The 115,343-nt window shown below is 62.1% G+C and carries 94 protein-coding genes and 10 tRNA genes (2 of these 104 cut by a window edge); 35 read left to right on the plus strand and 69 right to left on the minus strand.

Translation table 11 applies throughout. From position 1 onward, the window contains the following. From HG800_RS06980 to HG800_RS06995, 4 genes are all read right to left on the minus strand, one after another. A protein-coding gene (locus HG800_RS06980; protein WP_169975182.1) for a hypothetical protein crosses the window boundary here: on the minus strand, positions 1-1,620 show its 5' portion. Its footprint begins 345 nt before the window's first position; the window shows 1,620 of its 1,965 coding nt (coding positions 1-1,620); the start codon lies at positions 1,618-1,620; its stop codon lies off the left edge, out of view. A gap of 420 nt (positions 1,621-2,040) precedes the next feature. Beyond that, positions 2,041-3,015 (minus strand): hypothetical protein, encoded by a 975-nt coding sequence (locus tag HG800_RS06985; protein ID WP_169975184.1) that lies wholly within the window; start codon positions 3,013-3,015, stop codon positions 2,041-2,043. A gap of 7 nt (positions 3,016-3,022) precedes the next feature. Next, complete coding sequence (locus tag HG800_RS06990) at positions 3,023-4,486, minus strand: RtcB family protein (RefSeq protein ID WP_169975186.1); 1,464 nt, start codon at positions 4,484-4,486, stop codon at positions 3,023-3,025. A gap of 121 nt (positions 4,487-4,607) precedes the next feature. Next, positions 4,608-6,506, minus strand: coding sequence for a polysaccharide deacetylase family protein (locus tag HG800_RS06995; protein ID WP_169975188.1), 1,899 nt, complete (start codon positions 6,504-6,506; stop codon positions 4,608-4,610). A 211-nt stretch (positions 6,507-6,717) separates the two neighbouring features. Here HG800_RS06995 and HG800_RS07000 point away from each other — a divergent pair, with 211 nt between their 5' ends. Further along, positions 6,718-7,335: a HEAT repeat domain-containing protein gene (locus HG800_RS07000; RefSeq protein ID WP_169975190.1), complete on the plus strand. Its 618-nt coding sequence runs from the start codon at positions 6,718-6,720 to the stop codon at positions 7,333-7,335. Continuing rightward, the gene (locus tag HG800_RS07005) at positions 7,335-8,522 is read left to right on the plus strand and encodes an ABC transporter ATP-binding protein (protein WP_169975192.1); all 1,188 of its coding nucleotides are present in this window, start codon (positions 7,335-7,337) and stop codon (positions 8,520-8,522) included. The genes HG800_RS07000 and HG800_RS07005 overlap by 1 nt, the downstream gene beginning before the upstream one ends. Before the next feature lie 19 nt (positions 8,523-8,541). On the opposite strand, the gene HG800_RS07010 is transcribed toward HG800_RS07005, so the two are convergent. Next, on the minus strand, positions 8,542-9,084 hold the full coding sequence (locus HG800_RS07010; protein ID WP_169975195.1) for a DUF3568 family protein: 543 nt from the start codon (positions 9,082-9,084) through the stop codon (positions 8,542-8,544). A 331-nt stretch (positions 9,085-9,415) separates the two neighbouring features. Here HG800_RS07010 and HG800_RS07015 point away from each other — a divergent pair, with 331 nt between their 5' ends. The 3 genes from HG800_RS07015 to HG800_RS07025 all read left to right on the plus strand — a co-directional run bounded on the left by HG800_RS07015 (position 9,416) and on the right by HG800_RS07025 (position 12,677). Further along, positions 9,416-9,736 (plus strand): hypothetical protein, encoded by a 321-nt coding sequence (locus HG800_RS07015; RefSeq protein WP_169975197.1) that lies wholly within the window; start codon positions 9,416-9,418, stop codon positions 9,734-9,736. Positions 9,737-9,897: 161 nt separating this feature from the next. Then, positions 9,898-11,241, plus strand: coding sequence for an adenosylhomocysteinase (gene ahcY / locus HG800_RS07020; RefSeq protein WP_169975199.1), 1,344 nt, complete (start codon positions 9,898-9,900; stop codon positions 11,239-11,241). A 44-nt stretch (positions 11,242-11,285) separates the two neighbouring features. Further along, the gene (locus HG800_RS07025; RefSeq protein ID WP_315851986.1) at positions 11,286-12,677 is read left to right on the plus strand and encodes a DUF1015 domain-containing protein; all 1,392 of its coding nucleotides are present in this window, start codon (positions 11,286-11,288) and stop codon (positions 12,675-12,677) included. 151 nt (positions 12,678-12,828) lie between these two features. Here the strand turns inward: HG800_RS07025 and HG800_RS07030 are convergent, their stop codons facing one another. Next, a complete protein-coding gene (locus tag HG800_RS07030; protein WP_169975201.1) occupies positions 12,829-13,650 on the minus strand; it encodes an SDR family NAD(P)-dependent oxidoreductase in 822 nt (273 codons plus the stop codon). Between the two features lie 12 nt (positions 13,651-13,662). Further along, the gene (locus HG800_RS07035) at positions 13,663-14,277 is read right to left on the minus strand and encodes a Uma2 family endonuclease (protein WP_169975203.1); all 615 of its coding nucleotides are present in this window, start codon (positions 14,275-14,277) and stop codon (positions 13,663-13,665) included. A gap of 333 nt (positions 14,278-14,610) precedes the next feature. Between HG800_RS07035 and ilvB the strand changes: the two genes are divergently transcribed. Beyond that, positions 14,611-16,335, plus strand: coding sequence for a biosynthetic-type acetolactate synthase large subunit (ilvB, locus tag HG800_RS07040; RefSeq protein WP_169975479.1), 1,725 nt, complete (start codon positions 14,611-14,613; stop codon positions 16,333-16,335). A 232-nt stretch (positions 16,336-16,567) separates the two neighbouring features. Here the strand turns inward: ilvB and HG800_RS07045 are convergent, their stop codons facing one another. Continuing rightward, on the minus strand, positions 16,568-18,070 hold the full coding sequence (locus HG800_RS07045) for a sigma-54-dependent transcriptional regulator (RefSeq protein ID WP_169975205.1): 1,503 nt from the start codon (positions 18,068-18,070) through the stop codon (positions 16,568-16,570). A 242-nt stretch (positions 18,071-18,312) separates the two neighbouring features. After that, positions 18,313-19,203 carry a tyrosine recombinase XerC gene (locus HG800_RS07050; RefSeq protein ID WP_169975207.1) on the minus strand — a complete coding sequence of 297 codons (891 nt, stop codon included), beginning with the start codon at positions 19,201-19,203 and terminating at the stop codon, positions 18,313-18,315. Between the two features lie 706 nt (positions 19,204-19,909). On the opposite strand from HG800_RS07050, the gene HG800_RS07055 reads away from it, so the two are divergent. Continuing rightward, the gene (locus HG800_RS07055) at positions 19,910-20,392 is read left to right on the plus strand and encodes an acyl-CoA thioesterase (RefSeq protein ID WP_169975209.1); all 483 of its coding nucleotides are present in this window, start codon (positions 19,910-19,912) and stop codon (positions 20,390-20,392) included. A gap of 29 nt (positions 20,393-20,421) precedes the next feature. Here the strand turns inward: HG800_RS07055 and HG800_RS07060 are convergent, their stop codons facing one another. After that, a complete protein-coding gene (locus HG800_RS07060) occupies positions 20,422-22,134 on the minus strand; it encodes an ATP-binding protein (protein WP_169975211.1) in 1,713 nt (570 codons plus the stop codon). 271 nt (positions 22,135-22,405) lie between these two features. Between HG800_RS07060 and HG800_RS07065 the strand changes: the two genes are divergently transcribed. Together HG800_RS07065 and HG800_RS07070 are read left to right on the plus strand one after the other, a co-directional pair. Next, entirely contained in the window at positions 22,406-24,277 is a 1,872-nt protein-coding gene (locus HG800_RS07065) for a glycoside hydrolase family 15 protein (RefSeq protein ID WP_169975481.1), read from the plus strand. Positions 24,278-24,482: 205 nt separating this feature from the next. Next, complete coding sequence (locus tag HG800_RS07070) at positions 24,483-25,790, plus strand: lactate racemase domain-containing protein (RefSeq protein ID WP_169975213.1); 1,308 nt, start codon at positions 24,483-24,485, stop codon at positions 25,788-25,790. A gap of 83 nt (positions 25,791-25,873) precedes the next feature. Here HG800_RS07070 and HG800_RS07075 read toward each other — a convergent pair whose 3' ends face one another. The 3 genes from HG800_RS07075 to HG800_RS07085 all read right to left on the minus strand — a co-directional run bounded on the left by HG800_RS07075 (position 25,874) and on the right by HG800_RS07085 (position 29,310). Further along, complete coding sequence (locus tag HG800_RS07075) at positions 25,874-26,992, minus strand: substrate-binding domain-containing protein (RefSeq protein WP_169975215.1); 1,119 nt, start codon at positions 26,990-26,992, stop codon at positions 25,874-25,876. Positions 26,993-27,477: 485 nt separating this feature from the next. Continuing rightward, on the minus strand, positions 27,478-28,407 hold the full coding sequence (locus tag HG800_RS07080) for an NUDIX hydrolase (protein WP_169975217.1): 930 nt from the start codon (positions 28,405-28,407) through the stop codon (positions 27,478-27,480). 60 nt (positions 28,408-28,467) lie between these two features. Then, positions 28,468-29,310: a Cof-type HAD-IIB family hydrolase gene (locus tag HG800_RS07085; RefSeq protein WP_169975219.1), complete on the minus strand. Its 843-nt coding sequence runs from the start codon at positions 29,308-29,310 to the stop codon at positions 28,468-28,470. A gap of 180 nt (positions 29,311-29,490) precedes the next feature. On the opposite strand from HG800_RS07085, the gene HG800_RS07090 reads away from it, so the two are divergent. The 7 genes from HG800_RS07090 (at position 29,491) to HG800_RS07115 (ending at position 41,255) form a co-directional block, all read left to right on the plus strand. After that, complete coding sequence (locus HG800_RS07090) at positions 29,491-30,372, plus strand: sugar phosphate isomerase/epimerase family protein (RefSeq protein ID WP_169975221.1); 882 nt, start codon at positions 29,491-29,493, stop codon at positions 30,370-30,372. 157 nt (positions 30,373-30,529) lie between these two features. Next, entirely contained in the window at positions 30,530-31,963 is a 1,434-nt protein-coding gene (gene rimO / locus HG800_RS07095) for a 30S ribosomal protein S12 methylthiotransferase RimO (RefSeq protein ID WP_206352155.1), read from the plus strand. A 73-nt stretch (positions 31,964-32,036) separates the two neighbouring features. Continuing rightward, entirely contained in the window at positions 32,037-32,627 is a 591-nt protein-coding gene (gene pgsA, locus HG800_RS07100) for a CDP-diacylglycerol--glycerol-3-phosphate 3-phosphatidyltransferase (RefSeq protein WP_169975225.1), read from the plus strand. Between the two features lie 56 nt (positions 32,628-32,683). Continuing rightward, positions 32,684-33,667, plus strand: a complete 984-nt coding sequence (locus HG800_RS27265) for an undecaprenyl-diphosphate phosphatase (protein ID WP_235963377.1) — start codon at positions 32,684-32,686, stop codon at positions 33,665-33,667. A 2,215-nt stretch (positions 33,668-35,882) separates the two neighbouring features. Further along, positions 35,883-36,905, plus strand: a complete 1,023-nt coding sequence (locus HG800_RS27270; protein WP_235963449.1) for a PD-(D/E)XK nuclease family protein — start codon at positions 35,883-35,885, stop codon at positions 36,903-36,905. Beyond that, positions 36,902-40,423: a UvrD-helicase domain-containing protein gene (locus tag HG800_RS07110; protein ID WP_169975229.1), complete on the plus strand. Its 3,522-nt coding sequence runs from the start codon at positions 36,902-36,904 to the stop codon at positions 40,421-40,423. Before HG800_RS27270 ends, HG800_RS07110 begins: the two co-directional genes overlap by 4 nt. Then, positions 40,410-41,255, plus strand: coding sequence for an inositol monophosphatase family protein (locus HG800_RS07115; RefSeq protein WP_169975231.1), 846 nt, complete (start codon positions 40,410-40,412; stop codon positions 41,253-41,255). The genes HG800_RS07110 and HG800_RS07115 overlap by 14 nt, the downstream gene beginning before the upstream one ends. Before the next feature lie 79 nt (positions 41,256-41,334). Here the strand turns inward: HG800_RS07115 and HG800_RS07120 are convergent, their stop codons facing one another. Continuing rightward, on the minus strand, positions 41,335-43,122 hold the full coding sequence (locus tag HG800_RS07120; protein WP_169975233.1) for a peptidase MA family metallohydrolase: 1,788 nt from the start codon (positions 43,120-43,122) through the stop codon (positions 41,335-41,337). 394 nt (positions 43,123-43,516) lie between these two features. On the opposite strand from HG800_RS07120, the gene rsmD reads away from it, so the two are divergent. Next, on the plus strand, positions 43,517-44,194 hold the full coding sequence (gene rsmD / locus HG800_RS07125) for a 16S rRNA (guanine(966)-N(2))-methyltransferase RsmD (RefSeq protein WP_315851988.1): 678 nt from the start codon (positions 43,517-43,519) through the stop codon (positions 44,192-44,194). A 4-nt stretch (positions 44,195-44,198) separates the two neighbouring features. Then, positions 44,199-45,536, plus strand: a complete 1,338-nt coding sequence (locus HG800_RS07130) for a CCA tRNA nucleotidyltransferase (protein ID WP_169975235.1) — start codon at positions 44,199-44,201, stop codon at positions 45,534-45,536. Positions 45,537-45,542: 6 nt separating this feature from the next. Here HG800_RS07130 and HG800_RS07135 read toward each other — a convergent pair whose 3' ends face one another. The 3 genes from HG800_RS07135 to HG800_RS07145 all read right to left on the minus strand — a co-directional run bounded on the left by HG800_RS07135 (position 45,543) and on the right by HG800_RS07145 (position 48,609). Further along, a complete protein-coding gene (locus HG800_RS07135) occupies positions 45,543-46,061 on the minus strand; it encodes a 3-hydroxyacyl-ACP dehydratase FabZ family protein (protein WP_169975237.1) in 519 nt (172 codons plus the stop codon). Between the two features lie 230 nt (positions 46,062-46,291). Then, positions 46,292-47,599 carry a homoserine dehydrogenase gene (locus tag HG800_RS07140; protein ID WP_169975239.1) on the minus strand — a complete coding sequence of 436 codons (1,308 nt, stop codon included), beginning with the start codon at positions 47,597-47,599 and terminating at the stop codon, positions 46,292-46,294. A 254-nt stretch (positions 47,600-47,853) separates the two neighbouring features. Beyond that, a complete protein-coding gene (locus tag HG800_RS07145) occupies positions 47,854-48,609 on the minus strand; it encodes a 3-keto-disaccharide hydrolase (protein ID WP_235963379.1) in 756 nt (251 codons plus the stop codon). A 280-nt stretch (positions 48,610-48,889) separates the two neighbouring features. Between HG800_RS07145 and HG800_RS07150 the strand changes: the two genes are divergently transcribed. Further along, positions 48,890-49,318 (plus strand): hypothetical protein, encoded by a 429-nt coding sequence (locus tag HG800_RS07150; protein WP_169975241.1) that lies wholly within the window; start codon positions 48,890-48,892, stop codon positions 49,316-49,318. Between the two features lie 64 nt (positions 49,319-49,382). Here the strand turns inward: HG800_RS07150 and HG800_RS07155 are convergent, their stop codons facing one another. From HG800_RS07155 to HG800_RS07165, 3 genes are all read right to left on the minus strand, one after another. Then, complete coding sequence (locus HG800_RS07155) at positions 49,383-49,856, minus strand: hypothetical protein (protein ID WP_169975243.1); 474 nt, start codon at positions 49,854-49,856, stop codon at positions 49,383-49,385. Positions 49,857-50,207: 351 nt separating this feature from the next. After that, complete coding sequence (locus tag HG800_RS07160) at positions 50,208-51,614, minus strand: DUF1501 domain-containing protein (protein WP_169975245.1); 1,407 nt, start codon at positions 51,612-51,614, stop codon at positions 50,208-50,210. Between the two features lie 49 nt (positions 51,615-51,663). Continuing rightward, a complete protein-coding gene (locus tag HG800_RS07165) occupies positions 51,664-55,008 on the minus strand; it encodes a DUF1553 domain-containing protein (protein ID WP_169975247.1) in 3,345 nt (1,114 codons plus the stop codon). Between the two features lie 272 nt (positions 55,009-55,280). Here HG800_RS07165 and trpA point away from each other — a divergent pair, with 272 nt between their 5' ends. Beyond that, positions 55,281-56,099, plus strand: coding sequence for a tryptophan synthase subunit alpha (trpA, locus tag HG800_RS07170; protein ID WP_169975249.1), 819 nt, complete (start codon positions 55,281-55,283; stop codon positions 56,097-56,099). A 66-nt stretch (positions 56,100-56,165) separates the two neighbouring features. Here the strand turns inward: trpA and HG800_RS07175 are convergent, their stop codons facing one another. Continuing rightward, positions 56,166-56,453: a hypothetical protein gene (locus HG800_RS07175; RefSeq protein ID WP_169975251.1), complete on the minus strand. Its 288-nt coding sequence runs from the start codon at positions 56,451-56,453 to the stop codon at positions 56,166-56,168. Between the two features lie 131 nt (positions 56,454-56,584). Further along, positions 56,585-56,857 (minus strand): hypothetical protein, encoded by a 273-nt coding sequence (locus tag HG800_RS07180; RefSeq protein WP_169975253.1) that lies wholly within the window; start codon positions 56,855-56,857, stop codon positions 56,585-56,587. Between the two features lie 1,239 nt (positions 56,858-58,096). Between HG800_RS07180 and HG800_RS07185 the strand changes: the two genes are divergently transcribed. Next, the gene (locus HG800_RS07185; protein WP_169975255.1) at positions 58,097-58,693 is read left to right on the plus strand and encodes an RNA polymerase sigma factor; all 597 of its coding nucleotides are present in this window, start codon (positions 58,097-58,099) and stop codon (positions 58,691-58,693) included. Continuing rightward, on the plus strand, positions 58,690-60,900 hold the full coding sequence (locus HG800_RS07190) for a serine/threonine protein kinase (RefSeq protein ID WP_169975257.1): 2,211 nt from the start codon (positions 58,690-58,692) through the stop codon (positions 60,898-60,900). The genes HG800_RS07185 and HG800_RS07190 overlap by 4 nt, the downstream gene beginning before the upstream one ends. Before the next feature lie 614 nt (positions 60,901-61,514). Here the strand turns inward: HG800_RS07190 and HG800_RS07195 are convergent. Then, a complete protein-coding gene (locus HG800_RS07195) occupies positions 61,515-61,952 on the minus strand; it encodes a hypothetical protein (protein WP_169975259.1) in 438 nt (145 codons plus the stop codon). A gap of 310 nt (positions 61,953-62,262) precedes the next feature. Here HG800_RS07195 and HG800_RS07200 point away from each other — a divergent pair, with 310 nt between their 5' ends. Beyond that, positions 62,263-63,426 carry an endonuclease/exonuclease/phosphatase family protein gene (locus HG800_RS07200; RefSeq protein ID WP_169975261.1) on the plus strand — a complete coding sequence of 388 codons (1,164 nt, stop codon included), beginning with the start codon at positions 62,263-62,265 and terminating at the stop codon, positions 63,424-63,426. Positions 63,427-63,436: 10 nt separating this feature from the next. Here the strand turns inward: HG800_RS07200 and HG800_RS07205 are convergent, their stop codons facing one another. Beyond that, entirely contained in the window at positions 63,437-64,255 is an 819-nt protein-coding gene (locus HG800_RS07205; protein ID WP_169975263.1) for a hypothetical protein, read from the minus strand. A gap of 325 nt (positions 64,256-64,580) precedes the next feature. On the opposite strand from HG800_RS07205, the gene HG800_RS07210 reads away from it, so the two are divergent. Next, complete coding sequence (locus HG800_RS07210; RefSeq protein WP_169975265.1) at positions 64,581-65,798, plus strand: HEAT repeat domain-containing protein; 1,218 nt, start codon at positions 64,581-64,583, stop codon at positions 65,796-65,798. Positions 65,799-66,033: 235 nt separating this feature from the next. Here the strand turns inward: HG800_RS07210 and HG800_RS07215 are convergent, their stop codons facing one another. The 4 genes from HG800_RS07215 to HG800_RS07230 form a co-directional block, all read right to left on the minus strand. Then, entirely contained in the window at positions 66,034-67,068 is a 1,035-nt protein-coding gene (locus tag HG800_RS07215) for a tetratricopeptide repeat protein (RefSeq protein WP_169975267.1), read from the minus strand. 77 nt (positions 67,069-67,145) lie between these two features. Next, the gene (locus HG800_RS07220; protein ID WP_169975269.1) at positions 67,146-69,923 is read right to left on the minus strand and encodes a tetratricopeptide repeat protein; all 2,778 of its coding nucleotides are present in this window, start codon (positions 69,921-69,923) and stop codon (positions 67,146-67,148) included. Between the two features lie 118 nt (positions 69,924-70,041). Next, positions 70,042-70,449 carry an iron-sulfur cluster assembly scaffold protein gene (locus HG800_RS07225; protein ID WP_169975271.1) on the minus strand — a complete coding sequence of 136 codons (408 nt, stop codon included), beginning with the start codon at positions 70,447-70,449 and terminating at the stop codon, positions 70,042-70,044. Between the two features lie 46 nt (positions 70,450-70,495). Next, a complete protein-coding gene (locus HG800_RS07230; RefSeq protein WP_206352156.1) occupies positions 70,496-71,767 on the minus strand; it encodes an aminotransferase class V-fold PLP-dependent enzyme in 1,272 nt (423 codons plus the stop codon). A 149-nt stretch (positions 71,768-71,916) separates the two neighbouring features. Between HG800_RS07230 and HG800_RS07235 the strand changes: the two genes are divergently transcribed. Continuing rightward, positions 71,917-73,347, plus strand: coding sequence for an oxidoreductase (locus tag HG800_RS07235; RefSeq protein ID WP_169975273.1), 1,431 nt, complete (start codon positions 71,917-71,919; stop codon positions 73,345-73,347). 54 nt (positions 73,348-73,401) lie between these two features. On the opposite strand, the gene HG800_RS07240 is transcribed toward HG800_RS07235, so the two are convergent. Further along, a complete protein-coding gene (locus HG800_RS07240) occupies positions 73,402-74,985 on the minus strand; it encodes a GTPase domain-containing protein (protein WP_315851989.1) in 1,584 nt (527 codons plus the stop codon). Positions 74,986-75,243: 258 nt separating this feature from the next. Between HG800_RS07240 and HG800_RS07245 the strand changes: the two genes are divergently transcribed. Continuing rightward, complete coding sequence (locus HG800_RS07245; RefSeq protein WP_169975275.1) at positions 75,244-75,519, plus strand: hypothetical protein; 276 nt, start codon at positions 75,244-75,246, stop codon at positions 75,517-75,519. Positions 75,520-75,572: 53 nt separating this feature from the next. Here the strand turns inward: HG800_RS07245 and pheT are convergent, their stop codons facing one another. From pheT to purN, 8 genes are all read right to left on the minus strand, one after another. Next, the gene (gene pheT / locus HG800_RS07250) at positions 75,573-77,597 is read right to left on the minus strand and encodes a phenylalanine--tRNA ligase subunit beta (RefSeq protein ID WP_169975277.1); all 2,025 of its coding nucleotides are present in this window, start codon (positions 77,595-77,597) and stop codon (positions 75,573-75,575) included. A gap of 33 nt (positions 77,598-77,630) precedes the next feature. Then, positions 77,631-78,281: a Uma2 family endonuclease gene (locus HG800_RS07255; protein WP_169975279.1), complete on the minus strand. Its 651-nt coding sequence runs from the start codon at positions 78,279-78,281 to the stop codon at positions 77,631-77,633. Positions 78,282-78,311: 30 nt separating this feature from the next. Further along, positions 78,312-78,551 carry a hypothetical protein gene (locus HG800_RS07260; RefSeq protein WP_169975281.1) on the minus strand — a complete coding sequence of 80 codons (240 nt, stop codon included), beginning with the start codon at positions 78,549-78,551 and terminating at the stop codon, positions 78,312-78,314. Between the two features lie 137 nt (positions 78,552-78,688). Next, positions 78,689-79,687, minus strand: a complete 999-nt coding sequence (gene pheS / locus HG800_RS07265; protein ID WP_169975283.1) for a phenylalanine--tRNA ligase subunit alpha — start codon at positions 79,685-79,687, stop codon at positions 78,689-78,691. A gap of 104 nt (positions 79,688-79,791) precedes the next feature. Then, on the minus strand, positions 79,792-80,184 hold the full coding sequence (gene rplT / locus HG800_RS07270; RefSeq protein WP_169975286.1) for a 50S ribosomal protein L20: 393 nt from the start codon (positions 80,182-80,184) through the stop codon (positions 79,792-79,794). A gap of 73 nt (positions 80,185-80,257) precedes the next feature. Further along, complete coding sequence (rpmI, locus tag HG800_RS07275) at positions 80,258-80,563, minus strand: 50S ribosomal protein L35 (protein ID WP_169975288.1); 306 nt, start codon at positions 80,561-80,563, stop codon at positions 80,258-80,260. A 324-nt stretch (positions 80,564-80,887) separates the two neighbouring features. Further along, on the minus strand, positions 80,888-81,415 hold the full coding sequence (infC, locus tag HG800_RS07280; protein ID WP_367096140.1) for a translation initiation factor IF-3: 528 nt from the start codon (positions 81,413-81,415) through the stop codon (positions 80,888-80,890). Between the two features lie 224 nt (positions 81,416-81,639). After that, positions 81,640-82,302 (minus strand): phosphoribosylglycinamide formyltransferase, encoded by a 663-nt coding sequence (purN, locus tag HG800_RS07285; RefSeq protein WP_169975293.1) that lies wholly within the window; start codon positions 82,300-82,302, stop codon positions 81,640-81,642. A gap of 1,205 nt (positions 82,303-83,507) precedes the next feature. On the opposite strand from purN, the gene HG800_RS07290 reads away from it, so the two are divergent. Continuing rightward, a complete protein-coding gene (locus HG800_RS07290; protein ID WP_169975296.1) occupies positions 83,508-84,296 on the plus strand; it encodes a transglutaminase-like domain-containing protein in 789 nt (262 codons plus the stop codon). 229 nt (positions 84,297-84,525) lie between these two features. Here the strand turns inward: HG800_RS07290 and HG800_RS07295 are convergent, their stop codons facing one another. The 11 genes from HG800_RS07295 to HG800_RS07345 all read right to left on the minus strand — a co-directional run bounded on the left by HG800_RS07295 (position 84,526) and on the right by HG800_RS07345 (position 94,256). Beyond that, entirely contained in the window at positions 84,526-84,960 is a 435-nt protein-coding gene (locus HG800_RS07295; RefSeq protein WP_169975298.1) for an EamA family transporter, read from the minus strand. A gap of 260 nt (positions 84,961-85,220) precedes the next feature. After that, entirely contained in the window at positions 85,221-85,964 is a 744-nt protein-coding gene (locus tag HG800_RS07300; RefSeq protein ID WP_169975300.1) for a choice-of-anchor W domain-containing protein, read from the minus strand. Between the two features lie 490 nt (positions 85,965-86,454). After that, positions 86,455-87,033 (minus strand): hypothetical protein, encoded by a 579-nt coding sequence (locus tag HG800_RS07305; RefSeq protein WP_169975302.1) that lies wholly within the window; start codon positions 87,031-87,033, stop codon positions 86,455-86,457. Positions 87,034-87,048: 15 nt separating this feature from the next. Beyond that, positions 87,049-89,907: an isoleucine--tRNA ligase gene (gene ileS, locus HG800_RS07310; RefSeq protein ID WP_169975304.1), complete on the minus strand. Its 2,859-nt coding sequence runs from the start codon at positions 89,905-89,907 to the stop codon at positions 87,049-87,051. Positions 89,908-89,949: 42 nt separating this feature from the next. Then, positions 89,950-90,315 (minus strand): DUF5615 family PIN-like protein, encoded by a 366-nt coding sequence (locus HG800_RS07315; RefSeq protein ID WP_169975306.1) that lies wholly within the window; start codon positions 90,313-90,315, stop codon positions 89,950-89,952. A gap of 15 nt (positions 90,316-90,330) precedes the next feature. Next, positions 90,331-90,699 carry a DUF433 domain-containing protein gene (locus HG800_RS07320; RefSeq protein WP_169975308.1) on the minus strand — a complete coding sequence of 123 codons (369 nt, stop codon included), beginning with the start codon at positions 90,697-90,699 and terminating at the stop codon, positions 90,331-90,333. Next, positions 90,696-91,091, minus strand: a complete 396-nt coding sequence (locus HG800_RS07325) for a hypothetical protein (protein WP_169975310.1) — start codon at positions 91,089-91,091, stop codon at positions 90,696-90,698. The genes HG800_RS07320 and HG800_RS07325 overlap by 4 nt, the downstream gene beginning before the upstream one ends. Positions 91,092-91,114: 23 nt before the next feature. Next, on the minus strand, positions 91,115-91,966 hold the full coding sequence (locus HG800_RS07330) for a purine-nucleoside phosphorylase (RefSeq protein ID WP_169975312.1): 852 nt from the start codon (positions 91,964-91,966) through the stop codon (positions 91,115-91,117). Between the two features lie 81 nt (positions 91,967-92,047). Next, entirely contained in the window at positions 92,048-92,476 is a 429-nt protein-coding gene (locus HG800_RS07335; protein WP_169975314.1) for a TPR end-of-group domain-containing protein, read from the minus strand. Positions 92,477-92,680: 204 nt separating this feature from the next. After that, positions 92,681-93,049 carry a DNA primase gene (locus tag HG800_RS07340; RefSeq protein ID WP_169975316.1) on the minus strand — a complete coding sequence of 123 codons (369 nt, stop codon included), beginning with the start codon at positions 93,047-93,049 and terminating at the stop codon, positions 92,681-92,683. A 181-nt stretch (positions 93,050-93,230) separates the two neighbouring features. Further along, positions 93,231-94,256 (minus strand): Gfo/Idh/MocA family protein, encoded by a 1,026-nt coding sequence (locus tag HG800_RS07345; RefSeq protein ID WP_169975318.1) that lies wholly within the window; start codon positions 94,254-94,256, stop codon positions 93,231-93,233. Between the two features lie 268 nt (positions 94,257-94,524). Between HG800_RS07345 and HG800_RS07350 the strand changes: the two genes are divergently transcribed. Next, a tRNA-His gene (locus tag HG800_RS07350) sits at positions 94,525-94,597 on the plus strand. Positions 94,598-94,665: 68 nt separating this feature from the next. Here HG800_RS07350 and HG800_RS07355 read toward each other — a convergent pair. The 11 genes from HG800_RS07355 to HG800_RS07405 all read right to left on the minus strand — a co-directional run bounded on the left by HG800_RS07355 (position 94,666) and on the right by HG800_RS07405 (position 100,064). Further along, entirely contained in the window at positions 94,666-95,772 is a 1,107-nt protein-coding gene (locus tag HG800_RS07355; protein ID WP_169975320.1) for a slipin family protein, read from the minus strand. A gap of 460 nt (positions 95,773-96,232) precedes the next feature. Further along, positions 96,233-96,308: transfer RNA gene (locus tag HG800_RS07360), tRNA-Met, on the minus strand. A 121-nt stretch (positions 96,309-96,429) separates the two neighbouring features. Beyond that, positions 96,430-96,500, minus strand: a tRNA-Cys gene (locus HG800_RS07365). A 307-nt stretch (positions 96,501-96,807) separates the two neighbouring features. After that, positions 96,808-96,878 (minus strand) — tRNA-His (locus tag HG800_RS07370). A 48-nt stretch (positions 96,879-96,926) separates the two neighbouring features. Next, positions 96,927-97,012, minus strand: a tRNA-Ser gene (locus tag HG800_RS07375). A gap of 119 nt (positions 97,013-97,131) precedes the next feature. Then, positions 97,132-97,202 (minus strand) — tRNA-Ala (locus tag HG800_RS07380). A gap of 187 nt (positions 97,203-97,389) precedes the next feature. Further along, a tRNA-Glu gene (locus tag HG800_RS07385) sits at positions 97,390-97,460 on the minus strand. Positions 97,461-97,649: 189 nt separating this feature from the next. Further along, positions 97,650-97,733, minus strand: a tRNA-Ser gene (locus HG800_RS07390). 185 nt (positions 97,734-97,918) lie between these two features. After that, positions 97,919-97,989, minus strand: a tRNA-OTHER gene (locus tag HG800_RS07395). 32 nt (positions 97,990-98,021) lie between these two features. Next, a tRNA-Ala gene (locus tag HG800_RS07400) sits at positions 98,022-98,093 on the minus strand. 432 nt (positions 98,094-98,525) lie between these two features. Continuing rightward, positions 98,526-100,064, minus strand: coding sequence for a S1C family serine protease (locus HG800_RS07405; protein ID WP_235963381.1), 1,539 nt, complete (start codon positions 100,062-100,064; stop codon positions 98,526-98,528). A gap of 628 nt (positions 100,065-100,692) precedes the next feature. Here HG800_RS07405 and HG800_RS07410 point away from each other — a divergent pair. Together HG800_RS07410 and HG800_RS07415 are read left to right on the plus strand one after the other, a co-directional pair. After that, a complete protein-coding gene (locus tag HG800_RS07410) occupies positions 100,693-102,081 on the plus strand; it encodes a spinster family MFS transporter (RefSeq protein ID WP_235963383.1) in 1,389 nt (462 codons plus the stop codon). Between the two features lie 171 nt (positions 102,082-102,252). Continuing rightward, positions 102,253-103,248 carry a malate dehydrogenase gene (locus tag HG800_RS07415; protein ID WP_169975324.1) on the plus strand — a complete coding sequence of 332 codons (996 nt, stop codon included), beginning with the start codon at positions 102,253-102,255 and terminating at the stop codon, positions 103,246-103,248. Between the two features lie 87 nt (positions 103,249-103,335). On the opposite strand, the gene HG800_RS07420 is transcribed toward HG800_RS07415, so the two are convergent. The 3 genes from HG800_RS07420 to HG800_RS07430 are packed head-to-tail and all read right to left on the minus strand — an operon-like array spanning position 103,336 to position 105,859. Beyond that, complete coding sequence (locus HG800_RS07420) at positions 103,336-104,175, minus strand: energy-coupling factor ABC transporter ATP-binding protein (RefSeq protein ID WP_169975326.1); 840 nt, start codon at positions 104,173-104,175, stop codon at positions 103,336-103,338. A gap of 18 nt (positions 104,176-104,193) precedes the next feature. Next, a complete protein-coding gene (gene cbiQ, locus HG800_RS07425) occupies positions 104,194-104,865 on the minus strand; it encodes a cobalt ECF transporter T component CbiQ (protein ID WP_169975328.1) in 672 nt (223 codons plus the stop codon). Then, positions 104,855-105,859 (minus strand): energy-coupling factor ABC transporter permease, encoded by a 1,005-nt coding sequence (locus HG800_RS07430; RefSeq protein WP_169975330.1) that lies wholly within the window; start codon positions 105,857-105,859, stop codon positions 104,855-104,857. The genes cbiQ and HG800_RS07430 overlap by 11 nt, the downstream gene beginning before the upstream one ends. A gap of 280 nt (positions 105,860-106,139) precedes the next feature. Between HG800_RS07430 and HG800_RS07435 the strand changes: the two genes are divergently transcribed. Further along, positions 106,140-106,925, plus strand: a complete 786-nt coding sequence (locus HG800_RS07435) for a hypothetical protein (RefSeq protein ID WP_169975332.1) — start codon at positions 106,140-106,142, stop codon at positions 106,923-106,925. Here HG800_RS07435 and HG800_RS07440 read toward each other — a convergent pair. Beyond that, complete coding sequence (locus tag HG800_RS07440) at positions 106,850-107,242, minus strand: DNA polymerase ligase N-terminal domain-containing protein (protein WP_169975334.1); 393 nt, start codon at positions 107,240-107,242, stop codon at positions 106,850-106,852. The two genes, HG800_RS07435 and HG800_RS07440, sit on opposite strands and share 76 nt — an antisense overlap. Before the next feature lie 120 nt (positions 107,243-107,362). Between HG800_RS07440 and HG800_RS07445 the strand changes: the two genes are divergently transcribed. After that, entirely contained in the window at positions 107,363-107,824 is a 462-nt protein-coding gene (locus HG800_RS07445; protein ID WP_169975336.1) for a ferritin-like domain-containing protein, read from the plus strand. A 132-nt stretch (positions 107,825-107,956) separates the two neighbouring features. Here the strand turns inward: HG800_RS07445 and HG800_RS07450 are convergent, their stop codons facing one another. Continuing rightward, on the minus strand, positions 107,957-108,277 hold the full coding sequence (locus HG800_RS07450; RefSeq protein WP_169975338.1) for a hypothetical protein: 321 nt from the start codon (positions 108,275-108,277) through the stop codon (positions 107,957-107,959). Positions 108,278-108,622: 345 nt separating this feature from the next. Here HG800_RS07450 and glnA point away from each other — a divergent pair, with 345 nt between their 5' ends. Beyond that, positions 108,623-110,038: a type I glutamate--ammonia ligase gene (glnA, locus tag HG800_RS07455; protein WP_169975340.1), complete on the plus strand. Its 1,416-nt coding sequence runs from the start codon at positions 108,623-108,625 to the stop codon at positions 110,036-110,038. A 24-nt stretch (positions 110,039-110,062) separates the two neighbouring features. On the opposite strand, the gene HG800_RS07460 is transcribed toward glnA, so the two are convergent. From HG800_RS07460 to HG800_RS07475, 4 genes are all read right to left on the minus strand, one after another. Beyond that, positions 110,063-110,443 (minus strand): SPW repeat domain-containing protein, encoded by a 381-nt coding sequence (locus HG800_RS07460; protein ID WP_169975342.1) that lies wholly within the window; start codon positions 110,441-110,443, stop codon positions 110,063-110,065. Positions 110,444-110,685: 242 nt separating this feature from the next. Beyond that, positions 110,686-111,129 carry a YHS domain-containing protein gene (locus HG800_RS07465; protein WP_169975344.1) on the minus strand — a complete coding sequence of 148 codons (444 nt, stop codon included), beginning with the start codon at positions 111,127-111,129 and terminating at the stop codon, positions 110,686-110,688. Between the two features lie 171 nt (positions 111,130-111,300). Beyond that, entirely contained in the window at positions 111,301-111,897 is a 597-nt protein-coding gene (gene lspA, locus HG800_RS07470; protein WP_235963386.1) for a signal peptidase II, read from the minus strand. A gap of 66 nt (positions 111,898-111,963) precedes the next feature. Further along, entirely contained in the window at positions 111,964-112,365 is a 402-nt protein-coding gene (locus HG800_RS07475) for a TraR/DksA family transcriptional regulator (protein ID WP_169975348.1), read from the minus strand. Between the two features lie 326 nt (positions 112,366-112,691). Here HG800_RS07475 and HG800_RS07480 point away from each other — a divergent pair, with 326 nt between their 5' ends. Together HG800_RS07480 and HG800_RS07485 are read left to right on the plus strand one after the other, a co-directional pair. Beyond that, positions 112,692-113,729, plus strand: coding sequence for an NAD-dependent epimerase/dehydratase family protein (locus HG800_RS07480; RefSeq protein ID WP_235963388.1), 1,038 nt, complete (start codon positions 112,692-112,694; stop codon positions 113,727-113,729). Positions 113,730-113,859: 130 nt separating this feature from the next. Continuing rightward, positions 113,860-114,396 carry a type 1 glutamine amidotransferase domain-containing protein gene (locus HG800_RS07485; RefSeq protein WP_169975352.1) on the plus strand — a complete coding sequence of 179 codons (537 nt, stop codon included), beginning with the start codon at positions 113,860-113,862 and terminating at the stop codon, positions 114,394-114,396. A 36-nt stretch (positions 114,397-114,432) separates the two neighbouring features. Here the strand turns inward: HG800_RS07485 and HG800_RS07490 are convergent, their stop codons facing one another. Beyond that, positions 114,433-115,343, minus strand: the 3' portion of a protein-coding gene (locus tag HG800_RS07490) for a M56 family metallopeptidase (protein ID WP_169975354.1). It continues 526 nt past the right edge of the window; the window shows 911 of its 1,437 coding nt (coding positions 527-1,437); the start codon falls outside the window, past its right edge; it ends in the stop codon at positions 114,433-114,435.

Consider the following 115,343-nt stretch of genomic DNA (forward strand, 5'->3'; position numbering starts at 1 on the left):
CTGAGACTGGGCGTCCTCCCAGTTTTCAGCCAGCACGCTCAGGGCTTTCGAGCCATCGGTGCCGACCCAAAGGGTGGTCGACTGGCCGACGATCCGTCGGAGAGCCGCAACGGCTTCCTCCCGGTCGATCGGGCGATCAGACAGGGCCAGATCAATATTCTGATTGATGTTCTCGTTGTCGATGTTCTGCTGGACCTGATTCTTGACCCCCTCGGTTTGCTCCTCGACCTCCTGGGTAAAGGCGTCAAAGTCATAGGTGGCCGTGATCTTGTCGAAGGTGTATCCCTCGTGCTTCTGGGCCTCCGTTTCGATCGAAAGGTCCTTGATCAATGAAAAGTCGCGTCCCTTGATCGCTTCGACGGACGACCGAACGGCTTCGATCAGGGCTGGGGCATTTTCAGCGTCGATGACACAAATCCCTTGCCGGCTTTCGCCAAGCCCGAGGGATGCGGAGCTCCGCATCAGACCTGCCTTGCGAAACTGCTCCTTCGCCTGATCAAATTCCGGGGAATCCAGGACCTTGGCAATCTCCGGGAAATCGACTTCAAGCTGATTACCCGAGGGGATCATGCTCCATTCGAGCGTTTCAGGATCGAGCATGTTGAAGGAGTAGTACGCCGAACCTCTAGGCAGCTTGCCCAGTTCGTCGGCGGGATCGTCCCCTTGTTCGGCGATCTGGCGAATTGGCGCGTAGTCTTCCTGCATCACCAACTTGCCGGAGACACTTAGGCCCTTTTCGGCAAACGAGGCATTGGCGGCCATGCACTGGGCATTCTCCGCAGCCTTGAAGACCTGCTGATACGCGGTTCGGATCTGCTGGGCCGTTTCGGGGTTCTCCTCGCGAATCTGATCAACCTGCTGCCGGAGGAAACCCCGGAGCTGTTCACCTTGATCGGCATAGGCCTTGTTGATGCTCGCCAGATCAACGTAGATGCCCAGATCGCCATCAAGGAAGTGAGACTTCATCTCGTCGGACAACGTCTGACCGAGGTTCTGCTCGGGTGCCGTGCTGACCTTCTTGATCAAGTCCTCATACTGGGTGACCGCGGCGAAGCCTTGCTTCTGAACAGCAAAGATTCGTTCGCCATTTCCGGTGGTCACGACCTCGTAGCCGTCGCGTTGCTCAAGCTGGAGGTTTTGCTGACCGGCAATGGACGCCAAAGCCCCGCGATAATCCTGGGTCTGGAAAACCGCAATCGCTCGAGGAGTGATTTGAAGATTTGCGCCTTCCAGCTCGATCTGGTTGCCGAATTCATCGGGGCTGACCACATCAATCAAGACCAGGGCCGCTGCCTCCCCCTGGCCGGCACCGAGGCTTCGGGTGAACTCAGACACGGCAGCCTGAATTTGAGAGCCGAGTTGCTCGGCCAGATTGGGGCTCATGGCCCTCATCATGGTGACCAGATTGTTGGTCGCCTGTTGCATGCCACCGACGCGAACCACAATCGGCAGGTCCGCCGGCAGGGTGTTTAGCCACTGGGCTTCAGCCGAATGACCCCCTCGGAGGCTCTGGCCCGCTTGTTGGGACTGAACAGCTTGCTGACCCGATGCGGCCGGAGTCGCCAGCGTCGTGGCAACAATCATCGACATGGTCAGCGGTAACAATGTGGTTCGAATCATGCGATGAATCTCCCTCATCAATAAGGTTCCGGGCGGGCACACCTGATCAGGCTTTTCCGTCGGCTGTTTCCGATCAGCCGTCAATCGGAAGTGGCCCGCCGCTGTTTGGAGAATCATCGCAGAACCGATGCCAGCCTGCGGCCGATTGGGACGAATCCGTGCCTTTCTTCCCGGGTCACTCGACCCTCGTTGACGTAATCCGTGTTCTCACACGAGGAATGGCGTACAACAGCAATTATCAATAATCCCGGTTTTTTCGGGGATAACTCTTGTTGGTAACCACGAAGTCCTGAAGCTCCCCCGTCTCCGGGATCCGATCCGCCAGATTGGTCAACCAACTGTCACACGTGATGGCCTTGGTGCTGCCTCCGTGTTAAGTCATGCGTGCGTGTGCGTTTGTTGACGATTTTGGATGGCTTGTCATCCCATTCGACGTCGGGCAACGGTCAGTCCGAGCCAGACCAGCAGGAAGAGGATCACCCCAGTTCGTAGGATTGCTGCCGGGCCATCTGTGAGCACCATGCTCAAGAGCAAGAAAACCACCATTGCGATGACTGCCGCTGATTGCCCAAACTTCAACCGGGTCAAGACCGTGGAATCAGGACCCTGGGAATGCACCAGTCCATCGGCTTCGATCTGCCGCAGCAGACCTTGCAACTCGCACTCGGTCATGGGCACCAGGATACCGCGATCGATCATCATCTGGAGAAATTCGCGTTCCTTCCTGGCTTGTACTTCGAGCAAACGATCGGGATCGATCGGTCTCACCTCGTGCTCTCGTTCTGAGATCCAGCGCCCATGCTGGAGAAGGAGTTCCTCAGGCGACCAATTTGGATCGTGGCGCCGCTCGGTGTTCGGCGGTGGCTCAAGCCCCCACCACGGGTGATTCGACGAGATAAGCCACCCATCTCGACCGTGTCGACTCGAGGCGACAATCGAGCCGATTGCCTTGATTGGCCGGGTGTGCCGCTGCCATTGGGACATCAGGTTCACCGTGATCCGGCTGTCCTGAGAACAGTAAATCAGACCGAAGTCGGCAGGTCCCGGAGCAATGATTGGCGATCGATAACAGAACTGTCTCCTCATGCCGGCCCCTTGGCACGCCGCCTCAATCTCGATGAGCGAGTTGCGGCTGGGCTCGGGAATCGCTTCGTAAGTCACCTCTTCCAGTCGATCGAACAGGGGAGTACCGGCAATCGTTGCGAATTCCAACCTCAGCAGCCGGGCAACGCAAAGGAATACGAAACTGATCCTGCTCGATGCAATCGCCCGAAGGTCCTGCACGCTCAGACCTCGGAGCGAAGGCTTGTAAACGTCCGTCAAGGCGGTTCTCCCTCCCTTGATGGAGGGAGCCGCGTACGGATTGTCTTGCGTCCAGCCCTCAGAGCCCGTCATGAAAACCTTATCCCTTGATCACTCCGACGGGCCGAAGCCGGGCAACCTTCTTCGAGATCCCGGCCTGATCGACCACATCGACCACCTGGTCGACGTCCTTGTAGGCAGCCGGTTGTTCCTCTGCGAGCCCTTTATGTCCTCGGGCTCGGGCGATGATGCCCAGGTCGTCCAGCTCCTTGTCGATTCGACGACCGGCCGCGAGCTTGATGGCCGCAGTTCGGCTCATCATGCGACCGGCTCCGTGGCAACTTGAGCCGAACGATTGCTCCATGCTCCCGGGTTGCCCGACCAGAACCCAGCTTGCTGTCCCCATGCTCCCGGGAATGATCACCGGCTGGCCAATCCCCTGATACGGTTCTGGAATCTCCGGATGCCCCGGCGGAAAGGCTCGGGTTGCCCCCTTGCGGTGGACGCAGACCGTCTTCCGTTGATGATCACCGATCTCGTGATGTTCGAACTTGGCAATGTTGTGCGCCACGTCGTAGATCAGATCGAGCCCGAGGTCCTCCCAGGGCTTGCCGAAGATTCTCCCGAACACCAAGCGGGCCTGATGCGTCAAGAGTTGGCGATTACACCATGCGTAATTGGCAGCGGCTCGCATCGCTCCCAGGTAGGCCTCTCCCTCGGGGCTTTGCACAGGAGCGCAGGCAAGCTGCCTGTCGGGCAAGGTGAACCCATACTTCTGCGGCGCATCGCGGAACAGGGCCAGATGGTCGTCGCAGACCTGGTACCCGAGTCCTCGCGATCCGGAGTGGATCAAGACAGTGATCATCCCTTCGTGCAGGCCCATCACCTCGGCAGCCTCTGGATCGAGAATGCGATCCACGACCTGCACTTCGAGGAAGTGATTTCCCGAGCCGAGCGTGCCGCACTGGTCGGCCCCTCGGGCGAAAGCGCGCGGACTCACGCGGTCGGGCTGGGCGCCGTCGAGCTGACCGTGGGCCTCGGTGAATTCCAGGTCGCGCTTGGTCCCCCAGCCTCGGCCGACGACATAGGCTGATCCCGTTTCCATCAGTTCCGCCAGTTCGTCGTGGCGGAACTGATAGGGTCCCGACTGCCCGACGCCGGTCGGGATGTCCCGGTAAAGCTGATCGACAAGTTTCCGAATGTGTGGTTTCGCGTCGTCCCAGGTCAGGTTCGACCGGAGTAAACGGACTCCGCAATTGATGTCGTAGCCAACTCCGCCGGGAGAGATCACCCCACCCTCGTTCGGATCGGTCGCGGCCACACCGCCGATGGCGAAGCCGTATCCCCAGTGGATATCCGGCATCGCCAGGCTGGCGCGCTGGATGCCGGGCAGGGTGGCCACGTTGGCGACCTGCTCCGGCCCCTGGTCCTTGCGAATCTGCTCGATCAGCCGGTCGTCGGCGAAGATCAGGCCGTCGACCCGCATGTCGTCTCGGTAGCTCCTGGGAATTTTCCACTGGCAAGGCCCAACCTTTTCGAGCGGGCCGGTGTAGGCGCCGGGCATTGGAGTCCCTTTCCGGAACAGGGTTCTCATCGTCGAGACCGCGATGGGATTAGAATCGCGGATGTCGCTCTCGATTTGTGGTCCGACCTTCTCCGACACCTTGCCTCTGATCGACGTTCACTCAGGGCGATGCTGCCGGCTCGTCACCGTTGTCCTGGGCCGGGGAGGACGGTCGCGTCAACTCGGCGATCGGCAGGCGATCAACGTGATGATCTAGGTCGCTCGTCTCCTCATTCTGCCAGTAAAGCACCCGGTCCTTCAGGAAGAATCCGTTGTTCTCCCCGAACTTCCGCACGATCGGTCGGAGGGCGCCCTCGTCACCGGCCCGACCGGCTCTGAGGACGCGAGACCAGCCGCGCTCCAGGTCATTGAACGCATACGCGCCGAAGGCTTCCTCATCGGCGAAGAGAAGATCGTTGGGAATGCCGTCCCCATCGAGGTCGGCAAATCGCAAGCCCGAATCGAGCCGCTGGAGACCCGAAGTCCAGGCCCCTGAGGGCAGACCGAACGGAAGCTTCTCCCACATCTTGCCCTCATCCGACCAGCGATAGACGCCATTGACGTCCGAGATTCCCCGGTCGCGGTTGGCGAGAATCGCCTCGCATCGGCCGTCTCCATCGAGGTCGCGCAGTCGGAGGCCATCAACGTCGACCGGGAGGCCTCGCAGTCGATCGTCGTTGAGGACCCATCGGCCGCGATCGTAGGTCCAGCAGTGTTTCACCGGACCATCTCCGCCGATCATCACCGGGGCACCCCCTGGGTCCAGGATGCCGAGTCGCACTGCCGGAGGTCGTTCGGCCCCTTCATGCTGGATCAGGCTGGTCGGTAAGGGGCCGAGCTCCCATCGCCGGCCGGCAGGCCGCCAGAGCTTCGTCAGCCTCGGACCGCCGTCTCCCAACAAGAGATCAAGATAGCCGTCTCCATCCATGTCGAGTAGCCGGACACCGTTATCCCGACCAAATCGATCCCGGACTGGCTGACCGCCAAGCAGGTGCGTGTCGATCCGTTCCTGAGCCTCCTGGAAATTGAGGAACCGAACCCGATTGCCATAGGTTTTCGAAGCGTAGTCAATGAACTCCACCACCTGCTCCGGCCCGATCCACCCGTGCGGGTGAAAGACCATCGTAAACACCCCTTGCTTGATCACTGCGGCATCGAGTGCCCGGCTCCAGTCCTCGATTGTCTTTGGATGATTCACGCCGTGGAGGTTCTGCGCTTCCCAGTCGCTCGGGACCATGCAGGGAAACTGCCAGCAGAGCCCATCAACCAGATACGGATAGGGGTAATTCTCGACCCAGTTCACAAACCCTTCCGACGGTAGGTATTTCCGAAACCTCGGCGAACCATCAGGGTCGACCACCAAACCGCGGGGCAACTCGGGGTCATCAGCTGTCAGCACCACGCAGACCGACGAATCAATCGTCAAGAAATGCTGCTCATCGCTCCGTTCTCGGAAGATCTCCCGATAGAACCGCGGACTCGGCGAGTTCATCGAGTCGCAGCAAGGCATCCGAAACGCGACCGGTGTGTTCCCCTCGATTCGATTCAACAAATCGACACACTCATGATATGTGCGGGCAGCGGCGTCGAAGTCTCCTTTCTGAAGCAACGGGCAAGGATGGTCGAGCGTGTGAGCCTCGATCGACACCCCCTCGGCAATCCAGTCAGCCACCTGAGGACTTTCCGGGTCCACTCGGTTGGTCATGATGCTCACCGGAGCCCGCCCCTCGACCTGCTTCAAGCGATCGAGAATTGGCCGTAAGTACCCCTCGTACTTCGGGATCGTATCCCGAAGGTCGTCGATGGCGAGGATGACCACGGCATCGACCCCATCCTCACCCACCCATTGGGGCGTGGTCAGTTTTGGGAAGTTCAGTCCAACGTCATAGGGGCTGCTCTGATCGAGATAGGTCAGGCGATTTGCCTCGGCCGCGCGTTCCGCTGCGCCTTCGGCTCGACGAGGGGGATCCTCCACCTGAGGCATGAACACCAACGCGGTGGCAAGGGTCGCGGCAAGCATCGGCAGTTCCTTCGCGGACGGATTGGCTTGGGTCGGCCCGCCAGATCAGTTCGATCGGGCCATCTTCTCTTTATCCTATCCCAGCCGGCTCGTTCGACCCAGAATTCTCTGGCCCTCGGCTCAGCCTTCCCTTCCTGGATTCGAGCCTCGAGATCAGCCATAATCAGTTCGGCGATGGGGTGAGTCTGGACCCGTTGGGTCGGAGTGGTCGATGCTCGAACATCTCGACGCGATCGACTGGACGCGTTTGAACCATGCTTATGGTGCGGCGACCGACGTCCCCGATTTGATTCGGGCGCTTCTGTCACCGGAGTCAGCCGTGCGTGAGGAGGCGATCCACGACCTCTTCGGCAATATCTGGCACCAGGGGACCGTCTATCCGGCCACCGCCGCCGCCGTCCCGTTCCTCTACGAATTGCTGGAGTATTCCGATCTTCCCGATCCGGATGCGGTCGCGCTCCTCCTGGCCAGTATCGCCACCGGACGCGGATACCTCGACGTGCACGCCAGGGACGATTACGGAAAACAGGTCTGGCGCGAGATCCTGGCAAAGCAGGGGCAGACGCTCGACGAGGAGATGGCCCGAGAAGCCGGAGAAATTCAGTCGGTCCGCTCCGCGATCGCTCCCAGCTTGCCCCTGTTGATTCCCTTCCTCCGCTCGGAACACGCTGAGATCCGAGAAGCGATCGCCGAGGCTCTCTCCGAGTATCCCGAGCACTTCCACGTTTCTCACCCTGCCCTCGAAGACGCGGTGGAGGACGAGGCCGACCCCGAGGTCCGATCAATCCTCCTGGAAATGCTCCTCCAGCTTCGGAAGCGGCAATCCTGATGGACGAACGGAGTTTCGCGCCGACCGATTCGTCAACGCCTCCCGACGGTCCCCCGACCCTGGAACTCGTCGGTCTGACCCGTCGCTTTCCCCAGGGAGGCGGGGTCGAGTCGATCGACCTGGCCGTTTCCCCGGGAGAACGGCTGGCAATTGTCGGTCCTTCCGGGTCCGGGAAGTCCACGTTGCTTCGCCTGATCGCCGGACTGGAGCATCCCGACTCCGGAGCGATCCGGATCGATGGCGTACCCGCCACCGATTGGCCTCCCCACCGCCGAGGGCTGGCCATGGTTTTTCAGGATCAGCCCCCTTATCCTCACCTCGACGTGGCCGGGAACCTCGCCTTCGGACTGAAGGCCCGAGGGCGTCCAAGGGCCGAAATCCGGCTCCGGGTGGCCGAGGTGGCCGAGCTCCTCGGGATTGACACCTTGCTGTCCCGATCACCCGCGAAGCTTTCCGGAGGGGAACGTCGACGGGTCGTCCTCGGCCGAGCCCTGGCAACGCAACCCAATCTCCTGCTGCTCGACGAACCCTTCTCCGCCCTCGACCCTCCCTTGAGCCGTTCCATTCGATCCGACCTGATCGACCTGAACACGCGACGGCAAACCGGGGCCATCCTCCTTGTCACCCACGATCAGGGCGAGGCGATGGCCTTTGGTCAACGTCTGGCCGTGATTCGAGATGGCCGGTTAATCCAGATCGGCCCCCCTCACGAGGTCTATTCCCGGCCAGATCATCGCTTCGTGGCCGAGTTCCTGGGTGATCCGGGAACAAACCTGCTCCGCTGCCAGGTGCGGGTCGATGCGAACGCCTTACGGCTTGAAGGACTCGTGCCGGGGGCATCTTGGGCAATGCCCCGCGGAATTCCCTGGGTCGAGGTGCTGGCCGCTCGGGCGAACGCTGCGGTTGATCTTGCACTTCGCCCGGAACAGATCCATGTGATCGGTTCGGACAACCCAGCCGATGCTTCCGCCTCTCCGACCGTCATCGGCCGGGTCGATCGGGTCGAGTCGCAAGGCGGATCCGCCCTCGTCTCGGCTCGGCTCGGTTCACATCGAATTCGATTCCTGATGTCGGGATCAACTGTCCCGGAACCGGGAGATCGTCTCCCCCTTTGCTTGCCCCTGAGTCGGGCGTCCTGGTTCGATCCGACGAGTGGGCGAGCCCTGTTCGCTTCGCCGATCGATTGAATTCAGACACGTCGCAGGCTCAGGGAAGCGTCCCGCCGAAGTCGGTCCCCTCGGTGAATCCTCGCAGCATGACCGAGTCGGGCACGGCTTCTCGGGAGAAGTACGGGTTGCCTTCGGGGTCGGACGGAACCGACGACGGGATCGCTTCAGGGGGAAGCGTTCCGAGCCGAACGCCAACGCGATCGAGGACCGCCTTGGCGAGGGCCTCATCCCCAAAGAGACCGACCCGTACCCGGGCCTCGGTCGCCGGCCCTCGTTCAACGAGCGCGAGCTCCACGCGGCGGCCGTCTCCGGTCCGCCCTTTCACTGTCGTTTGTTCGGCATCGGCCTGAATCAGGCCCACGCGAAGAATCCCCAGGTCATCCATTGCTGCGCGAAGTGCCGCCTCGACCTCTCCTCTCGGATGAGCAAACCCCTGTGAGGCTGTGCCCGAGGCGTAGGCATACGTCGGAACCACCAGGGAAGGCCCTGTCGGACCCATCGGACCCATCGCCCGACAACCGATCAACGCCGTCGTTGCGACCGCCACCCCGCCAAGCTGTCGGAATCGTCCCGCGGTCATCGAGGCCCCTCCCTAGGCCAATGGCCCTCCGTCAGGTCGTCTCTCTCCCGAAAGGGATCGGAATGGCGGCGACCCATTCGGCCGTAGGCTAGCGAACCTGCTCAGAGTGGTCAATCCAAAGGTCTGCTCAGCACCCTGAGGCAATCGCTTCCATCCCCGGCGAGAATTCCATCAATCCGTTCAGCTGATTCGGCGGCACGTTCGCCAAAGTGCCGTTGACACACGCGTACGTACGTATTATGTTCTCTCCAGCCAGGACGGGCCAAAGCCACCTTGATTGCTGGGGTGTGCTGGAATCGAACAAATCGGCCCGCAGATCGGGAGTGAGTTGATGCAACGAGATCGCAGGGGACGTCTCCGCCGACCCGAGCAGACCCGGGGGCTTCAGCCGATGCACCCGGCTCTGCCTGATCGCTGGGAAAGTCGGGCCTTGCGGGTGGCCATGTCCGAAGACGATTGGCAGCGGCTCGAATCCTTGATCCGGCGCATTGCCTCCGATGAGCCCACGCAAGCTCGTGCCCTTGGTGCGACCTTAACCTATCTGATGAATCACGAATCGGTGACGCCTGTCGAGCCCGGTCCGCTCGACTGGCTTGACTGGGAGCGTCGGAAAACCTTGCAAACGCTCCGCCTCCTTCGTCCTGGAGCCTGAACTGCTCCAGGGCCTTTTTTTCTTCGAGACCGAGGGACCAACCCTGCGGCAGAACCCTCCGGCTCGGAGCCGTTGCACTGCCGCGACCGCCCGAATTGGGTCCGATCCCGTTCTTTGTTTTCCTTGCTTTTTGAACTGCAATCCACCCAGGAGAAACCAACGTGGCGACCACTGCGCCTTCGCACGATGTCAAGGATCTGGCCCTCGCTCAGGCCGGTCACAAGCGGATCTTGTGGGCCGACCGCGACATGCCCGTCTTGTCGACCATCCGGGAACGCTTCACCCAGGAGCAGCCGCTCAAGGGCCTGCGGATGTCGGCCTGTCTTCACGTGACCGCCGAAACGGCCAACCTCGCCCGGACCCTCAAGGCCGGCGGCGCCGACCTGGTCCTGATCGCCTCCAACCCGCTCTCGACCCAGGATGATGTCGCCGCCAGTCTCGTGCAGGACTTCGGCATCAGCGTCTACGCCATCAAGGGCGAAGACGAGACAAGCTACTACAAGCACATCGCCGCAGCCCTCGCCCACAAGCCGAACGTCACCATGGACGACGGAGCCGACCTTGTCAGCGCGATGATCTTCATCGCCCTGAACCGGCTCGACGACGTGCACCCCGAGGTGCGATCGTGGGCCACCACCCTCTCTCCCGATGAGCGAGCCAAGGTAGCCTCCGAGGTCGTCGCCAGCATGGAAGAGACAACAACCGGCGTCATCCGACTGCGGGCAATGGAAAAGGACGGCGTCCTGAAGCTGCCGGTCATCGCCGTCAACGACGCCCAGACAAAGCACTTCTTCGACAATCGTTACGGCACCGGCCAGAGCACCATCGACGGCGTCATCCGCGCCACCGACATGCTCATCGCTGGCAAGAAGGTGGTCGTTTGCGGCTACGGCTGGTGCGGCAAGGGCGTGGCCTTGCGAGCCCGAGGCATGGGCGGCCAGGTCATCATCACCGAGATCGACCCGATCCGAGCTCTCGAAGCCGCAATGGACGGCTTCGAGGTCATGCCGATCGCCGATGCCGCCAAGGTTGGCGACCTGTTCATCACCGTCACGGGGAACATCCACGTGATTCGCGATGAGCACTTCGCCGCCATGAAGGACGGCGCGATGATCTGCAACTCCGGCCATTTCAATGTCGAGCTGCAGCTCGACGGCCTGGCGAAGAAGGCCAAGGACGTCATCAAGGGGATCCACCCGTTCGTCGACGAATACACCATGCCCAGCGGCAACCGCCTGTACGTCCTCGGCGAAGGCCGTCTGATCAACCTGGCCGCCGCTCACGGCCACCCGGCGAGCGTCATGGACATGAGCTTCGCCGCCCAGGCCCTGGCCACCGAGTGGAGCTTGAAGAACAAGGGTAAACTCGAACACCAGGTTTACAACGTCCCGGTCGCCGTCGACGAGTACGTTGCCAGGCTCAAGCTCCAGACGATGGGCATCGCCATCGACAATCTGACCGACGAGCAGACCAAATATCTCAACAGCTGGGAGCAGGGGACCTGATCCCCGTCGTTTGATTCCCTACAAGAGGGTGATGAATTGAGGACGTGGGACGGCTGATTCAGTCGTCCCACGTCTGTCATTCTCCGTTCGATCGTGTCGCTCCCGGCCGAAACCGCAACCAAGAAGCGCTCTCCAAGACCATGCCCGAGATCCGACCCTTCCGCGGCGTCCGCTACGACCTGGCCCGAGTCGGCGACCTCTCCCAGGCCGTCGCCCCTCCCTATGACGTCATCGGCCCCGACCTTCAGCAATCGCTCTACAACGCCAGCCCCTACAACGTCATCCGCCTCGAACTCGGCCGCGACGAACCGGGCGACAATGATGCGACCAATCGCTACACCCGAGCCGCCAAGCTCTTGAAGGATTGGCGACGCGACGGCATCCTCGTCGATGAGTCTCACCCCTCGCTCTACGTCTACCACCAGACCTTCCAGGTCGAGGGGAAATCATACACCCGCAAAGGGTTTCTCGCCCGTGTCCGTCTCGAACCGTTCGGCGAGGGACGCATCTACCCCCACGAAGAAACGATGTCCGGCCCAAAGGCCGACCGCCTGAAGCTCTACGAGGCGACCGGCTTCAACCTTAGCCCCATCTTCGGTCTCTATCCCGACCCCGATAACGCCGCCTTCTCCGCCCTGGAGCACGGCATCCGAGACCGCACTCCCCTGACCGTCACCGACCACCTTGGCGTTGAGAACCAGCTCTGGCCGGTCAGCGATGTCGAGACCCTGGCCGCCGTCCAGGGCTTGATGGCCGATCGCTCTGTCTTCATCGCCGATGGCCACCATCGCTACGAGACGGCCTTGCGCTACCGGGCCGATCGCGAGACCGCCGGCGAGTTGACAGGCCCCGATGACCCGGCCAACTTCTGCCTGATGATGCTCGTCTCGATGAGCGATCCCGGCTTGCAGATCTTACCGACGCACCGGCTCGTTCAGGGCTTGCCCTTCCTCACTTCGGGGAAGCTGGCTGAGCTGCTCTCCACCGAGTTCGAGATCGAGGACTTCGGCGAAGGGCCCTCCGGCTGCCGCGCTGCCTGGCAGGAAATTGAGCTGCACGGCGACCAGAACCTCCTGGGCTTTGGTACCGCGATGGACAATCGCTGGTGCACGGCTCGGCTCCGCTCCGATGCGACGATGGATTCCCTCGTTCCGAATCACAGCCCCGACTGGCGGTCGCTGGGGGTCAGCATTCTTCAGGAGTTGGTGCTCAAGAAGACCTTCGGCGATCTCGATCCCACTTGCCGGTATGTTCACCTGATCGACGAGGTTCTCGAAGCGTTCCATTCCGGATCGTGCGACCTCGCCTGCCTCGTCCCTCCGGCCGGCATGGATCACGTCGAGGCCATCGCCTCGAACCTCGAAAAAATGCCACCGAAAAGCACGTATTTCTATCCGAAACTGCTCACGGGACTGGTCCTTAATCCGATCCGCTGAACCTGCTCCGCGGTTCTCTGTATCTGGCGAAGTTCCGTTCCCCCCTCCGACCTCGGGCGAAAGGAGAAGATCGCCCGAGGTCAGGATCGACATCGGGCGAACGACGGCCCAGGATCGTCTCGATCCGATCCTTGGCAATCATGATCGTCTCTCACGATCCCTTCGCGCGTCCCCGCTCCATCTCGGCCCGAAAATGACCAGGGGACCAGCGATCCATGAACCAGTCGAACGGCCTCGGGATGAGCCTCGATGCCCCGACAACCCACCGCGCCGAACGCCCCGGAAACTGGAATGTCGATCGCCCGTCGATCGCCCGGACCATCGACCGCACCACCCAATCGACCGGCTCCGCATGCGGTGCTCTCCTGACCTCCTCTCCCGAGCGATCCCCCAGCGCCACCTGGTGAAACTCGCTCTCCGTCCGGTTCGGGCAGGTCGCCCAGACCCGCACTCCTGAGCCCCTCAGTTCGTATCTCAGGCTCCGGACCAATCCGTTCACCGCATGCTTGCTCGCCGCATAGGCCGCTGAGTACGGCAATCCCACGAACCCGAGCACCGAAGACACGAACATCACCTGGCCGTCCCCCCTGGCTCTCATGTGGCGAATCGCCTTTTGGGCCAGATCCATCGGTGCGACCAGGTTCACCTCCATGATCTCCCTGAGCATCGCCGGGTCTTCCTCCTCGAACGCCTCGTAATGGCCGATCCCCGCGTTGTTGACCAGCAGGTCGAGCCCCTGCGGAAAGACCTCCATCGCCCGGTCCCAGAGCCGATCGCGGAACCGATCGTCCGATAAGCTCCCTGCCTCAATCGACACTCGCCCCTGTGGCAGCGCTGCTGCGAGTGATTCCAGCCGGTCCAGCCGACGAGCCGTGGCCAACACGGTCATCCCTCGATCGAGAACCAGCTGTCGGACCAGTTCACGGCCGATCCCGGCCGAAGCTCCGGTCACTAGGGCGGTCGAAATGGGCATTCGATGCCGTCCTCATGCGTTGGCCTGAGTGCCTTCCCCGTTCTCCTGCTCCTCATCGACCTGATTGACCTCGAACAGGTCGGCGAGTGAGAGAGCGAGGCCGGGCAAGAAGTCGCCTCCGTCAAGCTGGTCACTGACCCGAAGCACGGTGATCGCCGTGACCGAGGCATAATCATACACGCAACGACTTCCCGGATACACGACCCAGACCCGGCGCACTCCCGTCTGGAAATACTCCTCGACCTTTTCGAGCAGGTCGACCGCGGCATCCGTCGGACTGACGACCTCAATGGCCAACTCCGGCACCACCTCCCAACCGTGACTGGCCGGCACACGTCTTGCCTTCGGCCAGCGATCGAACGACACGAACGCCACATCCGGGCGCCGCTTCTGGTTCCGGTTCGGGTCGAGCTTGAAGAGCATCTCGCCAACGACCCGTCCCAGGTCTGAGGTCCTTGCGTGAAGGCCGAGCAGTGCGACCAGAATGGATGCGAGATACGTTTCTCGGGAACTCATCGGCGGCAACTCTACCATCCGACCATCGATCACCTCGTAGTGCAGGTCGTCCGCCATCCTCTCGGGGAGGTCGGCCACCGGCTTCGGAGCGAGTGTGGTGCCCTGGCTCATGGTCGTCGTCACCTCGTGGGTCGGGAGCATGCCTGACCTGAACAGAAGCATTCTACCATTGGCCCTTCGAGCCGTCAGCACGACCCGAATGAACCCTCGCCCATTCCGCGGTGCCGGTCGCTTCGGCAAAAGGATCGGAGCAAGCACCGTTGTTTCTCGAAGGACGAATCGTGTACAATACCGCATTCATCCGACACGCTCCGGAAGATTGGCTGATCCCCTGCCAACCCCACCGAACCGTTTCGTTACGAACCGTCGCTCAACGCAGTGACCAAGACGAGGCACGCCGTGGCCACGATCACCGAAACCGCGCCGCAGACCCGACAGAACCCGATGACCGGGGCCGAAGCCCTGGTCGAGTCGCTCTACCGGCATGGGGTCAAGGTCGTATTCGCCTACCCGGGCGGCGCCAGCATGCCGATGCACCAGGCCCTGACCCGATACCGGGACACGATCCGAACGATCTTGCCCCGCCACGAACAGGGGGGCATCTTTGCCGCCGAGGGCTACGCTCGCGTGACCGGAGAGCCTGGCGTGGTCATGGCCACCTCTGGTCCCGGCGCCCTGAACCTGGTGACCGGCCTGGCCGACGCGAAGATGGACAGCTTGCCCATCGTGGCCATCACCGGCCAGGTCCCCACCGGCGTCATCGGCACCGACGCGTTCCAGGAAACGCCGATGGTCGAGGTCAGCCGCTCGGTCACGAAGCACCATTATCTCGTCCAGGCTGCCCGAGATATTCCTCGGATCGTCAAGGAAGCCTTCCATATCGCTCGGACAGGTCGCCCTGGCCCGGTCCTCATCGACGTGCCCAAGGACATCCAGAATACGATCGTCCGCGACCCCGACTTCGACCCGCCGATGAACCTGCCGGGCTATCACCTCCCCCCGTCCCCCAGCCCGGCCCGCTTGCAAGAGGTTGTCGAGGCCATCAAGGCCAGCTCCCGGCCCATCATCTACTGCGGTGGCGGTGTGATCGCCTCCGACGCCGCCGAGGAGATGCGCGAGTTCGTCAATAAGACCGGCATTCCCGTTGCCATGACGCTTCAGGGACTCGGCTCCGTGCCGAACGACCATTACCTGTCGCTCGGCATGCTCGGAATGCACGGTACGGTTTACTCGAACTACGCGATCAATGAGGCCGACCTGCTCCTGGCCTGCGGTGTCCGGTTCGACGACCGCGTCACCGGCAAGCTCTCTGAGTTCGCCAAGCATGGCCGGATTGTCCACATCGATATCGACGCCTCGGAGATCAACAAGAACAAGGTCGCCCACATTCCCGTCCACGCCGACGTTAAGGAGGCCCTCGCCGCTCTGACTCCGATGGTTGAGAAAGGCGACTGGCGCGACTGGCACCGCCAGATCGACACCTGGCGCGCCTCCGACCCGATGACCTACCCCGACCGCGACGACGCCATCCTCCCTCAGTACGTCATCGACCAGTTCTCGAAGCTCACCCAGGGTGAGTTCCTCATGTCCACCGGCGTCGGCCAGCACCAGATGTGGGCCGCGCAGTGGACCTGCTTCAAGCATCCGAGAAGCTGGGTCACCTCCGGCGGTCTCGGGTCGATGGGCTTCGGACTTCCTGCCGCGATGGGCATGCAGGCCGCCTTCCCCGACAAGCTTGTCGTCGATATCGACGGTGACGGCTCGTTCGTCATGAACATCCAGGAGCTCGCCACCGTCCACTGCGAGAAGCTGCCGGTCAAGATGATCGTCCTGAACAACCAGCATCTCGGCATGGTCGTTCAGTGGGAAGACCGCTTCTTCGCCGGCAACCGTGCCCACACTTACCTCGGCCCGATCGACCACCCCGAGGCCACCGGGAAGGGGGCCGGAGAACTCCCGGAAGTCACCTACCCCGACCTCGTCAATGTTGCCCGAGGATTCGGCGTTGCCGCTCGCCAGGTCCGTCACAAGGCCGAGCTGATCGATGCCCTCAAGGAAATGATCGCCCATCCCGGCCCTTACGTTCTCGATGTGCTCGTTCCTTATCAGGAGCACGTCTTGCCGATGATTCCCGCCGGTATGACGGTCAAGGATATCATAAAAAGTTGACCTTCTGTTCGGTTCCCGATCTGGGAGCGAACTGCTTCGAACCCTCTTTATCAAACGGGGCCTTGAGATGACTCGGGCCCCGTTGTTATTGCGCAAACGGCTCTGCTCGATCACGATCCCGTGGTTTCGGAACCTCGGCGCAAGACCGCGGCCGGTTGGTCGGAATCCTTGTCGATTCCGACCAACCGGCCGTCAGGTCAATCCTGGGCCAACTGAATCGGGGACCCGCCCCTCAGTTGGCCCAGGCGAGTTCGTCGACCAGCAACCCATACTTCTTCATCTTCTTGTACAGGGTTGTCCGATTGATATCGAGGACCCTGGCCGTCTCCTGACGATTCCAACCCAGGGCTTTGAGCGCTTCGAGAATGATTTGCTTCTCTGGCTCCTCAAGGGCTTCCTTCAAGGGACGGATCTGGCTCAGGTCTCCCCGATAGTCTCCCGAGCCCCTACTCGTGATCGGTGCTGAGGAGAAGACCAGATCGTTCGGCTCGATCAATCGACCCCTGCAGATCAGGACGGCCCGTTCGACCACAGCCTCAAGCTCCTGAATGTTCAGAGGCCAATGGTATCTCCGCATCATGGCCATCGCCTCGGAACTGAATCCGCTGACCGTCCGATCGTTCCGCTGCGCGGCTCGGAATCGGAAGTGCTCGGCCAGCCGATCAAGGTCGGTGCCCCGGTGCCGCAAGGGCGAGAGTTTCAGGGTCGCCACACTCATCCGATACCAGAGGTCCTGACGAAACCCTCCCTTGGCCACACGATCTTCCAGATTTTCCTTGGTCCCGAAAATGAGCCGCACATCGGCTCGTTCCGGACGACTGGCTCCGATCGGCTCATACACCCCGTCTCGCAGGAGCCGGAGCAGCTTCGCTTGAAGCTCCGGACCAAGGGACGCCACATCGTCGAGGTAAAGCGTTCCCCCTTGAGCCCGTTCGATCTGCCCCGACGTTGCAGGACGGAGCATCGGCTGTTCACCGAAAAGAAATCGATCGATCTCTCCTGATGATTCTTCGGAACATCGAACTTCCACGAACGGCTCTCCCGCACGGGGACTCCGCTGATGGATGATCCGAGCCATCAAGCTCTTCCCTGTGCCTGGCTCCCCTTGAATCAAGACGGTTGCTCGGGTCGAGGCAATGGTCTCCGCCAGCTCAAGGGTCTGCCGAAGACTCTCGTCCTCTCCAATAAGGACCAACGAATCGCGGCAATGCCCTGGCTCGATTGACGACGGGGTGGTGCCGGCGGATCCATTCAGGAACGTCCAACCGTGGGCCGATTCCCGAGTGCCCGACCCTTTCGGAGCCGAATTCGACGGTCGACCATCGGTTGAGGAAGACATTGCTCCCACGGCTGTTCGAGCCGAGGGTTCGGCTTGGCCCAACGCTTGCGAGACCGCTGCTCTCAGTTGCGTGGCAGGCAAAGGGAATCGCAGGACGGCATCCGCTCCCCGCTGTCGGGCCTCCCGGGTCCGCTCGGCATCACCGACCGAAAACAGCAGGATGACCGGAAGCGCCGGGAACTTCCGCTTCATGTAGTGCAGCAGTTCCAGGCAATCCGGGTCTTCCGGCTCCACGCCCGCGACGATCAGGTCTACCCCTCCCCGTTCAAGGCGTCGAACTGCGGCCGGGTCATTCGGTGCCTCCTCCAGCTGGACAGCCAGCGTCTGGAGCATCGAGGCAAGCAGTGTGCGAGCCGACGAATCAGGGTGGATAATAAGGATTCGGTTCTCGTTCATTGGTGCTTCTCGATGCCAGCCCGCCGCCTTCGATGACGGGGCTACCAGCGTCCTTCACAAGTGGCCGAAGCCATTCGGCCGGCTCGAGCAGGGTCTGACGCAACGGTTCGAGGAATCATCGCTCTGGGGAGAGGAGGGATCACGCCGACTCAAGACATCCTGAACGCATCGACGAGATCGGCGAACATCAGCGGGAGGCCTCCCCTTGGTCCTGAGAACCAAAGGTGGCCAGAGTCGGAGCGTCACGCCCGAGGGTGGCTGCGACGATAGGCTTCGATCAGTCGCTCCCGAGAGACATGAGTGTAGACCTGGGTGGTTGTCAGTCGACGATGACCGAGCAACTCCTGCACACTTCGCAGATCGGCACCCCGGTCGAGCAAATGGGTTGCGAAACTGTGCCGCAAGGCATGCGGACTGGCGTTCGGATCAAGCCCCTTGGCCCGCAAGTGGTTTTGAAAAAGCCGGTCGACACTCCGAGTCGAGAGCCGACTGCCATAGCGGTTCAAGAAAATCGCCGGTTCGCCTGGCCGATCCGGTTGGCGGACCTCCAGCCACCGAGCCAGCCAGGCCATGGCCTCGGGACCGATCGGAGCCAGTCGCTCGCGACGCCCCTTGCCTCGGACCCGCACCGTTCCTCGTTCCGGGTCCAGATCGTCGAGGTCCAGGCCCACCAACTCGGCGACCCGGAGTCCTCCGCCGTACAGGGTTTCAAACATCGCTCGATCCCGGATCCCAAGCGGCGTTCCCGTCGGCATCCCATCGAGCAAGCTCACCACATCCTCAACACGAAGCGCCCTCGGCAACCGCTTGGGCTGTTTCGGGTTCCGAAGCCCGGCGGTGGGGTCAAGTGCCACCGAGCCTTGCCGTCGGTGGAATCGAAAAAACGAGCGAAGGCTCGCCAGCCGACGCGCCATCGTGCCAGCCGAATAGCCTCGTCCGGCCAGCCAGGCCGAGAAGGCTCGCAATCGCTTCGCGTCCACCTGAAGCGGATCCAGGTCCGCCCCGCCTCCAGTTTCGGTCAGAAATTCGGCATAAACGGCCAGGTCGCCAGCATAACCTCTCAAGGTGTGCTCCGACGCCCCTCGCTCGCGACGGAGATGGTCCAGATATGCGGAGATTGACGGATGCGTCATGGCCCACCCTTGTCTCGACCTCGCGGCGATCGCCAACTCGGAAAGGCCACCCCAATCCTCGACGACCTCTCCCATGTGTTGATCGGCTCGATGAAGGCCACCACGCGAGTTCACCTGACCGGACCCTCCAACGATCCGCACCGTTGCGTCTTCGTCCGATTCAATGCTCAGAGAAGGCCCCATCACGTGAGGAGTCATCGCTTAGATAAACCTGTTACGGGTTAAGAAAACGTAAGAACAGGTTTGTGATTGGTGTCATGGATCGACGTGATGATGTCGATGATACACAGGCTACGCGAGCAGTCGCATCGTGTGACGTAGACTCAACAGCTTTAAGACGAAAAAAGCGTTCTCAGTCCACTCCGCTGAGTTCGCCTCCTCCACCGGCTTGACAGGACGTCTTGGCTTGAACCGTTCGTTGCCACGCCTCAACAACCTTTCCAGAGCGTTGGGGGCCTTTACCGCTGAGATCACGGGTGGATCGCCACTGTTCTCGCTGGGGGACTCTCTCTCGGCAGGGCCAAGGCGGTTGGGGTGGGGAATTCGGAGGGGACGATCGAGAGGCCTTTCCTCGACCGTGGTCTCGGAGCCCCGTTGCTCCGACCCCATTCAGTTTCAGAACGGATTGCGGTGATGTGAGGAGCGTGCTAATCTCGGGAGGATAGGCGAATTTCTTCGAGACAGGTTCTAGGGAGCGTCATACGCCATGTCATCCGCAGGCGGGGGAGAAACGCTGACCCATCGCCTCATCCTTCCTCGAGACGCCAACCACCACGGCACCTTGTATGCCGGTGTCCTGCTTTCACTGGCGCTTGAGGCCGCTTATGCGACTGGCTATCGAACGCTTGGAGAACGCGCCAATCTTGTACTCAAACGCGTGCTCGACCTCCGTTGCTTCGAGCCGGTTCCCGTCGGCCGAGTGGTTGAGTTACGCGGACGAGAGGTCTACCGGACCAGGGCTCAGGTCGTGGTCGCCTTGCGCGGAATGCCGCTCGTCGGACGATCCCGAGACTGGATGGACGGCCTGATGCAGTTTGTCCAGGTCGATACCGACGGGCGTCCGGTCCCGATCGACGAATCGCTCGACGAGGCGCTTCTTCCGACCCCTGCCTCCTGGGAAGAACTCCAGCGCCGGGCTCAGCAGTTGCTGGCGGTCCGGGTCCGCCCGCATCGAACTCTCCCCGACTGATCCCAGACGCCAACACCCGGACTCTCCGGTCAATCCCCCAGGGTGCCGAGGCCGTCGTCCTCGTCCGAGACATCTTCAGGAGGCCTCAGGGGCAACTGAAAGAGAAATCGCGAGCCGACCCCGTGAGTCGACGTGACCTCGATCCGCCCGCCATGTTCCCGGACAATCTTGTCCGAGACCGGCAAGCCGATTCCGGTCCCCCTCGCTCCCTTGGTCGAGGCGAAAATCTCAAAAATGGTCGTAAGTTCCGATTCGGGGATGCCCACCCCATTATCTTCGATCGCAACCAGCACTCGATCGTGCTCGGCGTCAGCGCTGGTCGAGACGCTCACGAGGGCGTCGGGACGCCCTTCCGCGGCGTCCAGCGCATTGGTGACAACGTTCAGCACAGCGCGATGGATGCCGTCGGGATCAAGCTGCACGGTTGGCAGGTCATCGGCGGGTTGCCAGTTGAGCGTCACACCCAGCTCATCGGCCCGCGATTGCATCAGCTCGACCACGTCTCCCACAACCTCATTCAGGTCGGTCAACTCCAGGACCGGGTCTCGATCCTTCGAGAAGGAAAGCATGTCCATGACCAGGTTGTAGATCTTCGCCTGGTTCTTCTCGACAATTCCCCAGCCTCGACGGGTGATGCTTTCATCATGCTGGCTGAGCCCCATCTCAACGAGGTAACTTCCCCCTTTGATTCCCTGTAAGATGTTCTTGATATGATGGCTTAAGGTGGCGATCGTTTGGCCGACGGCCGCCAGGCGTTCGGCTTCAAGCTTGTCTCGGTAGAAGTTCGTACTCTCGATGGCCAGGCCGGACTGATGGCCAATGGCCACCATGAGCATCAGATGCTCCTGCGTGAACTTGCCGCGTGGACGGCCTCGATCCGGCCCATCGACCACCATTTCCCGAGATCCTCGCACGTCGGCGTAAAGCACGCCGAGCGTTGTGTGCCTTCCCTGGACCGGCACGCAGATCGCTTCCCGGATGCCGTAATCGACGATCGACTGCGACGGTCCGAACCGACGATCGACCGGAGCATCAAAGGTGATGACCCCCTGACCCTCGGTCAGGACGTGGTCAACGATCGACCGAGAGATCCGCATCCGTTCGTCCGGGTCCTGCACCGGTCCTCGCCAACGAACGGCCTTGGGCGTCAGCTCTCCCCGAGGGTCGAACAGGAGAATCGCCCCCCGATCCGCACCGATCGACTCAAACACCAGCTCCAGGATCTGAGGGAGCAGCGCCTCGGGGTCCAGCACATCGCTGATCGCCCGGGTTGCCTGGTACATGACCGACAGGTTCGCCAGTCGAACCTTTAACCATTCGCCGGCTGATTCAGGAGCACCAAGCATCTGCGAACCGTGCCCGACCGGCAAGCTTCGGACGATCTCCGACCGGTCCTCGGCCCGCGCCAGGGCCAGCACGTCGACCCGGTCGGTGAGGTCGTCCTTCGCCGACAGTCCCGCATCGAACACCAACACGGTCGAGCCGATCTGAATCCGATCGCCCGGCTTCAAGGCGGCTTCGTCGATCAGCTCGCCATTGAGAAACGTGCCATTGGCCGATTGGAGGTCCACGAGTCGCATTCCACCCGAGACCTCGGGACGGATCTCAGCGTGGCGTCGAGACACTTCACTGTCATGAAGCCGGATCGGAATAGAGCGCTCGCGGCCCAGTGCGGTCGGTTGCTCCGGTAGCTCGAAACGCTTGCCCCGATCGGCCCCCTGGACCACCAGCAACGAGGCCACGGCGATACTCTCCCGAGAGGGGTGGGGATGTTTCTCCGGGCCATTCCCGAACACATTTCCCTTCCGACAGGCTAGCGACGCGGTTCCGCGCTCGTCAACCCGCTCTCCAGGGGTTGTGGCTGTGATCGTCGTAACGGCACGGATGTTGCATCGGGGAGGCTCGAATCATCGATGGCAATTGATTGAGTGCGACGAGACAATCTGTCCGACACCGCCTCAAGACCTCATGTTTGTCCCTCGATGCCTGGACTTCAACCGTTGGAAACCAATGATGGATTGGACCGATCAGCTCCATTTCGGACCTTTCAAACCCCTTGAGTGGATCGAAGGGAACTTGCCAATCGAAGATCACGGCCTGATCGGCGACGGCATGACCGGAGCGCTGGTCGGTCGCGACGGGGCGATCGACTGGCTCTGCGTTCCTCGGTTCGATGCCCCTCCCGTTTTCTGCCGAATCCTCGACACGCAACGGGGCGGGGCCTTCATCGTCGCCCCCGAAAGCCTCCAAGCGTCTCGACAGTCGTATCTTGACGAGACCGGGATTCTGGCCACCGAAATGCGTTGTCCGACCGGACTCGTCCGGGTGCTCGACGCCTTGACGTTTCACCGAGGCTCGATCCTCGCTGACGACGCCCAGGCCGCCCGGGGCGAGCTCGTTCGATGCGTCGAGGTTCTGGAGGGGACCGTTCGCCTCCGGATTTCGATCGCCCCTCGCGAGCAAGCCCACCTCCATCGCGACGGCGAATCGTGGCAGATCTGGCACCCTGACCGTCCCGAGATCATCTTGCACCTCCGGGCCGATCGCCCGCTCGATGGCCCCCACACCGTGTTCGAGCTCAAGGCGGGTGACCGAATCAACCTGACCCTTCGATGGAATGGGGTTGAGAAGGATGACCGATCCACCCCCCCGTTACAGGCCATCGACGACACAATTAAAGCCTGGAAACGCTGGCTAGGATGCCTGACCTACACCGGTCCTCAAGCATCGCTGGTCCGACGATCGGCAATCACCTTGAAGCTCATGGACAATGTCGAGAACGGCGCCATTGTGGCCGCCCCCACCTCTTCGCTTCCCGAGCAAATCGGCGGCGTCCGCAACTGGGACTACCGCTACGCCTGGATTCGTGATGCCGCGTTCTCCGTTTACGCGCTCCGACGGATCGGCGTCACACAAGAGGCACGAAGCTTCCTCGCCTGGGTACTCGAGATCATTGACCGGGACGGGGGTCGGCCCCGAGTGCTCTACACAATCGACGGCCGACAACCTGAGTCGGAGTGGGAAGATCCGTCCTTGACCGGCTATCGAGGCTCCGCACCGGTCCGATGGGGCAATGACGCTGCCAATCAACGTCAGCACGACGTCTTCGGTGAGATCATCGACTGTGCCTTTCAGTGGGTCCGCCTCGAAGGACAGATTAGTGAAGGGCTCTGGAGTCGCCTTCTCCCCTTGATCGAGTCGGCACGCACCGAGTGGAACGAGCCGGATCATGGCATCTGGGAAATCCGCTCGTCAGGTCGACCCTTTACTTACTCGGCTGCGCTCTGTCAGGTTGCACTCGATCGCGGTGCCTGGATTGCGGAGCGACTCAACCTCCCCGGCGACATCGACGGTTGGCGCACGGATGCCGCCCATCTTCGCCAGACCATCCTCGAAGAGGCATGGGACCCCGAGCAAAACGCCCTGACCGAACACATCGGCGGCAAGCAGCGCAGTGGACTCGATTCCAGTGCCCTGACGCTTCCCTTGCGTCGGGTTCTCCGCGCTGATCATCCTCGGATGGTCGCCACCACCGAAGCGATTCGGCGTACCCTTGATGCCGGAAACGGACTCCTGTTCCGCTACCATCCCGAGCGATCACCCGATGGTTTGCCTGGCGAGGAGGGGGCATTCCTCCTCTGCAGCTTCTGGCTCGTCGATAACCTGACTCTCCAGGGACGAATCGACGAGGCTCTCGACCTTTACAATTCGCTGTGTGCTCGCGCCAACTCCGTCGGTCTGCTTTCCGAGCAAATCGACCCCTCCAGCGGCCGGTTCCTCGGCAATTTTCCCCAGGCGTTCAGCCACGTCGGGGTGATTACCTCCGGAGTCACGCTTTCCCGAGCGATCCAAGCCGAAAGCCGCAATCTTGGCCAGGGGACCTGATACCGTACCGGTCCCGACCGCTCGCAACACTCCGGGTCGGTCCGCTTGCCTTGCCGAGCCTCGATCGGCCGATTCTAATGAGAGAGTACGCATCGTCACGCCACCTCGCATCGGTCCGGGCAAGGCCCGTTCTGATCAAAGGTGTTTCGACGACAGGCAATTCCCGCCTGATCCCCCGCTCTCCGTTGCCGATGAGGTCCGCCCGATGGAGTTCCCGCCGATCGCCCAGGTCCGCCAGTCCGTTCCTCAGCCCCGGGTCGATGACATTCCTGGCACCGTCCGCCGCCTGATCCGCGAAAGCCGGATCACCGATCGTGTGCCGGCCGGTGGGCGTGTGGCGGTTGGGGTCGGAAGCCGAGGGATCAACACCATCTTCGTCATTGCCAAGGCGGCGATCGACGAACTCAAGGCGATGGGCTTCCACCCCTTTATTGTCGCCGCAATGGGCAGTCACGGTGGCAACACCTCCGAAGGGCAGCGCGAGCTATTGGCCGAGTACGGCATCACCCCCGATCGCCTTGGCGTCGAGGTGAAGACCGACATGGAAACGACCGTCATCGGCACCAGCCCGATCGGCCTTCCCATCCACTTCGACAATAACGCCCTGGCTGCCGACGGCATCGTTCTGCTCAACCGCGTCAAACCACACACCGACTTCACCAGCGAGTTCGAGTCGGGCATCCTCAAGATGATGGTCATCGGCCTCGGCAAGCGCGAAGGGGCCAGCCAGATTCACAAGCTTGGCCTCACCGGCATGCGGGAGGTGCTCCCGGCCGTGGGCAAGTTCCTGATCAAGAACACCCCCTTCGCGCTTGGCCTTGCCATCCTCGAAAACGCAAAGGACGAACCGGCTGAGATCGTCCCTGTCGATCCCGACACGATCCTCGACATCGAGCCTCAACTCTTGCAGCGAGCCCGAGCTTTGATGGGGCGATTGCCCTTCGATCAGATCGACGTGCTCGTCGTCGGAGAGATCGGTAAGAATTACTCCGGAGCCGGCATGGACCCCAACGTCATCGGCCGACTGATGGTCGAGACGATGCCCGACTTCGACCGCCCAAAGGTCACTCGCCTGGCCGTCCTCGATGTTTCCGAGGAAAGCCACGGCAATATCGTCGGCGTCGGCTTCGCCGACCTGGCCACCGAGCGGATCGTTGAGAAGATGGACCCCGAACCGTTTCGGATCAACGTCCTCACCTCCTGCTTCCTCGAACGTGCCCGGATTCCGATCACCTTGCCGACCGATCAGGAGGTCCTCCGAGTCTGCCTGGAAACCTGCTGGCGGATCTCCCCCGACGAGGCCCGGGTCGTCTTCATCCCCAACACCCTTGAGGTCGATCACCTCTGGGTGACTCCCGCCCTCAAGGCCGATGTCGAGGCTCACCCCCACCTCAGCTTCGAAACCGACTTCCAGTCGATCCCGCTCGACGAGGCCGGAACCCTTGATCAGGAATCCCTCTTTCCCCACAGCGTCCGAGGCCGTCGCGCTTCCGGCGCATACGTCTCCGCCTGACCGAGAGCGGGGCACCAAGGAGCCGCTTGGTGTCCCTCCCTTGCGATCGCCGGGATCAACCTTCGAACGATTTGTAGCTCTGGTCAGTCCTTGACTTCCGACTCGATTCTCTGGATGGGTTTGGTCGGGTCGAACCCTTCCAGCGGGGCATCCTCGGGGTTGAGATCAAACCGGAGCCGGCCGAAGGCCGGCGGGCCTGGAGCGCGTCGAACGGGCATCGGGGCGACAATCCGATCAGGCACGGTCTCTCCCTTCGCCAGGCTCATCGCGTTCCGATAGGCAAGAATGCCGAGCACCCGATCGTCCGCGAAGGCCGCCGCCGAGGCGAACGATCCCTGCACGATGTCGAAGCTCTGCGGGTCCACCAGGAACCCCGCCACCGACACTCCCGTTCCCTTGGGCAGTTCACTCCGCTCGATCGTCGAGCCGAGAAAACTTGTATCGTCTCCCGTCAGAACCATGGCCAGTTCCGGTCGTTCCTTCAACGTCTCCAGCACCATGTTCCCGACGTCATACTGACCTCCCGAAACAGCTTGGGGGCCGGCTCCGATCGTCTCGATCCCTGCCTCGGACAGTGCGTCAAACAGAGCCTGAGCGCGGCGATCTGCCTCGGGAAAATCCTCCGTGTACACAACCAGGGCAGGACCTTCGGACGATTTGCCCAGGGCGGTCGCGTCGGTTGCCGCAGCCTCGACCAACGTCTCAGCGGCGATCCCATAATCGCCCCGGACGATGACCGGCACCGGATCACCGTCGGCGGTCACTTGGTCGAGAATCGTTACGACCTGGATTCCGCGACTCCTGGCCTCGGCAATCGCGGGACCAAGGGTCTCGGCATCATCGACCACGACGACCATTGCCGATGTGCCCTCCTGGCTCACTCGGCGGACGAACTCCGCCATCGATTCTCCGTCACCAGCGGTCCGAACCGTGAAAATTCCATTCTGCTTTGAGGCGTCAAGCTGTGCCGCCTCTTTCCAGATCAACGGCTGCGTCTTCGGCTGGTTCGGCAGCAAAAACGTGATCCGAGGCGACCCGGTCCCCGATTTCGGGATGGCTGGCAGATCCGCCGGCCCCGAAAGACCGCCTTTCTCCCTCGTTGCAGGAGGGTTGCGTTCGTCTTGCGTCTCTCCACAACCCGCGACTAGAACAACCGGCAAGAGGGCTACCCAAACCCACATCGCCGCGGCGGACCGGCTCATCACGGAATCAATCCTCCGACCGGGAACCTTCACCGTTCGTTCCTTTGCCCTTGGAATCGAGCCTCGAGGGGGGCCTGACCGGATCTCCTTCGATCTGTCCTCGCCGTTCTCGGTGCCGATCCTACAGGCGTATTCTACGCAATCTCCCTCCCGATGCCACTGCCACCGGCTACTCCTCCTGGCGCTGATTTGTGTGACTGCCCCCGTCTCTTTTCTCGATACTCTTGTCGTGGACTTTTCCTTCTGTTCCGCTTCCTTCGAGCCGGTTCTCCCTCGATGCGCACCTCACTTCCTCCTCAACGCTTCCATCCCCGACGCCTCCTGCATCGAACCGAACCACGAAGGCTCCTCCGCGCGAAACGAACCCATTTCGGGGGCGCTCCAAGACGGAACGAACCCATTTCAATCTGCGCAACCGCAATCTCGGAAAGCAATTTCGATCAATTACAGTCAGCGCTCCGGAGCGTTCCAGAACCCGTTCCGGATCAGACCAGATTCAGTAGCCGGGCGATCAACGCCACGCTGATCCAGAGCACCTGCGTCACGGCAAGAGTCGCCAGCGCTCGAATCAGTGATCGCCGTCCGAGCCGAGCCATCGACCGGGTCAGAACCGTCTTCGGCATCGGGTCCACGAAGCGAACCACGAGCACATACGCAGGAACAAGCAGCAAGACGGGAAGGATCAGCAGGGTCCCCGTTTCACCAAGGGTCCGCATCAACCCAAACGCCAGCGCGAAGACCGCGACGATCCCCATCACGGTCCGGAGACCGAGTTGTCGGTCCTTCGCCTGGTACACCTCGGGCTGCTGCAAGGGGGTGCCTGGCAGCTCCGAGACGAGCCACCAGAGCAACCCCTGGATGGCCAACGCATGGCCGATCTTCCCGTTGCGGATCAGGGCGGGAACCTCTCTCGACGGAACGAGGTGCAGGCGCAACTCCTCTCCCTCGTCACAGTTCGGTTCGGCGACTTTCCGAGCGTTCCGAATCAGGATGGTCGTGATTCGCGAGGTCAACAGCGACGGGCACGCCCAGACGGTCCCCAGCACGATCGGCGGATCCCCTGCGTATCCGGTTTCCTCCAGAAGTTCCCGAGCCCCGGCCTGGATGGGGTCCTCGCCGGGGTCGAGCAGCCCGCCGGGAGGCTCCAGGCTCTCCGTCGCCGATCCGGCCCGGAACTGCTCGACCAGGATCAAGCGATTCTCCGGAGTCAACGCAATCACATTGACCGCATCGGCCAGGTGAACCACGTAGAAGTCATGAGCGATTCCCGAGCGGCGCGATCGGTACCGTTCCCGACGCAGTGTTATCAGCCAGTTCGATTCGAGGGTCGAGTCCCCCTCCGGCTCCCGGCTCCACGACGCCTGGGCCTGGGCTCGATCTCGCTGCGGCGGCTGGGGTTCGGTCGATGCGCTCATGGGTGGGCCTCGTCGCTAGGGTCGTCGTACGATAGCCGATCCCTGACCCATTCGGGAGCCTCAACCAAGCAGGACCTCCTCGATCACACTCGCCACACCGTCGGCTTCAAACGTCGGCGCCACAAGATCGGCGGCCTGCCGAACTGCTTCGGGGGCCTGACCCATCGCCACACCGAGCCCGGCCCCTTCGATCATCGGCAGGTCGTTCACGTCATCGCCGACCGCCACGATCTCCGACGGGTCGATTCCCCAACGGTCGGCCAGGTGCAGGACAGCCGACCACTTGCTCGCCTCCGTGTTCAACACCTCGCACATCGTTCCCGAATAGGCCGATGTATGCAGCACGAAGGTCCTCAGGATCGCGGGCGCCGCTTCGATCAGGGCCGCCTCGACCTCCAGCATGGCCTCCCGCTCCCCCACGGCAAACAGGTGGAAGTGATCCCCTTGATCGGGCCGGGTCATCCAGTCCGGATCGACCAGAGCGTACGGTCCGTTTCGCTCGACGTACTCATCGAACAGGACCCGTCCGGTCGGACGGGCGGGGATGAGGAAGTCCGGAGGCGTTTCCTCGTGATCGACGATCGAGACGGCCGGCTCTCCCAGGCGTCGCAAGACCTCCAGCACGGCTCGGGTCAGCTCCAATCCCAGGTCAGCCCGCCAGAGGGTCGCGTGGCTGCGCGTTTCCTTGACCAGGGCCCCCGAGTTACACACAACCGGCGCATCAAGGCCCAGTTGTCGAGCGATCGGCAAGGCTCTTCGATAGCGTCTGCCGGTGCAAAGGACCGGTTGAATTCCCGCCGCCGCCGCCCGAGCCACCGCTGCTGCCGTCCGGGGCCGCAAGACGCCATCCTTGCCAATCAGGGTGCCGTCCACATCGAGCGCCAGCAGCTTGTACGAGGGCATGGTCCGACTCTTCGGGACGATGGGGAGAAGCGACTTCGGCCGGTTGAGCGATGCAACCATCGTAGGCCGACGGTCCCTTACCGGCAATCACAGCACCCTGCTTCTCCCTCTCCGTTCCAGTTCGAGCGTATGATAGGTCCCAACGAGCGACTCTCCCGACCCTTCTCGGAGCCTCCGACGATGACCCTCGCGAGCCTCTTCACGATCCCCGTCGCCGCCGCGCTGCTACTCATCGCCCCATCGGGAGCCGAAACTCCGCCACCGGCCGACCTGTTCGATCGCGGGAATCTCGTCGCCTGGTGCATCGTTCCGTTCGACGCCTCCCAGCGAGGCCCCAAGGAGCGGGCCGCGATGCTCGACCGCCTTGAGCTTCGTCGCCTTGCTTACGACTGGCGGGCCGAACACCTCCCGACCTTCGAGGAGGAGTTGAACACCCTCGACCGCCACGGAATCGAGCTGACCGCCCTCTGGTTCCCGACCTCGCTCGACGACACCGCCCGGTTCTTCCTCGACACCCTTGCCGAGCACCAGCTCACCCCCCAGCTCTGGGTGACCGGTGGAGGCGAGCCGACCACCTCTCCCGAAGACCAGGCCGCCCGCCTTGCCGCCGAGGCCGATCGCATTCGCCCCATTGCCGAGGCCGCCGCCGAGATCGGATGCACCGTGGCCCTCTATAATCACGGCGGGTGGTTCGGCGAGCCCGAAAACCAGGTCGCCATCATCAAGGCCCTCGACCTGCCGAACGTCGGGATCGTGTACAACTTGCATCACGGTCACCCGCACCTCGACCGCTTTCCCACCTTGCTTGAAACGATGAAACCCCATCTGCTCGCCTTAAACCTCAACGGCATGGACCGCGATGGCGAGGCGAAGGGCCGTAAAATCCTTGTGATCGGCGAGGGGGAAGAGGATGCCCGGCTGCTCCAGACGATTCGTTCCAGCGGCTGGTCCGGACCGATCGGTATCCTCGACCATGTCCCCGAGGCCGATGCCGAGGTCCAGCTTCGGGCCAACCTCGACGGCCTGACGCGCCTGCTCGAATCGATCGACGAGAATCACTGATCGATGAAGTGGTCCGTGTGATCCCGAATCTCCGACGAACCCAGGTGATGAACGCTCGAATTGCCTTTCCTCACGGTCCCGGTCTTGGCGGGAATCCCCCCAACCCCGTATCATGTGTTGGAACTTCAAACGCGGAGCGAGGATGATTCCCGACCAGATGAAAACCGATCGAACCTTCCATTTTGTCAGCCTTGGCTGTCCGAAGAACACCGTCGATTCCGAGCGGATGCTTGGTCTACTGGCACAGGACGGCTACGTACCGGTCGCGGCTCCCGATGGTGCGGACCTGGTGATCGTTAATACTTGCGGATTCATCGACGCCGCCCGCGCGGAAAGCCTGGCCGTGATCCGCGAAATGCTCGATCGCAAGGCCACCGGACAGGTCCGGGGGGTGGTCGTCGCCGGCTGCCTGGCCGAACGTCAGAAAGACCTGCTGCTCGAAGAGGTTCCGGAGGTTGATCAGGTCATCGGCGTGTTCGGTCGAGAAGAAATCGTCAAGGCGGCCGACCGCATCCTCGGCGGGCTCGACGAGCAACGCTCAATCTTCAATCCCGCCCCGATCCGGGCGATGGACGATACCGCCCGCTTGCGGATCACCCCCCGCCACCTGGCCTACCTGAAAGTTTCCGAAGGCTGCAGCCGCTTTTGCACCTTCTGCGCGATTCCGTACATGCGGGGCAAGCATCTGACCAAACCGATCGAGGCCGTCGTGGCCGAGGCGAAGGAGCTGGCCGCCGACGGTGTTGTCGAGCTGAACCTCGTTGCCCAGGACATGACCTACTACGGTGTCGACCTCTACGGTCGCCCCCGACTGGCCGAGTTGCTCCAGGAACTGGACCAGGTCGACGGCATCCGCTGGATCCGCATTCTCTACAACTATCCAAATTACTTCACCGATGAGTTGTACGAAGTCCTCGGCTCGTCTGAAAAGATCATTCCGTACCTGGACATGCCGCTTCAGCATATCAACGACCGCATGCTCAAGATGATGAACCGTCGCCACACGCGGGCCGAGACGGTCGAGATTATCCGGCGCCTTCGCGACGTGATGCCGGGACTCGTCTTGCGAACAACCTTCATCGTCGGCTTCCCTGGCGAGACGGACGAAGAGTTCGAAGAACTTCTGGACTTCGTCAAGGAGACAAAGTTCGAACGGCTCGGCGTCTTCCCCTATTCGTTCGAACCCGATACCCCGGCCGCCAAGCTTCCCGGCCACCTGCCCGACGACATCAAGGCCCATCGTCGCGATCGGGTGATGGAGGCCCAGCAGGCCATCGCGTTTGACTTCAACGCCTCACTCGTCGGAAAAACGCTTGATGTCTTGATTGACGGCCCAGCACCCTCCCATCTCGGGCCGGGGGTCTGGGTGGGGCGATCCTACGCGGACGCTCCCGATGTTGACGGCCTTGTCTTCGTCCGCGACCGGAACCTGCGGGCAGGGGACTTGATTCCTTGCGAGATCCTCCTGACCGAAGGATATGATCTGGTCGCCCGGCCGGTGGAGGGAGCTGCCCCGAAGCGCAAGAACCGACCTCGGCCGAGGGCGAAAAAACTCCCTCCGGCATCTCCCTTTACCATCTTGCCGGGTTGACCAGCGATCACGGTCCCTCGAAGATCAGTCGCTCATGCGATGACGTTTCCTTCGATTGCATAGAGGATCCGCGATGCGAGTTGAGGCCAGTCCCAGCGCGAGCAAGCCGATCGGGGTTGTGAACATCCCGAACGCGCTCAGTGTGGCTCGCTTGTTCTTCGGGGTGGCAACGCTCTGGCTGATCGAAGTTGATTGGTACATTCCGGCGTTAGTCCTGTTCCTGATCGCGGCTGTTACTGACGCCCTGGACGGCTATGTGGCCCGACTGCTGAAGCAGGAAACAGCCTTCGGGCGGCAGCTCGATCCCATGATCGACAAGCTCTTGATTGCCTCGGTCCTGATTTTCCTGGTTGCCATTCCCGGCAGCGGCGTCGCGGCCTGGATGGCATCGGTCATCGTGGTCCGAGAGCTGGTCATTCAGTGGCTTCGCAGCATGATGGAAGGAAAAGGGGTGGCCTTCGGTGCCAAGATGGCCGGCAAGCTCAAGACGGTTGTTCAGTGTGCGGCGATCGTGGCCGCGCTTCTGACCCTCGCCCTCAGCCCCGACCCGGCCACCTGGGTTCTGATCAGTCGCGATCTCCTGATCTGGGTTGCCGTGCTTTTGACGATCTATAGTGGAGTGGAATACCTGGCCGTCGCAGCGCCGAAGCTGCGCAATATGTGATGGTGTTCCGATTCGAATGCCTTCGTTTCCTTGTCTGATCCCCGAGTGACCGACCCATGACCTGGTTCGAAGCCCTGACCCTGGCAGTGCTCCAGGGCCTGACGGAATTCTTGCCGGTTTCCAGCAGTGGGCATCTTGCGGTGGCGTCCTCCCTCTTTCACTCGCTGGGGGAGGTCGAGGATCGTCCCGATGGTCTCTTTTTTTTCGTGATGCTCCACCTAGGGACTTTGCTGGCGATCCTGGTCTTCTATCGCCGTGTGATGTGGTCAGGAGCCCGGGCGTTGTTGAGCGGAGGCGGTGTCGGGGAAACCCCCTCCCGCGCAATTGTTGTGCGGAGCGGGTTCCTGGCGTGTGTCGCGACCTTGCCGGCGGTCGTCGTCGGGCTGACTTTGAAGAGGACTGTGGACGAAGCCTTCGAGAACATCCTCGTCCCCGGTTTTGCGTTCCTTATAACGGCGGCCTTGCTGCTCTCGACCACTCGGATGAAGGCGGGGTTGAAGGGACCCGCGGAGACGACCTGGGTCGACGCCTTGCTCGTAGGCCTGGCTCAGGCATTCGCCATCACACCAGGCATCAGCCGGAGCGGTTCGACCATCGCCGCCGCCCTGGCGCTGGGGTTCTCGCGCACCTGGGCCGTAGGCTTCAGCCTTCTGATCAATGTCCCGGCGATTCTCGGGGCGTCGGTCCTGGTCGGGAAAGATCTCCGGATCGATTCCCTTGCTCCCGAGGTCATTCAGATGACTGTCCTCGCGACGATCCTCTCGGGGATTGTTGGGTATGGTGCGATTGTCTGGCTGGTTCGGATTGTCCGATCGGGTCGACTCTGGTATTTTTCTGTATACCTGGTGCTGCTTTCGGTGGTGGTGCTGGGGACTGTGGCGATGACCGGGCGAAGCACCGAGTCGAGGGAGATGACCGATGGGCAAGGCCACCGATCGGCGACTTTGGACTGGCCCGGTGGGGTCGGCCTGGTTCGATCGGGTCCGGGGACCGAAGGGGCGGGCGACGACCTGGATCGTGCCGACTCCCCTGGCTCGTGACCGCCTGGCCCGTCGGCTCGCACAGGCTCCCGTCCGGTCACCCGCTGACCAAGTCTTCTGCTGGGCCGATCTCTGGCACGACCTCCGGACCGGCGACCCTGGAGGGCCCCTCTGCCTGGCTCCGGCCGGAGTTCGGGCTGCCTTGAAAGCGGCCATCGAGCAAGCCAGGGGGAACGGAGCCTTGCCCGTTTCGACGTCGGTGGCGGATTCCTCGGGCTTTCGCCGCCGAGTCTTCCGTCGGATTGCTCGATGGATGGCCGCAGGTCGGGCACCGACCGACCTTCCCCCGCCCATCGGCGCGGTTGAGGCCGAGGTTCGAGCGGTTTACCAATGCTATCAAGATGTGCTTGCGCGACTTGGGGCCGTGGATGAGGCGGGCTTACAGTCCTATTACGCCAGCTGGCTCCACCTGACCCGAACACTTCCCCGGGCCTGGGGATCGGTTGATCGGTTGGTCGTGGTGGAACCTCCAACCGAGGATCGTCCCGTCCGGCTTGCTATTGACGCGATGCGGCACTCGATCGCTCAGTTTGGGTTGGTCCTGACCTTTGACGGAGATCTGTCCCGCGCCGAGGTTGATGCTCCGGCCGCACGATTTCGCGAACGAATGCTCGCGTGGGGGTTCCTTGAAACGTCGATCGAGCCGTCCGATGATCGCCCTGCCGGGCTTGTCTCGCTCGACCGACACCTGTTCCGAGAAGGGGAGGATGGTCAGGCTCGGGTCGATCAAGCCGAGGGACTCGCGCTTCAGGGAGCCTCGACCGGAGAGGGTCTGGCCCGTGTTGCGGCTGTCTGGGCTCGCGAACGCCTGGCCAGGGGGGAACCACCTGAGGAACTCCTGATTCTTGTCCGATCCTGGGATGAGCAGGCGTCGATCGCCGTCGAAACGCTCCGGGCCTGGGGGTTGGCCGTCGCCACCGGGAGCGATCGGCCCATCGGTTCCGACGCGGCAGTTCAGGCCCTGAAACTGGCAATGACCGTGCCGGTCGAGGACTGGGACACAGAACTCCTCGGCCGATTGCTCCGAAATGGCCGGATCCGCCCCGACTGGGACGAGGCCAGAGCGCATCCGATGGCCCTTGCTGCCACTGCCGCTGCCCTGCGCGAGGCCCGTGTCTACCGAGGTGACGATGCCATCGCCGAGGCCCTGGGCCAGATGGTTGATCACTCACCTTCGGGAACCGAAACAACCTCCAAGCCCGATTACCTTCGCCGCCATCGTCAACGCCTCGCGTGGTTGGGCGGAATTGCCCTGCCGGTCTTTGAGCGTCTATCTGAATCCCTCAAGGCCGTGGCTGTCAGCGGTTCCTGGTCGGAACAGGTCGATCGCCTGGCAGGGCTGGCGATTGATCTGGGGCTCGATCCCGAATCAGAGTCCGCACTTGGGCATCTGTTCGGCGCACTTGATGATCATGCGATGGTGCTCGATGGACTCGGGAAAGGGGGGGAATCGTGGACCTGGTCGGCGTTCGTCGCCGAGCTCGAAGCGATTCTCCAGGACTTGCCCGCCCCGGAGGCGCCAACGGCCGGGGCCATCCGGTTTGCCACCGTTGATGAGGCGTCCGGAGTGCTCACGCGCCACATTCTCCTCACGAACCTCGCCGAGGGGACCTTCCCCAACCGATCCTCCGTGGGGCCGACCGCGGATCCTGAGGATCAGTCTCACGACGCACCCGAACCCGAGCACGAGGAGGAGCGACTCGAACTCGACGATGAAACCAGGGCTCCGATCATCCGCCGAAGTGCTGCGGGACAGATGCGTTTGCGTTTTGATGAGACACCGATCGCCTCCTCAGAGCCGACTGCGTTTGGTCGGGAGATGGCTCGATTTCTCCGCGTGCTGGGCTCCGCAGAGAGGAGTCTGACCCTGGCCTATCCGACAAGTGATGAAAAAGGGGTCGATCAGCTCGCAGCCGGGTTCCTGGTCGAGGTCGAGACACTCCTGTCTGATGAGGTCAGGCAACTTGTGGTTCGGGATAACCGGAAGCTTGATCCGGCGCTTCGGGAAACGACGCCGCAGTCACCGCTGGAACACCGAGTCCGAGCGATGGCCCGAGCGGTGATCAACGATCCGAGCGAACTGGCCATGCTCGCATCGGTTCCTGAACATCGATCATTGCTTCGGGCCTCGGCCTCGGCCTTACTGATCAACGAGCGACGGTCCAGGATTCCTCCCTGGCGGCCTCGGCGACACGGAATCAGCCGATTCGAAGGGATGCTCCGCGACCCTCGGATCATCCATCGGCTGTCCTCCGAGTTTGGTCCGGCGTATACCTTTAGCGCCAGTCAGCTGGAATCGCTGGCATTTTGTCCTTTTCAGTTCTTTCTCAGATATGTTTTGCGTCTTGATCCGATTGAGGAGCGCGACGAACTGGAGGAAGACCGGACCGCCGGCGGCAGCCTGATGCATGCGGTACTCGAAAGTTTGCATCTGGGTTTGCGCGACGAACCACCCTCTGACGGAATTCTGCTCGACGAGGCAATCGCCGATCGGATCGAGCGGGCTGTCCGAGACGAACTGGAGCGTGAGGTCAGGCCCAGCTCCGACGTGGGCCTGGGACTCAGGGCGATTGACGCCGAACGCATGGCACGGATCGGAAAGTCCTATGCTGACCAGTTCCGTCATTATTCAGAGTTATTCGGGCGTGATCTGGCTCCGGAGCATTTTGAATTCTCGTTCGGTGATGAGGAGCACCGTGACGGCCCGGCCCTCGTTCTGGGCGAAGGTGAGGAGCAAGTCCGGCTTCAGGGGATGATTGATCGGATCGACCTGACGCGGCATCCGTCCGGGTTGCTCTTTCGAGTGATTGATTACAAGACAGGCTCAGTCCCCTCCCGGAAGAAGCTGGAGGAGGGACTGGCCTTGCAGCTTCCGCTCTATGCGATGGCGGTTGAGCGGGCCTTGTCAGCCGAAGAAAATCCTCGGGCGATCGACGCCGGCTACTGGGCCTTGCGGGGCAAGGGGTATGCCCCGCTCGTGACACTGGCCGAATACCGGGACGGCGACCTCTTCTCCCGAGAGGGTTGGAAACCCGGTCCCGACCGGATCGTTCGGTTCGTGCTTGATCTGGTCGATCGCCTTCGACGCGGCATGTTGCCTGCTCAGTTCGAGAAACCCGACTGCGAACGGAATTGCGATTACCGAACCGTTTGCCGCTTCCATCAGGTCCGACAGGCCCGCAAGCCCTGGCCCGAGGCCCCGACGATGAGTGAGCCGGGCGAGGAGGACCATCGATGAAAGGCTCGGAGCAAACTTCCGAAGGTCTCGTACTGATCGAGGCGGCCTCGTCCCCTCCGCCGACTCCCGAGCAGCAACGGGCGCTCGATGCAAAGGTAAGCGTTGCGCTGGCGTCTGGCGCGGGTTGTGGAAAGACCCGGGTGTTGACCGATCGGTTTGTCCTTGCGTTGAACGATCGAATGGCGCTCGATCGCCTTGTCGCCGTGACATTCACCGAGAAGGCCGCAGCCGAGATGCGCGGCCGGATCCGGGCCGAGTGCCGACGCCGGATCAACGCCGGAGGGACCGACGCTCACCACTGGCGACGGGTCCTTCGAGGACTGGAAGCAGGGCGAATCGGCACCTTTCACGGATTCTGTCTTGAACTGTTGAAGCGATTTCCGGAACAGGCAGGGTTGCCTCCGGAATTTGGCGTTCTGGAGGAGTCGATCGCCCCCACGCTCCGGGATGAAGCACTGCGAATCTGCATGCGTCGGTGGCTTGCCGCCGGGCATCCCGATCTCGTCGCCCTGGCCGTCGAGCTGGGGCTCGATGCTGTTCGGAACGGGTTACGCTCGCTCTTGCTCGGCCGAGCCCTGGCCAACCCAGGCCAGTGGGCCGAGTTGAGTCCTGCCGAGTTGGTTGATCACTGGCAATCGGCCTGGTTGAGCGAGGGGCAACCGTCGCTCCTCCAACGATTCGTGGATGAAGCCCGTCCGCTGCTTGAACTGCTGCGGAGCCATGAATGTGAGCACCCCGTCGGTGCCGAGCGTCGAGCCGTTCTGCTCAGCGAAATTCCTCTGTTGCCCGAAGCTCCGCATCCGGAGCTTTCGTTTGAAATGATTCGAGACCATGCCACGGTTGCGGGAGGAGGAACGGGAAAGCACTGGACGTCAATTGACGTCTACATGAGTGTGCGCGATGGTTACAAGACGCTTCGCGATGCCGTCGATCGCACCCGGAAATCGCTGCAGTGGGATGAGGATTTGACCCGCCGATCCGCTGAGCTGGGGGTTCGTTTCGCAGCGTTGGCTCGGGAGGCGCTGGAGGAGGTGGATCGGTTGAAACGGCGTCGGGAATTCGCCGACTTCGATGATCTCCTGATCAAGGCCCTGTCGTTGTTGCTCGATCGTGGAGACGACGTCCTCGCGTCGCTTCGCGAAGAGATCGAATTGCTTCTCGTCGATGAGTTTCAGGACACAGACCCGATCCAGGGCGCCATTGTTCAGGCTCTGGCCGGGGATGATCCCGCGATGGGTCGTTTATTTTTGGTCGGTGATTCGAAGCAGTCGATCTATCGCTTTCGAGGGGCCGAGCCGACGATCTTTACCCGATTTCGAGACGGTCTGGAGGAAGAGGGGCGGCTCTCGTTGACCGGCAACTTCCGGAGTGTGCCCGGGGTGATTCACTTCGTCAATGCGCTCTTCGCGGATCTGTATACGGATCCCTCGGAGGCCCTTCGAGCCGAACGCGCCGTGCTTTCGACACCGGACGACCCCCCAGCCGTTGAGTTCCTCTGGGCGTATGAGCCGGAATCCTCAGGACGATCGAAAACGGCGACAAGACGGGTCGAGGCGGGGTGGATTGCCCGCCTCATTGCGGATCGACTCGAGCAGGGGTGGACCATTCAGGACCCGAAGGATGGCAGGTGGCGTCCGGCCCGACCCAATGACATCGCCATTCTCTTCCGAGCCTTGACGAACGTCGGAGTGTACGAGGAGGCGCTTGCCGCTGAGGGGCTCGATTATCACACCGTCGATGGCTCGGCGTTCTTTGCTCAGCAAGAAGTGCTCGACGTGGTCAACCTGCTGGCGGCGATTGAAGATCCGTTCGATCCGCTTGCCCTGGCAGCGACCCTTCGAAGCCCCTTCTTTGGCATCAGCGACGAGGGACTCTACTGGCTCGCCAATTCCCGACCTGACCATCGGCCGGCCGATTTGCAGCAGAACCTCCGGAGCGCCGATCAGATCGTCGAGCTTGGCCCGGCGGATCGTCGTCGCGCGATTCGGGCGCGAGAACTCCTGTATCGCTGGCGATCGCTCAAAGATCGAGTTCCGATTGCAACGCTCTATGATCATGTGCTTGATGAATCGGGGTTTGAAGCGGCGATCGTGGCCGATCCGCTGGGCGAGCGTAAACGGGCTAACGTGCGCAAGCTGGTCCGTCTGGCGGGGTCGTACGATCGCGGGGGATATCCACTGGCCGATTTCGTGGCCCGGCTCCGGAACGATCTGCGGACCCTCGCTCGGGAGGACCAGGCCGCCACGAACACCGAGCAAGGGGATGCGGTTCGCCTCTTGACCATTCACCGGGCCAAGGGTCTCGAATTCCCGATCGTCATCGTGCCTGACCTCGATCGTGCCGCTCCTCCTCGATCGCAGTCAGTGATCGTGCATGATCGCTATGGACCGATCGTCCGCACGACTCCCGAGCCGGGCGAGGACCCCCCGAGCTTTGGGCAGGACAACTCACCTCGGGGGCTTGGCGAACTGTTGTACCGCGCCTCCGAGGATCGTGAGGAGCGAGCCGAAGCCGACCGACTCTTCTACGTGGCTGCCACCCGAGCGGTCAGTCATCTGATTCTTTCCAATGGGTTGAACAAGCCTCTGCTGCTCGGGGATCGCAGTCAGGAATCGTCTCGACAATCGTTCTACCGACCCTATTCCCCGGCAATGGTGCGCATTCATCAGCGCTTTGATCTGACGAACGGGTCGTTGCTGGCCGAGATTCCGGACGATTGGCCGGCTCCGCGAGTTGAAGTGATCACACGATCGCCGGAGCGGCAATCGTTGCGGAATGCCGTCACACGCAAACGCTTGGATCGATTGACGATTGCCCGAACGATTGTTCGGGCCACTTCAGGAGCGGCTCCCGATCGCCCGACTCCGGTGATGCGTCCGACCTGGATCGAGCATCTGCCGGAAACGGGGCTGCCTCCTTTTGCGAGTCGGGTCTTTCGCCTGATCCGAGGGGTTCTGTGCAACCCGGATGCTGCCTGGGTCGCCGACCCCATCGCGGCAATTGAGCGAGCCGGTCGCGCGACGATCCCGGCATCACCACGTCGCGTGGTCGACGCGGCGAAACATCTGGTCATCCCCTGGTGTGCCGGATCGCTGGCCCGTCGGATCGCGGCCGCCGAGGCTCGGGTCGGTAGGCTTTCCTGGACAGTTCTTGAAGACGGAACCGGCCCGGAGCCGATCGACGGTGTGCATCGGGGGGAGCTTGATCTGGCGTTTCGTGAAGAGGGATCGTGGAACCTCATCGTCTGGGAGCATCCGCAGTCGCCGTTGGGATGGGGAGAGCGTCGGCTCGTACTCTCAGGACGGGCCGCTCCGGGGCTGGGGCTTGGCCGGATTAAGGAGGGTTGGCTCGTTCGTCTTTCGGCCGATCCGGACGACGCTCTGGAGCAGAGGCTCGACCGTCGGCGGTTCTCTCGTACAATCACCGGCGATGATTCTTCCGCTCGCTCCCGAAGTCGACCAGTCCGCCAGCGATCGACTGGGGCGTCTCGATCCGAGGCCGACCATGACCGCTCTTGATTCGACCATCGACCCCAAGAATCACCCCGACCTGGCCCTGGCTCTGGCCCTGGCCGCTGCCGCGACCGAGACGATCCTCCCTTTTTTTCGTCGCTGCGCGGTCGAATGGAAACCGGATGGAACGGAGGTGACGGCGGCCGACCGCGCTGCCGAGGAACGCATCCGGGACCTCTTGCGCCAGGAACGGTCCGATGATGGCATCCTCGGCGAGGAATTCGGCGAGCAACCCGCCCGGAACGGAAGCAATCGCCAGTGGATCATCGACCCGATTGATGGGACGGCGGCCTTTGCTCTGGGCTTGCCGATGTTCGGCACGCTGGTCGCCCTGGTGGAAGGAGACGAGCCGGTGATCGGTGTAATTCACCAACCCGCCACCGGAGAAACAACCTTTGCCGCCAAGGGGGCCGGTTGCTGGTGGCGTCCGTCACCCGACGAGCCACCGGAGCGCGTGACAGTGGCTCCTCCCGTCCCACTGAGCGAGGCCTATGCCTCCACGACCGGCCCCCATTCGAGTGACATCCAGGCGACCGTCGGACAGATTCCGTTTCGACTCACGCACCTCATCCGGTCGGCCCGGAGATTTCGGTTTGTGGGAGATTGTATTCAGCACGCGCTTGTCTGTCGGGGGAGACTCCACATTGCCTGGGATTCGTTGATGAGTCCCTGGGACATCGCGGCCCTTGTGCCCTGTGTCGAGGAGGCGGGGGGGGTGATTTCTGCGCTCGATGGCTCAAGAAACCGTATTCTCTCGGGCCGAAGTCTGCTGAGCACCTGTGACCGGTCCCTGCACGAGGAGGTCTTACGGGTCCTGGCTCCCGAACAGGAGGGCTGAGTTCCGAAGACCACGGCTGCTGGGTTTGTGGATCCCTCGTTCCTGGGGCTCCATCGGGGATGAACATCTGTGATTAAGGTCAATCGCGAGGTGTTCTGTTCTGGTGAGTGGCGACCCGTTCATCAGACGTGGTCCTCGCAGTGCGTCTGGCGTGAGCAAGCCATCGGGAATGGAGTTCGTCCGTACTCTCGATTCCATAAACGGTCTTCAAGGCGCTTTCGGTTCCGAGCCGCTGCGACTCTCGAAGGAATATGAGAAACCGTTTGGGTGAATCGAGCTGAATGAAATATTGAGTCAGTGACGTACTCTGGGCCATGAAGAGATCCCAGTCGCGTTCTCTCGGACTCGAGGCGCCCATCATGGCCCCGGTGCGAAAGACTCGGCCGGAGGAGAGGGAGAGGTCGAGGTTAGCCAGGCGGGCCTCCTGGGCGTCGATCGGCTCGGCAAGAATGGCCATCCCTTCATCGGCCCAGCGGGGGATTTGCTGACCTGGGAACAGATCGGCGAGAACGACGTGTGAGACTTCGTGCGGGGCCACCGCATCGAGCAGGCGGTCGGCATCGGCTCGGAGGTTGATCCGACGCGAAACGACTCGCCCTCGGCTCAGATCAAGGGTCGAAAAGCCAGGAGAATCGGCGGGTTGCCCCGTCATTCGCGCGTAGATTGAGGCATTCGGGTAGACATAGAGATCACATCGAGGAGACCACGAGCGAGCGAGCGCGGATAGGTTCCAGTAGTGATACAGTTGGTCCCGGGCGTTTTCAACCCGTCGGGCGAGCTGATTTGCAAGGGTCGGATCGACGTGGAAGATCCGGAAATTTTCGGTTTCGAGAATCTGCCACGACGATGGGGCGGATTTGGTCGTCTCGCTCGACTCGGACTGCCCTCGAACGATGAAGGAGCTCGGCCTGGCCCCAACGGCCGCGGAGCGTTCGGTCGCCAGACGACGGAGGTACTCACTGAACCAGATTTCAGGAGCCAGGGCGCGGACTTCTCGGATCTCCGCGTGGATGGCCGACCACTCGGCCGGAGTGCTCGGCTGGGCATTGATCCGTCGAGCGACGGCGACGAACCGGCAGTAGGCCCAGACCGGCTTGTGTGATTCAGGTAACTGCCCGCGCTGGGCAAGCATGGCGTACACACGACCGGCATCGTCATATTTTTGCGAGCGGAAGGCCGCATCGGCCGATCGAAGCACGTCGCTCAGCGTCTGGCCTCCGGGGGGACTCGTACTCGATTCCGGGGACGGACCGGGATCGATTGCGATCGGCTCTGCTTCAGAAGCGACGTTTTCTCGTTGAAGGTTGAGGGTTGCCGCAGCAGACGGTTCCAGAGCCGAGGATTGAGCAATGGGCGCAGGCTGGGCGACGATCGTCGGCTCCTCGATCTCCAGGATCGGTTTGGGTTGCTCCTCAGACGGGGCTGGGGGGGGTGATTCGGGAGAATCGAGTGGTGCCTCGGGCTTCGGGGAAGGGGCAGTCGTCTCAGAGAGATCTGAGGACGCCGCCTCATCCGAGGGTGTTGTGGTGGAAGGATCAGACGTCCGACGCGACCGATTGATGATCAGTAAATTCTCGCGATACTGGCGAGCGCGACGTGTGTCTCCCGCGGCCTCTGCCTGTGCCGCGGCCCGTTCATAGGCTCGCCTTAGGTCGTCGAGAACCGCCTCCCGATCGGCCGAGGCGACGGCGAGCAAAGCTGATTCGAGCAAGGTGACAGCCGCCGGGCCGTCACCTCGGCTGAGCGCTTCACGTCCGGCCTTGAGTTCCTCGGGGGGATCGGCCGCCTGGGCGTGGGTGATCGCGGCGGACAGCGACAGCAGGGCCGCGGCCATCAGGGCGGCGGTCGGGGCGTTGAGCCGATGCATGACGGTCCGTGTCCTTCGGTTGTGGTCAACCAATCCGGACGGAGCAATCTGATCCTAATCGGGTCAGATCCTCCGGCGTGCTTTGACACGTCTCGTCGTCGGTGAGGGAGGGCTCAAGTGGTGCGGAGGACGGGCCGAAGGGCCGGAGTCCGTCGCGGCGGGTCAACCCCTGCGTCCTTGGGGTCATTCTCGCCGAAGTCAGGCGGCATCGCTCGCGTCGTCAATCACCTGAGGGTTGGACACGTTGCGGTGCGAATCCTGTGGGCAATCCGCAGGGAGTATGGCCATCTTGGGCCGATCGGTCAAGGCAAACTGTCGAGTTCCGGAGAACCGAGAACCAAATCGTCGTGTCAGGCAAGTCCACATCGATTCGTGTACTCGGCGAGAGGGCCGGGTGAGGCATCAGTCCTGGGCCTGGTATACTGTTCGATTGGCCGGTTCCACGGATTCCGGAATCGGAGCGTTGTCCTTCTGGCGAGGCGAGTTAACGATGCGCATCATCGCCGGTATCCGGCGCGGGCATACGATCCAGGGGCCGAGTGATTCGAAAGGGACGAGGCCGACGAGTGACCTGGTCCGTGAGTCAATCTTCAATATCATTGGCTCTGAAGTCGAGGACCGACCCGTCATTGATTTGTTTGCCGGGACGGGGGCGCTTGGCCTTGAGGCATTGAGCCGGGGAGCACGCTCGGCGGTCTTTGTTGAGAAACGTCCGCAGAACGCCGCGGTGATCCGGAAGAACCTTGCAGCCTTGCGGTTCGAAGGGCTGGGTGAGGTGGTGGTTGGGAATGCCTATGCGTGGGTCAAACAGTTCGAGCCATCAAGCGAGGACGGGCCGTTCGTCGTGTTTCTCGACCCTCCCTATCGAGAATATGAGCAGAGTGAGAAAAAGCTTTGCTTGCTGATTCAGACGCTCGTCGATCGCCTCCCGAATGGCTCGACCATCGTGGCCGAGGCAGGCCGGGAGCTTGGCTCAGAGTTCCTCCCGGACCCGGAGCTTTGGGATCTCCGCCGCTACGGCGATACCCACGTGGCGATCCGAACGCTCGACCAGTCCCCTCTGGAGGGTTGAGGCGATGGCAGAGCAGACTCAACCCCATTCGTTGCCGTCGGATCAGTACCGAAAGCGGGAGTTCGCGGTCAAGGTCGTCCGAGGGCTCCGGGATGCGGGTCATCAGGCACTCTGGGCCGGCGGTTGCGTGAGGGATTTGCTTATTGGCCTGACACCGAGCGATTACGACGTGGCGACCGACGCCCCTCCGGAGCGGGTGATGCAACTCTTCCGCAGAACGGTACCGGTGGGGGTGAGCTTCGGCGTGGTCAAGGTGATCGGTCCAAGAGGGGCAGGGGAGGTCGAGGTGGCGACCTTTCGGAGCGACGGCGCGTACATCGACGGCCGACGTCCCGAAACGGTCGTCTTCAGCAGTCCCGAGCAGGACGCCTCGCGCCGAGACTTCACCATCAACGGGATGTTCTTCGACCCGATCTCAGAGGACGTGATCGATTTCGTCGGTGGCAGGCACGACCTGGAAACGGGCTTGCTTCGCGCGATCGGCGATCCGGCCTCGCGGTTTGCTGAGGACAAGTTACGCCTGGTCCGCGCCGTTCGTTTTGCCGCGAGGTTCGGCTTGCGGATCGAACCGGAGACCGAGAAGGCCCTGGTGGCGATGGCTTCGGAAGTTACCGTGGTCGCGGCCGAACGCATTGCCCAGGAATTGCGTCGGATGCTCGTCCATCCGAGCCGATCGGCTGCCATGCGCTTGATGATGGAGTTCGGGCTCGCGACCGTAATTGTACCGGAGTTGCTGTCGCTGGTCGGTGTTCCCTCGCAAGTGGCGTCCCGTCCCGACCACGATTGCTGGGAACAGACGCTTGCTGTGCTCGATGCCCTGCCGCACGATCCCTCAGTCGGGCTGGCCCTGGCCGCTCTTTTCCACGACATCGGCAGGGGGACGGACGGGTCCAGTGCGGTCGAGGCGTTGGATCGAGCGTCCGATCGCTTGAAGCTGGCAAATGTTGAGCGGGAGACCGCCTCCTGGCTCGTGGCCCATCACGGGATCCTCAACTCGCCGCGATCGATGCCGGTGGCTCGCTTGAAGCGATTGCTGGCCGAGCCGGGCATTCACGAGTTGCTCGCGCTGCATCGGGCGGTGGCGGAAGCGGCCGATCTGCCGGTCGACCACGTCGAGTATTGTGAGCACTATGTGAAGGAGAAGCCCGACGGGCCGATCCGTCCCGAGCCGTTCGTCAATGGAAATGATCTGAAACGACTGGGCCTCACTCCTGGTCCTTCATTCAAGCAATGGCTTGATCGAGCGTATGACGCTCAGCTTGAGGGGAGGGTCACGAACCAGGACGAGGCGATCGCCTGGTTGTGTCGGCAGCTCGAACCCGAAAAGCCGGCTTCGAGCTGATCACACTCAGGAGCCGTTCTGGTCGGCGGTTTGGGAGCCGCTGGGAGAGACGATCGGGACACCGATGATCCGACCGTGGTAGACCATCGCATCGTCGACGAATCCCTGGGTGTCGAAGATCGTCTGGCGTCGATGGAGTCGTTGAGCCTTTCCGACAATCACCAGGCGATCTCCGGGGCGAACCTGCCCTCGAAAGCGAACGTCCTCCATGCCGCCGAAACCGAGGAAGCCATCGGGGACCAGCCGAACTGCCTGGCAGAAATAGCTGCAAAGCTGCGCGGCAACCTCACAGATGAGGACCCCCGGCATGAGGGGAAAGCCGGGGATGTGCCCTCGGCACCAGAACTCATCCTCAGCAATGTCCTTGTAGCCGATGATCAGGTTTTGCTCGGTATCGATGTGAACGATCGCCGAGAGCTGCTCCATCTCGAACCGCTGCGGGTTGAAGCGACGGATTTGTTCCTGATCAGCGACGACTTGGGTCAGGTCGATTTCGCTGGGCGTGATGAAAGCGACAGGTGGCATGAGTTGATCGGTCCCCTCCGGGAGCCGTCTCGCGACCTCGGCAAACACGGGACACCGTCGAAGCACGGGCCTCCGGCCCGGTCGGCTCGGCAAGCGTGATCAATGCCCCTCCGGGGCGGAAGACATAGGTATGATGACGATCTCGCTACCCTGAGACAAGTCATTTCTTCTCCATGCCCGCACCACCCATCGCGGTGACGGGCGGATTCGAGAAGCGAGACGGCCCGGCCTCAATCCTCAACCCCGAGCCGGATACTCGGCGGAGTGACGATCGGCAAGAAGTCGATCGCCTGAAGCGCTGCGACCAGGTCGGCCTCGGAGGCGGGATGGGTCATGATCACCAGCGGGACCGGGGCGTCGGGGTGGTCGTCCTCACCCGGATCGTGCTGGATGACACTGGCGATGCTGACGCCATGCTGGCCGAGCACCTGGGCGATCGTGCCGAGCACGCCGGGTCGGTCGGCGATCATGAACCGAAGATAGGATCGGCCTCGGACATCTCGGGGAGAGCAAAGCCGGGGAGCAGGAGCGTCGGCAGGCCAGAGGTCGAGGGATCGAGCCGTCAGCGCGGCCCGGCCGATGATCACGTCGATGACGTCAGCCAGAACGGCGGAGGCCGTCGGACCAGCCCCTGCGCCCGGGCCGGACATCAGGTTTGACCCGACCGGCTCACCGATGGTCCGAATCGCGTTATCGGGTCCAGAGACCTCGGCCAGGGGAGATCCCCGTCGGACCAGTCGAGGAGCGACTCGCAGCTCCAGGCCGGCATCTCGGTGATCGCGGGCCACGGCCAGAAGCTTCACGGTGTATCCCAGTTCCGCCGCGTACTGGATGTCGGACGATTGCAAGGTGTCGATCCCCTGCCGAGGAATCATGTCCGTCGTCACCGAGGCGCCGAACGCGAGCTGTGCGAGAATGGCCAGCTTGTGGCTGGTGTCGGTGCCGTCCACATCGAGTGTCGGGTCGGCCTCGGCGTAGCCGAGTTCCTGGGCTTGCCGGAGTGCCTCGGCATATGAGAGCCCCGATCGGGCCATGCTCGACAGGATGAAGTTGCAGGTGCCATTCAGAATGGCCGCGAGGGCCGCGAACCGGTTGGCCGCCAGGCCGACACTGATGGCATGGATGACGGGAATGCCGCCACCCACGGCTCCTTCGAACGCCACGGATCGACCCGCTCGACGCGCCGCGGCAAAAATCTCCGCTCCATGCTCTGCCAGGAGGGCCTTGTTGGCCGTAACCACATCCTTTCCGGCCTCGAGCGCCGCGAGTACGGCGGTCCTCGCCGGCTCGATTCCTCCCATCAGCTCAATGACGAGGGTGGTTTCCGGATCGGTGGCAACCTGAATCGGGTCGGTGATGTAGCGATCCGCAGGAATCGGAACATTCCGGGGTTTCTGAGGATCTCGAACCGCGACCTTGCGGACGATGACCGTTCGGCCGATCCTTCGGGCGAAGGCCCCTTGCCGATCTTCGATCCTCCGGGCCACCTCCGCCCCGACGGTTCCCAGGCCCAGCAGGCCGATGGCGACCGGTTGCATCGATCCTCCAAATTCGTCAACGCGAGCGGAATCGGACTCAACTGAAACAGATGTTCGTTATGCAAGGATGGACGATCGCGCGGAGCAATCGACCATCATTGGAGTCTACCAAACAGAGCAATGGCCGATCTCCAGTTCGCGATCCCGACCGACCGAGTCCTCGAGGTCATCGGTCGATTCGGAATTGCCCAGGGGATCGGCCATCATCGCCTCGATCGTCTGGTGACCATCGAGCAGCACTGTCGGCCAAATGCTCAGTCGAGTGGCTTAATCCGGATGTTCCGGAACTGGACGATGCTCGGCGAGCCGGTGTACTTGCCGTCGCGATAGCCGCCGTGGTGCTGGAGCGAGAGCGGCCCCTCCTCGGGAGCACCGGGCAACTGGGCCTCGTCAAGCACAGTGACGTCATTCAGAACAACGGTCAATCGGTCGCCTTTCATGGTGATCTGGAAGGCGTTCCATTCGCCGACGGGCTTGTCAGCCTGAGTCTTCGGCGTGACTCCGGCTCGGACCTCGGGGGGCATGGAGCGATCCATTCGGTAGCCGTAGACCTCTCCGGAACCGATCGGCCAGCACCAGATGTTCACCTGGCACTTGCTCGACCCTCGGAGGAAGACGCCAGAATCGGAATCCGGCAAGGCCAGGGACATTTCTTCGCCCTTGATGTCGCGGGCGTGGGTCCCGTCGGGCAGGACGTAGCGAACGTTCGGGTTGATGTTCGGGGTGTCGGTGATCTTCCACTCCAACTCCAGCACGAAATCGCCATACGATTCCTTGGAGACGAGATCCTTGACCCCTTCAGCCTCGCTCCGGGCGTCATAGTCGATCACTGGCCCGCCATCCACCTCGATCACCTTCCAGTGGCCACCGTCTCCCTCGGGGATGATCCAGTGGTCGAGGTCGCCATCCTTGAACAACCAGGTCCACCCTTCGTCATCGGCCGACAGGGCGGGACTGGCCACGATCGCGAGGGCAGCGAATGCCGCGAACAAGGAAGAGGAGAATCTCATTGGGTTGATCCTTCCGGGGAGAGACTTCAATCGAACGAGCCGGCCTCACATGCCTGGAGACACTCAGGTCAGTCACGCTAGCGGGCTCAAGCCGTCTCGTCAATCGTTCGGCGGGCAGAGAAACAGTGACAATTGTGACGATTGAAACGGATGTGCCGCCAGCGACTTGTACGGAAGTCCATCGACACGGCCAGGTAAGAATCGTAAACTACGAACAATCGCCGAGATGACGCAACGCAGAGAAGCTGGGCATCACACGTCCATTCCGAGGGAGGCGTTCATGGGACCTGCCGAGATCGTCATGAGTCTCAAGGAACTCTGCGCGGAGGAAGGACCCAAGATCCGCACTGAGACGATCGTGGAGTGGATCGATCGACAGGGAGGGTTCGAATCGGAGGCCGAACTGATCGCCTATGCGAAGAAGATGAAGGCCCGGCAGTATGCGCGTCAATTGACCTACGAGGATGAGGAAACCGGGCTGAAAATCAAGCGGCTCTGGAGTTTCCGAGACCCGGTCACTCGCGAACGCTATTACAACGACATTCTGCAACTCCCTGAGGAACAGCGACGTCGATTGATCATTCAGTACTCTCACTTCCTCGATCAGCTTCGATCGGTTCGCCGAGCCATGGCCGACTATTTCGCCGGTCAGGAGTTCTTTCCCTTCTACGTCGGTGCGGACGCAGACGGAGAATTTGAGGAGGATTGACCAGCCCCGAGCGTGGGACGTTCGGTTCGGGACCGGTCCAGGACCCGTCGAAGTTCCTGTCCGATCAGTTCGGCCTGCGGCGGGGGGTGTCCTTGATTGCGACGCTGCTGGTGCGTAAGTAGAAGGTTTTGGACAGTTCAGGAACCGTCTCGGCATCGGGCTGGGGCAGCAGACGGACACTTCGCTTGAAGGTTTGAGAACTGCCCTCGGGATCGGTCAAGACGATCGCCAGTGCACAGTCCCGATCGGCGCTGAGGCTTCGGGCATCAATCGCGATCTGTCCAAGCTGTACTGGATCACCCTGAGCTTGCGTGACCTGACGAACGACCGGCTTGAAGCGACTGCCAGGGTTTGCCGGCTTGATTTCGATCTTCCACCCATGCTCAACGCCGGAGATCTGGAGATCGAGTTTCACGGTATTACTCACCGTCTCGATCTTCGGGGTGGGCTTCGGGGTAGGTTCGTCGGCCTGGACAACGTTGGCCAAGGTGCAGGCCAGTAACGCGATGAGCAATCGGGGGCGAGCGACGATCGGCATGGGGAGCGGCTCCTTTTGCCTTCCTTGGTCGGGAGCCGGCGACCGAAGCACAAAGTCCAGGAGGACAAGGGGTCGCCGAGCGAAACAAGACTCCTTCCGTGGAGCGCCGCGCAAGCCGATCATCGAAGGGGGTGTGAATCTGGCCCGAGATGCGACCGAGCATCTTCGGGCAGGCGCGGATCGTCGACAGGTGAGCGGGTACTTTATCTCGAACGTTCTCGCCGGGCAAGGCCGACCATCGCGGGGTGGGCCGGGATCAGCGTGAAGGTTCCAACGCGAGAAGGAACGCGGGTCGTCGGCCGAGGCCAGCGACCCGCTCATGGCTGTCAAGAAGAGGAGCGAAGCAGTCACTCAGGCAAGGATTTCCCGGACCACCCGCCCGTGGACGTCTGTCAAACGGAAGTCTCGGCCGGCGTAACGGTAGGTCAACCGCTCGTGGTCGAATCCAAGGAGCTGGAGGATCGTGGCGTGAAGGTCATGAACATGGACCTTCCCCTCGACTGCCTCGCGTCCGTATTCATCAGTAGCTCCGTGGCTGTAGCCGCGCTTCACGCCCCCGCCAGCGAGCCAGTAGGAGAACCCCTTGTTGTTGTGATCCCTACCATCGGGCCCCTGGGACACCGGAGTGCGACCGAACTCGCCTCCCCAGATGACCAGGGTGTCCTCCAGAAGCCCCTGGCCTTTCAGGTCGGCCAGGAGGGCCGCGATGGGACGGTCGACGGCTCGGGCCTGACGCTCGTGATCGGCCTTGAGGTTCCGGTGCTGATCCCAGCCGTCCTGGCAGACCTCCACGAACCGGACGCCTGCCTCCAGGAACCGGCGGGCCATCAGGCATTGTCGTCCGAATCCTGCCGTCTCTTGCTCGTCGAGTCCGTACCTCGACCGTGTCTCGGATGACTCGGAGCCGAGGTCCATCACCTCGGGCACGGCGTCCTGCATCCGGAAGGCCAGTTCGTAAGAGGCGATGACTCCCTCGATCTGCGGGTCGGGACCGTCATGGTCGAGCTTCGAGCGGTTGAACGCCTGGACTAGGTCCAATTGGCGTCGCTGGGCGTTGCTGCGGAGGCGAGGGTTGGCGATGTCGGGCACGCCACCAGCCGAGGGGCCGCCCCGGAAGGTGATTGGCGTTCCCTGGTACACAGCCGGGAGAAAGGCGCTCCCGTAGTTCTGGGCCCCGCCATTGCTGGATGGTGGGCTCAGGCTGATGAATCCGGGCAGGTCCGCATTCTCAGTTCCCAGACCGTAAAGTGTCCAGGCACCCAGCGAGGGCCTCACGAACTGAGAGCTACCGGTGTGCATCTGCAAGAAGGCCTGTGGGTGCGCCGGCACATCGGTGTGCATTCCCTGAAGCAGACACAGGTCGTCGGCGTGCCGGGCGACCTCGGGGAAGAGGTCCGAGATCCAGAGGCCCGACTCGCCCCGCTGCCGGAATTCCCAGGGGGAGCCCAGCAGCGTGCCGTAGCGTGATCGCCCCGGAGCATTGGGCAGCTCGACACTCAGCTCCTTGCCACTGTCGGCCTGGAGCTTCGGCTTGTAGTCGAACGTGTCCACGTGGGATGGCCCGCCACTCATGCACAGGAAGACGACCCGCTTGGCCTTCGGCTCGAAATGAGGAGTTCTCGGAGCCAGAGGACTGGCGTCTCGGGCGGCGGCCTCGGCACTGATCCCAGCGAAGGCCAGGTAGCCGAATCCTGCCGAGACCGTCTGGAGCAAGCCTCGACGACTCATTTCAGGCAGGCGATTGCAGCAGTTTTTCATCGGTAATCCTTGATTGGTTTGGGGTGTCTCGATGGATCGCCTGCGACGATTAGTTCAGCTCTCGGAATTCAGCGGTGGCGAAGAGGGCCTGACAGAATGCGGCCCAGGAGCCTCCAGGTTGTCTTGGGGCCAGATCGGGGAACTCGTCGAGGAAGGTGCGAGCTGCCTTTATCTCGTCGGCTCGGGGAGAACGGGCGAAGGCCAGCCGAAAGGCCAGGCCGATCCGCTCGTCTGTTCCCTTCGCCTCGTCGGCCAGCCGTCTTGCGAACGTCTCGGCCTGCTGGAGCACGAACGGGTTGTTCATCAAATAGAGCGACTGCGCCGGGACGGTCGTCGACTCCCGTTTCCCGGTGACCAGGCTTGGGTCGGGGAAGTCGAAGGCGTCGAGCGCCGGGTCCATTCGGTCGCGAAGCACCGGCATGTAGACCGCCCGATAGGTCGGCACCGGCTCTGCCGTTGGGATCGAGAAGAGCGTCGCGAAGGCGCCGGGCCCCGTCCTTCCCGCCATTCCTGGACCACCGGCCATCCCTTGGCCGAACCGGGGGCGATCTCCACCCTGGCCGAATCGGGGGCGATCCGAATCCGGTTGTCCGCCCCGTCCATTTTGGCCGAATCCGGGACGGTTCATCCTCTGACCACTACCGGCCATACCCATCCGTTGGCCCATCGCGACGGGGGCGGGTCGCTGCCGATCGAGCTGCCGGACGTTGCCGTCACCCAGCCTGGCGACGACCGATCCGGCCGGGCGATCGGTGTCCAGGTTGCCGCTGACGGCAAGGATCGCGTCCCGGATCGCCTCGGCCTCCAGCCGGCGCGGGGCCTGTCGCCAGACGAGTGTGTTGTCCGGATCGACGGCGGCGTTGCGATCGTCAATCGCCGAGTCGAGCTGATATGCTCGACTCAGAACGATGGATCGGATCAGCGCCTTGACGGACCATCCCCCCTCCACGAACGAGACCGCCAGGTGATCGAGCAGCTCCGGATGGCTCGGCGGTTGCCCGGTGGCGCCGAAGTTGTCGGGAGAGTCGACGAGACCTCGGCCGAACAGATGCAGCCAGACTCGATTGACCATCACCCGGGCCGTGAGCGGATTCGCCGGGTCGGCGATCCAATCGGCCAGCTCAAGCCGCCCGCTGCCCGAGGCGATGGCAGTCGCCGACGGGCCGTCGATCACCTGAAGGAACCCGCGAGGCACCACCTCCGACGGCCGGTCCAGTTCTCCCCGGAGGAACAGCGGAATGTCAATTGCGTCACCTTCTCGGGCCCCCATCGCCAGCAGCCGAGACGACCCGTCGGGGTTGTAGTAGGACAGCCGGGTTCGGAGATTGGCGGACTGGACGATCGCGGCCACCCGGAAATTCAGCGCGTTCGGCTCGTCGCCAAGCTGACGCTGGAACTCCCCGATGCTGGCGAGCCGGTCGCGGATCTCCTGGAGTTCCTCCCGAGAAAGCGGAGCGCCGTCGATGGCCCCCGACCCCTCCGGCAGCTCGACAAGGCCGGCGGTTCGATTGACCTGCACGGTCCGAGCACCTCCAAAAAGTGTGTCGGTGCTGGCGAAGATGCCCGCCATCGCGTAGTAGTCACGCTGGGGAATCGGGTCGGTCTTGTGGTCGTGGCAGCGGGCACAGGCGACCGTCAGGCCGAGCATTCCTCGACCGATCGCGTCGACTTGTTCGTCGGCCAGGTCGAGCAAGAACTGTCGAGGGTCCTGCGTGATGTGCGACTTCGTCCCGACCGCCAGGTAGCCCGTTGCCACCAGTTGCTCGGCCCGCTGCCGGTCGTTCTCTGACGGCAACAGGTCGCCGGCGATCTGTTCCTTGAGGAATTGATCGTACGGCTTGTCGGCATTGAAGGCGTCGATGACGTAGTCGCGGTAACGCCAGGCGAACGGATAGAAGATATTCACATCCTTACCGCTCGATTCTGCGAACCGCGCCACGTCGAGCCAGTGTCGCCCCCAGCGCTCCCCGAAGGCAGGAGAGTCGAGCAACCGATCCACGACCTTCTCGAACGCATCCGGCGATGTGTCCTCCAGAAACACGGCGAGATCCTCCGGAGTCGGCGGCAGTCCGGTCAGGTCAAATGAGACCCGGCGAAGCAAGGTTGCGCGGTCGGCATCGCCAACGGGATGCAGACCGGCGGACTCCAGCCCGGCCAGGAGGAAGCGGTCGATGTCTGACCGGGGCCAATCGACATCGGCGACGGCGGGCGGCTCAACCGCGACTGGTGGCTGGAACGCCCAGTGTGTTTTGCCCTGTTCCACGTTGATGGTCGACTCCGGTGCCGGGGCCGCGGTGACTGGCGGCCCCGAGTCTCTCGGGTCCGGCGCTCCCATGGCGACCCATCGCTCAAAGTCGGCGATCACCTCCCGCGGCAGCGGCTCGCCGGGCGGCATCGGACGGAAGTCCTCACCCCGCATTGAGAGGATCAGGACGCTGTCATCCGGCAGGCCCGGCTCAATGATCGGCCCGCTCGCCCCTCCCAGCAGCATGGCCTCTCGGGTGTCGAGCTTCAGTCCCCCCCGGACTTGCGAGGCTCCCTCGGAATGGCAGGAATAACACTGGGTGGCCAGGACCGGCCGGATTTTCGACTCGAAGAAGGCGACCTGTTCGTCGGTCATCGGTTCTGCCGGTACATCTGCGTGGCGCTCATCCGAGGCAACTCCCGACGGAAGGACCGATCGGAGCGGGTTTCTCGGGTCGCGGCGGAATCCCATCCCCGGCCCGACTTGATTTCCGGGCGCCCCGGGGCGCCTCATGGCATTGCCTCGCCCGTATTCATCGGGCGAGATGAAATCGTCCCCGTTGCTGTCCAGGTTCGAGAAGACGAACCTGACGGCCGCCAAGTTGTCTCGAAACCGAGGAGAGGCCTGGACAGCCGTCCGAAATTCCTCAAACGAGACTTTGCCATCGCGGTTGGCGTCAAGCGTCCCGAACGGGGGAGGGGCGGGAGTGTCACCGAATCCTCTGGGAGGCTGTCCCATTCGTCCGCCGAACCTTGCGGGCGGCTGTCCGGGACGCTGCAGGTTCTTCAACTCATCGAGATCGAGCCCTCCGTCGCGGTTCGTGTCGAGACGGTTGAACAGGAAATCGACCTGTGCAGGCTGCTCTCGAAGTCGGGGAGCACGCTCGGCGATCGGTGCAAACTCAGCCTTCGACACTTTCCCGTCGCCGTCCCGATCGAGTCTGATGAGCAACTCCTCCGGCTCCGGTTGATCCGGAGGACCGACTTGTGCTCGCGCCGCCTGTGCCGACACGCCCAGGCTGATCAGCATGATCCATCCGATGAATCGAACTTTCATCGTCACGTCCCCCTCCCAGTGGCCTGGGTCGTCGAGATGCTCCGCTCCACCCCCCAAGGCTCGGGTGAACCCGGCCACTGGGGCGATCCTCACCGATGAAACACCGGCTCCTCGGGAGAGGTGTCGCGTGTTTCCGCCGATCACCCCCGAAGTCGAGTGTTCGAAATTGACTCACGATTGGGAGATCTGGCCCTGGCCGTTCTGGTTTCAGCTCCTTGAAAAACCTGAGGTCGTCGACCAATCGGCCCAGGGGCCGGTTTGTGGTAATCTAGGATCGGTCAAGGTCGGCGGAACATGACTCGTCGATCGACCGCAGGCCGACCCACCCTCGCACCGAACCGCGGGCCGTCAGGACCCGACGAATCATGAATCGAATCGACGCCTTGTTCTCTCGACTCCGATCCGAAGGACATCGGGCCTTGATGCCCTTCCTCACCGCGGGCGATCCCGACTTATCGACGACCGCGGCCTTGATCCGGGAAGCGGTCCGTCGAGGGGCGCACATGATCGAGGTCGGCATTCCCTACTCTGACCCAATTGCCGATGGCCCGGTCATCGCAGCCAGCTACCAACGAGCGCTCGACGCCGGAATCAAGCTCGGTCCGATCTTCGAGATGCTCACCGCCCTGCGTCGGGGAGAAGGGGGAGCCCCGGTCGAGGTGCCAATGGTCACCATGTCTTCCTATGCGATCATTCACCGACGAGGCACCAGTCGCTACCTCGACGAGGCAAAGGCCGCGGGCATCGATGGCCTGATCGTACCGGACCTTCCGGTCGAGGAGGCCGGCACCCTGGCCGAGCTTGCAGCCGAACGTGACCTGCGACTCATTCAGCTCATCACGCCTCGGACTCCCCGCGACCGTGCGGCCGCGATTGCTCGGACAACAACCGGGTTCATCTATTACGTTTCGGTGGCCGGAATTACCGGCGAGCGGACCGAGTTGCCCCCCGATCTGTCTGAGGCCGTCCACTGGCTTCGCACTCAAACCGAGTTGCCCATCTGCATCGGCTTCGGGATCAGCCGTCCCGAACACATCCGGGCACTGGCTCCGGTCGCCGATGGCTTGATCGTCGGCAGTGCGCTCGTTCGACGACTCGCTGATGCCTCAGACACCCCTCGCGAGGTGCTCGTCGATCGGGTCGGTGCCTTCGTCGAAGAACTGGCCGGCGCCTTACCGTCGTAATCCTTAACAAGAGCTACGAGCCTGTCGATCCGCACCCCCGTTTCCTCGACACGCTTGAACAGTGCCTCACGGTGTTGCCTTGACCGAGGCGAGACGATCCTGGATGACCGCCCGGTACGCATTCGGATCAGTCCCTTTGGGAGAGGCGATCCCAATTCCCACGCAGGCACTGATCGGAACGACCCGGACAATATTGCGTTCCTGGTCACCAAGGAGCGCGACCCGGGTCTCACCCAGTTGCGCCGTGTTGTCCCAATGACACCGCGATGCTGAGCCATCAGCCAGGAAGAGCATGACTTCGGGCATCCCGGCGTCACGCAACTGTTGCCAGAGTACAGTGATCAGGTCGCCCATCTCCGCGATCCCTCCGGAATCGGGCGTGGCCCGGGTTCCGGAATGAACTCCCCGCGACCGTCCGCCCCAAGCAGTCTAGGACACGGTTGGCTTGAGGCAGAGCAGGGTGCGAGGGAGACCAGGCCCCTTGCTCAGACCGAAACGCAATACTTCGGCCCCTGCCCCGTGAGCAGCCAGTGAGGCTCGACTCGGGTCACGGCGAGAAATCGAAGCAACACATCACCAGGGATTGGTCCTCCACGCTCATAGTCCGACCAGCGATGGAAGGGCAGGTGAAGTGCCGAGGCGAGCAGTGGCCCACCATGTTCGCCATAGAGATCAAACCGCACCTCGCGCATGCGAATCGCTAGTTCCGTCCGGATCGACGGCCAATCCCAGTTCTCAGGAAGTTCCAAGCGATTCATGGCGAAACGATGACCTCCGGCGATCTCCGAAGGACAGGCAAGACGCTGTGCTATTTCAGGTCCGAACTTCCTCTAATTTAGCTTGTCGCTGCGTAAGAGTCCAGTCTGACTCAGGTGCCCCAATCACCAGGATTGCGGGAAGTGGCCGGGCCGTTGGAGGCCGAGCGACGCGGTACGATCGATCGCGATGGGAGGACAATTTCAGAAACTCGGACGGATTGCCGAAAATAGTTTGTCGCAGATCGTCGGAGAATCCGGTTCCCGGTATGGCGAGTTGAGCAGGTGAGATTCTTGTCGCTGCGATGAGGCAGCAAGGGTCTGAGGCCGCTCAATGGTCGCTTTCAACTGCAGGCGAGGGAACTGTGCTGGCGACACTGATCTCAACCCGATGCCTGGCAGATCGGATCCGCCGGGCCTATCTTCGTCGACGTCCATGGTGGACAGGCGTGGATCCCGACGCGGCGGTCTGGTCGGCCTCAGCGGCGGCATTGATCGACGCCCACTGGTCAAATCCGCATCTGCCTCTTGATCCCGAACTGTTCGTTGTCTCCCAACCGCAATGTGATGCGGTTGCGGATCCCTGGGGTGATCTGGTTGGACCTCCGGCCGTGCGACGCTATCGGCGCCGAGTGGCTCGGATTGTCCGAAGACTGCGATCGGAATTGCGTGCTGAGCTTCGATTGATCAGATCGCGGTGCTGTCGCGGGGTCTCCGTTGAATCGCAAGTGTTGCAAGGTGGTCGTGGACTGTCTCCGCTCGGGCGATATATCGCGGCCATTCGGCTGGATCGCCCCGACTTGGCTGCGCTCCTTCGTCACGATGCTCTGCGTCAACATGACGGTTGTCCGCTGTACCAGCTGGCTTCCCGGGGCCTCCTGCCTGAAGGCCGATACCCGGTTGCCGTGATCCAGCCGTCCCCGCTGGCACCGCTGCCAATAGGTACTTTCGTCGGTTGGAATTAAGTCGAATTGCCCCGCTCGGGGACGACTGCGCTTTGGTCGTTGAACCTGGGTCAAACCAACCAGGGCAACGTCTCGCCCGCACCCATTGCCTTCTGAATGCCTCGACGATACCACAGCAATCTGAGGGATTTCCCTTTTCTTTCTGGTCTTCTCTGTGGCACGATGATTAATGTGACATGTCCGGACGGCACCGATTGGACGACCGTCTGCTTGCATGCTAAACATAGCAGCAGTACGGGCCTCCGACCTCGGACCTGAACTGTGGAGGATTCCCATCATGCATGCCTCGTCAGGGCGGTCGTTTGATGGCTTGTTCGCTCGCGCGCAGTCCGGCGACAAAGACGCGTGGGAGGAATTGTTTCGCGAGTGTTACCCCAAAGTTATCCGGGTCGTCCGCAGACGCTTGAATCAGCCCATGCGATCACTCTACGATTCGGCCGATTTTGCCAGTGACGTCTGGCGCAGTCTGCTCGCCAAGTCAGATCGATTCGATTTTCCGAATATCGGTTCATTGCTTGCCTTCCTGGAAAAAGCGGCAACCCAGAAGGTGATTGATGAACATCGAAAGCTCCACAGTCAGAAACGCGATCAGACCCGGACCATGAGTCTCGACGCAAATGTCGAAGGGCTCTCTGTAGGAATGCAGGTTCCGTCGACGGACCCGACACCAAGTCAGTACGCAGTGGCCAACGAAAGTTTTCAACGGGTCAACGAACGACTCGACGACACGCATCGCCGCGTCCTTGAGATGGCTCGCGAGGGCTATGCCACCCGGGAGATTTCCGACTCCGTGGGCTGGAGTGTGAGGCAAGTCCAACGGGCGCTCAAAAAATTGGGTGATGCCTGGCTCTCGGACGAGAGGCCCAGATCATGAGTGAAGGCTCCCCGAAGCGTCCGCCAACCGAGAACGTGTCTGACTCCTCGACCACCCGATTTCGAGAACTGCGGGAACACTGGCAACGAGAAGGGCAGTCTCCCTCGGTCCTCATCCGATTGGTCAAGACCGACCTTCAGCGCCGTTTTGATCTGGGCGAGCGTCCGGCTGTTCGCGCTTATCTCGACGCCATCCCCGTTCTGCGCGACGACTCGAACTGGGTGCTCAGCCTGGTGTACGAGGAGTACTGCCTGCTCCAGGAAGTCGGTGAGGCTCCCAGTCCCGACTCCTTCTGCAACCGCTACGAATCCTGGCGCGACTCGTTGATCTCCCAACTGAATTACCATCAACTCCTGAGCCAGGCTGCAGGTGGGATGCCGCGATTGCCACGGTTCCCGGAGCCCGGCGAATACTTCATGAAATACCACCTGCGATCGATTCTCGGTCAGGGAGGCGCCGCTCGCGTCTTTTTGGCCGAGGACGATAAGCTTGGTGGTCGGCCCACTGCGTTGAAAATCTCGGCGAATCGTGGCGAAGAGCCCTCGATCATGGCTCGGCTGAAGCACCGAAATATCATGGAGGTGCTGAACGTCGACTTTGATGAAGAGTCTGGTTTGCGAGGGCTCTGCATGCCCTACCTGCCCGGCCTTCCGCTCGATCAGATTCTGGATCGAATGTGCGCCACGCGGCCCGAGGATCGCACAGCTCAGACCTTGCTCGACGCAATCGCCCCCGAGGGTCACTCGATCGGCTTGGATCAACCTGCCTGGACTGACTTTCCGACCGAAGCTTATGTGGATGCCTGCCTCTGGTTGGCCGCCCAGTTGGCCGATGCCCTGGCTCATGCTCACGATCGAGACGTGTTGCACCGGGATGTCAAACCAGCGAACGTCCTCATTTCCTGCTCTGATGGTCCTCAGCTCATCGACTTCAACCTCGCTCACGACCCCCACACTCCCGAACGTGCCGAAAGTGCCCTCCGCGGTGGAACGCTTCCCTACATGGCTCCCGAGCAACTTCGGGCCTTCCTCGATCCTATCCAGTGGGACAGTGTCGGTCCCACCGCTGATGTCTACGCCTTGGGGCTCGTGCTCCGTGAGTTGTTGATCGGGACCCGTCCGGAGGCTCCTCCCGCGAACGTCCCTTTGCCTCGCACCATTAATGAATTGCTCGACGTTCGCTTCGCCGGCTGGCCCTCGACCCGGATCGAAAACCCGAAGGTGCCTTACGCCCTCGATGCGATCCTTGCGCGATGTCTCGCCTTCGAACCGAGCGATCGCTACCCGTCGGCCAAAGCCCTTGCCGAAGATCTCCGAGCGCTCCTCCGACGACAGCCCTTGGTCTACGAACGCAACCCCAGCCTTCGTGAACGTCTGAATTTCTGGCTGCATCGCAATCGCCGAAACCTGACCGCATCCGCCAGTGCTGCCTTGATCCTTTTCTGTGGGATCGGCATTGCCGGTGCTGCGAAGTCGTTCTCGGGAGTTGACCATTTCGAACGGGGACTCGTTTTTTACAATCGGTCGCTCAGTCCTGCCAATATCGAGCAAGCTGACGAACTTTTGGAAGACGCGAAAGTAGAATTTCTCACGGTAGTTCAGGGTGAGGCCAGGACCCTTGAGGACCGCAGTAATCATCTGCGGTCTTATCACGCCCTCGCGGTGATTGCGAAGGAGGAGGGGGATCTTGCGACTCACAACCAGATGCTCACTCAAGCAATTCACCTGTACCAAGCGTTGGACCAGACCGACGTTTCGATCCTCGGTCATGAAGACTGGCTGGAGGAATTTTGTACTTACGTCACGAATCTGTATGTGCAGAAGGTTCTCGAAGCGAACGCGAAATTTGAACGGTTGCTCTCGAATAAGTTGATCCATTCCGAAGAAGCTCACCAACAGGTGATCGAACTCCTCAAGCTTGAGCCCGAGATCGAACTCGGCTTGAGCTACTCCAAAAAGGCGTCTCCAGAGATCCGAATCAGAATGCATTGGGCTACTGCCTTCGCATACGACACGATTTTGACTCAGAGGGTCTCCCCGGACGTGCGAAAGCACTATTCCCAGCGTTTCCAGACGATTACTGCCCAAGCGCTTGACCTGATTGAGAAAGAGGGTTCGCAATCCGAAGTGCGGAAATATGAGACCGAATTCATTCAACTCCGAAATGAACGAGATTCTTGGGATCAACGAAAAATGTCAAGCGAATGACCGAGTATCATCTCACCTGTTCATTCCATGACGCTTAAACATCGGCCATGGTGGACAGGCACTCCTCTTGAAGTCTTTGGAGCATTTCGGCCTTGGCTTCGCAATAGGATTCGTCTGTTTGAGTGATTGTCGTCTCGGTTTGCGGGATCGGTGTACTCTCCACAAGGGGGGGATACCCAAGAGGGGCCACGCTGACCGGAACGATTCGGGAAGTCAGGCCATCAACCGCCGGAACGAACCGAGAAGATCGCTGCGAACGTCTGCGTTGACGAATTGCGAACATGGTATGGCCCTTGAACGGACGAAGACCGCAAGAATCGTGTGAGGAAATCGCGTCGGTGCGCCAGGACGAACGCCGGGCGCACCCGCATGTGGCTCAGTTCGTCGAGCTGCGAATTGGATCAACCGAACGTACCTCGATCAGATCTCTTTATCGGATCGATGGGTCCAGAGTTCTAAGAAAACTCTGATTTCGGCTCGCAGAGGATGAGGAATCTTAGGTGGTGTGTGCTGTGCGATGACTGACTCTGACACCATGAAGACCGGATTTCAGTTTCAGTCGCGACACACTTTTCGGAATCAAACCAGGAACGCCCGAGCGTGGTCCTCGAGGCTCAGCTCATGGCGAGGCCGGCCATCGCCAGGACAATCCCTGCATGAGTGGACCAGAGAAGGGTGCGGGTCCAGTTGCTCCGCACAAGCTTCCGACAGGTTGATGCGTCGTAGCCTGTAGCGAGTTGATGGTGCAGTGGAACCTGGACTAATGCCGTGACTACCCACGTCAAGATGGCCACGGTCAGTCCGGTGATTGCAAGCCAGAGCGGAGTATTCGCGGGCATCACCACGACCAATCCTGCCGCGCTAACCAGCTCTGCGAGCATGGCCGGACCGACGATCGGCCCGATCCGCCGAACGTGTTCGGTGTGGTAACGACCAAAGGCTCCGGGACTCACCTCGCTAAGAAGCGGATAATGGACCAGCTGAACTAGCCAGATCAGCCCCGTCATGAACAAGGTCGAGCTGAGGCAAATCAAGAGAAGCGCAACTGCCATCAACAATCCTCGAAGGGACCAGGTTGCACCTGAGTGATCGAGAGCAAGACCATCAGCGTCCAGAACCAGGAATGCTCAAAAGATGATGGCGGATGGGTTTTAGTGAGACACTAGTACGTGGTGATTCAGGAGAAGCCATGTTTTCCAAAAAACGATTTTACTGCGAATCCCCCCTGTCAACAAGCAAAGTCAACACCACCTGGCTAGACGACCGGACAGCCCACAGACTACGATCCGACCTTCGCTTTGTACCGTCCCACCGTTCGGTTGACGGCGTTGCAACATCAGGAATCAGGAGAGGAGTGCCGAGATGCCCCGCCGGTCGAATGCTCGCGACCTGCAATCCTTGCTCGTCAAACTCGTTCGACGGGATCCTCGATGGTTGATCGTGCTCCTCATGATCGCGGGTGTCGTGTTCCTGATCGATCGGTTTCAACATGCCTCCAAAAGGCGGATGCCGATTCCCCCGGCATCAACAGAAGGGTATCTGTTCTGTTCCTGGAATGTTGAGAACCTATTTGACGATGTCGATGATCCCCGCAACTTGGATCCGCTCGATTCATGGTTTGCCAGAGACAGCAGGGCACTTCGACAGAAGCTTGACCTTCTGGCCGATTCGCTCCTTGAGCTTAATGAAGGACGAGGTCCGGATATTCTTGCATTGGTGGAAGTCGAGAACCGTCGCGCCGTGGAATTGCTCCAGGAGACGCTCAATCGTCGTCTCTCGACCGAATGGCATTACACTGAGATTGCCCATCATGACAATCTCTCGGGACGTCGGATTGAGCCTGCCATCCTCACACGGCTCCCTCTCGAATCGAGCGGCATGCGAACGTATTCCGCCGGCCGTCGCCTGCTCGGTGCCAGAGTCGAGATCGACGGGCACCCCCTGGATGTCCTGGTCGGACACTGGACCAGCCGTCTGACCGACGAGGATGGGTCCAAACGTCTCGCCTATGCTCAGGAAATGTACGCGACGTACCAGAAAATCGAACGATCAAACAACGATCTTGCTGACGTACTGATTTGCGGTGATTTCAACGACGAGCCGGATGACGAGGCGATTCGGCTCGGACTTCGAGCCACCGGAGATCAATCCGCAGTGGTTGCCTCAGCAGGCACCAATCAACCTCGCCTGTTGAATCTCATGGCGGGTCGAGACCCGGAACAATTCGGCACGTACCTCTATCGGAATCGCTGGCAGATTCTCGATCACCTCGTCATTTCGGCTGGCCTGCTCGATGATCAAGGTTGGTCGCTCGTGGTCGACACAGTGCAAACCGTCAACGGCCCATCACTTCAGGATCGTCGAGGGGGCCCCCTTCGCTTTGGCAATGAAACCAAAGTGAATCGCAGGGGACCATCCGATCATTTCGCCGTTTGTGTGCGGCTGCATCCTCCCAAGACTCAGGAACAAGCGGTGGAAGGAGCTCAGGATCTGGCAATGACGCCATCCCTGATCCCCCTCCATTGATCAACCGCCATTATTCCGCCTGGTCCATCAGGACCGGACGCCCAGGAGACGCATCCGGCCGCCGAGCCCGCTCAATCACCGCGCGAAAATGCCCCTGGGTGTCCCGAGGGACCTGAGGATGGGATGAGATTACCTCCTCTGCCCAGTTCGGATAGGTTTCGACCAGCCGTCCCATCAGCGAGACAAACCATCCCGCTTCTTGAATCTGATCTTCAAGTAAACGTTCGATTAGTGGTCGAAATGTCTTGGCGACGGCCCTCCATCCCTTCGAGTCCACCTTGACGAAGGCTTCCACGTTGTGCTGAATCCAGGGACTCCCGCTCGCTTCCTTGAAATAATTCGTATGCACGATGAGTACAATGCGTCCTTCCAGATGAGCCGAGCCTCGAGGGCTGCGATACTCTAGGTTGCATAGCAACGCATGCATTTGAGGTGATCGCAGGACGAAACTCCATGTTGCCGTCGTCCCGCTGCCGTCAGTTCCCTGGTAAACCCCGGGCGCAATCTGCATGAGCCGGGCCGGGCTGGTGCTCAGATCCTGCCAGAGTGCCAACGTCAGCGCCGGTTCGTTCAAGAGACTCAAATAGAGTTGCGGATCACAGGGGAACGTCTCCGGCTCTCCCTTGTGGTGAAAGCTGTGCTCGGAAATCACTTCCGAGACCTCCGCGCGAGCCTCGGGCGCAACCTGATGCAGCGGCAAGACCTCCAGCGGGTCGATCCGACGATTCCCAAGCAGCCCCGATGACCCCGGGCCCGCCCCTGCGGTCGCAACCACAGCCACGGCCACGACTAGGGCCGAAAGCGTCCGGCTCGGCACTCGCCTCATCATGGACCTCACCCCCGATCGAGGCGCCTTGCAACGTCACAACGTCACTCGCCTCGATCTTTCGCATCCCTGCTCAATACGTCTGTCGGCCAGCGTTCCTCCGGCCTTCCTGTGACTTCTTGATCGGTCCCCCATCACCTACAAAATGACAAGAAAAGACCCGACCCGAGAATTTCTGCCCATTTTGGTAAACCTGGAAAACTGGGTGGTTTTTCCTCCGCCAACCTGACCTTGTCGGACTGTTCCGGTTCGCTAGGATGTGACGCGCCCTGGTTGAGGGGCCAAGGATCAGGTCGAACATCGAGCCAGCTGACGCAGGGAGGCGACCATGCCGCTGGGACGTGGAGCACGGATGGGACTGGGATTCGTGGGCGTCGCGGGGTTACTGGCCGCGGCCGGACTGGCAATGACCATGGCTCCTTCAGAGCCTCCGGCGGCCGAGACCGACGGCTCGGTTGCGCCATCGGCGTCGGCCTCGACCGAGCATCGCCGGGACGAGGCGTTGACGGACCGAGCAGGTCTGCTCGCTCAAGGGGATGCCGAGGCCTTGATTCAGGCAAAAGATGCCTTGCAGTCACCTTCGGGGTCGAATCAGGGCGAATCGCTTGCGGCGGAGCCATTGACCCAGGATCAACTGAACGCATGGCTTGATGACCTCGTAGGGCTCGGGTCTGGGTTCCGTCGCTTTGGCCCCGTCGATCGAAGCCGTGTGATGGAACTCATTGGCGGAGCGCTCGATCGGATGACCGTCAGCCCGGTCCCCGATCGCTGGATCGAGGCGTTGCCTCCCTCGGCAGAGTTACTCACGGTCGGGCTTGCCGACGCGTCTCCGGCGGTCCGGGCCGCTGCCGCTGAGGTCCTGGGGAGAGTCTGGGGCTGGCAGCCCGGCACAGCGATTTGGCCCGATGCCGAACGGACCGTGGCGACCTGGAAGAACCGCCTCCATACGCCACTGGTTTCCTTGCTCGACGATGCAGAGCCGGGGGTTCGACTGGCGACGGTCATCGCGCTTGGCAAACTGCCGATTGACGCCATGGCTGAACCTGCGGTGGCTCGCATCGCAGACGAGGTTCCGGCTGTTCGCATGCAGGTGCTTACCAGCTTCGCTCCCCGTCGTGACGTGTTGACCGATGACGAGGTCCTGCCCTTGCTCTTCGATCCTGAGTCGCCAGTCGCTCTGGCGGCCCAACTGGTTCTGAAGGCTCGGGGGCTCAACGACGATTTGATCGGTCTGGCCAAGTTGCTTTATCATCCCCGCGCCGATCTGAGGGCTTCGGCCATCGCTCAGATCGAACGACGCGAGGACATCGATCCGATAGTCTGGCTCGACCGTCTCTCTCACGATCAGGATGAACAGGTCCGCTCGCAGGCGATGGAAGCGCTCAGCCGCCTCGCCTCGCCCGATGCTCGTCGCCGGGTTTCGGAGATGGCGGCATCCGACCCCTCTCCGACTGTCCGTGATGCTGCCCGTCGCGCGCTGGACGACCTGACAGCCGACCTTCCGCCGCTTCCTGGGTCACCAGATCTATATCCCCGAGCGAACTGATCAACGCATCAGAGTGGCTTGTGATGACCGGCCCACCCAAACGCCCCGCCCTTGATGCAGGGCGTTGTCGATCGACGAGGACTGAGCGAATGAGACGAGGTTGGTGCTCGCCGATCGTCTGAACGTCCCCGGAACTCCGCAAACGGCTATGACCGGGCAAGGCCACGGTAGAATCAGAAGGACATCGTCCTCGTCCTCGATCATCAAGCAGTTGGCTTGGTGGACAATCGGGGCATCATGGGGTCGGTTCGGTTGCAGAGGGGAGGTGACGGCTGTTGGGGTACTGCTCTCGAAGGCGCTCGACAACACTCGCAGCCCGATCATCCCGATCAAGAACGCGCCAGAGTTGAGCGATGGCGGCGAGTGAACGGGCATGCTCGTCGGCCTGACTAGGGTAAAGAATGTCGGTGTTCAGGTATGCGAACAGGGCGTCTCGGGGTTTTCCGGCCGCTCGGAGGCAATCTCCGAGGGTGTTGTAGGCCGGGGCCAGGGTCGAGGCGTCTTCCGGGTCGGCCTCGTCGATCACCAACCGGACCACGTTTTCCGCCTCATCGAAGCGACTGAGCCCGGCCAGGGCCTCGGCCCGTGCCAGGTCGGCTCGGATCCGGGCAATGCTCCCCTCAGGAAGCCGATCGACGAGAGATTCAAGTTCCTGAAGTGCCTGTTCCGACTGTCCTCGCTTGACCATCACCTGTGACCGGAGCACCGCGGCGCGGTCGCTCGCCCAAGAGAGTTTGGCCAGTTCCTGAAGTGCTCGGTCGGCAGCGTCGAAGTCTCGGGCATCGAGTTGCAAGGTCGAGAGGAGTTCGAGGGCCGGGCCGTAATGCCGGCTGCTCGAGAGATCTGTGGTGATTGCCCGAAGGGCCTCGATCGCGGCCTCTCGTTTTGATGGGTCCACCTGTGCGCGTCGGGCCAGGGCCGAGGCACTTCGGAATCGAGCGTCCTGGGCCAGGAGGGGGTTGTTCACCTCGCGTGAGGCTTGCTGATACAACTCGGCAGCCTGTTCGAGATCTCCACTGTTCTCCCGGGCTTTGGCCTGGGTGAAGGTCGCGCCTGGAGTATCGTAGGTCACCTCGGCAATCTGGTCGAGGGGGACCTCTCGCCCCTCAATGCGGACCAGCTCCGGGGTCTCTCGCTCCACCTTGCCTCGAATCCGGCCCCCAGGGGCAGTGATGGTCGAGCCGGGCACAAGCACCACGTCGTCGGCGACCGAGGCGCTTGTGAGAACCAGGACTGTCAGGACCGCCCAGGAAGATCGATGAAGGTTCATGCGTCGTGATGTCCTCGGGTCGGGAGTTCGGTCGTCGTGATGTCCTCGGGTCGGGAGTTCGGTTTCGACCGGCGGAATCAACCGCCGGCTCGGCGGAGCAACTGCTCATAGTTTTGCTTGATCTCGGGAGAACCAAGCGTGTTTGACAGCGCCATCACGCTCTTGAGCGTCCTCCGGGCCGCGTCCTTACTCCCCTTGTTGAACTGACAAAGTGCGACGTGATACCAGCACTCGTAGTATTCTGCAGGGCGAGGTCGAGCGCCCTCGAGCCGCTTGGCGAGGTCTTGCCAGTGACGGATCGCGACATTCCAATAACCCGGCTCAACTGCTGCCCAGTCTTCGAGCACCTGGCATTGTTCCATCAGGAAGTCGAGTGCCTTCGGGTTTTCCGCCACAAGCTTCGCCGACACAGCCCAGGCCTCTTTGAACTGGCCGGCCTGGCGATGAGCTCCCGAGAGCTTCAACCGGGTCCGGAGCAGGCGATCGCTGTCCGGGAACTCCTCGATCACCCGTCCGAAGATCTCGATCGCTCGATCGGGACGCTCAAGCGTGAGCATTTGCTCGCCGGCCCACTGGAGCGATTCATACGACTGGTTCGATTGCCGCTCGATCAGGGTGTCGAGGAACTTTTCGAAAGCGTTCCGGCTGGCTTCAAGCCGGGCACGATCGCCCGCCTGCCGCTGGGCTTCCATCTCCCGTTCAAGCAATCGCCCGAGCGAGAAAAACAATTGTGTCAAGCGTTCGCCTGACTCGACCGCTTCCAGCAATCCCATGTCCTCGATGGCTGCGTCGGTCTGACCGTCGGCGATATGTGCTTGAAGCTGAAGCTTCATCAACCGAACATACAAATCTTTGGTCCGATCACTCATGGAGGTGACCGAGCTGAGTGCCTCGGTATGCGGGCTAAGCACCGACAAGGATTCAGCAGGACGATCTTCGATCAGATGGATCTCGGCCAGATCTGCTGCATTGCTCAGCCGGTCCGGATCGGTGGGAGCAACCCGGGCCTCGATCCGCGCGTCGTAGGTTTCTTGAAGCAGGGCGAGGGCCTTGTCTGCCTCCGCGGTGGCCTCGGGCGATTCGGTTCCTTCAGGGGCCTTCTTCCGCAAGTCGAGGCTGCGTCGCCAGTGAGCCGAAGCAGCTTTGCTCTTCGCGTCAAGCACTCGTCCTGAGGTCTTCACGGAAAGGTACGCCTCGATCGCTTCGGGGTAGCGCCCCTGGCCCAGAGCAATGTCTCCCTGAAGAATACGAGCGACATCGGCCTGGGCCGAGTCGGGCCAAGTGGCGATCGTGTAGTCGGCGAGAGCTTGAAGACGCTGAAGGTCTTGCGCCTGGCCTGGCCCCTTCATCGTTTCGTAGGCCTGGGCCAACGCTCCCATGCCCAACTCGGTCGCCCCCAGCGACGATTCCCACGTCGGATAGCGACGAGCGAGGAAATTGGCCAGCACCGCGGCCTCGTGGTACCGACCTGCAGAATAGAGCGTAAAGGCAAGGAGGTAACGGGCCTCGTTCGCCCGGCTCGAATCACGAGCGGGATTGACCTTCGTCAGGGCCGATCGGAGCAGGGCGATCGCATTCTCCCACGAGCGAAGCCCCATTTCCTCGCGAGCTCGGGTCATGGCCTGATCGAAGCTCAAGCCGGCGAGGGTTCTCGCATCGATCGGTCCGCTGGGCCGATACTTGGTCAGAAGCTCGACCGCGTCAGCCTTGTACGGCGACGCATAGGCGACCACCTGGCTGAGTTGCGTGATCAGATCGCCGACCAGCTCATCCTTGCGGGCGACGGCCGCTGCGTAATTGTCTTCGAGCTGAGCATCAATGTTCCGGGCCAGTTCCAATTGAACGCCGAGACGTTCGTAAGACCCGGTATCCCCCCGGCTCGCATTCAACCAGTCGCGGGCGAGCCGTTCGGCCAGGGGGAACTCGCCGCGTTTGCGAGTGGCGATCACTTTGAAGAAGGCGACCTGACGCTGCAATTCACGCAATCGGGGGTCTTCATGTGTGAGCAGTTCGTTATAAATCCCCATCGCCGCCCCAAGGTCCCCCTTCTCCTCAAGGCTCTTGCCTTGCCACATCCGGGCGGCGAATCCGGCCATCCAGGTCCGGTACGAATCGTAAATGCCCTTGAACGTAACCGTGGCCTCGTCGAGCAGGCGATTCCGGTCGTCGGAGCCTTCGGGGTAGGTCTGTGCCTCGTCGTAATCGATCAAGGCGCGTTTCAGAATCGCGTCGATCAGACGGCGTTGGGCCTCGTCTCGGGCCGCTCGTCTCGGGTCAGACTCATCAAGAAAGGCAACCGGGAACGCCTGATAGGCTTGTTCCAGGTCGGTTCGGCCGGCATCGAAGGAACGGCGAGCCTCGGCAAACGCGGCGCGGGCCGCAGCGAGTTTCGCCTCGCGGTCGGCGGGGTCTTCGCTTTCTTCGGCTTTCAAAACCGCTGTCTGACCACGCTGATAAAGCACCTGAGCCAGTTGGACCTTCGCTTCCACGGCCAGTTCGTGGTTGGGATGGTCTTTGAGGAAGGCATCGAAGGCGGCTCGGCCCTGGTCGAGCAGCAAGTCGCGTCGTTCCAGTTCCAGAGCGACCTCGGCTTCTCGAAGCTTATTGCGTGCTTCCTCGAAGGCGAGGATCGGCTTCAACTCCTCCGCCGTGTTGGGATCGGCTCGAAGCGAGGCAATGTACTCCTCCGCCAGATCAAAATACCCGCGATCGCGGAGGCCTTCGAGAAAGCTCAGAGACCGATTCGAAGGGGACTCCTCGCCGAGTTCCTGACGAGCTTCTACGACGGAGTAAGAGCAGGAGACGAGCACCAGCACCGCCGCAATCAGAGCCGCGGCGCGTCGAAATCGAAGCATCGAGAGGGTCTCCCGGGCCGGGGCCGTTGGCAATTCGAAGGGAACAACGGGTGGTCCGCCGTGTGGTGATTCAGGGAGCTTGCCTGCATCAAACTTTACGACGCCTTCGAGCGGGTCGTCAACCCGCCGTGCCGGTCTTCGAGACGTTCGCCCGAGTGTCGATCGCCCGGTGCAAAGCGCGAAGCGCCAGCAGGCCGCACTTCCGACGCGCGGGGGTCAGCGGGATGCCGATCCACTCGATCATCCGATCGGGGGCCAGGGCTCGGGCATCCTCGAGCGTTTGGCCTTCAATCTGTTCGGCGAGGATCGACGCCGCGGCCTGACTGATCACGCAGCCTTTCCCTTCAAAACGAGCCAGGGCAATTCGCTCCGGATCCTCAGGATCGAGGGCGACCTCAAAATGGATCTGATCGCCGCAGAGTGGATTGTCTAAGTCGGCGTCGAGATCGACCACGTCGAGGCGGCCGCGATACGGTGAGCTGTCGTAGTGGTCGAGTAATTCTTCGCGGTAAAACAAGTCTTCCATGCGAATTCGGTCCTCTTTGACTGTCGCGTCGGGAATGAGGGGGAGGTCAGCCGCTCCGGCGGGACCGTCGAGCTCGGAACAGATGAATCGCGTTGCGGATCGCCTCGGCCAATCGATCAAAGTCTTCGGGAGTGTTATAGAGATAGGCACTGGCTCGGGCGCTGGCCATCAATCCGAATCGCTGATGCAAGGGCATCGCGCAGTGCTGGCCGGCTCGAATGGCCACCCCGTCCCGGTCAAGCAACTGGGCCAGGTCGTGCGGGTGAACCCCTTCGATGTCCATGCTGAGAATCCCACCTTTGTGTTCTGGATCCGGGCCAAGGATGTGGACACCGGGAATGTCTTCCATCAATCGGTGGGCATGGTCCATCAGATGCCGTTCATGAGCGATCAGGGCCTTGCTGTCGAACTGCGAGAGATAGTCGATCGCAGCGCCCATCCCAATCGCCTGGGCAATCGGCGGGGTTCCTGGTTCGAACTTATAAGGGATCTCGTTCCACTCGGCGCCTTCGCGGGTCACTCGGGTCACCATGCTCCCGCCTCCCCACGACGGCGGCATCGCCTCCAGATGCGCTCGACGCCCATAGAGCACGCCGACCCCCGTCGGCCCGCACATCTTGTGACCGGAAAACGCCAGGAAATCGATCCTGAGCTTCCCCACGTCGATCGCCCGATGTGCCACCCCCTGAGCTCCGTCGACGACCACGATCGCACCACGATCGTGCGCCATTTCAATGACCGACTCCAGGGGCGTGACCGTTCCCAAGACATTCGACATGGCCGAGAGGGCCACGATCCGGGTCCGATCCGACAGCTGCCGCTCCACCGACTCGACTTCCAGACGCCCGTCGTCGGTGATCTCGGCGAACCGAAGGGTCAGTCCTTTTTCCTTCGCCAGCATTTGCCAGGGAATCAGGTTCGAATGATGCTCCAGGTCGGTCAGGACGATCTCATCCCCCTCTCGAAGGAAGGTTCGTCCCCAAGATTGCGCGACGAGGTTAATCGCGTCGGTCGTTCCTCGGGTCCAGATGATCTCCTCAACCTCGGCGGCACCGATGAATCGGGCCACCGTCTCTCGGGCGGCCTCGTAGGCCTCGGTGGCCCGTTCGCTCAGGGTATGAATTCCGCGATGGACGTTGGCCGGATAGTCCGAGTCGTAACCCTGAACGGCCCTGATAACCTTCCAGGGTTTCATAGTCGTCGCTGCGTTATCCAGGTAGGTCAGGGGAACACCCGGCCGGATTTCCTGGTTCAGTCCCGGGAAATCGGCCTTGAGGTCGTCGTACCGAAGGGAGAGGGAGTCAACGGTCGCCATCATGCTCCGGTGGGCTGGCTTCAAAAGAGGGCAGGGCGATATGCTTTCCTATCATACGAGATTCGAGGCGATCGTGCTCGGTCTTCCCTCAATCGTTCTTGGTCGAAACAATGGGGTTTCGCCCGTCGTCTCGATCCCCGGGAGTTTGCTTCGTGTCCCGATATTTCAAGTACAAAGCCGCTGATGCTCTGCTCGCCGATGCTCGCGCGATGGGCCTCGACCTCCGGCTCAGTGATGACCTTTCTCCGCTGGCCAGCCCCCTGAGCGTCGGTGGACGGACGATCGGCAATCGCCTGGCCATCCATCCGATGGAAGGGTGTGACGGCGAGCGAGACGGCAATCCCGGTGAGTTGACCCTCCGGCGCTACCGACGGTTTGGCGACGGAGGGGCGAAGCTCATCTGGGGAGAGGCCGCCGCCGTCGTTCCCGAAGGCCGCGCCAACACCCGGCAACTCGTGTGCGACGAGGCCCGGGCCGGCGGTCTGGCCCAATTGCTCGAACAGTGCCGCCAGTCCCACCACGAGGCGTGGGGAGATGATTCCGACCTGCTCGTCGGCCTGCAACTGACCCACTCCGGCCGCTACAGCGTCCCCCAGCCGTTCCTGGCACAGCATGACCCCTGGCTCGATCGCCGCACCATCATCGACCGCCAGACCGGACGCTCGGCCGACGCCGACACCCCACTCCTTTCCGACGATGACCTCGACCGCCTCCAGGATCGCTACGTCGAGGCTGCCGAAGTGGCCGCCCGGGTCGGTTTCGACTTTATCGACCTGAAACAGTGCCACCGCTATCTGCTCTGTGAGTTACTCTCAAGCCACACGCGCCCCGGCAAGTACGGCGGATCGTTCGAGAACCGGACCCGCTTCATTCGAGAGGTCGTGGCGCGCATTCGTGATCGCCTTCCGTCCTTGATGGTGGCGACCCGGATGAATGTCTACGACGGCATTCCGTGGCGCACCGGGGCCGATCAGGCCGGAGAGCCGGAGGACGTTTCCTATCCCCTCCGGTCGTCCTGGGGCACCGATCCCCACGACCACACCCGCCCCGACCTCGACGAGCCGATCCGCCTGATCGGCATGCTCCGAGACCTCGGCGTGACGATGGTCAACGTGACGATGGGAAATCCCTACGGAAGCCCTCACATCATCCGCCCCTTCGAATACCCCCCTCCCGACGGCTACGAGACGCCGGAGCACCCGTTAATTGGCGTCGATCGCCACTTCCGCCTGACCGAGCAGATTCAGCGAGCCTTCCCTGATCTGCCGATCCTCGGCTCGGGCTATTCCTGGCTCCAGGCCTTCATTTTCCAGGCAGGGGCCGCCAATGTCCGGGACGGTCGTGTGTCGATTGTCGGAGTGGGCCGGGCCTCGCTCTCGCACCCGGATTTCGCCCGAAACGTTCTTGAAGGTCGTCCGCTCGATCGCAAGCGCATCTGCCGGACCTTCAGTTATTGCACCGCCTTGATGCGATCGAAGCATAACGACCTGGGCCAGTTCGCCACGGGCTGCCCTCCGTTCGACAAGGAGGTGTACGACCCGATCTGGAAAGAGGCGCAGCAGACGGCCCCCTCCTCAGGATGACAATCGTTGCCGCTTCAAGACGATCAGGATGAACCGCTGAGGAAGCCCGGGGCCTCACTCCTCGTCATCATCCTCACGGTGGGTTTTTGAGCGATTACGAACCGATCGCCAGAGGTGCTTTCCCTGTGTGCCGATGGACGAGATGAACCGTCGGGCCTTCGAGCGGCTCGATTGGCGATGCAGGTGGCGCAGCAAGGCGATTCGCTCGGCCTCGGGAAGCCGCCGGGCGATCGCCGGCAAGACCGTCTCAGCCACCGCGCCGGGGGATTGATCGCCCAGTTCAACGGCAATGACCCGATTGATCCCTTCCGGAAGCTCGGCCTTTAGGGCGGAAATCGCCTCATCCCTGGCGATCGGTTTGAGGGTGGTTCGCACGCCCGCCCCTTCAGCAGTCCCAGAGCCTCTGAAGTCCGAGACGTCCCGGAATCGGTTGAACCCGGTCACGACCACCAGGGCAGGGGGTCGATTGAGGTGGGACCGTTCCTGATACCAATCGACCCACTCTCGACAGTAATTCAGGTCGTCGCTCAGGTCGCCTCGCGAGGCGTCGGCAACGAGGAGCAGGAAATCTCCTCCCTCCGCCGCTGCCACGGCGTCCTTGCGACTGGTTCGCTCTCGAGCTGTATCCGGACCCGGCATGGCCCGGTAACCGGGAATCTCCAGAAACTTCACGGTTTCGAGTCGATCGGCCAGTCCCGGCTCTCGACCGGCCTGAATCAGCTTGGCCTTGACCCCAGAAAGATCCTCGTCGCCGATCGTCTTCTCAAGGGCGGCAATCAAGAGCGACTTGCCCGCACCCCGTCCACCAGCAACCGCAATGACCGGGGTCGCCCCTTCGTCGTGAGTGGTGTTGGCCGTGTCATGGACCTTGCGAGTGAGGCGCCGATAATGCTCTGACCCGATCGCGAGGCGTCCGCTGTACAGTTCGACGAGATGCAAACCGAGGCGGTTGACATAGGCTCGGAAAAACCATCGCATCAACGACCGCTGCATGTTCCGCCAGGCTGGCTGAGCAATGAGCTTCTGGGTTCCGAGCCGGGCCACCCCCGCGACGGGAGCAAACAGCGGAAGCAGATACGTGTAAATCTCGTTGGCTCGGTTGACGAGGTTCGCCGCGTCGATCGCCTGCTTCCAGTGGCCTGGAGTAACGATGTCTCCTCCCGGAATCTGCCGGCAAAGCCGGGTCAGGTCCTCTGCGGCGAGTTCCAGGGCCGTCAGGAGTTCGACGACCGACACGTTGTCCATGGGGTCGCGAGCGCCCGGGTGATAGTGCTTCGCCAGGGCGATGGCCAGTTCTCGACCTGTGTTGATATAGATGTCACCCACCGTCAACGCTTCGATCGCTGCTTCATCGGCCCGATTGGACATGCCCTGCACAATCTTCCAGGCATCACGATCGCGAGGACTAAACGTCTGGGGAGCATCCCAGTCAAGTGGCGGCAACAAGGTGTTTGACGACCGAGTCCAGCGGTCCGCCAGATAGGCAAACAGCGCGTAGGAGCCAATCCAGCCCAGGGCCACCGCCGTGACCCAGAGCCAGCCGTGCTCGAGCAGCCAGAGGGAACCAAAGATGACGTAAATGCCGAACGGCACCACGATCAGGGCAATCAGCACCCAGGCTCGCCAGTTTCGGAGCACGTCGAGACCCCCCGCGGTTGCGCGTGCGCGCTGGACCGTCCGACCGAGCAGAGTTACCGAAACTCTCTCCCCTTCATCCAACCATCGGACGTGGAATCAGGCTCCTATCGTCTGCCTAACCCCTTTGTTTTTCAAGACGATCGCCGACGGCCCCATAGTGCCTGATCGGCCTGGTCGCTATAACGGCGACGAGACGAGCGGATCTCGACGGGAGATCGGCTGGCTCTCGTGGGTGCACCTTTTCGGAGACCTTCTTCGATGTCAGAACACTCGAAGCGATCGGTAGGATGGATGCTCGCGCTTGCAATCGGACTGATCGGCTGTGGTGGGGGTGATGGCGGAATCGATGAGGGAATCGACTTTGGCGATTCCCCAACGCCGGTTGTCGACCCTTCCGAGCCCGGACCCGACCCGATGATCGAAGCTGAATCAATCGAAGAGGAAACGGTGGAGGAGGAACCCGCCGACGCGGAGGCTCCCGTTGCCATTGCTCCTCCCCTCGACTCCCCCGCTCCGGAACCGGAATCCCCGTGATCGAGGATCGCTCGCCGAACGCTCGGAGCAAGCCCTCGGCCCCCGGCCTCCGATCAGGAGGCCCGGAGGGTCGCGTCAAATCGCGTACGGCACGCCTCGATGATGTCCCGGATCGAAGCCTCCACCTCCTCACCGGTCAAGGTTCGATCGGCGCTCCGGAAGGTCAGGCCGAAGTGGAGACTATGCCGACCTTCGGGAATCCCGGCCCCTTCGAAGGTGTCAAGAAATTCGACCGATTCCAACAATGAGCCCCCAGCATTCCGGGCGGCCTCGGCCAGTGAGGTCCAGGGAAGGGCTTTCTCCACCACCAGCGAGAGATCGCGCGTGACCTCTGGATAGATCGGCACAGGGTGATATTTTGGCGAGAGTTCGGCGCGATCAATGAGAGCCTCCAGCCCGATCTCGGCTGCGGCACAGGGACCTCGCAAGCCGAATCGGCGTGCAGCCTCGCCGTCGATCTCGCCGGCGTAGCCGAGGTGCATCTCGCCGAGCAAGAGCTCAGCGGATCGCCCGGCAGCCATCGGAAAGGGTGACGCCGGTCGACAGATGAGCTGATCCGTCAGATGGAGCCGATCGAGCAGGGCTTCGACGATTCCCTTGATCGCGAAAAAGTCGGTGCCGGCAACCAGTGCGACGCGGGGCGATTCGTCGGGCAAGGGACGCTCGACCCGGGGCAGGTAGACGTGGGCCACCTCGAACAGCCGCGCGTCGGCGTTGCCGTGTGCCTGGTTGTACGACCTGGCGGCCAGCAGACTCGGAACAAGGCTCTGGCGCAGGGCGCTGTTCTTGCGGAAGTCAGCATGCTCGGCACGGATCGGCGGTTCGACAGGAAGGGGATCGATGGGGGCAATGAGTTCATCGGGCACGAGGCTGAAACAGACTGCCTCGTCAAAACCAAGTCCGGTCAAGGCCTCTCGTACGGCCCGTTCGATCCGCTCGCGGCGGCCAAGGCTGGAGGCGGCCAGCGGAACCGGCTGATCCTCGGGAATATGCTCGTATCCATGAATACGCGCAGCTTCTTCGATCAGGTCGATCTCGCGTTCCAGGTCGCTCCGCCAGGTCGGTGGCCGGAAGGTGGCCGCATGGTCATCGTTCCCGATGCGCTCCAGGCCAAGGGTTGTGAAGATCTCCTCGACGCGGACCCGGGGAATTTCGATCCCCAGGACACGCTCGATCTGAGAGAACCGAAGCGGGATTGCAGGGCGCTCTGGAGGAGGCGCTGAGGCCAGATCGATCACCCCTTCGTGCAGCGTGCCGCCGGCGAGTTCCAGCATCAACTGAGCACATCGTCTGCTGGCCCACTCAGTTCGCTCGGGGTCCATCGGCCGCTCGAACCGATAGCTCGACGGACTCATCAACCCCAGGCCCCGAGAGGTCCGACGCACCGAGAGGGGGTCAAACTGGGCGGCTTCGATCAGGATGTCGGTCGATTGATCGCCGATCTCCGTCTCCAGGCCGCCCATCACCCCGGCCAGGCCGACCGGACGCCGGCCGTCGGCAATGACGAGCATCTCGGGGGTCAGCTCATACGTCTTCCCGTTGATGGCAACGAGCTGTTCGCCGGGTCGGGCCTTGCGGACGACAAGACGGTGCTCGGCCAGGGTGTTGAGGTCGTACGCATGAAGGGGTTGACCGCACTCGAACATCACATAGTTGGTGATATCAACAAGATTGTTGATGCAACGCACCCCCAGAGTTTCCAGGCGTTTCCGCATCCACCACGGGCTTGGTCCGACCTTCGCCCCCGTGATGACCCGTGCCGTGAAGCGTGGGCAGAGCCCCGGTTCCTCGATCGAAACAGCGGTCACTTCGGAGACGGAGGAGCCGGATTCGGGCGGGTGGGGCTGGGGTTCTCGGAACGTTCTGCTGCCGTAGACTGCGGCGATCTCGCGAGCCACGCCCAGATGCCCGAGGCAATCGGGCCGATTGCTCGTGACTTCGAGATCAATGGCGAGGTCCCCGCCAACCTCGGCCGTACCTTCATGGTTCAGGCCGGTCAGGGCAAGGCGTTCGGCAAGTTCGTCGGCCGGCATGTCGAGCCGGACGTAATCGGTCAACCAGTTCCAACTGACAATCATGATGGTAGGGTTCGTTCGACGGCGTTCGGGAGTTCAGGTTTGGGGAAGGGGAATCTGGTTCGCTTCGAGGGGCCCGAGGATGGCATTGATGTCCAATTCGACGTTGGGCAGGGCGGCCGGAGCAACCGTTTGCCCCCGGCTTCGAATCAGTTGTTCGGTATACGTCCCGTTGTCCGGGATGCGATGCAACTCGATTCGGTCCTCGATCAGGTCGATCAGCCAGACCTCGGTCACGCCCGAGCGGGCGTAAAGCCCAAGCTTGGTGCCGCGGTCATAAGCGCTCGACGAATCCATGACCTCGAGAAAAAGCAGGACGTCGGACGGTCCCGAGTGGGCGGAGGCATATCGACCCTCGCGTCGGTTGACGATCATCAGATCAGGCTCGGGCTCAGAGTGGTCGTCAAGCCGGAGCGGATTCTGAACGCGAACAATCGCTCGACCGAAAAGGAGAGGGACCAGGATCTCGACAAGTCGGTCAACGACATCCGCGTGTCTCGGGCCGATCGGGATCCTCGCGATCAGATCCCCTTCGATCAACTCGACGCGAGCAACCTCGCACAGAAATCCAAGGTCGCCGAGGCGGTAGAAATCGTCCACCGTGAACCGGAGGCGAGCCGGTTGAGAGCCGAGCGGGCCCGGAGAGGCGGGAGATGCCGGGTTCTGCGATCGCGTTGCGGTCGCCATCGGGGAGGGGCCTCCGAAGGGGCCGAGGCCTCAGACCTTCGTCTGCTCGGCGTAAGACTTGACGTCTGCGATGGCGAGTTCAATCGACTTGCGACGCCAGTCGGTCAGGGCCGAGTCGAGGGCTCGGGTCAGATGATTGACCAGTTGAGAGGCGGCGTCGGCAGGATTGTCCCCCTCGGCCCGGATCTCCGGGAAGTCGCGGTGGTGAACTGCGGCCAGTCCGGCGGTGGCGCCGGCGGTGACAATCACGCGGTCTTCGCCTTGGGACATCGTCGAAACCTCGGGTGAGACAGGCTGATGCTCGAAGCGGTGGGGCGGGAGGCTTGCTCGTTCCGGATCAGCCTGTCGAGAGGATGGTCGATCGGTGGTGGGAGCAGGATCGAGCGCCGAAGCCGCTTGTCCTCGGTTCAAAATTGGGACAGGAACCGTACATCGTTGAGGGTAAACTGCCGAATGTCGTCGATTCCGTGGCGTCTCATGCAGAGGCGCTCGACACCGAGACCGAAGGCGAATCCGGTTACCTCATCTGGATCATAGCCTACAGCGCGAAGAACGTTCGGGTCGACCATTCCCGCTCCTCCCATTTCAACCCAGCGGTCGCCGCCATGCCAGAGCATGTCGACCTCAACGCTCGGCTCGGTGAACGGGAAGAAGGAGGGACGGAAGCGAATCTGGACATCCTCGCCGAGGTACCCCTGGGCAAACAGGCGAAGGGTACTCTTCAGGTGGGCCATTGTGATCCCGCGGTCGACCATCAACCCTTCGATCTGATGGAACATGAACGAGTGGGTGGGATCGACCTCATCAGGGCGATAGACGCGACCAATGGCAACGATCCGGACCGGAGGGGCTTGCCGCTCCATGACCCGAATCTGAATGGTGCTGGTCTGACTGCGGAGCAAGGCTCCGTCGCTCAGGTAGAAGTTGTCGGCCGGATCGCGAGCGGGGTGAGAGAGGGGGATATTCAGCGCTTCGAAGTTGTGGAAGACATCCTCGACTTCCGGACCCCGGGCTACACCGAAGCCGAGGCGGCCGAACAAGTCGATCAACTCGTCGGCTGTCTGGGTCAACGGGTGCCGATGCCCGAGCCGGGGCCGAGGGGTGCCGGGACGGGTGACATCGAGGCCAGAGATGGCGGCTTCGGGACGTTCCAGTCGTGCCTTGGCCGATTCCCATGCGGCTTCAAGCGCCTTTTTGACGGTGTTGAACCGCTGGCCGTATTGCTTGCGGGCCGAGGGCTCGATCAGCTTGAGCCGTTCCTGGGCGGCCTTGATCTTGCCCTGCTTCAGGCCGAGGTACTCGATCCGAGCGGCCTCGACCTCCTCCGGACGAGATGAGGTGCGGAAGGACTCGAGGCCAGAGGCTTCGAGGGATTCGAGCTCGTGGATCGCCGTGGAAAGGTCCATCAATCAGGTCGGATGGGAACCGCCCACCCGCTCTCGGGGGGAGTGGGCGGCGCCCACCTCGGGGAGGGTCTATCGTCACACGAGTCGAGTAGCCAGAGGTTGCCTCAGGCGGATGCTGCGGCGACGGCCGGAATCGCGCCGATCTCCTGAAGCTTGGCACGAACCCGATCGGCGATGACGTCGAAGGTCTCGGGATCGTGGATCGCCAGCTCGGAAAGGCTCTTGCGGTCGAGGCCGATGTCGAGCAGCTTCAAGCCCTGGATGAACCGGCTGTAACGGAGCCCTCGCATCTCGGCTGCGGCACTGATGCGGGTGATCCACAGACGGCGGAATTCTCGCTTCTTGGTGCGGCGGTCGCGGAAGGCGAACATCCCGGCGCGGAGCAAGGTTTCCTTGGCCGTGCGGTAGAGCCGCCGGCGACCGCCGACAAAGCCCTTAGCTTCCTTCAACAAACGCTTCTTGGCCCGACGGCGGGCCGATCCTTTCCTCGCGCGCATCGCTCAGGTTCTCGACGATCAGGGAGGGGGCTTAAGACGAAGGAGATCGAATTCAACAGGGTTGTTCAGGCGGTCACTCGGCCGAAGGGGATTCTGCGGTCCCGTTGGTTTCGAGTTGTTCCTGGGCCGCAGCTGCGGCGGCGAGGGCGTTGGCGAATCGGCCGTGCCCGGCTTCGCGGCGTTGCAAGGCCCGGCGGATTTTGTGAGCCATGGCCTTGTTCTCCAGGACGGCCGGCTTGCGCAACTTCCGAATGCGCTTGCCGCTCATGTGGCTATTCAGGTGGGAGGAGCCGCAACGCTTGTGAATGACCTTGCCGGTCGCCGTCACCTTGAAGCGTTTCTTGGTCCCCTTGTGGGTTTTCATCTTCACCGAAGGCATCGTCGTCTGGCCTCGTCTGTGCCCGGTCGGAGCCGGCCTCGGCCGGGCTACCTGCGCTCGGGGTGATCGCTCGGGGATGTCGGTGGGACGCAGGTTGCGTCAGGTCGCAACGCAAGCCCGGAAGAGGAGAATCGTACCATGAGAGCGCCCCGGATCCAATCCCGATCGGAGTCCGAGGATAAAAAACGCCCCCGAGCCGAGGACAACACGGTTCGGCTCGGGGGGCAAAGGCCGGTCAGCTGCGCGTTCGTCGATGCATGCCGTCGGAACGAGCGCCGGGCCGGAGCCCGCCTGGGGACCGACGGCAAGCAGACCTCATCAGCATCACCGCGGGGCGACGATGGCGGTCATGCGGCGTCCTTCCATCGAGGGAGGTTTTTCAACCTTGGCCACGTCGTCGAGGGCGGCAATCACCTCCTCAAGCACGCGGCGGCCTTCCTCAATGTGGGCCATCTCTCGGCCTCGGAACAGCACGTTGACCAGCACCTTGTCCTTGTGTTCGAGGAAGTCGCGGGCCTTCTTGACCTTCACCCGGATGTCTTCGTCTCCGGTCTTCGGTCGGACGCGGATTTCCTTGACCTGGACCTGATGTTGTTTCTGCTTGGCGACTCGCTTTTTCTGTTCGTATTTGAACTTGCCGAAGTCCATGATCTTGCAGACCGGCGGCCGCTCATTCGGCGCAACCTCGACCAGGTCCATGTCGGCCTCTCGGGCCAGTTCCAGGGCCTTGGATGTCGGGATCACGCCGAGCTGGGCACCGTCGGCACCAACGACCCGGATCGGCGAAATGCGAATCTGATCATTCACGCGCTGAGTTTTCTCGCGCTCGGTTCGGTCAAACGGCGGTCTGATGGCGTCCTCCCCCGGGACGATACGGATCAACCTCTGATGGGGATTGGTGAGGATTCCGGCCCGATTCGACCCCGAGGCCGGCACCATCCCGCATCCGCGACGCCCACCTCGTGGCGGGTCGAGTTTCGTCGCAGAGGCAATCTTGATCTATAACGGGTCTGGTGCGAACAGTCAAGCAAATCGCAATGATTGTGCAGCCGGATTCTGGAAAGATTCGCGATCGTTTATTCGCGTAACGGGTTGAGTTGGCGGACTCGGCGGCCTTCGGTCAGGAGTCGGCCCTCGGCATAGAGGGCGATGGCTTCGGGAAGGGCCTGGCGTTCGGCGGCCTGGACGCGAGCGGCGAGGGTCGCGGGGGTGTCGTCGTCGAGCACCGCGACGGTGCGCTGAAGGATGATCGGGCCGTTGTCGTAATGCTCATCGACAAAGTGGACGGTACAGCCGGAGACCTTCACGCCCAGGTCGATCGCCGAGCGATGGACGGCCTCGCCGTGAAACCCCTTGCCGCCGAAGCTGGGCAAGAGCGCCGGGTGGACGTTGATGATCTTCCCCTCGTAGTCCTTCGGGATCGGTAGCAAGCTGAGGAATCCGGCGAGGACGACGAGATCGGCCTTGGAGTCTCGGATCGGACCGAACAGCGCGGCCTCGTAGGCTTCGGGGGTCAGGTCGAGCTTTCGGACAACCGCTACGGGCACGCCGGCCCGTTCGGCCCGCTGGATCGCTCCGGCCCCCGGCTTGCTCACGATCACCTGGACGACTGAGGCGATCAGACGCCCTTCGGCGATCCGGTCGAGGAGGTTCTGTAACGTCGATCCGCTTCCCGAGGCCAGCACGGCCAGGCGGATCGGCGGCTCGGTGATCGGAGGGGTTCTTGGGGCGTCGGGCATCGGAGTCGGGGTGCCTGGGGACCTAGAATCGGAGTCGTTGCAGCGAATCATACGCGATCATCGCGGCCAAGGGGTGTCCGGAACGACGCGGATCGAACCCGCTCGGGGTTGAGTCGATGCGGAGGCGGGAGCGCCCGAGAGATTGCCTCGGGTGCGCCTTCGGGAGCGCTTCCGGAACGCGGGGTCGTTGCGGCGTTTGGTGTTGTCTGAACACGGGTTGCGTCGAATCGGTTGGCTTCGTTCCGTGGATTGCGTGCGTTGAGGGAAATGGCTTCGTTTCGTCAACGCGACAGAGAATGACGCCGGTGAGGGGCGGCGCAATGGCTTTGTTTCGTCAGGCCGATCTGTGCCAGGAAGGATCGTGTTCTGAGGATGGGGTTTCGGGGACGATCGGGGCCTCTCGTCGGAGGACCGGGGGCATCGTCGCCGGATCGGGTGCGCTGCAGGGTGCGCCTGAGGTGCGCTCTGGGTGCGCCACCACCGCAAGGATCGCGGGTGGTGTTTATGCTGCAATGATAGGGGTTTGTGTCGATGGGCCTGGCTTCGTTCGGGGAATTGGCAGGGTACGGTTGGGTTTGTTTGGTCAGGGTGTCGGGGGTGCGATGGGTTCGTTTCGTCACGCCAGGGAGGATCGGGCCACAAACGCGGGGCAAGCCGGGTCGCATCCAGGGAAGGGAAGGGGATCGGGGCATGGAAGGAGCCCGAGGAAGATCGTTGTCGGGAGGCAACGGGAGGACGCGGAGGGTGAGGCGGTCGCGATGGAGGGAACACGGGTGCGGACTCGGGGACAGCGGGGAGGAGACGGGATCGAGTGGGCTCCCTCGTGGTCGTTGGCGCTCGCCGAGAGGGAGGCGAGGGCGGGGAGACGATCGGCCAATCGGGGGGATCGTCGGGAGGGCGGAGACCTTCCTGTCCCTTACTATCGTGATTGGGACGAGGGGCAGTCACACAAAATGGTAAGGACACGATAACGGGGGCCGTCTTGATCGTCTCTGAATGGGTGGTTCGAGCGGATCGACGTACGAGCGCACCTCGACCCGTTGCCAAGCAAGGGGCGATCCCAGGTGTCACCGGGTCGCCGTGTTCTATTGGTGAGCAGGTGCCCGGTGTTCCCCGATGGACGCACCTTCAAATCTTCCCGCCTTGCTCGGACCGAACGCTATACTGATGGGAGCCAGGGATTGGAGTCGAAGGGGAGTCTCAGCATGCGCTTGGCAGTCCGGGTCGCCGCGACCTACGAATTGCAGGATGAGTCGTTCGGCTGCCTGATGGTCGAGCCGTCGTTGAGCGGGGAACGGCATCGGGTGGTCGAGGAAGACTTGACGACCAGTCCGACCCGATCGTGCGTCCTGGGTCGAGACCTCTACGGCAACCCTCAGCGGCACTTCATCGCGCCGAAGGGTCGGTTCTCCTTCGCATTTTCGGCCACCGTCGAGGTCGAGCCGAATGCCGAGATCCCGGAGGATGCCGTCAAACATCCGGCTCAGGACCTCCCACCCGAGACCTTGATTTATACCTTGCCGTCGCGATATTGCGAGTCGGACGTGCTCTCCCGGATGGCCCAGAGCGAGTTCGGCGATCTTGCCCCCGGGGCCGGTCAGGTCCGGGCCATCGCGGACTGGGTGCGGAGTCGGGTCGAGTATCGCTACGGCACGACCGGCCCGACCACCTCGGCGAGGGGGACGGCGATTGATCGGGTCGGCGTTTGCCGTGATTTCGCCCACCTGGTCATCGCGTTCTGCCGGGCGCTGGACATCCCCGCTCGGTACGTTTCAGGCTACGCCCTGGGTCTCGAACCGCCGGACTTCCACGGCTATGTTCAGGTCTATTTGGGTGGGGCGTGGCACAACGTCGATGCCACCTTCGCCGGTCTTCGGCCCGCCCTCGTCCCGATCGCCCTCGGCCGCGACGCCACCGACGTGGCGATGATGACGCTCTGGACGCCGCATGAGGTGGTCGAGCAGTCGGTGGAGGTTTGCAAGGTTGGCGATTGAGGCATCCCCTCACCGTTCGAGGGGAGGCCTCACCGAACGACCGGACTGAATCCGGTTGTCCTGATGCGGCTCCGACACCTGGCCAGCGTGCCGAGTTCCCGCTCACGGGCCGAATCGCAGGACGGAAGGCTTCGTAGTCGCGGTCGCCATGTGAAGTTCTTGATGTCTTGCGGCGCGGAACGCGAACAGCCTTCCGCTGAAACACTGGCTTGGGGCACGACGTTTTCAATTACCGCTTCAATGCCAGGACAAGTACGCCGATCGCCACCAAACCGATCCCCAGCCATTCTCGTGCGGAGGGCCGTTCACCGAGGAATGCGAAGGCGAAGAGCGCAACAAGCACAAGACTGAACTTGTCAACCGGTGCGACCTTTGATGCCTCGCCGACTTGAAGCGCTCGAAAATAGCAGACCCATGACGCGCCTGTGGCCAGGGCCGACAGCGCCAGGAACAGGATTGTCCTGGGAGCAAGGGTTCGAGGGTCACTCCACTTGCCTGCGTACAGCACGAATCCTGTCAGCACGAAGAGGACGAGAACGGTACGAATGAGTGTCGCGAAGTCGGAGTCGACCCCTCGAATTCCGACCTTGGCGAAGATTGCAGTCAGCGCAGCGAAGCACGCCGACAGTGATGCCCAGAAGAACCAATCGTGAGGGGACGTCATGATGATCTACCGAGCCGAAACGGGACGCGAGGAACGGTCTAGTTCGGCCCAGTTTCTCCCGTTCGCCGCGTCAGCCGGCTTGCTGTCATGACCGATCGGCAGGGAACAAATCGATTTCCAGTCACTTGAGGAAGCGTCTGACTGGACTGGGATCGGGACGAACCCAGTGACCCTGCTCTTTCTGAGCTAACGGGATGGGGGCCAGCTCCCGATGGAAAAGGCCCCGTTCGGAAAGGATGTGTCGTTTGGGTTGATCCCGGTCACGCGCTGGTGTGACGCCGACGCTTGAACGCGACGATGCCAAGAATTGCGGCTCCCAGAAGGCCGCTTGCTAGAGTCGTCGGCTCGGGGATTGCTGTGATCTGGAACTCTCCACCAGTATCCACGAATTTGAATTGGAATGACGGGACGGCATTCGCAGTCCCGCCATTGAAGGTCAGAATGCTGCTGCCCTTCAAGACCCAATTCCCACTGCCGAAATTCGTGAGCCCGAGATAGTCAACATTGTCCCCGGGGCCACCAGGAGCCGAAGAGGTTCCGCTCAAGGAGGAGGAGTTGAACTCGGAGATGCTGACTTCAGAGGCGGTGGTCGCGGAGCCCCTGGTTCGGATGAAGATTGAGTCGAAGGCGCCGGTCACGCGAGTTAGCGTCACGGGCGAGATCGAACCGGTGTTGAACAACCAGGTGATCGTACTGGTTGCGGAATCGAACGACATGGTCCAGTCGTAAGAAGTTCCTGACGTCCAGATAAATTGACGTTGTTGCCCATTCGCCGTGCTGGTGTCATCGACAAGCTTGAGTTCGAAATTCCCATTCAACGCATTATTGCCGTACGTGCCCTCGGCCACTCCGGTGACTGACCAGCCTTCGTTCGCTAGGGTCGAATTGAATGCGGTATCGGTTTCGAACGCACCCTGCTGGACCAGCAGCCCGGCGCGTGAAGTGGACGGGGCAGCAAGCACGGCCCCCAGGACTAATCCTATTGAAACCCGATGAAAACTCATTCCTGCGCTGCTCCTTAACAGAATTCCTCGATCAAAATCGTCCGCTTAGACCGGATCCCGCAGAATTCTAGAGAGATGCGGTTCCCGGCCAATACTCTCATTGCCAGAAAAGTCCTATCGATCCAGAACGGATCGGTTCCGATTCGACTCTGCACCACTTAAAGAATGGATGGATCCTCACTGGCATGACACAGTGTCCTTTCTTCTCATGCCGATGTCAACGATTCCTCCCGTTTCTCCGGCGGGTGGCCGGGGAAAGATCAGCCCTGAAACTCGATCATCTTTGAGAGAAAACGAAAGACGAAACGCGTTGTGTGGCCGGGGCCAAGCGCAGCGTGCCCCGGGATCAGTGGCTGCCGACACCAGGGCACGCTGCGCTTGGCCCCGGCCACACAAGCCGTTGCCGACCTCTTGCGGCTCCGCCGCGGGGACATGGTGCCATTGTCCCGGCCACCCGCTAAGCTCGGGCTCTATGCACCCGAATGGACTGCTACGAGGTTGAACCGTTGGTCTGGTCGGCGGAGCTGGCGACGAGCCAGAGGGCATTTTCGTAGGAGCCGCCGAAGTCGATGCGGGTGATCTCGTCGAGGGGGTAGGAGTCGGGGAGGTCGTCCCAGGAGGCGTCGGGGGTGATGTGGCGGAGGACGACGCGGTCGGGGTGGGTCTCGACGACCTGGCCGATCCAGCAGACCTCGGGGTCTTCGTCCTCGGTATGGATGGTGACGAGGGAGAAGGCGGCGGTGGCGGAGCGGAGCAGGTCGGGGAGGCTGTCGAGGTGGACCGGCGGGGTCGAGGGGCGCGCAAGCCCGCGGAGGTTCAGGGCCGACTCGACGAAGGCGGAGTGGGGGGCGGGGTCGTCGAGCCGGGAAATGTCGGCGAGGCGATAGACCTGGTAGCCGTCGAAGCGGATGCCGTGGCCGACGACGGCAAGGAGGACCAGATCGGGGCCGAGGGAGAGGACGTAGCCGTCTTCCCAGCCGTCGGTGAAGGATCGGGTGATGCGGACGAGGGAGCCGGCGTCTCGGGCGTGTTCGAGCCGGCTCCGGAGGTCGGGGTCGGGTGAGGACATGATCCGGTGTTCCTGTCAGGTTTGGGGAGGCGAGGTGTTTGCTTCTCGGATGACCTGGGAACAGCGGAAGCAGAGGGTCGGATGTTCCTGGTCCTGCCCGACGGTCGGACGGAGGTTCCAGCAGCGCTCGCACTTCGGGTGCGGCGATTTCTGGACGTGGAACCAGATCTTGCGGTCGGGGAGGTCGATGGCGTCGTCCGGGCGGGTTTCGGCAAGAAGGACGTCGGAGACGATGAACATGCGTTCGAAATGGGAGCGGAGGTGGTTGAGCGAGGCAAGGACCTCGGGGTCGGGGCTGCCGACGGTGACGAGGGCCTCCTGGTTGCTGCCGATGACCTTGGCGGCGCGGAGCTTTTCGAGGTCACGGAAGACGACCTCGCGCGACTCGCGGAAGAGATCCCAGTCGAGGCCGCCGGGGCGGGGGTCGTCGAACGAGGGGTCGGGCTCGGGCCAGGGGGCGAGGTGGACGCTCGGGGCCTTGGAGGGGGATTCGGGGATGAGGTCCCAGATTTCCTCGGAGGTATGCGGCATGATTGGCGCGAAGAGGCGGGCCAGGCACAAATGGATGCGGGCCATGACGAACTGGGCGGCGCGGCGCTCGGGGCCGGTGGGGTGCTCTGCGTAGAGGCGATCCTTCAGGACGTCGAGGTAGAAGCTGGAGAGATCGACCGAGCAGAACTGGTAGAGGCGCTGGAAGGACCGGTAGAAGTCGAAGGAGTCGAAGGCGGCGGTGGCCTCTCGGATGACGGTGTTGAGGCGGAAGAGGGCCCAGCGGTCGATCGGGTGCAGGGTGGAAGGATCGACGGAGTCGGGGTCGAATCGGGCGTAGTCTTCGAGGTTGCCGAGGAGGTAGCGGAAGGTGTTGCGGATTTTGCGGTAGGACTCGGAAGCCTCCTTGATGGCGCGCTCGGTGAGGGAGACGTCATTGGAGTAATCGAGGCTGGCGACCATCAGCCGGAGGACGTCGGCGCCGTACTTCTCGGTCGACTCGACTGCGGGGACTGCGTTGCCCAGCGACTTGGATTGCTTCTGGCCCTTGTCGTCGACGACGAAGCCATGGGTCAGGACGGTCTCGAAGGGGGCCTGGCCGGTGGTACCGACGGCGGTGAGGATGGAGGACTGGAACCAGCCGCGGTGCTGATCGGAGCCTTCGAGGTACATGAAGGCGGGGTACGGGCCGGAGTCGTAGCTCGGCTCCCGAACGACGGAGCGGTGGCTGGAGCCGGACTCGAACCAGACGTCGAGGATGTCGGTCCCTTTTTCGAGGTGCTCGACGGGGTGGGCGTTGGTGTCCAGGTCGGGGGGGATCAGTTCGGAGACGGGGCGCGTAAACCAGGCGTCGGCCCCTTCCTTGGCGAACAGGTCGCGGTAGAAGCGGACGGACTCGGCGGTGAGGTGGTGGTAGTCGTTCCGCTCGTCGAAGAGGACGGGGATGGGGACGCCCCAGGCGCGCTGTCGGCTGATGCACCAATCGGGACGCTGGCCGACCATGGCCTCGATGCGGGCCTGGCCCCAGGAGGGGAGCCAGCGGACCTGGTTGCGGATGGCGTGGAGCGTGTTCTCGCGGAGATTGTTGCGATCGACCCCGATGAACCACTGGGCGGTGGCGCGGAAGATGACCGGCTTCTTACTTCGCCAGCCGTGGGGGTAGCTGTGGCGGAAGTTGAAGTGATGAAAAAGTGCGCCGACGTCTTTGAGGATCTCGATGACCTTCGGGTTGGCGGCGAAGACCTGGAGGCCGACGAGGTCGGCGGGGACGCCGTCGGTGTCGAGGAAGCGGCCGGAGGCGTCGACGGGGCTGATGACGGGGAGGTGGTACTTCAGGCCGGTCTTGTAGTCGTCGGCACCGTGGCCGGGGGCGGTGTGGACGAGGCCGGTGCCGTCTTCGACGGTGACGTAATCGGCCAGGACGAAGGTGCCGGTGCGGTCGATGAAGACGTGTTGGTACGAACCGCCTTCGACATCCTTGCCGGTGCAGCGGGCAACGATTTCGTAATCGGTGATCTGACGGAGGCCCATGACCTTCTCGACGAGCGGCGAGGCGAAGAGGGTCTGGACGGTCTGGCCGGATTCGGGGTCGGTGTAGCGGACGCCGGCGTATTCGAGGTCGGGGTGGGCGGCGATGGCGACGTTGGCGGGGAGGGTCCAGGGGGTGGTGGTCCAGATCATCGCGTGCCAGGGGCCGGGGCCGAAGTCGGCCGGCAGGGCGGAGGTGATCGGGAAGTTGACGTAGATGGAGGGGGAGGTGTGCTCGGCGTATTCGAGCTCGGCCTCGGCCAGGGCGGTGCGGTCGTGGATGTCCCAGTGGATCGGCTTGAGCTGACGGAAGACGAAGCCCTTTTCGACGAGGTCGGCCAGCACGTCCATGATGCCGGCCTCGTAGCGGGGGTCGAGGGTGAGGTAAGGGTTGGCCCAGTCTCCGGAGGCGCCGAGGCGCTGGAACTGAGTGCGCTGGACGTCGACCCACTTGAGGGCCTCGGTCCGGCAAAGTTCGCGGATCTCGGGGAAGCTCATCGAGGCGGCTTTCGGGCCGAGGTCCTTGGCGACCTTGTGTTCGATGGGAAGGCCGTGGCAATCCCAGCCGGGGACATAAGGGGCGTCATAACCGCGCATGGTGTGGTAGCGGACGACGATGTCCTTGAGCACCTTGTTCAGCAGGTGGCCCATGTGGATGTCGCCGTTGGCGTAGGGGGGGCCGTCGTGCAGGACGCGGCGGGGGCTCCCTTTGCGGGCGGCTCGAATCTGAGCGTAGAGGCCCATCTCCTCCCACCGGGCCTGAATTTGAGGCTCGCGCTGGGTGAGGTTGGCCTTCATGGCGAAGGCGGTGGTGGGGAGGTTCAGGGTGTCTTTGTATTTTTTGGCGTCGGTGGACATGGTTGTTCGTCTTGTCTTAAGTCGTTGTGCCCATTACCGGGCTCAGAGTCCTTCGATGAGGCTTCGGTTCAGGAAGATGATTGAACCGATCATTTCTTCGGACGAGCACGTTTCCCAAATCAGGACGAGTCCGCGAATGACGTCACCGACCGAAAGTTCGCCCTGCTGGCAACGGACGATCCCGGCGTGTTCGACCTGACGACGCCAGAAGTCGATGAAGTGGGCGTCGTGCGTGACGATGACCCTCCCCGTTCGGAGGGCTTGCTCCCACTGTTCATCGTCTGAGGCGCCGGCCAGGCCGACCTGGCGACTTACGGTAACGTTGATCCCTTTCTCCCGAAGAGCTTTCGCGATGGCGTTACAGCAATTGAAATCGTGGTCGAGATGATAACGGATCGATCGAGTCATCGATGGCCCGTGATCTCAGGTCTCAGGGAAAGATTCGCCCCTGAGTCGCTCGACGGCCCGTTGGTAAAGCTCTGGCTTCTCACGCTTAATCCGCTCCAGGAGCGAGGGCTGGCTGGCCTCGATTTCCTTCATGATTTCGTCATCGCGTCGGATGTCTGCCAGGATTTCGTCTCTATGATCGTAATAGTAGACGAGGGCCGCGTGGACATCGGCGAGCGAGATGGTCTCGTAATCCTCGACGATTTGCTCGGGAGACATTCCCATCTGCTCGTGGCAGATCACGATATTCTGAACGGTGATCCGATGCCCGGCGATGCGGGGCTTGCCGCCGCAGGTGCCGGGGGTGATGACGATGTGCTCGGCGATGGAGGAGACGGTGCTCATGAGCTGCCTCCCGAGGGTGTCAGGGGGTGTTCGTCGGGACGGTCGGCCTCGCCGAACGAAGCGATGACCTCGATGGGGCCGACGAGGTGGCGCTTCAAGGCGTCGAGGTCTTTGGCGGGAATCCAGAGTTCTTCGTGGAGCTTGCCGCCGACGATCCGAGCGGGGTAGCGTCCGAGGAAGTCGCGATCGACCCGGAAGCGGAGGACGAAGCCGGCGCCGTGGTCGCGGACATTCCAGCGACGGGCGATCTGCCGGGCATACTCCTCGTTGAGGACCGGATAGAAGATCGGTTGCTCGGGCAATCGAGGGGGGAACGCCTGCCAGCCGGATGCCTCGATCAGGGCGAGTTCGGCCGGGCCGACGGGCCGGTAGAGGGTCGTGGTGTCCGCCATCGGTGATCGGCCCTCATTTCCTCTCAAGGTTGCGTGGAATCGAGCCGTTCGATCACCCAGGTGACGATGCGACGAAGCTTGCCCTCGGCCTCGTTGGCGACGGCGATGATCTCCTCGATCTTGACCGGTTCGAGGGCGTCGGGCAGGCAGAGGTCGGTGACGATGGAGAAGCCGAGGACCTTCATGCCGGCGTGGACGGCGACGAGGACCTCGGCGACGGTGGACATGCCGACGACGTCGGCACCGATCCCTCGGAGATACCGATACTCGGCGCGGGTCTCCAGGTTCGGTCCGACGATGCCGACATAGACGCCGCGGTGAGCGGGGATGCCTTCGGCGAGGGCGATCGAGAGGGCGAGGTCCTGGAGTTCGCGGTCGTAGGGTTCGATGAGGTCCGGGAATCGAGGGCCGAGGCGATCGTCGTTTGGTCCGATCAAGGGATTGATGCCGGCTAGGCCGGGAAGGTTCAGGTGGTCGTCGATGACCACCAGGTCTCCTTTACGGTGCAGGGGGTTCAGACCGCCGGCAGCGTTGGAGACAATCAAGGTTTCGCAGCCGAGTTCCTTCAAGACCCGGATCGGAAACGTGACCTGGGCCGGAGAGTAGCCTTCGTAAAGATGGAACCGGCCTTCCATTGCAACAACCGGAACGCCGGCAAGGGTGCCGCAGACGAGTCGTCCCGCGTGACTCTCGACCCCGGTCGGATGGGGAAAGTGGGGGATGGCCTCGTAAGGGATGGTGGCTTCGGCGTCAATTTGAGAGGCGAGCTGACCGAGACCCGTGCCCAGCACGATGCCGACGCGTCCGGTGCCGGGCCAATGCGATCGAACGGCGAGCGTCGCGTCCTGGACGTCGTCCCAGCGGTGATACTGCATCGGAGGGGGGTTCCGCAGCGATTCAGCACAGGCTCGAATCGAACAACAAAAAGGAGATGGTCGGGGGAGCGATCTTGAGCGTCAGCCGCGACGAAGAATCCGGGCAAACCGGGGGTCTTGTCGAAGACTTTTCAGGTCGGGGTCGCGGAGCATGTGGCGAAAATGATGATAGCCAAGATCAACGGCGCGGGTCAGCGCGTCGAAGGCGGGATCAATCATCCCAAGGACCGCGTAGCTGCAGGCCAGATTGTACCAGGGAATGGGACGGTCGGGTTGAAGACGAGTCAGGCGTCGATCGAGTTGGAGGGCGCGGGTGGATTCACCGCGGCGAGCAAGGTTGTTGGCCTGAACGCGGAGCGCATCTACATAGAAGGGATCGCGGTCGAGGATGCGGCCGAGGAACTCGACCTCGAAATCGCGCTGTGATTGCTCGCGCAGGCATCGGGTCGAGGTTTCGGACGACGGCCGATCGCGGTCGGAGTTGCCTGGCAAGTGATCAGAGGCGGCCATAGCGCAACGCTCCCTTCCCGTCCGGTCGCCGGTCGAACTCGACGTGGCGTCCGGTTCGGACGTTCAAGCCTACTACACTACGACGCCGAGACACGTTGTGCCAAGCCCTCGTCTGAACCGGGAACACAAAACGAACGGTCGGGCGGCCCGAGCGAGGGGCCGTCCGGAACCGAACGATCGGTTGAGGAAACGCTTCAGGGGTACTCAGAGATCTTCCTCTTCGTCCTCAATCTCGTCGAGATCGTCATCATCGTCGTCGTCGAAGTCGTCATCATCGTCGAGGTCGATATCGCCGAGGTTGTCGAGATCGTCATCGTCGTCGAAGTCGTCGTCATCTTCGTCGTCATCGAAGTCGTCGTCTTCGTCGAGATCATCGTCATCATCATCGTCGTCGAAGTCGTCGTCGTCGAAGTCGTCGTCTTCGTCGTCGGCCAGATCGTCATCACCGGAATCTTCCTCGTCATCCTCTTCGGGATGTCGGGCGAGGGGATCCGCGATGGCCCAATCACCGAGGAGCAGGGCGGAGTTCGTGTCGTCCTCGAGGCAGGCGAGCGGGTTCGGGAGGTCCCACATGGGGTCGTTCCTCTTGCCAGGACGGCTCGGGCCGATGGGATCGGCCCGAAGGGTCGGGGCGGGAATATCGAGTCCGAAAGCTCTCCGCCGGACCACTTTGGGCCGGAGGAGACATACTGGTAGTCTCATAAAGAACGATTGTCAAGCATGGCCCAGAACTCGCCGGGGCCAGAGATCGAAATCAGAGCGGTTCGTCGGCTGAGGCAAGGCGGATGATCTGGCCAGACGCGGCCGATCGGGCAATCGCTTCCTGGAGACGAACCGTCTCGATTGCCTGCTCAGCAGAGCAGCAGGGAGGACTTCCCGATCGAATCGCGTTGATGAAATCACCATCAATGCTCGTCTGGTTGCTCCGCAACGGAAGGTCTTGAACAGGAGCTTCTGAATCGGCTCCCGCGAGGCAAAGGCTTGAGGCATTCGCTCGTAAGGTGCCGCGTTCGCCGAAATACGTGATTTCGAACAAACTGCCAGGGGACACACCGCTAATGGCAAGGGTGGCGGGCGTGCCGTCGATCAGGCGAAGAGTGATGGCATTGACGACATCGAGGCCTGGTTCCTCGCGATCCTGGAAGGCCGAAACCTCGGCCACGGGACGGTCGGTGGTCCAGATCAAGGCGTCGAGCAGGTGGTCACCGTCATCGGCGATGATTCCTCCTCCCGAGACCTTGGGGTCGACTCGCCAGGCGTGGCCACCCGGCTCTCGTTGGGTGGCGAGCCAGGAATTCGCCATAACGGCCATGACCAGCCTGAGACGGCCAATCGCCCCTTCTGCCAGTAATCGGCGAGCCTCAATCAAGCTCGGGACCAGGCGAAACTGGTGCCCGACGCCCACGACCCGATCTCGCCCTCGAGCCAGGTTGACGATATCGACCGCCTCCTGGGTATTGGTCGAGAGCGGTTTCTCAATAAAGAGATGACACCCTGCCTGCAAGCCATCCATTGCGGTGCGGTAGTGGGCCCGAGGAGGGGTGAAGATGGCCAGGACGTCGGGCCGAGCCTCGGTCAGAAGCTGCTGATGGTCAGCGAAGGCCTGAATGGATGACGGGTCGCCATCGGGGCCGATCAGCTCCGAGGCAAGGGCTCGCGCCGCCTCGCGATCCGAATCGACGCACCCGGTAATGCGGACCGCTTCGATCTCTCGTAATCGCCCGGAGTGAATCCGAGCTGATCGGCCACAGCCGACGATGCCAATCGTAAGCGCTGTCATGTCTCGCACCCGGAGCTTTCCGACGGATCCTCGGTCTGGCGACTCATCCGCCAGACGTGACGGATCGCAACATCCCAGCAAGCCTACGGTGCCTCGTCAAGACCATCGCCGTAATCGGCGTGATCTTCCTGGACCAACAACCCTCACCTGGCCTGCCGTTCGCCATTGCAACTCCGGCTCAACCCGACCGATCGAGGCGAGTTTGACCCGAGTGCCGGCTTGACTCGGACGGCAAGGGCTCCGTATTCTTGTGCAAAGCATTTCGATGGTGGCTGTTGCCTAGCGGTTAAGGCGCCAGATTGTGGATCTGGAGATCGCGGGTTCGAATCCCGTCAGCCACCCTCTGCCCAAACCAATCAGCAAAGAAGTATCGCCCCTCGATCTCAGGGATCGAGGGGCGATGGTCGTTTTAGAGGACGTTGATCACCCGATCGGCGAGTCCCTTCTCGCCGAGGATTACGTTGAGGTGCCCGCTGGACGCGATCCGCTCCAGCACCTCCAGCTCGCGGAGCCGCATGAGAGCTGGGTGGTCGGTCAGGAGCTTGGCCGTGTTGGCCTGGCTGCGGAGCGCGGCCGTCTCCTCGCGACGGGTGATGAGGTTGGCCTCGGCGGCCTTGCGGGCCTCGGTGACCTTGTTCATCAGGTCCTTCATCTCGCCCGGAAGGATCAGGTCGCGGATACCGGCCGATCGGACCTCCAGGCCGAGGCTCGATGCCCGGGAGCGGAGGAGCTCCTCGGTCTCTCGGGCCACGCTGTCCTTGTCGGCGAGCAAGGCGTCGAGCGTTCGTCCGCCGAGGACAGCCCGAAGCACGAGCTGGGCCTCGCGGTAGAGGGCCTGACGGTGGTCGTCGACCACACAGACGGCCCGCCGGGGGTCGCTGACAACGAAGCTCACCTGGGCGTTCAAACGAAGGGTGACCGTATCGGCGGTCATGATCTCCTGGCCGGTCAGGTCGAGCGTGGCCTCACGGAGGTCAACCTCAACCACTCGGGCCTCGGTGGACCCTCGCCAGAAGGCGTAGAGACCGGGGTCGAGGGTGTCGGCGTAATGACCGTCGAGGAACAGGACACCGGCGCGGTTGCGATCGACTGTGCAGAGATCCAGCAAGCCGGAGGCTCCCGGAGTCTGGGCGATGACCTTCAAATCCTCATGCTCGAAGCGGGCTCGGCGGGCGTCGACCACCTCGATCCGAACGTCGCGAGGACCGGTCCAGTAGACGTACAGACCCGGACCGAGCACACAGGAGAACCGGCCGTCGATCCAGACCAGAGCTCGGCGGTCGTCCTTCAGGTCAACGACCTCGGCGTATGGCTTCAAGACGCCGGACTTGACGATCAGGTCGAGCCGATCGTGAACGAGGCGAGGGGCTCGCATCGAGATGACCTGAGCCTCGATCCGGCCGAGCGGGTCAAACAGCCAATGCGTTCCCTCGCCGAGCAGGCCGCGGAACTCTCCCCGGCGAAAGAGAAGTCCCATCTCGTAACTTCGAACATGAACACGCTTCATCAAGAACATGGGGAGCCTCCTCGTCCGGGGGAATCGCCGGACGTGATTCAGGGAAATGGCATAAAGGCATTCCTTCGAAAGAACGGGACCGCCCTTGGAAGGCCAGGCAGCCGCCAATCGCACACCGAGGGTGCGGGGCATCGCATCGATAGCCATGATTGTCGACTCAGGGGAATCGTGTCGGGAGGGTCCTGCTCGGGCGATCGGAACCGCACGAGAGGATTTCCCGAACGATGGCCAAATTCCGACGATCAGCGGGGTATTTCTGCGGGCCTCAAGGCCCCTCGTCCGTGCTTGCGCTCGCCTCGGTGGGCGGGATGTCGCTCGAGCCGACCCGGTGGGTCCGAGTCGGCTCGTCCGGTCATCTCGCGCCGGGCGAAGGCCGATTGGACAACTGCTGGCCTCCCTCGGGCTTCAGGTGAGACGCTATCGCGTCAGGGTGGGGAAACGGGCATTCAACCTGTTTCCGTAAAGTGGGCAGGATTCGAACCTGCGACTCCCGGGTTATGGGCCCGGTGCTCTCTCCAACTGAGCTACCACGATCTGAGGACGCTTCGTTTCGATCCCATGTCCGGAACGCACCGGGCCGATCGCCCTGGAAGGCGAGGCCGTTGCGCCGCTGGCCCTGCGACCTCAGACGACCCGACGGTGATAAGCCGTCGGGAGAGACGCGGGTGGGAGTCGAACCCACTTCCACCGATTTGCAGTCGGTTGCCTGGCCGTCTGGCTCCCGCGTCTGATGGATGATCCTCTTTGAATCAGTGCTCCCGCCAGGAGTTGAACCTGGTCCTCGACCTTCGCAGGGTCGTATGCCTCCCTCACACCCCGGGAACGTGCTGATTGAGCAGAGTACCCCCGCCAGGAGTTGAACCTGGTCCTCGACGTTCGAAGCGTCGTGTGCGATCCGACACACTCCAGGGGCTAGAATCAGACAAGCTCATTGAGCGCGGAGCAGAGGTGCAAGGATTCGAACCCTTTCGGCGCGTGTTGGAGACGCGCTGCGCTCCCAGGCGTACACCTCTATGAACGTCAATGGGTTGGAAGGGTGTCCGACGGGAATCGAACCCGTGCCTCGAGGCCCACAACCTCGGGTGCTGCCGTTACACCACGGACACCATTGATGTCAATTGGATCGAATAGGAACGAATTGAATCGGATCGCAGCGGAAGGGGAGGGATTCGAACCCTCACGCCCCGAAAGGCGCACTCCTTAGCAGAGAGGCCCGGCCAGCCGTATCCGGTTCCCTTCCATCGTGTGTTTCATGGGATCGAGGCGAGATTCGACCCGCCAGGAATCAATCCTCGACTTCGCCACGCGAGGGCGACGTTGTCCCTTGAATTTTGGGCTCGTCAATTGAGCGATTGTGAGTGGACCGCCGGGGAGTCGAACCCCGATTTCCTGCTTGCAAGGCAGGTGTCGTCCCGTTAGACCAGCAGCCCATCATGTTTAATCGCCGGAAGCGTACCCCGATAACGTCAACCTGAACCACCCTTGAAGGTTCGAAACCCGGAAGGCTTTGGCCTACCGAGAGTCCCAGGCCCCGGTATCGAGCCGGGCAAACCAGGCTTATGAGGCCCAGCCGGGCACCTGCCACGCCTGGAGGAATGGTATTGCGACGGCACCGAGCAGCCCGTGAGGGAGTTGAACCCTCCTCTCCTGGCTGAAAACCAGGTGTCCTGCCGCTAGACGAACGAGCCCTTTCACGTATCAATCCGGTCAATATTCAGTCGCCCATGAAGAACTTGTCCCCGCGTCGTTCGGTTGAGGGCCGGGTGTCCTTGTGCGATGCGAACGATTGAATATTCACGTGTTTAGAAACAGCATCAAACCGGAAGTCGAGGGGTCGAGGTGCCTTGAAATCTTTGGCCTGGAACAGCGTGGTTCAGCGGAAGGGGAGGGAATCGAACCCCCAAGGCTCATCGCTCGGCCGTGTTCCAAACGGCTGCCGTCGCCCATCGGCTTGCCCTTCCCTCCAGGAAGTCCGTGAACCATTGGCTGAAATGACACCTGCGGTTCCCCGCGAACCACCTGATGCGAGCGATCACGAACATCCCGATTGATGGATCGGATCTTGGTTTCAAGGTGCTTGAGTTTGAAGCAGTGGTCGCCGTGTGCCAGGGGTTTCCCACCCAAGGTCTCGATCGATTCGTTCAAGAGTGCCCAGCGGGAGTCGAACCCGCACATCCGCCCCAGGAGGGCAGCGGACAGCCGCACCATCATGGGCACGAGAATCGAACACCTGATTATCAAAGAACAAGAGCACCGGGTGGGAGTCGAACCCACGCCACCGCGATGCGAGCGCGGTGTCCTGGGCTCTGGACCACCAGTGCTTCGGGCAATCGATGTTCACGAGGATTGGTTGCGCGGTTTGCGAACGCCGTGGAATGTTCCATCTCAACTGATTGATTGCGGCGTATCGAAAACGGCCCGGTCGTCATGGGACGACCGGGCCGTTGCGAGGGATTCGCGAGACGGTGATCGGTCGTCAGAGGAGCAGGGACCGTGCGCTCAACCAGGCCGGACGCATCGCTTCCGGTTGACTCGCGCTTCGTGATAACAGTTGAGCGAATGATCGATTCAAGCACATTGCGATCCTACTCCCCTGCAGAAGCGACGGAGAGAAACCCCAAGGCCGCACGGCCCCGGTTAAGCCTCGCCAATCGGCGAACACTTTCCCAGACGCTTAATCGGTGACGGATGTTCGCGCCCTTCCCAGGATTTATTTCAGCAAGCGATCGTGGCGAAGATCGACCGCAAGGGGATCAACGGATGATGGTGCGACCTAGCCGGACGGTGACGTCGTCCACGCCTCCGTTCCGGCGGAGGGTTACGGTGATGGTCTCACCGGGCATATATGACTCGACCTCGGTGAGCAACTCGCCGACGCTCTGGACCGGGACGCCGTTGATCGCCAGAATCACATCGGCCGAGTCGGGATCGATCCGGGCTCGGACAAATGGACCGTCCCGGAGGTACTGGATGCGAAGCGACCGAATCCCGGCCTGGTCGGCCGGGCCGCCTGCCTCAACTCCGAGGACGAGCAAGCCCTGATCGAGCGCATAGACGCGGGCGATGCCCAGCGTGGCACGTTCGACGTAGCCTTGTTCGATCAATGGTTTCAGGACTCGCTTGATCGTCGAGATCGGCACGGCGAAGCCGATGCCGGAGGACTGGCCGACCCGGCTGTAGATCGCTGTGTTCATCCCGATGACCTCGCCCCGGTTGTTGAGCAAAGGGCCGCCGGAGTTGCCGGGGTTGATCGAGGCGTCGGTCTGTATGATCCCTCGAATCGATCGCCCGTTCTTGGCTTCAAGGGAGCGGTCGAGACTGCTGATGATGCCAGTCGTGAGGGTTCGCTCCAGTCCGAAGGGGTTCCCGAGCGCGAGCACTTTCTGGCCGACCTTGAGATTTCGGCTGTCTCCGAGGACGACCGGGACAAGCGAGTCGGGAGGTGAAAGGGCCTTGAGCACGGCGACATCGTTGCTTGGGTCGACTCCCACCACTCGGGCATCGAGCACGGAACCATCAAAGAGGCCGACCTGGACCACTTCGGCCCCCTCGACGACATGGTGATTCGTCAGAATATGCCCCTGGTCGTTGATGACGAATCCGGAGCCGGAGCCGGAGACCTCGGTATCCTGAAAGAGTCCTCGAACGGTGGCCGAGGTGGAGATGTTGACCACGGATCGGTTGACCGCCTCGTAGATCCGGATCGTGTTCTGCTCGTCAGGGGCGAGTCCGGTGATGGCCAGGCCTACGGGGTCGCCCTCGTTCAGAGTGTCAGGTGCGTTGGTGACTCGCTCGTCCGCGTAAGTATCGGTCGAGAAAGCGGGAGCGGGACTGATTCGGTCGCCTGGGGGATCGGGAAACGCCCGGGTGTCGACGTCTCGTTTCGCAAGGAGTTCGGGAGTGTTCGCGTCGTAGTAAAGGGGAGAATCGGGCGCGAGCCGCTGACGATCGACCAGATTCCGTGGATTGAACCCGAGGTCAAAGAGTGAGGAGATCGCCAATGTGATGATGATGGTCAGCAGGTAGGGTCCGATCCTGCCCAGCAGATTCCAAATGCGATGATGTTGCATGGTGGGTACCCGATCGAAGGAATCGATTCGAGACGAATAGACATCCGTCGGAACCGACTGCGAATCGGAATCATCGAGCGGTTCCTCGGCAGGGGGGGGATCGTTCTGGAGACTGTTGACTGGAGAAGGAGTCGCTTGGAACTCCTTCTCCAGCGAGGCAAATTCAGGAGAGAAACGGTTCGGTTCGAGGTGGCGAGGATGGTCGGATTGATCGTGTGACAAGGGGCGCTCCTTGGCCTTGGTCACTCCGGAAGCGTTCAACCTGTCAGCCGGGCGGTTGTTTTCATTATTGGATTCGGGAGATGGTTCGTGTCATTCCGTAGGGTTTCGCTATTTGGGGGAAGTTTACGAGGCCAGTTTGCATGCGCCCATCCCGCTCAGGGCAACTGAGTGCCGAGCAAGATTGAGGAGACGGTGAGCCATGGCTGAGGTCATTTCCTTTGCCATGATCGCGCCTCACACCTCGGAACGCAGTGACTGCCAGGCGATTGCAGGGGCAAGGACGACACGCGAATCTGCAACCGAGAGGCCAAAGCGATTGATCTCAACCCGAAGGCAGGGGAATGGCACGCAGGCCATTGGGATTCGCAGCGAACGGATTGGTCGAGGACACCTCGTCCCCACGAAGCAGAGACTCCCCCTGGAACGCGGCACTGCGATCTCGTAGCATTTTCGATTCCTGGAGCCCGGCCGAAAGACCCACCCCCCCGGTCAGGGTTCTCAACGACACAGGGGCCATTTCGTGGCAGAAAACGACGCAACGAACGAACCGGGGCCTGCTCAGGTATCTGACCGAACTCTGAACACCGGCCCGGCGGGAAGAATGGATTCGAAGGCGAGCCGGTGGGCATTGACCACCTTTTCGGTTCTGTTCGTCATCCACTTACTCGACTATCTCGACCGCTGGGCCCTGGCCGGTGTCTTGCGGAAGGTTCAGGCCGATTTGGAGATGAGCGACGGGCAGGCCGGCTCGTTGAATTTCTACTTCCTGCTGACGTTCAGCCTGATCAGCCCGTTGATGGGCTGGTTCGGGGATCGAGGGCGACGAACCTGGCTGCTGGCCTTCGGGGTGGGCCTCTGGAGCCTGGCCACGGTGGGTACGGGGCTGGTGCGAAGTTACGGAGAGCTGACCTTCGCCCGAAGCTTGCTGGGAATCGGAGAGGCGACTTACGGAGTCCTTGCGCCGACGATCCTGGTGGACCTGTTCCGTCGGGAGCGACGGTCGCGGGTGATGGCGTATTTCTACATGGCCATGCCGCTCGGGTATGCGATGGGAGTCTTCGGTGCAGCCTGGATTGCCACGAACAGTCCGGGATGGGTTGCTGGGACCCCTCTGGAAGCTTACGGCGGCTGGCGGCTTGCCTTTTTCATCGTCGGACTTCCGGGATTGATCGCGGCGTTCATCGTGCTTCTGCTCCCCGAACCGATCCGAGGGGCGAGTGAGAACGTTGATCTGGAGCGCGTGCAGGCTCACGAGCGGGTCATGCCGACTGCGGCCGATTACAAGGATCTGGCCGTCAACTCATCGTACACGTACGTCGTGTTCGGCCTGGCGACGTTCACGTTCGCCTTTGGGGGGCTGGCGTACTGGTTACCGTCGTACCTCGACCGGGTCAAGGGGTTCGGAACCGAGAAGGCGGCGTTGGTGGTGGGCCTGAGCGGGGGCTTGGCCGCGATTATTGGGATGAGCCTCGGCGGCTGGCTGGCCGACATCCTTTCGCGAACCAACCCAAAAGCGCTGTTCCTCGTTCCCGGGACGGCCATGCTGCTGGCGGTCCCGTTCGTGCTGGGGGCGATCTTCAGTACGAGTGAGCCATTGATCATCGGCTCGATGTTTGTGGCGATGACCCTCATGCTGATGAACACCGGGCCGTGCAACGCGGTGATTGCCAACGTGGTGACGCCGAACATGAGAGGGGTGGCCTATGCGGTCTCGATCTTCTTTATCCACGTGCTGGGCGACCTCTGGTCGCCGATGCTGATGGGGGCGGCCTCGGATTATCTTGGGGATCCAGAGGTGATGGCCTCGTGGATCGGTGAATGGCTGTTCCGGATCGGGGCCAGACCAGTGGAGCAGCCAGACGGCTCGTACCGAAACCTGACGGCGGGGATGCTCGTGGTCGTGCCGGCGATCGTGCTGGGCGGTTGCGTCCTGCTGGCCGGGGCGCGGCACTTACCGAGGGAGATGGCCCTGATGCTCGCCAAGCTCCGAGCGAACCCAGCCGCCCGGCAGGGATGAGCCGAAACCCGGGGGATTGCAATGCGATTCAGGGGGATCGGGGCGGGAAGCCGGTCGGGTCTTCGTGTATGATCTCGGATTGTGGCTTGAGGGAACGGGTCTCCCTGCCCGGTCGGCAGGTCGAGACCTCCCTCAATGGCCCGCCTCGTCCTGCAACGGAGCCCGACATCGATGAGTCAACCCGTGAAGGTTGCGATCACCGGCGCCGCCGGTCAGATCGGCTACGCCATGCTGTTTCGGATCGCAAGCGGCGGTCTGTTCGGACCTGACCAGCCGGTAAAACTCGGCCTGCTGGAAATCACCCCGGCCCTCGGTGCGCTGAACGGCACCTTGATGGAGCTGGACGACTGTGCGTTCCCCTTGCTCAAGGGGGTGACGGCGACCGACAACGCCGAGGAAGCGTTCGCCGATGCCGACTGGGTGCTCCTCGTCGGCGGGATGCCCCGCAAGGAAGGCATGGACCGCGCCGACCTGATCCGGGCCAACGGCCCGATCTTCACCGGCCAGGGCAAGGCGATCAACGCCGCGGCGCCGAAGGCCAAGGTGCTCGTCGTTGCAAACCCGTGCAACACGAACTGCCTGATCGCCATGTCCCACGCGCCGAACGTCCCCCGGCAGAACTGGTTCGCCATGACCCGGCTCGATGAGAATCGGGCCAAGGCCCAGCTTGCCCAGAAGGCGGGCGTCGGTGTCTCGGACGTGACTCGGATGACGATCTGGGGCAATCACTCGGACACCCAGTACCCGGATTACAAGAACGCCCGGATTGGCGGCAAGCCGGCGACGGAGGTGATCTCCGATCACGCCTGGCTTTCCGAGACGTTCATCCCGACCGTCGCCAAACGGGGCGGCGCGGTCATCAAGGCCCGGGGGGCCAGCTCGGCGGCCTCTGCGGCGAACGCGGCGCTCGATTGCGTCCGGTCCTGCTCGCAAGCGACCGCCGGTGACGACTGGCACAGCGTGGCGATCTTCTCCGAAGGCAACCCGTACGGCGTCCCCGGTGGCCTGATGTACTCGTTCCCGATCCGGACGGGAAGCGACCTGTCCTGCTCGATCGTCACCGACCTGGCCATCGACGACGATGCCCGCCGTAGGATCGACGCCTCGGCCGACGAGCTGCACAAGGAACGGGAAGTGGTCAAGGAACTGCTCGGGCCGGCCGTCTGAGCGGCTTCTTGCCTCTTGATCGAGTTCGATCGGGGCCTTTCTCTTGGAAGGGGAAAGGCCCCGTGACCGCCTTTGAATCACGAAGGATCAGCCGATCGGGCGGCTCAATCGGATCGAGATCGGAAGCTCCAGGCCGTGCGACTCCATGAGGGCCTCGTCGCCGAGGATCGTCTCGGGGAGGCCGTCGGCGACGACCCGACCGGCGTCGAGGAGGGCGACGCGGTCGCAGAGTTCGAGGACCATCTCGAGGTCGTGGGTGGCGATGAGCTTGGTCGCGGGGAGCGACCGGATCAAGCTGAGGAAGTTGCGTCGGGAGCGGGGATCGAGGTTGGCGGTCGGCTCGTCGAGGACGAGGACGGTCGGCTCGCAGGCGAGGACGCCGGCGAGGCAAGCCCGCTTGCGTTCGCCGAAGCTGAGGTGGTGAGGAGGGCGGTCGGCGGCCTGGGCCATGTCCACGAGGCCGAGGCAGTGCAGTGCGATCCGGCGGGCCTCGGCCTTGCGTTTGCCGAGGTTCAAGGGCCCGAAGGCGACGTCTTCCAGCACGGTGGCGGAGAACATCTGGTCGTCGGGGTCCTGGAAGAGCAGGCCGACCCGACGGCGGATCTCGGGGCCGTTGCGCTCATTGACGGGGAGGCCGTCGATCCAGACTGAGGTCGCGGACTCGGGGCGTTTGATCGAGGGGAGGCCGTGGCCGTGCCCGAGTCCCGGATCGCCCGCGGAGCCGAGGCGACCGGGGAGCAAGCCGTTGAGGTGGAGCAGGAGCGTGCTCTTGCCCGCGCCGTTGGGGCCAACCAGGGCGACGGTCTCTCCGGCTCGGATTTCGAGATCGACGCCGCGGAGGGCCTCCTTGCCGTCGGGGTAGCGGTATCGGAGCCCTCGGACGAGCAGGGAGGCCGGAGGGGGGGCATCACGGGAGGTCGGCGTCATGGTGAGGCAAGATCGGGCTTATCGGTCGGGTGGATCGGGGCCGTCGAGGCTGCGGAAGGTACCGTCCCACCCCCGGGCGAGCATCGCCGCGTGGACGCGCTCGCCACGCTCGAAGGATCGGAGGAGCAATCCGGCGATCAGGGACGCTCCGAGCGGCCATTCTGACCATCGGGAGTTTCGGAAGGATCGGGACCGTCGGGCGCGGGCCATTCGGCCGAGCTGATCGGCCAGGACGAACAGGTAACGGTACATCAAAAGCAGGGTGGCGACCAGCACCGTCGGGGCCCTGAGGCGTTCGAGGGCGGTCATCAGGTCGCGGAAGGGCGTCACATGTGCCAGGAGCAAGACGGACAGGATCGTCAGGCAGTTCTTCGCCAGGATGGTCCCCCCGACGATCCAGGGGCCGAGCGCCGGAGCCATCGGGTGCGAGTGCGCGATCATCACCGCCAGGAGGACCACGACCGGCAAGACAGCCAGCCCCCTTCGCATCAGGAGTCCGGGTGGAACCCCTGAGATCCCGATCAGGAAGGCCAGGAGAATGGCCGCCCCCCCCAGTGGCCGCCAGACACCAATGGGAAGGAGGACCACCGAGATCACCAGAGCCAGGGTCGCCAGGAGCTTGACCCTCGCGTCGATCCGGTGGAGCGGCCCTCGGGCCGATTGATCGGGTTCGAGCCAGTCAAGCCGCATGAGGTTCCGGCCCTTTTTCGGCAGGAGAGGAGGGACCCAGCTCGTTGTGGTTTTGTGTGTTCTGGGTAAACGCCCTTGCCAGGATGAGCCCGGTGATGAACACGGTGAGCGTCCCGATCAGTCCCACCGCGGCGGTCACCAAGGCGATGTCGGGCAGCCCTTCGATCGAGTAATCCCTCATCGGCCCGGTGAGAAGCGATCCGGCCTCGTCGTTCAGGAACCCGAGCCGTCCGCCGACGAATTCCAGTCCGTCGTCCTTGGGAGAGGCAAGCGGGGCGAGAAAGGCTGCGACGGCCAGTGAGGCCGCCAGGCCACCGAGGGCCACGCGACTCCAGCGGCCTGATCGGGTTGTGGCTCCCTCGTCGTCGAAGATCAGGTCGGGACGAACCGAGAGGACCGTTCGGAGCACGAGCCCGGTGATCATCGCTTCGCCGAGGCCGATAACTGCGTGGATCATGGTCATCCAGCCGAGAACCCTTGGCAGGTCCGACCAGTAGCCCGAAGCCGCCAGCTCGATCGTAAACGCCAGGGAGGCGAGCAAGACCGAGAACCAGGCCGCGACCATCGCACCGATCAGGACGCCGGACTGGCCGCCGACGGATTTGCGGATTGGGTCGTAAATGGCGTAGCCACCGACGCTTGCGATCAACCCAAGGTTGACGAAGTTCGCCCCGAGGGCCAGGATGCCGCCATCGGCAAACAGCAAGGCCTGCACGAGAAGCACGGTCCCAAGGACCAGGGCCCCAGCCCAGGGACCAAGCAAGACTGCCGCCAGCACCCCACCGATCAAATGCCCGGAAGCCGGCACGACAAAGAGCGGGAAATTCACCATCTGGGCCGCGAACACGAAGGCGGACATGACCCCCATCAGGACCATCGTTCGGTCCCTCAGACGCGTTCTTAGCCTTCGCAAACCAAGGGCAAATCCTCCCAGAGCCACGGCTCCAGTCGTGAGAATGACAGGTTGAGACAGCAAATTGTCCGGAATGTGCATGGATTCGGCTCCGCCGGGAACGGATCTCGGGGTCGCACACGATTGCCCCGTCGAGCTCAGACGATTTCCGTGCCCGTATGCGCGTTTTCACCATTCGCGCATAAAAGGCCCGGTGTCGTCAACGGTCTGGAGGCTCGAGTCGGTCCGAATTGACGGGATTGAAGCGCTTCCGTATGGTCTTGGCCGTTCCCTTCTCCGTTTGTTCGCGCTGGTTTGCCCGTCACGCGATCGCTCTTGCAATGCCTTCCGCCTGCGGCCAAGGTCACCTGGAGGACCGCCCATGCGAGCGTCACGGAAGCGCAGGATCGTCACGCTGCTGATCGTCCTGGTTCTTCTGGGAACAGCAATTCCATTGGCGATCTGGCGGTCGTTGACCTATGAACCGCCGTTTTACCGCAATCTGGAAGCCAAGGACCGAACGATTCGACGGGTCGAGGCCGATCGGTTCGTCTCGCAGACGTTTCAGCTCCGGAACGATATCGCCAATGAGACGCGCTGGGAGGCGAGCTTCACGGACGAGGAGGTCAATGCATGGATTGCGGAAGATCTGGTCACGCACTTCGCCGAGTATCTGCCTGAAGGCGTCCGCGATCCCTTGCTTGTCTTCGAGCTTGACCGAGTGACACTGGCCTTCAAGCTCGATCGGGGCCCGTTCAGGTCCTTGATCTGGGTGGTAGCCAGAGTCGAGGTTGCGGGAGACAACACACTTGCGCTTCGCCTGGAGAAAATCCGAGCCGGGGCCATGCCGATCTCTCCTGATGAGGTGGTCGGTCCGATCGTTGACCGGGTCAAGGCGCACGGATTGGATGTCGATTGGACGAACGATCGCGGGGAGGCGGTGGTTCACATCCACTACTCGCCGACGCCAGATCGACACGATGTGGTGCTGGAACGCGTGATCGTTCTCGACGGTCGGCTTTACCTCAGCGGACGATCGGACCGGGAAGCGGGTCGGGTGTCAGAGCTGACGCTGCCGTCCCGGCGCATTCTTCAAATCAAATTTCCTATCCGGAATCGCCAGCCACGATCTCCGAGCCGGACGAGCTCCGCCTCGCCAATGACCTGATCCCCGAACAGTTGAATCACCACCCTGTCCTCGGTCCAGAGGATCGGGTGATAGGTTCCTCGATCGATGCGAAGAACGGTTCCCCGATCGTTCGAGATCGGCCCCTCGTAGTCGAGGTAGACGACGCGGTGGTCTGGCAGAGACGTGGCCCCGATGTTGATTCCGGGGACGGGAAGGTGCGTGAGGGCCCAGGTGCGCAGCCGATCGCCGGCTTCGAGCATCAGGTCCCAGTGGACACCGTTCCATCGGTGTTCCAGGAGCACGAAACGATTCGGGGCGGCAGAGGGGGTCGGATTCTGAAGAGAGTTGAACCTCATCGAACTGGAGCAATTGGGACTGATGGCCTACAATGAGGCTGTTACAACCCTCACGAGAAGTCGGGCAGCCCTGGGTCCCAGGAACATCGTCCCGAAATTATTGCCGGAAAGGAGCGCTCGATGGATCGCGCCGCGATGATTGAGAAGCTGAACGAAATCCTCAAGTGGGAGTATGCCGGGCTGGTCCAGTACACCCAGTATAGCTTCCTCGTCCGAGGCACCTGGCGAGAGGTCTATTACAAACTCTTCCGAGACAGCGGCGAAGAGGCTCTGGAGCATGCTCACAAGGTCGGCGACAAGATCGCGGCCCTCGGAGGCGTGACGACCGTCGAGCGGGGAGAGGTCAAGGTGACGACCGACCTGAACGAGATGCTTCGCAACTCCCTGGAGATGGAGCGTCGGCACGTCGAGTTGTACACCCAGGCGATCGAGCTGTGCGAAGACCGCGACGTGGGCATGCGCAACCTGCTCGAAGACATCTGCCAGATGGAACAGGACGGGGCCGACCACCTGTCCAAGATTCTCGACGAGGGGGATTTGAGCGTCGGGACCTCGGCCCGTCCCCAGCAGCGAACCGGCTGATTCGGTGAATAGAAGCAAAGAATCGAATGGTCAAGGCCTCGGGAGGAATTCTTCCCGAGGCCTTGATTTGTCGTTGAAGACCAGTGAATTCGATTCGATCGCTGTCGGGACTGAGTCGCTCGACGGTGTCGGTCAGTAGTCCGAGCCGTCTCCGACGGCATGGCGAAACCGCTGCGGGCTGTTCGGGCCGGGGAAGGGTAAGGTGGCGGGCGCCTCCTCGTCTTCAGCATCAAGGCTCGCGCGAGCCTCGCTCATACTGAGAACACCTTGAAGTTGAGCCCACTGGCGCGGTTCGAGTTGCATTGAACGTTGCGTGAACCAGCCGATCCCTTCTGCGTGATGTTGCTCGCACAAAGAGATCGTCAGACCACCTTGATCCGCTTGCTCCAGAGCGACCTGGAGTCGTTGACAAGGGGCCGAACCCGGCAGTGTCGCTAGGACCGTTCGCGCCACGGTCGTCTCTCCCTGGAACCGAACCGTCGGGGTGGAGGAATCGAAGGCTGGTGTTCGCGATTGAGATTCAGTCTCAGCTCGGATGTTCGAATCATACCGGAAGGCCATGTTCGATGGCAAGCGCGAAGTGCAGCGGTGTTGAAAAAAACGAGAACGGGCCGATTGGACGGCGTGTGGGAAAGGTCTTCTGGTGACGAGGCGATCGTCCATCTGGCCTGGTGGGTTCTGCTCGGTTAAGCTCAGGAAGCGTCGACCGCTGATGGCGGACGGCCAGGGAGGCGGGCAAGAGCGCCATCGGAGCTGTTCGAATCGATAGCGACGAGATCGTCGCGAGGGGGCAAAGGCGTGAGCCCGAAAGAGGTTCTGGCATACATTCGCCAGCGAGAGGTGTTCACGGTTGATCTCAGGTTCATGGATTTTCCGGGTGTCTGGCAGCATTTTGCCATTCCGGCCGAGGCGCTGACCGAGGCGACCTTTCAGAATGGGATTCCATTTGACGGTTCCAGTGTCCTGGGATGGCGAGCGATCAACGAGGCCGATTTGCTGGTTGTTCCTCAGCCGGAAACGGCGTTGATCGACCCGTTTGCAGCACGTCCGACCCTGACGATGATCTGCAACATCCAGGACCCGATCACCCAACAGGACTACACGAGAGACCCGCGTAATATTGCCCTGAAGGCGATGCAGCATCTTCGGGAATCAGGCGTGGCCGATGATTGTCGGATTGCTCCCGAGCTGGAGTTTTTCGTCTTCGATCGGGTGCGGTTCGATCAGACGGGCAACCAGGCGTTTTATCACGTCGACTCGGAGGAAGGAGCCTGGAATCAGGGGAGAGATGACTCGGGGAACCTGGGATACAAGCCGCGATCAACCCTCGGCTATTTCCCGTGCCCTCCGATGGACAGTCAGTCGGACTTGCGGACTGAGATGGCGCAGATCATGAGTGACTGCGGCATCGCCACGGCGGCGCATTTTCACGAGGCCGCCACGGCCGGCCAGGGGGAGATCGACCTTCTTCCTCGGTCACTTGTTGAGGCGGCCGATCATGTGATGCTTGCGCGCTATATCATTCGCAATGTGGCGAGACGGCACGGCAAGTCGGCGACCTTCATGCCCAAGCCCCTGTTTGGCGAGAATGGATCGGGGCTCCATTTGCACCTTGGCTTTCGCTCGGGGGGGCAATCGTTGATGGCTGGCAAGGATTATGCCGGCATGAGCGAACTGGCCATGCACGCTGTCGGGGGTCTGATCCGCCACGCGCCGGCCCTCTGTGCGTTTGGCAACCCGACGACCAACAGTTATAAACGCCTGGTAGAAGGGTTCGAGGCTCCCACGAAACTGGCGTACAGCCGTCGAAACCGCCAGGCGATCGTCCGGATCCCAGTCCATGACCCCGTGACCGATGGGCGTCGGATCGAGTACCGATGTCCTGATGCGTCGTCGAACCCCTATCTGTTGTTCGCGGCTGTACTCCTTGCGGCGCTCGACGGGATTCAGACGCATGCCGACCCCGGTGAGCCGTTCGACCGCGATCTCTATGAGGTGCGGCCTGAGGAACTGGACGAGGTACGAGGCACGCCGCGGTCACTCGACGCGGCGCTCGATGCGTTGTCCCAGGATCATGATTTTCTTCTTCGGGGTGATGTCTTCACGCCAGATGTTATTGATACCTGGATCTGGTACAAGCGTCAGTATGAGGTCGAAGCGGTACGGGTTCGGCCTCACCCGTATGAGTTCTCGCTCTATTACGATGTTGGTTGAGTCAATAAAAGGATCGGGTCGCGGTCATCCGTCCGGGGTGTCGTGCTTCTCGGAACGAGAGGGCTCGAGCACCCGGGTGAAGGTCGCGACCAAGATCGATAAGACTCCCAGGATCACATGAGGGATCCAGATCAGACTGGCGAAGCCGAACAGCCAGGGGGATGCCGCCAGAAAGACTCCGGCGGCGGAGTCGAAGGCCAGGTGAGTGGGCATGGCCAGAAGGCTGACACATCCGGCTTCATAATCGGTCATCAATGAGTAGACGATGACCAATGCACCCACCACAACAGGCACCCAGGTCTCGGGGCCTCCGACCGAAAAACCGAGCACCCAGGGCATGAGGATCAGGCTTGCTCCGACCAAGAAGTCGAGCACGCCGTGGTTGCGGGTGGAGAGGAACCGCATCGGTCGTTCTTCCTTGTTGGCTCGGTCTGATAAGGCAGGGTGCAAGGAGAGAAGACAGCGGAAGGTAATAAACGGATGAGGAGTCGATCACCTCGCACCGACAAGACAGGCAGTTGCGGAGAAGATGCACTGCGGAATCAAGGCTCGCCTGGGACGATCGAGGGGCAACGAGAACCGCCCGCCAGGGCCTGGAGCCACGAGCGGGCGGTGTGAGGGCAATCAGTCAGTCGGAGATTGAGTAATCACTCCTTCTCCTTGACCTTGAAGCCCTTGTCGAAGGCGGCGGAGGAGAAGACGAGGGTGAGCTTCTCGGCGTCTTCGGCTCCCTCAACCTTAGCAAGGCAGTTGCCACAGCAGAAGGCAACGGAAGCACCGGCGACCTCAGTAGCCTTGGTGTCATCGGCCGGTCGGCCGGAGAGCGGGCAGGCGGTCTGTTCGGCCTGGCCCGTGGCGACGAGTTGAGCATTGGCCTTTTCGGCGAACTTCGCGGTATCGGCCTTGAAGGCGTTCGGGCACTTGCCGCAGCAGAAGTAGACCGAAGCACCCTTGTACTCGACCTTTTGCTCGGCCTTGACCGGGGCGCCGGAGACGGGGCACTTGGCGTCGTCGATGCAGACTTCATCGGCGATGAAGGCCATCGCGGGGGCGGCGAAGGCAATGGCGACGAGCAGGGAGAGCGTACGCATGGATTGGTCCTCGTGATCGGAAACTGAGACTCGGGATGCCACGCGGCCGGCTGGACCAGTCCGGGCCGCGTCGTGCAGCGCGGCGGGATCGGGCCGGTTGGAGCCGGTTCGCAGTCTTACTCTAGCGCCTCGACAAGCCGTCGTACAGAGGGAAGCACCCCGGCTCTCGATTCAGGATTGGGGTGGAGCCGACGATTTGCGAGCGGACGGCTCGGCGTGTTCCGAGACAGGGGGATCTTCCCGGAAGGCCAGGAGCATGAGGGTCACGGCTCCGATCACGAGCATATTGTCGGCGAAGTTGAAGATTGGGAAATCGAAGTTGATCGAGTCGACATGAACATGCACAAAGTCGCGGACGTGGCCAAACCGGAGGCGATCGTAACAGTTCCCAATGGCTCCGGCCATGATCAGACCCAGCGCAGCGGTTTGCCAACGGTCGGTTGCGTTTCGGAGCACGAACAACCAGTAAAGGATGAACACTCCCGCCACAATGGACAGGACCGCAAACATGAGGCTTCCGAAGGGAAGGTTTCCACCAATTCCCCAGAGGGCCCCGGTGTTATAGCTTGTTCGAAGCTCAAGAATTTTTCCGAGAACCGAGACAGCGGGAGAGCCGGGCGGACCGACCCGCTGAAAGACGACCGCCTTGGTGATCAGGTCGAATGCCGAACCGCCGAGGGCCAGGCCCCAAAAGAGCAACCATCGACTGACCGGAATGGACGGATTCCCGGTGGAAGCACTAACGGTTCTGGGTTCAGCACCGGCCAAGGGCTGCGTCTCCATCGCCGAGCCTTTCGCGTCCTGCCGGGCCGGATCGGCCCGTGGAGATTTTGATCAACCGAGGGCCACTCGATTTTCGTGTGCCCGGGCGCACTCGATACAATAGCGGGTGTAAGGAAGCGCCTGAAGGCGAGCCTTGGCGATTGGTTTTTCACAGTCGCCACAGCGGCCGAAACCGCCATCGGCGAGCCGGACCAGAGCGGCTTCGATCTCGTCGAGCGTTTCCTGCTCGTTTTCGATCAAGCCGAGGGTGAATTCCTGATCGAAGTTGTCGGTCCCCAGATCGGCCATGTGAATCGGCATGCTCGAAAGGTTTCCATTCCCGGCGTCGCCGCCACGGTTGAGGGCCTCGTCGGTCATCTGATCGACATCACCCTGGAGCCGAGCACGCAGGCTCAGGAGGATCTTCCGAAAACGCTCCTGCTCGTCTTGCTTCAACTGGCGATCATTGGCCATCGAGTCGATCCTCCGCAGGCGGTCAATGCCTGATCGGGGGATCGCGATGGGGAGAAATGCTAGTCTCCCCTCGCCCCCCTTGTCAACGCGATCCGGGCGGTCGTCCCGGTCGGCGTGGATGTGCACGAATGTTTCGACCCTCCAGATTACACCGAAGGGGATCGGCGCCGCCAGTCCTGGCCGCGGTTCCTTGTCGATCGGCTCACTTGACCTGGCCAAGGCTCGGGGTAGCCTTTTTTCAAGAAAGGGCGTCCTTCGGGGCCGTCGGCCGAAGCACGGTCGGGCCTGACTGGGGACGAGTCATGAGCGCCTCCATGAGTACCAGCATGTCGAAATTGATTTTCATTACCGGAGGCAGTGGACTGGTTGGCAGCCACGCGGTCGAGGAAGCGAAACGTCGTGGCCATCGAGTCCGGGTTCTGGTTCGAGCGACCAGTGACACATCCTGGCTGGATCGTCAGGAAGTCGAGAAGGTGATCGGAGACCTCGAAGACGCCGATTCGCTTCGTCGAGGGTGCGAGGGGGCTGACTGGGTCTTCAACTGCGCTGCGAAGGTCGGCGACTGGGGAACGCTCGAAGAGTTTCGTCGGCTGAACGTCAACGCCCTTCGGCTGCTGCTCGATGCGGCGGTCGACGCTCGGGTCGAGCGGTTCGTACATGTCAGTTCGCTCGGAGTTTATGAAGGGCGAGATCATTACGGCACCGACGAAACCACACCGCCGGCGGCCAACTCACTGGATGCATACACACGATCGAAGACCGAGGCCGAGCAACTCGTATTGAACTGCCATACCGAGCGTGGATTGCCTGCCTCGGTCGTGCGGCCGGGCTTCATTTATGGAGAGCGAGACCGCACGGTCTTGCCGAAGCTGATTAACGCCCTGCGCAAGGGAACGTTCGCCTATTTTGGTTCGGGCGATCAAGTGCTCAATTGCATTTACGTCAAGAATCTTGTGACGGGTATCTTCCTTGCGGCCGAGGTTTCCGAAGCCATCGGACAGGTGTTCAATCTGACCGACGGCCAGCGCATCACCAAGCGACAGTTTGTGTCGCGAGTCGCGCAGCTCGCAGGGCTCAAGGAGCCGACCAGGAAGATTCCGCTCGGCCTGGCTCGGGTTCTTGCCAACGTGGTGGAAACGATCGCCAAGACCCGAGGAGCCAAGCGGCCTCCTTTGATCAACAAGGCCCGCTACAAATTCCTGGGCTTGAATCTTGATTACTCCATCGAGAAGGCACGCCGGGTGCTGGGATATCAGCCGCCGTATTCCTTCGAGCAAGGAATCGAGGCCGCAATGGCCGACCTGACTGGTCTGACCTCGACGATCAGCCCGGCACCGGCGGCCGGATCGGCCTCAACGTCCTGATCTGTCGGATCGGTGGAAGGCGAGGGCGTTCGGGTCGCGTTTTGCGAGCCAACCCGCGCCTCGGGTATACTGATCGTCGGTCGACCCCAAGAGCCGAACTCGATACTCGTCCTTTCAGGAAGCTGCCCCGATGGAACAGATCAAAGGAAAGCGCGTCGCAGTCCTGGTGGAGAAGTTTTACGAAGATCTGGAACTCTGGTACCCGGTCCTCCGACTTCGAGAGGCGGGTTGCAACGTCACGATCGTCGGACCCAAGGCCGGCGAGTCTTACGCCTCGAAGCATGGGTATCCGGCCAAGTCTGACGTGGCCGCGGCTGATGTGAAGGCTGAGGACTTCGACGCGATCATCATTCCCGGCGGTTACTCGCCCGATCACATGAGACGTTGCCAGCCCATGATTGATCTGGTGACGAAGGCCGCCCACCAGGGGAAGGTGCTGGCCGCGATTTGCCACGGCCCGTGGATGCTCTGCTCGACGAAGGCGATCAAAGGGCGCAAGCTGACCGGGTTTTTCGCCATCCGAGACGACGTCGAGAATGCCGGGGCCATCTGGGAGGATGCCGCCTGCGTTCGAGACGGAAACATCGTGACCAGCAGGACGCCGAACGACCTTCCCGAGTTCATGATGGGCATTTTCGATGCAATGATCGAAGCGAGTGCTCGCTGATCAGATATTTCCTCGACACCCCCTGGGCTGATCCGATCAGGCGGTTCCGTCCGCAGATCGGGTTGGCTCGGATGGGGAGAGGATCAGATCACGGAGCTGCAAGGAGCCACCGGGTGGAGGGCGAATGGTGAGCCATTGTCCGGATGCTGCCGGATCGGGCGTTGTGGTGACGGGCTGATCGTCGATCCAGAGTCGGACGGTCGATCCTTCAACCTGAAGACGCACGTGGTGCCAGACGTCAGGGGTGCCCTGGGCGGTGTCGGGCAATTGCTTGGGCAGGCCGAGCCGATAGCCGGCAATGCCAATCTGGCCAAGGTCGGCCGGTTTGGCTCGGAGCAATGCGGAGAGCTCGAAGGCCTCCGGCAACGGTGCGGGGAGCCGGAGAGGATCGTTTTCGAGGTCGGGATATACCTCAAGTTCGAGTAGATGAAACGGACTCGTCGGGGTTTCGGTCAGCTGCGGCGGCGAAGCCTTGCGATCATCGAACAGCGAGAATCGAGAGAGAGCGAACAAGACCATCACCATCATGCCTGGCATGGCGATGCGCCACCATATCGGGACCTTCTGTTGAATTGGGAACGGGCATTGCAGTAACATTGCGACCCGAAGCACGAGCGGAGAGACCTGTGGGGCCCGTCTCCGTCCATCCGATTGCGCCGTAGGAGTGGCCCGGATGGGGTGAGGCCGGCCTCCGCCCGCGAGTTCGACGAGTGAGGCCGCATAGGCCCGACCAGGTGTGCCGAGTTTCCGAGCGGCCAGATCGTCGGCCAGGACTTCTTGATCGAGGAGAAGCCGCCGACGAATCCACCAGGCCGGGGGCATCGGAAACCAGACGGCCTGCAGAAGGGTCGAAAGCCAAACGAAGCGTGAATCGTGGTGCTCTGCGTGGGCCAGTTCGTGACGCAAGACCATCCGGAGCCGGTCGGCAGATCCGGGGCCTGGTTGGT

The sequence above is a fragment of the Tautonia rosea genome (assembly GCF_012958305.1).
Lineage (GTDB): Bacteria > Planctomycetota > Planctomycetia > Isosphaerales > Isosphaeraceae > Tautonia > Tautonia rosea.

Bases quoted from the DNA above. Each gene is read 5' to 3' on its own strand.
- HG800_RS06985 (WP_169975184.1), bottom strand. From the start codon at position 3,015: ATGACGGGCTCTGAGGGCTGGACGCAAGACAATCCGTACGCGGCTCCC.
- HG800_RS06990 (WP_169975186.1), bottom strand. From the start codon at position 4,486: ATGCCCGGCGCCTACACCGGCCCGCTCGAAAAGGTTGGGCCTTGCCAG.
- HG800_RS06995 (WP_169975188.1), bottom strand. From the start codon at position 6,506: ATGCTTGCCGCGACCCTTGCCACCGCGTTGGTGTTCATGCCTCAGGTG.
- HG800_RS07000 (WP_169975190.1), top strand. From the start codon at position 6,718: ATGCTCGAACATCTCGACGCGATCGACTGGACGCGTTTGAACCATGCT.
- HG800_RS07005 (WP_169975192.1), top strand. From the start codon at position 7,335: ATGGACGAACGGAGTTTCGCGCCGACCGATTCGTCAACGCCTCCCGAC.
- HG800_RS07010 (WP_169975195.1), bottom strand. From the start codon at position 9,084: ATGACCGCGGGACGATTCCGACAGCTTGGCGGGGTGGCGGTCGCAACG.
- HG800_RS07015 (WP_169975197.1), top strand. From the start codon at position 9,416: ATGCAACGAGATCGCAGGGGACGTCTCCGCCGACCCGAGCAGACCCGG.
- HG800_RS07030 (WP_169975201.1), bottom strand. From the start codon at position 13,650: ATGCCCATTTCGACCGCCCTAGTGACCGGAGCTTCGGCCGGGATCGGC.
- HG800_RS07035 (WP_169975203.1), bottom strand. From the start codon at position 14,277: ATGAGCCAGGGCACCACACTCGCTCCGAAGCCGGTGGCCGACCTCCCC.
- ilvB (WP_169975479.1), top strand. From the start codon at position 14,611: ATGACCGGGGCCGAAGCCCTGGTCGAGTCGCTCTACCGGCATGGGGTC.
- HG800_RS07045 (WP_169975205.1), bottom strand. From the start codon at position 18,070: ATGAACGAGAACCGAATCCTTATTATCCACCCTGATTCGTCGGCTCGC.
- HG800_RS07050 (WP_169975207.1), bottom strand. From the start codon at position 19,203: ATGACGCATCCGTCAATCTCCGCATATCTGGACCATCTCCGTCGCGAG.
- HG800_RS07055 (WP_169975209.1), top strand. From the start codon at position 19,910: ATGTCATCCGCAGGCGGGGGAGAAACGCTGACCCATCGCCTCATCCTT.
- HG800_RS07065 (WP_169975481.1), top strand. From the start codon at position 22,406: ATGGATTGGACCGATCAGCTCCATTTCGGACCTTTCAAACCCCTTGAG.
- HG800_RS07070 (WP_169975213.1), top strand. From the start codon at position 24,483: ATGGAGTTCCCGCCGATCGCCCAGGTCCGCCAGTCCGTTCCTCAGCCC.
- HG800_RS07075 (WP_169975215.1), bottom strand. From the start codon at position 26,992: ATGAGCCGGTCCGCCGCGGCGATGTGGGTTTGGGTAGCCCTCTTGCCG.
- HG800_RS07080 (WP_169975217.1), bottom strand. From the start codon at position 28,407: ATGAGCGCATCGACCGAACCCCAGCCGCCGCAGCGAGATCGAGCCCAG.
- HG800_RS07085 (WP_169975219.1), bottom strand. From the start codon at position 29,310: ATGCCCTCGTACAAGCTGCTGGCGCTCGATGTGGACGGCACCCTGATT.
- HG800_RS07090 (WP_169975221.1), top strand. From the start codon at position 29,491: ATGACCCTCGCGAGCCTCTTCACGATCCCCGTCGCCGCCGCGCTGCTA.
- rimO (WP_206352155.1), top strand. From the start codon at position 30,530: ATGAAAACCGATCGAACCTTCCATTTTGTCAGCCTTGGCTGTCCGAAG.
- pgsA (WP_169975225.1), top strand. From the start codon at position 32,037: ATGCGAGTTGAGGCCAGTCCCAGCGCGAGCAAGCCGATCGGGGTTGTG.
- HG800_RS27265 (WP_235963377.1), top strand. From the start codon at position 32,684: ATGACCTGGTTCGAAGCCCTGACCCTGGCAGTGCTCCAGGGCCTGACG.
- HG800_RS27270 (WP_235963449.1), top strand. From the start codon at position 35,883: ATGCTCCGCGACCCTCGGATCATCCATCGGCTGTCCTCCGAGTTTGGT.
- HG800_RS07110 (WP_169975229.1), top strand. From the start codon at position 36,902: ATGAAAGGCTCGGAGCAAACTTCCGAAGGTCTCGTACTGATCGAGGCG.
- HG800_RS07115 (WP_169975231.1), top strand. From the start codon at position 40,410: ATGACCGCTCTTGATTCGACCATCGACCCCAAGAATCACCCCGACCTG.
- HG800_RS07120 (WP_169975233.1), bottom strand. From the start codon at position 43,122: ATGCATCGGCTCAACGCCCCGACCGCCGCCCTGATGGCCGCGGCCCTG.
- HG800_RS07130 (WP_169975235.1), top strand. From the start codon at position 44,199: ATGGCAGAGCAGACTCAACCCCATTCGTTGCCGTCGGATCAGTACCGA.
- HG800_RS07135 (WP_169975237.1), bottom strand. From the start codon at position 46,061: ATGCCACCTGTCGCTTTCATCACGCCCAGCGAAATCGACCTGACCCAA.
- HG800_RS07140 (WP_169975239.1), bottom strand. From the start codon at position 47,599: ATGCAACCGGTCGCCATCGGCCTGCTGGGCCTGGGAACCGTCGGGGCG.
- HG800_RS07145 (WP_235963379.1), bottom strand. From the start codon at position 48,609: ATGAGATTCTCCTCTTCCTTGTTCGCGGCATTCGCTGCCCTCGCGATC.
- HG800_RS07150 (WP_169975241.1), top strand. From the start codon at position 48,890: ATGGGACCTGCCGAGATCGTCATGAGTCTCAAGGAACTCTGCGCGGAG.
- HG800_RS07155 (WP_169975243.1), bottom strand. From the start codon at position 49,856: ATGCCGATCGTCGCTCGCCCCCGATTGCTCATCGCGTTACTGGCCTGC.
- HG800_RS07160 (WP_169975245.1), bottom strand. From the start codon at position 51,614: ATGAAAAACTGCTGCAATCGCCTGCCTGAAATGAGTCGTCGAGGCTTG.
- trpA (WP_169975249.1), top strand. From the start codon at position 55,281: ATGAATCGAATCGACGCCTTGTTCTCTCGACTCCGATCCGAAGGACAT.
- HG800_RS07175 (WP_169975251.1), bottom strand. From the start codon at position 56,453: ATGGGCGACCTGATCACTGTACTCTGGCAACAGTTGCGTGACGCCGGG.
- HG800_RS07180 (WP_169975253.1), bottom strand. From the start codon at position 56,857: ATGAATCGCTTGGAACTTCCTGAGAACTGGGATTGGCCGTCGATCCGG.
- HG800_RS07185 (WP_169975255.1), top strand. From the start codon at position 58,097: ATGCATGCCTCGTCAGGGCGGTCGTTTGATGGCTTGTTCGCTCGCGCG.
- HG800_RS07190 (WP_169975257.1), top strand. From the start codon at position 58,690: ATGAGTGAAGGCTCCCCGAAGCGTCCGCCAACCGAGAACGTGTCTGAC.
- HG800_RS07195 (WP_169975259.1), bottom strand. From the start codon at position 61,952: ATGGCAGTTGCGCTTCTCTTGATTTGCCTCAGCTCGACCTTGTTCATG.
- HG800_RS07200 (WP_169975261.1), top strand. From the start codon at position 62,263: ATGCCCCGCCGGTCGAATGCTCGCGACCTGCAATCCTTGCTCGTCAAA.
- HG800_RS07205 (WP_169975263.1), bottom strand. From the start codon at position 64,255: ATGATGAGGCGAGTGCCGAGCCGGACGCTTTCGGCCCTAGTCGTGGCC.
- HG800_RS07210 (WP_169975265.1), top strand. From the start codon at position 64,581: ATGCCGCTGGGACGTGGAGCACGGATGGGACTGGGATTCGTGGGCGTC.
- HG800_RS07215 (WP_169975267.1), bottom strand. From the start codon at position 67,068: ATGAACCTTCATCGATCTTCCTGGGCGGTCCTGACAGTCCTGGTTCTC.
- HG800_RS07220 (WP_169975269.1), bottom strand. From the start codon at position 69,923: ATGCTTCGATTTCGACGCGCCGCGGCTCTGATTGCGGCGGTGCTGGTG.
- HG800_RS07225 (WP_169975271.1), bottom strand. From the start codon at position 70,449: ATGGAAGACTTGTTTTACCGCGAAGAATTACTCGACCACTACGACAGC.
- HG800_RS07230 (WP_206352156.1), bottom strand. From the start codon at position 71,767: ATGATGGCGACCGTTGACTCCCTCTCCCTTCGGTACGACGACCTCAAG.
- HG800_RS07245 (WP_169975275.1), top strand. From the start codon at position 75,244: ATGTCAGAACACTCGAAGCGATCGGTAGGATGGATGCTCGCGCTTGCA.
- pheT (WP_169975277.1), bottom strand. From the start codon at position 77,597: ATGATTGTCAGTTGGAACTGGTTGACCGATTACGTCCGGCTCGACATG.
- HG800_RS07255 (WP_169975279.1), bottom strand. From the start codon at position 78,281: ATGGCGACCGCAACGCGATCGCAGAACCCGGCATCTCCCGCCTCTCCG.
- HG800_RS07260 (WP_169975281.1), bottom strand. From the start codon at position 78,551: ATGTCCCAAGGCGAAGACCGCGTGATTGTCACCGCCGGCGCCACCGCC.
- pheS (WP_169975283.1), bottom strand. From the start codon at position 79,687: ATGGACCTTTCCACGGCGATCCACGAGCTCGAATCCCTCGAAGCCTCT.
- rplT (WP_169975286.1), bottom strand. From the start codon at position 80,184: ATGCGCGCGAGGAAAGGATCGGCCCGCCGTCGGGCCAAGAAGCGTTTG.
- rpmI (WP_169975288.1), bottom strand. From the start codon at position 80,563: ATGCCTTCGGTGAAGATGAAAACCCACAAGGGGACCAAGAAACGCTTC.
- purN (WP_169975293.1), bottom strand. From the start codon at position 82,302: ATGCCCGACGCCCCAAGAACCCCTCCGATCACCGAGCCGCCGATCCGC.
- HG800_RS07290 (WP_169975296.1), top strand. From the start codon at position 83,508: ATGCGCTTGGCAGTCCGGGTCGCCGCGACCTACGAATTGCAGGATGAG.
- HG800_RS07295 (WP_169975298.1), bottom strand. From the start codon at position 84,960: ATGACGTCCCCTCACGATTGGTTCTTCTGGGCATCACTGTCGGCGTGC.
- HG800_RS07300 (WP_169975300.1), bottom strand. From the start codon at position 85,964: ATGAGTTTTCATCGGGTTTCAATAGGATTAGTCCTGGGGGCCGTGCTT.
- HG800_RS07305 (WP_169975302.1), bottom strand. From the start codon at position 87,033: ATGTCCTCACCCGACCCCGACCTCCGGAGCCGGCTCGAACACGCCCGA.
- ileS (WP_169975304.1), bottom strand. From the start codon at position 89,907: ATGTCCACCGACGCCAAAAAATACAAAGACACCCTGAACCTCCCCACC.
- HG800_RS07315 (WP_169975306.1), bottom strand. From the start codon at position 90,315: ATGACTCGATCGATCCGTTATCATCTCGACCACGATTTCAATTGCTGT.
- HG800_RS07320 (WP_169975308.1), bottom strand. From the start codon at position 90,699: ATGAGCACCGTCTCCTCCATCGCCGAGCACATCGTCATCACCCCCGGC.
- HG800_RS07325 (WP_169975310.1), bottom strand. From the start codon at position 91,091: ATGGCGGACACCACGACCCTCTACCGGCCCGTCGGCCCGGCCGAACTC.
- HG800_RS07330 (WP_169975312.1), bottom strand. From the start codon at position 91,966: ATGCAGTATCACCGCTGGGACGACGTCCAGGACGCGACGCTCGCCGTT.
- HG800_RS07335 (WP_169975314.1), bottom strand. From the start codon at position 92,476: ATGGCCGCCTCTGATCACTTGCCAGGCAACTCCGACCGCGATCGGCCG.
- HG800_RS07340 (WP_169975316.1), bottom strand. From the start codon at position 93,049: ATGTGGGACCTCCCGAACCCGCTCGCCTGCCTCGAGGACGACACGAAC.
- HG800_RS07345 (WP_169975318.1), bottom strand. From the start codon at position 94,256: ATGACAGCGCTTACGATTGGCATCGTCGGCTGTGGCCGATCAGCTCGG.
- HG800_RS07355 (WP_169975320.1), bottom strand. From the start codon at position 95,772: ATGTTCTTGATGAAGCGTGTTCATGTTCGAAGTTACGAGATGGGACTT.
- HG800_RS07415 (WP_169975324.1), top strand. From the start codon at position 102,253: ATGAGTCAACCCGTGAAGGTTGCGATCACCGGCGCCGCCGGTCAGATC.
- HG800_RS07420 (WP_169975326.1), bottom strand. From the start codon at position 104,175: ATGACGCCGACCTCCCGTGATGCCCCCCCTCCGGCCTCCCTGCTCGTC.
- cbiQ (WP_169975328.1), bottom strand. From the start codon at position 104,865: ATGCGGCTTGACTGGCTCGAACCCGATCAATCGGCCCGAGGGCCGCTC.
- HG800_RS07430 (WP_169975330.1), bottom strand. From the start codon at position 105,859: ATGCACATTCCGGACAATTTGCTGTCTCAACCTGTCATTCTCACGACT.
- HG800_RS07435 (WP_169975332.1), top strand. From the start codon at position 106,140: ATGCGAGCGTCACGGAAGCGCAGGATCGTCACGCTGCTGATCGTCCTG.
- HG800_RS07440 (WP_169975334.1), bottom strand. From the start codon at position 107,242: ATGAGGTTCAACTCTCTTCAGAATCCGACCCCCTCTGCCGCCCCGAAT.
- HG800_RS07445 (WP_169975336.1), top strand. From the start codon at position 107,363: ATGGATCGCGCCGCGATGATTGAGAAGCTGAACGAAATCCTCAAGTGG.
- HG800_RS07460 (WP_169975342.1), bottom strand. From the start codon at position 110,443: ATGCGGTTCCTCTCCACCCGCAACCACGGCGTGCTCGACTTCTTGGTC.
- HG800_RS07465 (WP_169975344.1), bottom strand. From the start codon at position 111,129: ATGCGTACGCTCTCCCTGCTCGTCGCCATTGCCTTCGCCGCCCCCGCG.
- HG800_RS07475 (WP_169975348.1), bottom strand. From the start codon at position 112,365: ATGGCCAATGATCGCCAGTTGAAGCAAGACGAGCAGGAGCGTTTTCGG.
- HG800_RS07480 (WP_235963388.1), top strand. From the start codon at position 112,692: ATGTCGAAATTGATTTTCATTACCGGAGGCAGTGGACTGGTTGGCAGC.
- HG800_RS07485 (WP_169975352.1), top strand. From the start codon at position 113,860: ATGGAACAGATCAAAGGAAAGCGCGTCGCAGTCCTGGTGGAGAAGTTT.